Annotated in this window: 104 protein-coding genes and 9 tRNA genes (1 of these 113 running past the window's edge); 61 read left to right on the forward strand and 52 right to left on the reverse strand. The window is 62.4% G+C overall.

Features of this window, described 5'->3' with window-relative positions; translation table 11 throughout:
* Both AB5Y59_RS05930 and AB5Y59_RS05935 read right to left on the reverse strand, forming a co-directional pair.
* The coding region (locus tag AB5Y59_RS05930; protein ID WP_368211650.1) for an IS481-like element ISAs19 family transposase at window positions 1-733 on the reverse strand (733 nt) is incomplete at its 3' end.
* Window positions 734-852: 119 nt separating this feature from the next.
* The gene (locus AB5Y59_RS05935) at window positions 853-1,479 is read right to left on the reverse strand and encodes a beta-phosphoglucomutase family hydrolase (protein WP_336582302.1); all 627 of its coding nucleotides are present in this window, start codon (window positions 1,477-1,479) and stop codon (window positions 853-855) included.
* A gap of 164 nt (window positions 1,480-1,643) precedes the next feature.
* Between AB5Y59_RS05935 and AB5Y59_RS05940 the strand changes: the two genes are divergently transcribed.
* Window positions 1,644-3,008 (forward strand): MDR family MFS transporter, encoded by a 1,365-nt coding sequence (locus AB5Y59_RS05940; protein WP_368211652.1) that lies wholly within the window; start codon window positions 1,644-1,646, stop codon window positions 3,006-3,008.
* A 104-nt stretch (window positions 3,009-3,112) separates the two neighbouring features.
* On the opposite strand, the gene AB5Y59_RS05945 is transcribed toward AB5Y59_RS05940, so the two are convergent.
* From AB5Y59_RS05945 to yqfB, 3 genes are all read right to left on the reverse strand, one after another.
* Entirely contained in the window at window positions 3,113-3,499 is a 387-nt protein-coding gene (locus tag AB5Y59_RS05945; protein WP_010673839.1) for a DUF1622 domain-containing protein, read from the reverse strand.
* A gap of 61 nt (window positions 3,500-3,560) precedes the next feature.
* The gene (locus AB5Y59_RS05950) at window positions 3,561-4,481 is read right to left on the reverse strand and encodes an alpha/beta hydrolase (protein ID WP_043155774.1); all 921 of its coding nucleotides are present in this window, start codon (window positions 4,479-4,481) and stop codon (window positions 3,561-3,563) included.
* A gap of 87 nt (window positions 4,482-4,568) precedes the next feature.
* The gene (gene yqfB / locus AB5Y59_RS05955; RefSeq protein ID WP_041215617.1) at window positions 4,569-4,901 is read right to left on the reverse strand and encodes a N(4)-acetylcytidine aminohydrolase; all 333 of its coding nucleotides are present in this window, start codon (window positions 4,899-4,901) and stop codon (window positions 4,569-4,571) included.
* Window positions 4,902-5,171: 270 nt separating this feature from the next.
* Between yqfB and AB5Y59_RS05960 the strand changes: the two genes are divergently transcribed.
* Entirely contained in the window at window positions 5,172-7,004 is a 1,833-nt protein-coding gene (locus AB5Y59_RS05960; protein WP_043155776.1) for an SLC13 family permease, read from the forward strand.
* Window positions 7,005-7,248: 244 nt separating this feature from the next.
* Here AB5Y59_RS05960 and AB5Y59_RS05965 read toward each other — a convergent pair.
* The 14 genes from AB5Y59_RS05965 to lolB form a co-directional block, all read right to left on the reverse strand.
* Window positions 7,249-7,332 (reverse strand) — tRNA-Leu (locus tag AB5Y59_RS05965).
* Window positions 7,333-7,340: 8 nt separating this feature from the next.
* Window positions 7,341-7,417: transfer RNA gene (locus AB5Y59_RS05970), tRNA-Met, on the reverse strand.
* Window positions 7,418-7,453: 36 nt separating this feature from the next.
* Window positions 7,454-7,528, reverse strand: a tRNA-Gln gene (locus AB5Y59_RS05975).
* A gap of 46 nt (window positions 7,529-7,574) precedes the next feature.
* A tRNA-Met gene (locus tag AB5Y59_RS05980) sits at window positions 7,575-7,651 on the reverse strand.
* 39 nt (window positions 7,652-7,690) lie between these two features.
* Window positions 7,691-7,765, reverse strand: a tRNA-Gln gene (locus AB5Y59_RS05985).
* A 41-nt stretch (window positions 7,766-7,806) separates the two neighbouring features.
* Window positions 7,807-7,881, reverse strand: a tRNA-Gln gene (locus AB5Y59_RS05990).
* 41 nt (window positions 7,882-7,922) lie between these two features.
* Window positions 7,923-7,997 (reverse strand) — tRNA-Gln (locus AB5Y59_RS05995).
* Window positions 7,998-8,005: 8 nt separating this feature from the next.
* Window positions 8,006-8,082 (reverse strand) — tRNA-Met (locus tag AB5Y59_RS06000).
* A 235-nt stretch (window positions 8,083-8,317) separates the two neighbouring features.
* Entirely contained in the window at window positions 8,318-9,409 is a 1,092-nt protein-coding gene (ychF, locus tag AB5Y59_RS06005; RefSeq protein ID WP_010673843.1) for a redox-regulated ATPase YchF, read from the reverse strand.
* A gap of 131 nt (window positions 9,410-9,540) precedes the next feature.
* Entirely contained in the window at window positions 9,541-10,137 is a 597-nt protein-coding gene (gene pth, locus AB5Y59_RS06010) for an aminoacyl-tRNA hydrolase (protein ID WP_043155778.1), read from the reverse strand.
* Between the two features lie 249 nt (window positions 10,138-10,386).
* Entirely contained in the window at window positions 10,387-11,334 is a 948-nt protein-coding gene (locus tag AB5Y59_RS06015; protein WP_010673845.1) for a ribose-phosphate pyrophosphokinase, read from the reverse strand.
* 239 nt (window positions 11,335-11,573) lie between these two features.
* Window positions 11,574-11,648: transfer RNA gene (locus AB5Y59_RS06020), tRNA-Gln, on the reverse strand.
* Window positions 11,628-12,506, reverse strand: a complete 879-nt coding sequence (gene ispE, locus AB5Y59_RS06025; RefSeq protein WP_049636685.1) for a 4-(cytidine 5'-diphospho)-2-C-methyl-D-erythritol kinase — start codon at window positions 12,504-12,506, stop codon at window positions 11,628-11,630. The genes AB5Y59_RS06020 and ispE overlap by 21 nt, the downstream gene beginning before the upstream one ends.
* Window positions 12,506-13,084: a lipoprotein insertase outer membrane protein LolB gene (gene lolB, locus AB5Y59_RS06030; protein WP_039039599.1), complete on the reverse strand. Its 579-nt coding sequence runs from the start codon at window positions 13,082-13,084 to the stop codon at window positions 12,506-12,508. The genes ispE and lolB overlap by 1 nt, the downstream gene beginning before the upstream one ends.
* Before the next feature lie 125 nt (window positions 13,085-13,209).
* Here lolB and hemA point away from each other — a divergent pair, with 125 nt between their 5' ends.
* The 7 genes from hemA to AB5Y59_RS06065 all read left to right on the forward strand — a co-directional run bounded on the left by hemA (window position 13,210) and on the right by AB5Y59_RS06065 (window position 20,118).
* The gene (hemA, locus tag AB5Y59_RS06035; protein WP_134996625.1) at window positions 13,210-14,469 is read left to right on the forward strand and encodes a glutamyl-tRNA reductase; all 1,260 of its coding nucleotides are present in this window, start codon (window positions 13,210-13,212) and stop codon (window positions 14,467-14,469) included.
* A gap of 50 nt (window positions 14,470-14,519) precedes the next feature.
* A complete protein-coding gene (gene prfA, locus AB5Y59_RS06040; protein WP_041215613.1) occupies window positions 14,520-15,608 on the forward strand; it encodes a peptide chain release factor 1 in 1,089 nt (362 codons plus the stop codon).
* Window positions 15,608-16,441, forward strand: a complete 834-nt coding sequence (gene prmC / locus AB5Y59_RS06045; protein ID WP_323919103.1) for a peptide chain release factor N(5)-glutamine methyltransferase — start codon at window positions 15,608-15,610, stop codon at window positions 16,439-16,441. The genes prfA and prmC overlap by 1 nt, the downstream gene beginning before the upstream one ends.
* Window positions 16,442-16,483: 42 nt before the next feature.
* Window positions 16,484-16,867 (forward strand): SirB2 family protein, encoded by a 384-nt coding sequence (locus tag AB5Y59_RS06050; RefSeq protein WP_042880800.1) that lies wholly within the window; start codon window positions 16,484-16,486, stop codon window positions 16,865-16,867.
* 11 nt (window positions 16,868-16,878) lie between these two features.
* Complete coding sequence (locus tag AB5Y59_RS06055; protein WP_323919104.1) at window positions 16,879-17,679, forward strand: tetratricopeptide repeat protein; 801 nt, start codon at window positions 16,879-16,881, stop codon at window positions 17,677-17,679.
* An 11-nt stretch (window positions 17,680-17,690) separates the two neighbouring features.
* Window positions 17,691-18,545, forward strand: a complete 855-nt coding sequence (gene kdsA / locus AB5Y59_RS06060) for a 3-deoxy-8-phosphooctulonate synthase (protein WP_039039605.1) — start codon at window positions 17,691-17,693, stop codon at window positions 18,543-18,545.
* A 289-nt stretch (window positions 18,546-18,834) separates the two neighbouring features.
* Window positions 18,835-20,118 (forward strand): dicarboxylate/amino acid:cation symporter, encoded by a 1,284-nt coding sequence (locus AB5Y59_RS06065; RefSeq protein WP_041212586.1) that lies wholly within the window; start codon window positions 18,835-18,837, stop codon window positions 20,116-20,118.
* Between the two features lie 78 nt (window positions 20,119-20,196).
* On the opposite strand, the gene grcA is transcribed toward AB5Y59_RS06065, so the two are convergent.
* The gene (gene grcA, locus AB5Y59_RS06070) at window positions 20,197-20,577 is read right to left on the reverse strand and encodes an autonomous glycyl radical cofactor GrcA (RefSeq protein ID WP_010673855.1); all 381 of its coding nucleotides are present in this window, start codon (window positions 20,575-20,577) and stop codon (window positions 20,197-20,199) included.
* Window positions 20,578-21,172: 595 nt separating this feature from the next.
* Here grcA and ung point away from each other — a divergent pair.
* Complete coding sequence (ung, locus tag AB5Y59_RS06075) at window positions 21,173-21,853, forward strand: uracil-DNA glycosylase (protein WP_323919105.1); 681 nt, start codon at window positions 21,173-21,175, stop codon at window positions 21,851-21,853.
* Between the two features lie 169 nt (window positions 21,854-22,022).
* Entirely contained in the window at window positions 22,023-22,568 is a 546-nt protein-coding gene (locus AB5Y59_RS06080; protein WP_041212588.1) for a hemerythrin domain-containing protein, read from the forward strand.
* A gap of 96 nt (window positions 22,569-22,664) precedes the next feature.
* Here AB5Y59_RS06080 and AB5Y59_RS06085 read toward each other — a convergent pair whose 3' ends face one another.
* On the reverse strand, window positions 22,665-22,844 hold the full coding sequence (locus AB5Y59_RS06085; protein WP_010673858.1) for a DUF3545 family protein: 180 nt from the start codon (window positions 22,842-22,844) through the stop codon (window positions 22,665-22,667).
* Window positions 22,845-23,024: 180 nt separating this feature from the next.
* The gene (gene tal, locus AB5Y59_RS06090) at window positions 23,025-23,975 is read right to left on the reverse strand and encodes a transaldolase (RefSeq protein WP_279992915.1); all 951 of its coding nucleotides are present in this window, start codon (window positions 23,973-23,975) and stop codon (window positions 23,025-23,027) included.
* 725 nt (window positions 23,976-24,700) lie between these two features.
* Here tal and AB5Y59_RS06095 point away from each other — a divergent pair.
* The 4 genes from AB5Y59_RS06095 to yidZ all read left to right on the forward strand — a co-directional run bounded on the left by AB5Y59_RS06095 (window position 24,701) and on the right by yidZ (window position 29,972).
* Complete coding sequence (locus AB5Y59_RS06095; RefSeq protein WP_010673860.1) at window positions 24,701-26,131, forward strand: sodium:alanine symporter family protein; 1,431 nt, start codon at window positions 24,701-24,703, stop codon at window positions 26,129-26,131.
* A gap of 179 nt (window positions 26,132-26,310) precedes the next feature.
* The gene (gene blaMOX, locus AB5Y59_RS06100; protein ID WP_323919106.1) at window positions 26,311-27,462 is read left to right on the forward strand and encodes a CMY-1/MOX family class C beta-lactamase; all 1,152 of its coding nucleotides are present in this window, start codon (window positions 26,311-26,313) and stop codon (window positions 27,460-27,462) included.
* 292 nt (window positions 27,463-27,754) lie between these two features.
* A complete protein-coding gene (locus tag AB5Y59_RS06105) occupies window positions 27,755-28,921 on the forward strand; it encodes an MdtL family multidrug efflux MFS transporter (protein WP_323919107.1) in 1,167 nt (388 codons plus the stop codon).
* 10 nt (window positions 28,922-28,931) lie between these two features.
* Window positions 28,932-29,972 (forward strand): HTH-type transcriptional regulator YidZ, encoded by a 1,041-nt coding sequence (gene yidZ, locus AB5Y59_RS06110; RefSeq protein WP_104455511.1) that lies wholly within the window; start codon window positions 28,932-28,934, stop codon window positions 29,970-29,972.
* Here yidZ and ruvX read toward each other — a convergent pair.
* The 7 genes from ruvX to metK all read right to left on the reverse strand — a co-directional run bounded on the left by ruvX (window position 29,969) and on the right by metK (window position 35,669).
* Entirely contained in the window at window positions 29,969-30,391 is a 423-nt protein-coding gene (ruvX, locus tag AB5Y59_RS06115; RefSeq protein WP_323919108.1) for a Holliday junction resolvase RuvX, read from the reverse strand. The genes yidZ and ruvX overlap by 4 nt on opposite strands.
* 109 nt (window positions 30,392-30,500) lie before the next feature.
* Window positions 30,501-31,055: a YqgE/AlgH family protein gene (locus AB5Y59_RS06120; protein WP_010673864.1), complete on the reverse strand. Its 555-nt coding sequence runs from the start codon at window positions 31,053-31,055 to the stop codon at window positions 30,501-30,503.
* Between the two features lie 154 nt (window positions 31,056-31,209).
* The gene (gshB, locus tag AB5Y59_RS06125; protein ID WP_041215610.1) at window positions 31,210-32,160 is read right to left on the reverse strand and encodes a glutathione synthase; all 951 of its coding nucleotides are present in this window, start codon (window positions 32,158-32,160) and stop codon (window positions 31,210-31,212) included.
* Window positions 32,161-32,283: 123 nt separating this feature from the next.
* Entirely contained in the window at window positions 32,284-33,015 is a 732-nt protein-coding gene (gene rsmE, locus AB5Y59_RS06130; protein ID WP_052816450.1) for a 16S rRNA (uracil(1498)-N(3))-methyltransferase, read from the reverse strand.
* A gap of 129 nt (window positions 33,016-33,144) precedes the next feature.
* The gene (locus AB5Y59_RS06135; RefSeq protein ID WP_039040144.1) at window positions 33,145-33,837 is read right to left on the reverse strand and encodes an endonuclease; all 693 of its coding nucleotides are present in this window, start codon (window positions 33,835-33,837) and stop codon (window positions 33,145-33,147) included.
* Window positions 33,838-33,910: 73 nt separating this feature from the next.
* Window positions 33,911-34,450 (reverse strand): SprT family zinc-dependent metalloprotease, encoded by a 540-nt coding sequence (locus tag AB5Y59_RS06140; protein ID WP_160839022.1) that lies wholly within the window; start codon window positions 34,448-34,450, stop codon window positions 33,911-33,913.
* A gap of 67 nt (window positions 34,451-34,517) precedes the next feature.
* The gene (gene metK, locus AB5Y59_RS06145) at window positions 34,518-35,669 is read right to left on the reverse strand and encodes a methionine adenosyltransferase (protein WP_010673869.1); all 1,152 of its coding nucleotides are present in this window, start codon (window positions 35,667-35,669) and stop codon (window positions 34,518-34,520) included.
* A 340-nt stretch (window positions 35,670-36,009) separates the two neighbouring features.
* Between metK and tkt the strand changes: the two genes are divergently transcribed.
* The gene (tkt, locus tag AB5Y59_RS06150) at window positions 36,010-38,001 is read left to right on the forward strand and encodes a transketolase (protein WP_039040146.1); all 1,992 of its coding nucleotides are present in this window, start codon (window positions 36,010-36,012) and stop codon (window positions 37,999-38,001) included.
* A gap of 234 nt (window positions 38,002-38,235) precedes the next feature.
* On the forward strand, window positions 38,236-38,988 hold the full coding sequence (locus AB5Y59_RS06155) for a DUF2321 domain-containing protein (RefSeq protein ID WP_323904775.1): 753 nt from the start codon (window positions 38,236-38,238) through the stop codon (window positions 38,986-38,988).
* Window positions 38,989-39,133: 145 nt separating this feature from the next.
* Here AB5Y59_RS06155 and AB5Y59_RS06160 read toward each other — a convergent pair whose 3' ends face one another.
* Entirely contained in the window at window positions 39,134-40,399 is a 1,266-nt protein-coding gene (locus AB5Y59_RS06160) for a Rid family detoxifying hydrolase (RefSeq protein ID WP_368211657.1), read from the reverse strand.
* Window positions 40,400-41,468: 1,069 nt separating this feature from the next.
* Between AB5Y59_RS06160 and AB5Y59_RS06165 the strand changes: the two genes are divergently transcribed.
* On the forward strand, window positions 41,469-42,341 hold the full coding sequence (locus AB5Y59_RS06165) for a hypothetical protein (RefSeq protein ID WP_323932189.1): 873 nt from the start codon (window positions 41,469-41,471) through the stop codon (window positions 42,339-42,341).
* A gap of 375 nt (window positions 42,342-42,716) precedes the next feature.
* Window positions 42,717-43,118: a hypothetical protein gene (locus AB5Y59_RS06170; protein ID WP_223302527.1), complete on the forward strand. Its 402-nt coding sequence runs from the start codon at window positions 42,717-42,719 to the stop codon at window positions 43,116-43,118.
* A gap of 111 nt (window positions 43,119-43,229) precedes the next feature.
* Here AB5Y59_RS06170 and AB5Y59_RS06175 read toward each other — a convergent pair whose 3' ends face one another.
* A complete protein-coding gene (locus AB5Y59_RS06175; protein WP_368211659.1) occupies window positions 43,230-44,354 on the reverse strand; it encodes an anhydro-N-acetylmuramic acid kinase in 1,125 nt (374 codons plus the stop codon).
* Between the two features lie 154 nt (window positions 44,355-44,508).
* Entirely contained in the window at window positions 44,509-45,819 is a 1,311-nt protein-coding gene (locus AB5Y59_RS06180) for a peptidoglycan DD-metalloendopeptidase family protein (protein WP_124244872.1), read from the reverse strand.
* A gap of 114 nt (window positions 45,820-45,933) precedes the next feature.
* Between AB5Y59_RS06180 and tyrS the strand changes: the two genes are divergently transcribed.
* Window positions 45,934-47,133: a tyrosine--tRNA ligase gene (tyrS, locus tag AB5Y59_RS06185; RefSeq protein WP_368211661.1), complete on the forward strand. Its 1,200-nt coding sequence runs from the start codon at window positions 45,934-45,936 to the stop codon at window positions 47,131-47,133.
* Between the two features lie 75 nt (window positions 47,134-47,208).
* Here the strand turns inward: tyrS and ygjK are convergent, their stop codons facing one another.
* The 4 genes from ygjK to AB5Y59_RS06205 all read right to left on the reverse strand — a co-directional run bounded on the left by ygjK (window position 47,209) and on the right by AB5Y59_RS06205 (window position 52,666).
* On the reverse strand, window positions 47,209-49,689 hold the full coding sequence (ygjK, locus tag AB5Y59_RS06190; RefSeq protein ID WP_368211662.1) for an alpha-glucosidase: 2,481 nt from the start codon (window positions 49,687-49,689) through the stop codon (window positions 47,209-47,211).
* Between the two features lie 185 nt (window positions 49,690-49,874).
* Window positions 49,875-50,687, reverse strand: a complete 813-nt coding sequence (locus tag AB5Y59_RS06195) for an AraC family transcriptional regulator (RefSeq protein WP_113068824.1) — start codon at window positions 50,685-50,687, stop codon at window positions 49,875-49,877.
* An 11-nt stretch (window positions 50,688-50,698) separates the two neighbouring features.
* Window positions 50,699-51,232, reverse strand: coding sequence for a YbhB/YbcL family Raf kinase inhibitor-like protein (locus AB5Y59_RS06200; protein ID WP_049637270.1), 534 nt, complete (start codon window positions 51,230-51,232; stop codon window positions 50,699-50,701).
* Between the two features lie 177 nt (window positions 51,233-51,409).
* Window positions 51,410-52,666, reverse strand: a complete 1,257-nt coding sequence (locus tag AB5Y59_RS06205; protein ID WP_368211663.1) for an adenylosuccinate synthetase — start codon at window positions 52,664-52,666, stop codon at window positions 51,410-51,412.
* Window positions 52,667-52,856: 190 nt separating this feature from the next.
* On the opposite strand from AB5Y59_RS06205, the gene AB5Y59_RS06210 reads away from it, so the two are divergent.
* The gene (locus AB5Y59_RS06210) at window positions 52,857-53,759 is read left to right on the forward strand and encodes a LysR family transcriptional regulator (protein ID WP_202042988.1); all 903 of its coding nucleotides are present in this window, start codon (window positions 52,857-52,859) and stop codon (window positions 53,757-53,759) included.
* Between the two features lie 63 nt (window positions 53,760-53,822).
* On the opposite strand, the gene AB5Y59_RS06215 is transcribed toward AB5Y59_RS06210, so the two are convergent.
* Window positions 53,823-55,178, reverse strand: coding sequence for a TAXI family TRAP transporter solute-binding subunit (locus tag AB5Y59_RS06215; RefSeq protein WP_368211664.1), 1,356 nt, complete (start codon window positions 55,176-55,178; stop codon window positions 53,823-53,825).
* A 148-nt stretch (window positions 55,179-55,326) separates the two neighbouring features.
* Entirely contained in the window at window positions 55,327-56,466 is a 1,140-nt protein-coding gene (locus AB5Y59_RS06220) for a MalY/PatB family protein (RefSeq protein ID WP_368211666.1), read from the reverse strand.
* A gap of 164 nt (window positions 56,467-56,630) precedes the next feature.
* Here AB5Y59_RS06220 and AB5Y59_RS06225 point away from each other — a divergent pair, with 164 nt between their 5' ends.
* Window positions 56,631-57,803, forward strand: coding sequence for an MFS transporter (locus AB5Y59_RS06225; protein WP_069652864.1), 1,173 nt, complete (start codon window positions 56,631-56,633; stop codon window positions 57,801-57,803).
* Window positions 57,804-57,874: 71 nt separating this feature from the next.
* On the opposite strand, the gene AB5Y59_RS06230 is transcribed toward AB5Y59_RS06225, so the two are convergent.
* Together AB5Y59_RS06230 and AB5Y59_RS06235 are read right to left on the reverse strand one after the other, a co-directional pair.
* Window positions 57,875-58,759 carry a LysR family transcriptional regulator gene (locus tag AB5Y59_RS06230; protein ID WP_010673891.1) on the reverse strand — a complete coding sequence of 295 codons (885 nt, stop codon included), beginning with the start codon at window positions 58,757-58,759 and terminating at the stop codon, window positions 57,875-57,877.
* A gap of 89 nt (window positions 58,760-58,848) precedes the next feature.
* Complete coding sequence (locus AB5Y59_RS06235) at window positions 58,849-59,604, reverse strand: YciK family oxidoreductase (protein WP_323919116.1); 756 nt, start codon at window positions 59,602-59,604, stop codon at window positions 58,849-58,851.
* A 224-nt stretch (window positions 59,605-59,828) separates the two neighbouring features.
* Here AB5Y59_RS06235 and sohB point away from each other — a divergent pair, with 224 nt between their 5' ends.
* Window positions 59,829-60,836, forward strand: a complete 1,008-nt coding sequence (gene sohB / locus AB5Y59_RS06240) for a protease SohB (protein WP_323919117.1) — start codon at window positions 59,829-59,831, stop codon at window positions 60,834-60,836.
* Window positions 60,837-61,066: 230 nt separating this feature from the next.
* Here the strand turns inward: sohB and astB are convergent, their stop codons facing one another.
* Window positions 61,067-62,404, reverse strand: coding sequence for an N-succinylarginine dihydrolase (astB, locus tag AB5Y59_RS06245; RefSeq protein ID WP_041212608.1), 1,338 nt, complete (start codon window positions 62,402-62,404; stop codon window positions 61,067-61,069).
* Between the two features lie 360 nt (window positions 62,405-62,764).
* On the opposite strand from astB, the gene topA reads away from it, so the two are divergent.
* Both topA and AB5Y59_RS06255 read left to right on the forward strand, forming a co-directional pair.
* The gene (topA, locus tag AB5Y59_RS06250) at window positions 62,765-65,386 is read left to right on the forward strand and encodes a type I DNA topoisomerase (RefSeq protein WP_039040523.1); all 2,622 of its coding nucleotides are present in this window, start codon (window positions 62,765-62,767) and stop codon (window positions 65,384-65,386) included.
* Window positions 65,387-65,501: 115 nt separating this feature from the next.
* Window positions 65,502-65,672, forward strand: a complete 171-nt coding sequence (locus AB5Y59_RS06255; protein WP_164882089.1) for a hypothetical protein — start codon at window positions 65,502-65,504, stop codon at window positions 65,670-65,672.
* An 83-nt stretch (window positions 65,673-65,755) separates the two neighbouring features.
* Here the strand turns inward: AB5Y59_RS06255 and AB5Y59_RS06260 are convergent, their stop codons facing one another.
* From AB5Y59_RS06260 to rimO, 11 genes are all read right to left on the reverse strand, one after another.
* Window positions 65,756-66,106, reverse strand: coding sequence for an MGMT family protein (locus AB5Y59_RS06260; protein WP_368211667.1), 351 nt, complete (start codon window positions 66,104-66,106; stop codon window positions 65,756-65,758).
* 66 nt (window positions 66,107-66,172) lie between these two features.
* The gene (locus AB5Y59_RS06265; RefSeq protein ID WP_368211668.1) at window positions 66,173-67,726 is read right to left on the reverse strand and encodes a methyl-accepting chemotaxis protein; all 1,554 of its coding nucleotides are present in this window, start codon (window positions 67,724-67,726) and stop codon (window positions 66,173-66,175) included.
* A gap of 192 nt (window positions 67,727-67,918) precedes the next feature.
* Window positions 67,919-69,775, reverse strand: a complete 1,857-nt coding sequence (locus AB5Y59_RS06270; RefSeq protein WP_201968696.1) for a beta-N-acetylhexosaminidase — start codon at window positions 69,773-69,775, stop codon at window positions 67,919-67,921.
* A 67-nt stretch (window positions 69,776-69,842) separates the two neighbouring features.
* The gene (locus AB5Y59_RS06275; RefSeq protein ID WP_368211669.1) at window positions 69,843-70,715 is read right to left on the reverse strand and encodes a BadF/BadG/BcrA/BcrD ATPase family protein; all 873 of its coding nucleotides are present in this window, start codon (window positions 70,713-70,715) and stop codon (window positions 69,843-69,845) included.
* 104 nt (window positions 70,716-70,819) lie between these two features.
* Complete coding sequence (locus tag AB5Y59_RS06280) at window positions 70,820-72,547, reverse strand: glycoside hydrolase family 9 protein (RefSeq protein WP_368211671.1); 1,728 nt, start codon at window positions 72,545-72,547, stop codon at window positions 70,820-70,822.
* A 107-nt stretch (window positions 72,548-72,654) separates the two neighbouring features.
* Window positions 72,655-73,653: an ABC transporter ATP-binding protein gene (locus tag AB5Y59_RS06285; protein WP_180911478.1), complete on the reverse strand. Its 999-nt coding sequence runs from the start codon at window positions 73,651-73,653 to the stop codon at window positions 72,655-72,657.
* An 11-nt stretch (window positions 73,654-73,664) separates the two neighbouring features.
* The gene (locus tag AB5Y59_RS06290; RefSeq protein WP_368211672.1) at window positions 73,665-74,687 is read right to left on the reverse strand and encodes an ABC transporter ATP-binding protein; all 1,023 of its coding nucleotides are present in this window, start codon (window positions 74,685-74,687) and stop codon (window positions 73,665-73,667) included.
* Window positions 74,684-75,589: an ABC transporter permease gene (locus AB5Y59_RS06295; RefSeq protein ID WP_010673904.1), complete on the reverse strand. Its 906-nt coding sequence runs from the start codon at window positions 75,587-75,589 to the stop codon at window positions 74,684-74,686. The genes AB5Y59_RS06290 and AB5Y59_RS06295 overlap by 4 nt, the downstream gene beginning before the upstream one ends.
* A gap of 1 nt (window position 75,590) precedes the next feature.
* Window positions 75,591-76,574, reverse strand: coding sequence for an ABC transporter permease (locus AB5Y59_RS06300; RefSeq protein ID WP_010673905.1), 984 nt, complete (start codon window positions 76,572-76,574; stop codon window positions 75,591-75,593).
* A gap of 117 nt (window positions 76,575-76,691) precedes the next feature.
* The gene (locus AB5Y59_RS06305; protein ID WP_010673906.1) at window positions 76,692-78,374 is read right to left on the reverse strand and encodes an ABC transporter substrate-binding protein; all 1,683 of its coding nucleotides are present in this window, start codon (window positions 78,372-78,374) and stop codon (window positions 76,692-76,694) included.
* A gap of 545 nt (window positions 78,375-78,919) precedes the next feature.
* Complete coding sequence (rimO, locus tag AB5Y59_RS06310) at window positions 78,920-80,248, reverse strand: 30S ribosomal protein S12 methylthiotransferase RimO (protein WP_368211674.1); 1,329 nt, start codon at window positions 80,246-80,248, stop codon at window positions 78,920-78,922.
* 267 nt (window positions 80,249-80,515) lie between these two features.
* Here rimO and AB5Y59_RS06315 point away from each other — a divergent pair, with 267 nt between their 5' ends.
* The 36 genes from AB5Y59_RS06315 to ccmA all read left to right on the forward strand — a co-directional run.
* Entirely contained in the window at window positions 80,516-81,607 is a 1,092-nt protein-coding gene (locus AB5Y59_RS06315) for an HD domain-containing phosphohydrolase (protein WP_039039918.1), read from the forward strand.
* A gap of 391 nt (window positions 81,608-81,998) precedes the next feature.
* Entirely contained in the window at window positions 81,999-82,367 is a 369-nt protein-coding gene (locus tag AB5Y59_RS06320) for a helix-turn-helix transcriptional regulator (RefSeq protein ID WP_039039917.1), read from the forward strand.
* An 88-nt stretch (window positions 82,368-82,455) separates the two neighbouring features.
* Window positions 82,456-83,520 carry an ACR3 family arsenite efflux transporter gene (gene arsB / locus AB5Y59_RS06325; protein ID WP_368211675.1) on the forward strand — a complete coding sequence of 355 codons (1,065 nt, stop codon included), beginning with the start codon at window positions 82,456-82,458 and terminating at the stop codon, window positions 83,518-83,520.
* A gap of 51 nt (window positions 83,521-83,571) precedes the next feature.
* Complete coding sequence (arsC, locus tag AB5Y59_RS06330; protein WP_141227063.1) at window positions 83,572-83,997, forward strand: glutaredoxin-dependent arsenate reductase; 426 nt, start codon at window positions 83,572-83,574, stop codon at window positions 83,995-83,997.
* 103 nt (window positions 83,998-84,100) lie between these two features.
* Entirely contained in the window at window positions 84,101-84,877 is a 777-nt protein-coding gene (locus AB5Y59_RS06335) for a lipoprotein (RefSeq protein WP_041212621.1), read from the forward strand.
* A 139-nt stretch (window positions 84,878-85,016) separates the two neighbouring features.
* Complete coding sequence (locus AB5Y59_RS06340) at window positions 85,017-85,403, forward strand: hypothetical protein (RefSeq protein ID WP_103259757.1); 387 nt, start codon at window positions 85,017-85,019, stop codon at window positions 85,401-85,403.
* Between the two features lie 129 nt (window positions 85,404-85,532).
* Window positions 85,533-85,850: a flagellar hook-basal body complex protein FliE gene (gene fliE / locus AB5Y59_RS06345; protein WP_029314161.1), complete on the forward strand. Its 318-nt coding sequence runs from the start codon at window positions 85,533-85,535 to the stop codon at window positions 85,848-85,850.
* 55 nt (window positions 85,851-85,905) lie between these two features.
* On the forward strand, window positions 85,906-87,606 hold the full coding sequence (fliF, locus tag AB5Y59_RS06350; RefSeq protein WP_368211676.1) for a flagellar basal-body MS-ring/collar protein FliF: 1,701 nt from the start codon (window positions 85,906-85,908) through the stop codon (window positions 87,604-87,606).
* Complete coding sequence (fliG, locus tag AB5Y59_RS06355; RefSeq protein ID WP_010673917.1) at window positions 87,599-88,660, forward strand: flagellar motor switch protein FliG; 1,062 nt, start codon at window positions 87,599-87,601, stop codon at window positions 88,658-88,660. The genes fliF and fliG overlap by 8 nt, the downstream gene beginning before the upstream one ends.
* Window positions 88,661-88,730: 70 nt before the next feature.
* Window positions 88,731-89,534 (forward strand): flagellar assembly protein FliH, encoded by an 804-nt coding sequence (fliH, locus tag AB5Y59_RS06360; RefSeq protein ID WP_128343085.1) that lies wholly within the window; start codon window positions 88,731-88,733, stop codon window positions 89,532-89,534.
* Between the two features lie 74 nt (window positions 89,535-89,608).
* Window positions 89,609-90,940 carry a flagellar protein export ATPase FliI gene (gene fliI / locus AB5Y59_RS06365; RefSeq protein ID WP_029314163.1) on the forward strand — a complete coding sequence of 444 codons (1,332 nt, stop codon included), beginning with the start codon at window positions 89,609-89,611 and terminating at the stop codon, window positions 90,938-90,940.
* Window positions 90,941-90,956: 16 nt separating this feature from the next.
* Complete coding sequence (gene fliJ, locus AB5Y59_RS06370; protein WP_039039911.1) at window positions 90,957-91,397, forward strand: flagellar export protein FliJ; 441 nt, start codon at window positions 90,957-90,959, stop codon at window positions 91,395-91,397.
* 87 nt (window positions 91,398-91,484) lie between these two features.
* On the forward strand, window positions 91,485-93,404 hold the full coding sequence (locus tag AB5Y59_RS06375; RefSeq protein ID WP_368211678.1) for a flagellar hook-length control protein FliK: 1,920 nt from the start codon (window positions 91,485-91,487) through the stop codon (window positions 93,402-93,404).
* A 57-nt stretch (window positions 93,405-93,461) separates the two neighbouring features.
* Window positions 93,462-93,968: a flagellar basal body-associated protein FliL gene (gene fliL / locus AB5Y59_RS06380; RefSeq protein ID WP_010673922.1), complete on the forward strand. Its 507-nt coding sequence runs from the start codon at window positions 93,462-93,464 to the stop codon at window positions 93,966-93,968.
* 10 nt (window positions 93,969-93,978) lie between these two features.
* A complete protein-coding gene (fliM, locus tag AB5Y59_RS06385) occupies window positions 93,979-95,052 on the forward strand; it encodes a flagellar motor switch protein FliM (RefSeq protein WP_010673923.1) in 1,074 nt (357 codons plus the stop codon).
* A 42-nt stretch (window positions 95,053-95,094) separates the two neighbouring features.
* The gene (fliN, locus tag AB5Y59_RS06390; protein ID WP_010673924.1) at window positions 95,095-95,490 is read left to right on the forward strand and encodes a flagellar motor switch protein FliN; all 396 of its coding nucleotides are present in this window, start codon (window positions 95,095-95,097) and stop codon (window positions 95,488-95,490) included.
* A complete protein-coding gene (fliO, locus tag AB5Y59_RS06395; RefSeq protein ID WP_010673925.1) occupies window positions 95,487-95,870 on the forward strand; it encodes a flagellar biosynthetic protein FliO in 384 nt (127 codons plus the stop codon). The genes fliN and fliO overlap by 4 nt, the downstream gene beginning before the upstream one ends.
* The gene (gene fliP / locus AB5Y59_RS06400; protein ID WP_048207230.1) at window positions 95,857-96,615 is read left to right on the forward strand and encodes a flagellar type III secretion system pore protein FliP; all 759 of its coding nucleotides are present in this window, start codon (window positions 95,857-95,859) and stop codon (window positions 96,613-96,615) included. The genes fliO and fliP overlap by 14 nt, the downstream gene beginning before the upstream one ends.
* A gap of 122 nt (window positions 96,616-96,737) precedes the next feature.
* Window positions 96,738-97,007, forward strand: a complete 270-nt coding sequence (gene fliQ, locus AB5Y59_RS06405; RefSeq protein WP_010673927.1) for a flagellar biosynthesis protein FliQ — start codon at window positions 96,738-96,740, stop codon at window positions 97,005-97,007.
* Between the two features lie 91 nt (window positions 97,008-97,098).
* Complete coding sequence (fliR, locus tag AB5Y59_RS06410; RefSeq protein ID WP_010673928.1) at window positions 97,099-97,896, forward strand: flagellar biosynthetic protein FliR; 798 nt, start codon at window positions 97,099-97,101, stop codon at window positions 97,894-97,896.
* Window positions 97,897-97,970: 74 nt separating this feature from the next.
* The gene (gene flhB, locus AB5Y59_RS06415; protein WP_041212629.1) at window positions 97,971-99,101 is read left to right on the forward strand and encodes a flagellar biosynthesis protein FlhB; all 1,131 of its coding nucleotides are present in this window, start codon (window positions 97,971-97,973) and stop codon (window positions 99,099-99,101) included.
* Between the two features lie 328 nt (window positions 99,102-99,429).
* A complete protein-coding gene (gene flhA, locus AB5Y59_RS06420) occupies window positions 99,430-101,532 on the forward strand; it encodes a flagellar biosynthesis protein FlhA (protein WP_010673930.1) in 2,103 nt (700 codons plus the stop codon).
* 16 nt (window positions 101,533-101,548) lie between these two features.
* Window positions 101,549-103,048, forward strand: coding sequence for a flagellar biosynthesis protein FlhF (gene flhF, locus AB5Y59_RS06425; RefSeq protein WP_069652847.1), 1,500 nt, complete (start codon window positions 101,549-101,551; stop codon window positions 103,046-103,048).
* Window position 103,049: 1 nt separating this feature from the next.
* Window positions 103,050-103,925: a MinD/ParA family protein gene (locus tag AB5Y59_RS06430; protein WP_041212631.1), complete on the forward strand. Its 876-nt coding sequence runs from the start codon at window positions 103,050-103,052 to the stop codon at window positions 103,923-103,925.
* Window positions 103,918-104,637, forward strand: a complete 720-nt coding sequence (locus tag AB5Y59_RS06435) for an RNA polymerase sigma factor FliA (RefSeq protein ID WP_041212632.1) — start codon at window positions 103,918-103,920, stop codon at window positions 104,635-104,637. Before AB5Y59_RS06430 ends, AB5Y59_RS06435 begins: the two co-directional genes overlap by 8 nt.
* A gap of 110 nt (window positions 104,638-104,747) precedes the next feature.
* On the forward strand, window positions 104,748-105,131 hold the full coding sequence (gene cheY / locus AB5Y59_RS06440; protein WP_010673934.1) for a chemotaxis response regulator CheY: 384 nt from the start codon (window positions 104,748-104,750) through the stop codon (window positions 105,129-105,131).
* Between the two features lie 12 nt (window positions 105,132-105,143).
* Window positions 105,144-105,884: a protein phosphatase CheZ gene (locus AB5Y59_RS06445; protein WP_041212633.1), complete on the forward strand. Its 741-nt coding sequence runs from the start codon at window positions 105,144-105,146 to the stop codon at window positions 105,882-105,884.
* 11 nt (window positions 105,885-105,895) lie between these two features.
* Window positions 105,896-108,052: a chemotaxis protein CheA gene (locus AB5Y59_RS06450; protein ID WP_104452532.1), complete on the forward strand. Its 2,157-nt coding sequence runs from the start codon at window positions 105,896-105,898 to the stop codon at window positions 108,050-108,052.
* 31 nt (window positions 108,053-108,083) lie between these two features.
* Window positions 108,084-109,199, forward strand: a complete 1,116-nt coding sequence (locus AB5Y59_RS06455) for a chemotaxis response regulator protein-glutamate methylesterase (RefSeq protein WP_239053144.1) — start codon at window positions 108,084-108,086, stop codon at window positions 109,197-109,199.
* Between the two features lie 2 nt (window positions 109,200-109,201).
* Window positions 109,202-109,939, forward strand: coding sequence for a flagellar motor protein (locus AB5Y59_RS06460; protein WP_042016381.1), 738 nt, complete (start codon window positions 109,202-109,204; stop codon window positions 109,937-109,939).
* Between the two features lie 2 nt (window positions 109,940-109,941).
* Complete coding sequence (locus AB5Y59_RS06465; RefSeq protein ID WP_368211679.1) at window positions 109,942-110,850, forward strand: OmpA family protein; 909 nt, start codon at window positions 109,942-109,944, stop codon at window positions 110,848-110,850.
* Between the two features lie 4 nt (window positions 110,851-110,854).
* A complete protein-coding gene (locus AB5Y59_RS06470) occupies window positions 110,855-111,649 on the forward strand; it encodes a ParA family protein (protein ID WP_010673940.1) in 795 nt (264 codons plus the stop codon).
* Window positions 111,646-112,512 (forward strand): chemotaxis protein CheW, encoded by an 867-nt coding sequence (locus tag AB5Y59_RS06475; RefSeq protein ID WP_010673941.1) that lies wholly within the window; start codon window positions 111,646-111,648, stop codon window positions 112,510-112,512. Before AB5Y59_RS06470 ends, AB5Y59_RS06475 begins: the two co-directional genes overlap by 4 nt.
* A gap of 69 nt (window positions 112,513-112,581) precedes the next feature.
* A complete protein-coding gene (locus AB5Y59_RS06480) occupies window positions 112,582-113,070 on the forward strand; it encodes a chemotaxis protein CheW (protein WP_010673942.1) in 489 nt (162 codons plus the stop codon).
* Window positions 113,071-113,141: 71 nt separating this feature from the next.
* A complete protein-coding gene (locus AB5Y59_RS06485) occupies window positions 113,142-113,528 on the forward strand; it encodes a DUF2802 domain-containing protein (RefSeq protein WP_010673943.1) in 387 nt (128 codons plus the stop codon).
* Between the two features lie 218 nt (window positions 113,529-113,746).
* A protein-coding gene (gene ccmA, locus AB5Y59_RS06490; protein ID WP_039039903.1) for a cytochrome c biogenesis heme-transporting ATPase CcmA crosses the window boundary here: on the forward strand, window positions 113,747-114,173 show its 5' portion. It continues 209 nt past the right edge of the window; 427 of the gene's 636 nt are visible here — the first part of the coding sequence; its start codon is at window positions 113,747-113,749; its stop codon lies beyond the right edge, outside the window.

The following is a 114,173-nucleotide window of genomic DNA, read 5'->3' on the forward strand; positions in this document are numbered from 1 at the left end:
GATGGTCTGGGCGCCCACAGAACTCGCGCCCGTTATCTGACAGGATGGTATAGACCCGAGCCTCATGGGCTTCGAAGAACGGCAGTACCGTTTCACTGAGCACATGAACCGAGGTCACCGGCAGCTTGCTGGTGTAGAGCCGTCCCCAGGCGTGGCGGCTATAGCAGTCCAGCACGGTTTGCAGATACACCTTGCCCACCCCCTTGAGCGCGCCGACGAAGAAGGTGTCGACCGCCACCAGTTCTCCGGTGTAGTGAACCTCAATCTGGCGTTCGCGAAACTCGGGGCTGAAGCGTTCGAGCAGGCGAATCTGCTCGTCATTGAGCTCAATGGTCTGCTCCCGGTGAGTTTTCTCAAGGCGCAGCAAGCGGTCGTGTTTGGAGAGCAAGTCGTGCCGTTGCCACACGCCACGCACACCACCCGCACTGACATTGATGCCTTGCAGAGCCAGTTCTTGCGCGACCCGCAGCGGGCCATGGGTTGGTCTGGTGAGGGAGTAATCGAGGATGACCTGTTCAATCTCGGGAGCGACCCGATTGGGATGAGCCCCTTTACACCCGGGCAATTTGTCGAGCAATCCCTCGGCGCCATAGGTCTGGTAATTACGGCGAATTTCGTAGAACTGCTGACGGCTGTAGCCGATGAGCTTGCAGGCTTTGCTGACGTTATTGAGCTCTTTGGCGAGCTCTAGCAGACTGAGTTTACGACGTGCTACTTTCTCGTTGGTGGTCATACGGTGACTCCGGATAACACGGTAGGGGTACCGTTTTGTTATCCGGTTTGAAGCCGTATGACCACTCCCTTTTGTGGGCAACTGTCAGGTGAATACCATCTCCATACAGTTTACCCATACTAGCGCGGGTAAAGTGTGCCCTGATCGACCAGCAAGGTGGTCATGCCGGCGGCCTTGCCCGCCTGAATGCCTATCCGGGTGTCTTCAAACACCAGGCAGTTGGCCGGGTTGGCGCCGAGCTGTTCGGCCACTTTCAGGAAGGTGTCCGGGTGGGGCTTGTGATTGACCACATCATCGGCACTCACCAGCACGGAGATGAAGGCATCGAGCCCGGTCTGACGCAGGATGTGCGCCGCATGTTCCCGGGTTGAGCCGGTGCCTATGCCCATGGGCACCTTGCCGTGGTACTGCCTGACCAGCTCCCACATGGCGGGAAACACCCGGACGTCGTCGATCCGTGCCAGGTAGAGGGCCACCTTGCGCCGGGCAAAGGCTTCCACGTCGATGGTCATCCCGTGCTGCTCTGCCAGCATGGTCACTATCTTGCGGGTGGGGATGCCGCCGTACTCGTTGAGCTGTGCCCGATCAAACGGCAGGCCGAACTCGGCACTGGTGATTTCCCAGGCATCCAGGTGCAGAGGCATGGAGTCCACCAGGGTGCCATCCATGTCGAAGATCAGGGCGTCGTACTCGTCGAATCGGGGCTGTTCACTCTGGTGATGATCGCAGGGGGATGACTGGGGCATGGGGGGCGTCCTCTTCGGCAAAGACTCACCCTAGCAGATCCGGCTCGCAGATGTCGCGACCTTCATCATGGTTGGCAGTGGTTTTGACCATCGGCTAATGATTTATGAGACAATAATGTGCCTTGCACCCCCTGTGCCGATATCTCACATGAGCGAGCCTGCCTATGTCCCCCAAAACCGTCTTCTCGAGCGTGGCCCTGGTGATCGCCCTGGGCTCACTGGAAAAGAGCATCGTCACCACCCCCTTGCCCATCATAGGGGTTGAGCTGAACGCCGGTGCCGCCCTCACCTGGGTCGTGACCGCCTATCTGCTGGCGGCCACTGCGGCCCTGCCCATCTATGGCAAGTGGAGCGACATGTTCGGCCGGGTACGCATGCTCAACATCGGTATCGGCCTGTTTCTGGCGGGATCCGTGGCCTGCGCCCTGGCCCAGGATCTGCCAACCCTGCTGGCCGCCCGCGTGCTGCAAGGGTTGGGGGGCGGGGGGCTGATCGCACTCGCCTTTACCGTGATCGCCGACTGTATTCCGCCACGGGAGGTGGGCAAGTATCAGGGGTATATCTCGGCGGTCTATGCGGTCTCCAGCATCGCAGGCCCGCTGCTCGGTGGCTATTTTACCGAGCAGCTCAGCTGGCGCTGGATCTTCTGGATCAATCTGCCGCTCGGCGCTATCGCCCTCTGGCTGGTGAACCGCAATCTGGGTTACCTCAATGTGCGCCGCTACAGCCGCTTCGACTGGAAGGGAGCGGCACTGCTCATCACGGTCACCACCCTCACCCTGTTGCTGCTCTCGCCGGAGGCGGCCTTGCCCGCCGTCTGGCTCGCGGCTGCGCTGGGGGCGGCCTTGTTGCTGCTGATCCTGGTGGAGCGGCGGGCCCACGACCCCATACTGCCGGCCCACCTGGTGCGCCTGCCGGGTTATCTGGTGAGCGTGCTGCTGGCGCTGGCCTCGCAGCTGCTGATGTTTGCCGTGCTGGTCTACCTGCCGTTGCAGATGCAGTGGCAAAAGGGGATGAGTGCCAGTGACAGTGGCGGGATCATGGTGATCTTCATGGTCTGCATCACGGCAGGGGCCTTCGTCGGCGGCAAGCTCATCGGTCGCACCGGTCACTACAAGCGTTTCGTGGTGGCAGGTTTTGCCCTGGCAGCGCTGGCCCTGTGGCAGATCCACTTCGACCTCTGGGCCAGAGTGGGACTGGGGTTTGCCGGATTGGGGCTGGGTCTGGTGCTGCCGGCGCTGTCGGTGGTGGTGCAAAATGCCCTGCCGCGGGAAGATCGCGGCATCGGCATGTCCCTGTTCAACTTCGGCCGGGAGCTGGGCGGGGCGGTCGGTGTCGCCATCTGCGCCGTGTTGTTCCATGCCGCTCTGCCAGCAGGCAGCAGCCCCAATCTGGCCAGCCTGAGCCCGGCCGAACTGGCACCCGGTTTCAGCGCCACCTATATCGGCATGGCGCTGATCGCCACCGCCGCCCTGCTGGTCACCTTGCTGGCATTGAAGCGCCACGAGCTGGCCAGCAAGCACGCCTGATGGTTACTATCGGATACAAAGAGGGCTCCCCGTGGGGAGCCCTCTTCATGGGATCAGGCTGGTGCCTTTCCTTCCGTGTCGTGGCCTTGTGCCACTCAGCCCGCTCATCGGGCGTCGGGGCGGGAAGGTGACCTGACAGGCTCGGGTTGCTGGCGCTCGGCCTGGGCATCGAGCTCCTTGCCGAGGAAGTAGTTCAGGAAGGTGCGGATGACCGCGATGATGGCGAGGCGCACCAGCTCCTCCTTGCTCGGTGCCACTGTGGTGGCCAGGATGTCGGCAGCGAGCTGGAACTCCAGCGCCAGGATGAGCCAGCTGCCGAAGCAGAGGCGGATACGGGGAAAGCCGGGCTCGTGATCCCGCACTCTGGCCGCCAGCCAGAGGGTCTTGCCAAGGCCGATGACCACGCAGGCGATGGAGATGATCTCCAGCAGCAGCTGGAACAGCTCCACCCCGTGCATCATGCCCTCTTTCAGGCTCGCTATCTCGAACACTCGGGTTACCTCCCTGATTCAAAAGAGACACTTTTAACACGGCTTGGGGGCCGGTTCCAACTCAGAGTCTTCTGAGCATCATGGCTATATGGTCGATGAGCTGACGAGCGGCAGGGCTGATGGCCGCCAGTTGGAAGTAGCCATGAATGACGCCATGCTGCCGCTGGCAAGTGGCATCGACGCCAGCCTGCACCAGCTTGCCATACAGGGCTTCCCCTTCGTCGCGCAGCGGATCATATTCCGCCGTGACGATATGGGTCGGCGGTAATCCTGACAGGGCGGGATGGTGGAGCGGGCTGGCTTCGGGATGGCTGGGGGGCAGGCTGCCCAGGTAGGCGTGAAAACCGCTTGCGAGCATGTCCCGGGTGATGAGGTAGTCGTCACCGAGATCGCGGTAGCTTTGGCTCTCGCAGAGGGCATCCAGCATGGGATAGAGAAGCAGCAGGACCTTGGGCAAGGGGGCGTTGGCAGCCTTGAGCCGCAAGGTGGTGATCAGGGCGAGATGACCCCCTGCGCTGTCGCCGGCAATGGCGAGACGTGCCGGATCCCCATGCCATTTCTCCACCTCGGCCATGATGGCCCGTGTGGCGGCCAGCGCATCGTCGTGAGCCGCAGGATAGGTGTGTTCCGGGGCGAGGCGGGTGTGTACGGCGAAGATCAGGGCGCTGGCCCGGTTGCACAGCATCCGCATCTGGCGATCGTGGGTCTCGAAATCCCCGCTGACAAAACAGCCGCCGTGAAAATAGATCAGCACCGGATACGCGGGGTCCGGTTTGTCTGCGGGCCGATAGCAGCGGATGGCGTGGTGATCGGTCTGCCACTCTTCGATGGCGCCCACCTCTTCCTGCTCACCGCCCAACAGGGCAGAGGCTAGGTAGCCGTCACGGCGCGCCTGCCAGCTCAGCTGGCTCGCCTTGGGACGACCTGCGGCGATGAAGTCTGCCACCATGGCTGCGATGGCCGGTTCGAGTTGTTTTTCCATAAGACACCAATGACTGTATATAAAAACAGTCATTGTGCGCTTTTGGCCCGTGAGCGCAACCGGCGTTAGCTGAGGCAGCTCACAAAATCAGGCTTCAATCAGCACGAATTCAATCACATAGAGGGGCGGCAGTGCGGGGTAGATATCGCGGATCACATCTTTAAGCTCGGGGAGGGTCATGTTCTCCTGACGGGCGTGCTCGTCGCTCAGCGCCTCGAAGGCGACCGCCTTGACCGAGATGACCTCAATGGTGCCAAAAGGCTGGTGTTCCGGGTTGGTGAACAGGGCCAGGCGCTGGCCGGGCTGCCAGTTTGCCTCGCTCTCGTCGCGGATGGTGATGGTCTTTCGGCCAGCCTGGATGTCGGCGACAAAGCGGCTGAAGAAGGTGAATGCCGGGTAGGCCGGGGTGTGCTGGGTCATGTCGTCTCCGAAGGGCAAGGGGTGAGAGGGCGGCTCAGGCCGCGGCGGGCCCATTTTAGGAGGGGCAAGGGGAGCGTGCAGCACTTTTTACCCCGACATGTGAAGGGCGACCGACTGCGTTTACGGACCGGTAAAATGGCCGCAACTGAACCTGAATGTGAGATGATGCGGCCTCCTCTTTCTTGATATGTAACAAATCAGGGGGACGGGCTCTGTGGTCTGATGGCGTCCGAGGCCGGCCGTGGTTGACGTTGAACAAAAGGAGCAAGTGTGAATTCCGAGTTGATCTGGGTGCTCAGCATGCTGGTGGGTGCCATTCTCCTGTTTATTACCAACAAGGTCCGCATGGACGTGGTCGCCTTGTTGATCATCATCCTGTTCGTGTTGAGCGGCACCCTGACCCTGCCGCAGGCGCTGGCAGGATTCAGCGATCCCAACGTCATTCTGATTGCCGCCCTGTTCGTGGTGGGGGAGGGGCTGGTGCGTACCGGCATCGCCTATCAGGTGGGAGATGCCCTGGTGAAGGTGGCCGGCAGCAGCGAAACCCGCATGCTGGTGCTGCTGATGGTGGCGGTGGCGACCCTGGGGGCTGTGATGAGTTCGACCGGGGTGGTGGCCATCTTCATCCCCGTGGTGCTGAGCGTGGCGAACCGGATGGGGATCCCGGCGGGCAGACTGATGATGCCGCTCGGCTTTGCCGGCCTTATCAGCGGCATGATGACGCTGGTGGCAACCCCTCCCAACATGGTGGTGAACAGTGAGCTGATGCGGCACGACATCCAGGGGTTCGGTTTCTTCGGCTTCACTCCCATGGGCGTCATCATTCTGGGGATGGGGATCCTCTACATGCTGCTGATGCGCAACCGTCTGGTGCGTGAAGGGGAAGAGGGCAAGGGCAAGCAAATGGGACGCAGCACCATGCGGGATCTCATCCGTGATTACCGGCTGGCGGGGCGAGCACGCCGACTGGCGATCCGGCCCGACTCCCCCCTGATCGGCCAGACCCTGGACGAGCTGCAATTGCGTGCCCGCTTCGGGGCCAACGTCATCGGGATGGAGCGCTGGCGCAAGTTCAGGCGGGTGATGGTCAGTGTCACCGGGGTGACCGAGTTCCAGGCCAAGGATGTGCTGCTCATCGACATGTCGGATCCCGAGGTGGATGTGCGGGAGTTTTGCAGCGAGGCGCGGCTCGAGCCCATGATATTGCGCGGGGAGTATTTCTCCGACCAGGCGCGGGAGGTGGGCATGGCGGAGGTCTCCCCCATCCCCGGCTCCCGGCTGCTCGGCAAGAGCATCCGCGAGGTGACCTTCCGTTCCCGTTACGGCCTGAGCGTGGTGGGGATCCGCCGGGATGGAGAGGCGCTGACCGGCAAGCTGGTGGACGAGGCGCTGCAGATGGGGGATACCCTGCTGGTGGTGGGGAACTGGAGCCTCATTCGTCAGTTGCAGACCCATCATCGCGATTTTCTGCTGCTGGGCCTGCCTGCGGAAGTGGACGAGATGGCGCCGGCCCGCAGCCAGGCCATCCACGCCCTGATTGCCCTCGGGGTCATGATAGTACTGATGGTGACGGATCCCGTGCCCAACGTCATCGCGGCGCTCATCGCCTGCCTGCTGATGGGCAAGTTCCGCTGTATCGATCTGGAGAGTGCCTACAAGTCCATCCACTGGCCGACCCTGATCCTCATCGTGGGCATGTTGCCCTTTGCCCTTGCATTGCAGCAGACCGGCGGGGTGGATCTCATCGTCGGCGCGCTCATCTCGGCGGTGGGGGAGATGGGCCCCAGGGTGATGCTGGCCAGCCTCTTCGCGCTCTGTGCCGTCATCGGGCTCTTCATCTCCAACACGGCGACGGCGGTGCTGATGGCGCCCATCGCGCTGGGGACGGCCCATCAGATGGGGGTATCGCCTTATCCCTTTGCCATGACCATCGCCATCGCCGCCTCGGCAGCCTTCATGACGCCGGTCTCGTCGCCGGTCAACACCCTGGTGCTGGGCCCGGGCAACTACAAGTTCATGGACTTCGTGCGCATTGGCGTGCCCTTCACCTTGCTGGTGATGGTGGTGAGCGTCATCGCCATCCCCTGGTTCTTCCCGTTCTGACGACAGCAAACGATATGGCGGCCTGCGGGCCGCCTTTTTATTGCCCGCAGCGCTCTGCGAGATGAAAAGGGCGGCATCACGCCGGAGCAGGGCATAGCGCCGTCGCAGAGGAGAGCACAAGGCTCAGCCGTTGATACATGAGGTGGCGTTGCAGGCGTGCGATGGCGTGGAGAGGGGAAGAAGAGCGGCAAACGCCGGATACAAAAAAACCAGCCTGAGCTGGTCTGTTTGGTACTGCTTTCGATGGTGCGGAAGGAGAGACTCGAACTCTCACGCCTAGGGCGCCAGAACCTAAATCTGGTGCGTCTACCAATTTCGCCACTTCCGCAAGAATAATGGTGGCTATGACGGGATTCGAACCTGTGACCCCCGCATTATGAGTGCGATGCTCTAACCAACTGAGCTACATAGCCGTCTTGTGCACGACTTGCGTCGAATACAAGCAAAAATGGCTGGGGCACTAGGATTCGAACCTAGGTATGGCGAGATCAAAACCCGCTGCCTTACCGCTTGGCGATGCCCCAACAGTGTTCTTTGCAATCGGATGATTGAAGGAACGTTTTTCAAACATGGTGGCTATGACGGGATTCGAACCTGTGACCCCCGCATTATGAGTGCGATGCTCTAACCAACTGAGCTACATAGCCGTTTGTTGTCAACCACAAACGTGGAAGAGAACAGAAAAATGGCTGGGGTACTAGGATTCGAACCTAGGGATGGCGAGATCAAAACCCGCTGCCTTACCGCTTGGCGATACCCCAACAGCGATGCCTGGCAGAGACTGTCAAACATCACTCAAAAATGGCTGGGGTACTAGGATTCGAACCTAGGGATGGCGAGATCAAAACCCGCTGCCTTACCGCTTGGCGATACCCCAACAGCGATGCCTGACAGAGACTGTCAAACATCATTCAAAAATGGCTGGGGTACTAGGATTCGAACCTAGGGATGGCGAGATCAAAACCCGCTGCCTTACCGCTTGGCGATACCCCAACTAGAGATGGTGGCTATGACGGGATTCGAACCTGTGACCCCCGCATTATGAGTGCGATGCTCTAACCAACTGAGCTACATAGCCAACCGTGCTTCCAGTGAGTCGTTGCCTCGTCACTGTGCGGCCGGAATTATGCGTATCTGGCTCTGGGGCGTCAACCCTTTTTTTGTTTGAAAAAACGAATTTGGGTGCGTTTGGCGAGTTATTGGCCGCTGTCGTGCAAAAGCCCAACAATCTGGTTTTTTTTACGACATTCGCACCCAGATCGCGCCTCTGGCCAGATAAAAAAGAGGCCAGCAAATGCTGGCCTCTCATGGGGTTAGACGTTGAACAGGAAGTTCATGATATCGCCATCCTTGACGATGTAGTCTTTCCCTTCCGCGCGCATCTTGCCTGCTTCCTTGGCGCCTTGCTCACCCTTGTAGGTGATAAAGTCGTCGAAGGCGATGGTCTGGGCGCGAATAAAGCCTTTTTCGAAGTCGGTGTGGATCTTGCCAGCGGCCTGCGGGGCGGTGGCACCTACGGGAATGGTCCAGGCGCGCACTTCTTTCACACCGGCGGTGAAGTAGGTCTGCAACTTGAGCAGCTCGTATCCGGAGCGGATCACCCGGTTCAGGCCCGGCTCCTCGATGCCCAGATCCGCCATGAACTCGGCGCGGTCTTCGTCGTCCAGCTCGGCGATGTCCGCCTCGATGGCGCAGCAGACGACCACGACAACGGCGTTCTCGGCGGCGGCTATCTCACGGACCTGATCCAGGTAGGGGTTATTCTCGAAGCCATCTTCCGCCACGTTGGCGATGTACATGGTGGGTTTGAGGGTCAGGAAGTTGAGGTGGCTGACGGCGTCCAGCTCATCCTTGTCCAGCTTCATGCCGCGGATCATCTGGCCGTTTTCCAGGGCAACCTTGATCTTCTCCAGCACTTCCACTTCCAGCTTGGCATCCTTGTCGCCGCCCTTGGCACGCTTGGACTGGCGATTGATGGCGCGCTCGCAGGCATCCAGGTCGGAGAGGGCCAGCTCGGTGTTGATGACCTCGATGTCGTCGGCCGGGGAGACCTTGCCCGCTACGTGGACGATGTTCTCGTCCTCGAAGCAGCGCACCACGTGACCGATGGCTTCGGTTTCACGGATGTTGGCCAGGAACTGGTTGCCAAGGCCTTCGCCCTTGGAGGCACCGGCCACCAGGCCGGCGATGTCCACGAACTCCATGGTGGTCGGCACGACACGCTGCGGATTGATGATGGCCGCCAGCTGGTCGAGGCGGGGATCCGGCATGGGGACCACACCCGTGTTCGGCTCAATGGTGCAGAACGGGAAGTTGGCGGCTTCGATGCCGGCCTTGGTCAGCGCATTGAACAGGGTGGATTTGCCTACATTGGGCAGGCCCACGATACCGCATTTAAAACCCATGGATTGTTACCTTGTTGATGGATGCTTCAAGGGGCCGCGCGGGCGGCCCGTGTCGTGTTGCTTGACCCCGAGGCGAGGGATCTCGCCAGGGGCCGGTCATCTTGAACTGCCTGGCGATGCAGGCTGAAGGCCTAGACTTTCTCGGCCTTGAAACAGTGCAGGCGATTCATGGCCTTGGTCATGTCCTGCTTGAACAGGATGTCGGTGGCGCGCAGGGATTCGTCCAGCGCGGCCTCGATCAGACTCTGCTCACTGCTGGGCGCCTTGGTCAGCACGAAGCCGGCGACCAGCTCCTTGGCGCCCGGATGGCCGATGCCAAGGCGCAGCCGGAAGAAGTTATTGTTGTTGCCCATCCTGGCGATGATGTCCTTGAGGCCGTTATGGCCGCCGTGACCGCCCCCTTGCTTGAACTTGGCGATGCCGGGAGGCAGGTCCAGCTCGTCGTGGGCCACCAGGATCTCTTCCGGGGCGATCTGGTAGAAGCGCGCGAGCGCCGCCACGGCCTTGCCGGAGAGATTCATGTAGGTGTTCGGGATGAGCAGCCGCACATCCTGCCCGTCCACTAGGAAGCGGGCGGTGTGGCCGAAGAACTTGGGCTCTTCGCGCAGGCTGACATTGTGCCAGCGTGCCAGTTGCTCCACATACCAGGCGCCCGCATTGTGGCGGGTCTTGGCATATTCGGGGCCGGGATTACCCAGCCCGACAATCAGTTTGATTTGACTTGTCACGCTTGATGTCTTCACTCGCTACTTGCCATGGGCGGATGACCCGGGGCAATGGGACGCAATATTCTAGCCGCCGAGTGGCGATCACTCAACCAAAGTGCGGCAAGGTCGGGGAAAAGCCGGACAGAAGGGCTCGGGTGGGGTGGCTCGTCCGAGGTTTTCGTCTCTTGCCGAGTGGAGGCTGGCGGCTGGCGCCAGGCACCCAAAAAAACAAAAACCGCCATTCGGCGGTTTTTGTCACAACAGGGTCTATCAATGCTCGAACATGGCAGAGATGGACTCTTCGTTGCTGATGCGGCGAATCGCTTCGGCCAGCACGGAGGAGAGGGTCAGCTGCTTGACCTTGCCGACTGCCTTCATCTCCGGGGTGAGCGGGATGGAGTCGGTGATGATCAGCTCGTCGATGACCGAATTCTTGATGTTTTCAACGGCGGTGCCGGAGAAGACAGGGTGGGTCGCATAGGCGAACACGCGCTTGGCACCACGCTCTTTCAGCGCTTCGGCCGCTTTGCACAGGGTGCCGCCGGTGTCGATCATGTCGTCGACGATGACGCAGTCACGACCGGCCACGTCGCCGATCAGGTGCATGACCTGGGAGACGTTCGGACGGGGACGACGCTTGTCGATGATGGCGATGTCGGTGTCGTCCAGCAGCTTGGCGATGGCACGGGCACGGACCACGCCGCCGATGTCCGGTGACACGACCACGGGGGATTCGAGGTTCTTGGCCTTCATGTCTTCCAGCAGCACCGGGCTGCCGAACACGTTGTCGACGGGGACGTCGAAGAAGCCCTGGATCTGCTCGGCATGCAGGTCAACGGTCAGCACACGGTCCACACCCACGCTGGAGAGGAAGTCGGCGACGACCTTGGCGGTGATGGGCACACGGGCGGAGCGGACGCGGCGGTCCTGACGGGCATAACCAAAGTAGGGGATAACGGCAGTGATACGGCCAGCTGAAGCACGACGCAGTGCATCCACCATGACGATCAATTCCATCAAATTGTCGTTGGTCGGGGCACAGGTGGATTGAATGATGAAGATATCGCCACCGCGTACATTCTCGTTGATCTGTACGCTGATCTCGCCGTCGCTAAAGCGACCTACGGCAGCATTGCCGAGTTTGATAAACAGGCGATCTGCGATCTTCTGGGCTAGTTCCGGCGTTGCGTTACCAGCAAACAGCTTCATGTCAGGCACGGTTTGAAACCTCGGGGTTGCATCCAGTATGTGGGGAGTCTGATTTTAGACCCGTATCGTTTGGGGGCAAACGATTTAGCAAGATGACGGACAAGGTCTCTGGGCGATGTCGAGGATGGCGTCTCATCACCCGCAGGGTGGGTGGACGGGAATCCACCTTGAGCGCCATCGCGTCAGATTGGCCCAAGACACATCGACGAGGTCAACACCTCCCGATACGGCCTCAACAAGGAGAGAGTTGGCTGGGGTACTAGGATTCGAACCTAGGAATGGCGAGATCAAAACCCGCTGCCTTACCGCTTGGCGATACCCCAATCACTCACTTGTTGCAAAGTGACGAAGAGTGGTGATATGTTCTCGCCCTTGGCGACAAACCCATCCCAGCCTTCCGGCACTCTTGCCAACACCTTCCGAGCAGCCATTTCGTCTTCAAATCGAGCAAAGACGCAGGCGCCAGTGCCCGTCATTCTTGACGGCGCGTATTCTAGCAACCAGCCGAGCGCATTGGCAACCTCGGGGTGGCGCTTTTTCACCAGCAGCTCGCAATCGTTTTTCCACTCTCCTGCCAGCAGATTGTCCAGGGTCATCTTGGGGGTGTTGCGGGGCAGGTCGGGATCCTGGAACACGGCGGCGGTGGCCACATGGCAATCCGGCTTGAGTACCAGGTACCAGGCATCCGGCACCTCGACCGGTTGCAACCGCTCCCCCACGCCTTCGGCGAAGGCGGCCTTGCCCCGCACGAACACCGGCACGTCGGCGCCCAGCTGCACGCCGAGCTCGGCCAGCTCGTCTTCACTCAAGCCGGCTTGCCAGAGGTGGTTCAAGGCCACGAGGGTGGTGGCCGCGTCCGACGAGCCGCCCCCGATGCCACCGCCCATGGGCAGTACCTTCTCCAGCCGGACATGGGCTCCCTGCGGACTGGCCAACCGGCTCTGCAACAGTCGCGCAGCCCGGATGATGAGGTTCTGTTCATCGGGCACGCCGGGAATGGCCGGGCTCAAGGTGAGCTGGTCGCTGCTGGGGATCGGCTCGAATTCGAGCCAGTCGCCGTGGTTGAGAAAGATGAAGAGGGTCTGCAGTTCGTGGTAGCCATCGGGGCGGCGGCCGTTGACGTGCAGGAAGAGGTTGAGCTTGGCCGGGGCGGGCCAGCGGATCGGCGCCTGGTCGTGCATCATGGTGCCAGGGTCCACTCGTTGATCTGCAGCTTGAGACGGCTCTCCTGCCCGGTCATGGTGAGCAGGTGGGGTAGGCGATAGCCGTCCTGATCCCGATAGTCCCCGTAGACGATCTGCCACTGGCCGTCGCGCACGCTGGCGAGGCTGGCATCGGGGTTGAGCTCGAATTCGGCCTGCCCCGGTAATCCCTTGATCCACTCAGGCAGCCCGGCCACCGGAATGTGCCAGCCGGTGAGCTGATAGACCAGGAGCTCGGCATCCTGGCTCTGGTGCTGTTTTCCGTCGTTGTCGAGCAGAGTCACCTCGCCGCCGGTGCGGGAGAGTTCCAGAATATGGGTGCCGATGAGGCTGGTGAGGTTGAGGCGATAGTCGTCGCCGTTTTGCTGCCAGTTGAGGCGAGCGCTGCCCTTCTGGCGGGCGGTGATGATGGCCATCTTGCCCGACAACTGCCAGTGTGTGAGGCGTTCGAGGCGGGCGCGCTCCTGCTGCCAGTTGACCTGATCCCGCTGGGGTTGGGTGGTGGTACAGCCCGCCAGCACCAGCAGGCAGGCGAGGGAGAAGATACGCAACAACAAGGTGGAGCTCCGCAGATGAGGTTTGCGACAGTATAAGGGGCGGCCGTATTGCTTTTAAAGACTTACCCTTTCTCGTACAATTGTCGGCCTCTACACCCTGTGCATGAAACGATCATCACCCACCCATGAGTTTGCTTGCCCTCGGAATCAACCACAACACCGCCAGTGTCGCCTTGCGGGAGCGGGTCGCCTTTGGCCCGGACCGCATCGATCGCGCCCTGCGTGAGCTGGTGGAGCAGCCTGGCGTCAGCGAGGCGGTGATCGTCTCCACCTGCAACCGCACCGAGCTCTATTGCAGCCTGGAGCAGGGGCAGGGGGAGCAGGTGCTGAACTGGTTGCAGCGGTTCCACGGGCTGGAGGCGAGCGAGGTGCTCTCTGCCATCTACCGGCACCAGGACGAGGAAGCGGTGCGACACCTGATGCGGGTGGCCTGCGGCCTCGACTCCCTGGTGCTCGGGGAGCCGCAGATCCTGGGGCAAATCAAGCAATCCTACGCCCACGCCCAGCAGGCTGATGCAGTGAAAGGATCCCTGGAGCGCCTGTTCCAGAAATCCTTCTCGGTGGCCAAACGGGTGCGCACCGACACCGAGATCGGCGCCAGCGCGGTGTCGGTGGCCTTCGCCGCCGTGAGCCTGGCCCGCCGTATCTTCTCCGATCTCTCCCAGACCAAGGTGCTGCTGGTGGGCGCCGGCGAAACCATCGAACTGGTGGCCCGCCACCTGCGCGAGCAGAGCGTGACCCGGATGATGGTGGCGAACCGGACCCTGCAACGGGCCCAGTTGCTGGCAGAGGAGTTCGGTGCCCAGGTAATGACTCTGGAGGAGATCCCGGACTACCTGCACGAGGCGGACATCGTCATCAGCTCCACGGCAAGCCCCCTGCCCATCATCGGCAAGGGCATGGTGGAGCGGGCGCTCAAGGCGCGTCGTTTCAAGCCCATGTTCCTGGTGGACATCGCCGTGCCCCGCGACATCGAAGCCGAGGTGGACGAGCTCTCCGATGCCTATCTCTACACGGTGGACGATCTGCAGGGCATCATCGAGCAGAACCTGGAGACCCGCAAGCGGGCGGCCGCCGAGGCGGAACTCATCGTGCAGGAAGAGCGCGACGAGTTCATGGGCTGGTATCGCAGCCAGCACTCGGTGGATCTCATTCGCGATTATCGCCATCAGTCACAGCAGGTCGCCGACGAAGAGTTGCAGCGGGCCTTGCTGGCCCTGCAACAGGGTGAAAATGCCGAGCAGGCGCTCAAGGCCATGGCTCATCGCCTCACCAACAAGCTGATCCACGCACCGACCCAGGCCCTGCGCCAGGCCGCCGCTCAGGGGGACAGCCACAAGCTGGCCCAACTGCGTCAGGTGCTGGGATTGTCACAAGAATCATAGTGTTGGGACGGCCCTTTGCCGTCCCGTCCTCCATCGAGAATCCAAGAGTCATGAACCCCTCATTGATCAGAAAGCTGGAAGGCCTCATCGAGCGCCATGAAGAAGTACAGGCCCTGCTCGGGGAGCCCGGGGTCGCCTCGGATCAGGACAGATACCGCGCCCTGACCCGGGAATACGCCCAGCTGGAAGATATCGTTCACGCCTTCCAGCGTTTCCGCCAGGCCGAAGAAAACCTCGACACCACCCGGCTGATGCTGGAGGAAGAGGATGCCGAGCTGCGGGAGATGGCGCAAGAGGAACTGCCGCTCGCCAAGGCGACCTTCGAGGAGCAGGAGCAGGCGCTTCAGGTGATGCTGTTGCCGCGCGACCCCAAGGATGACAACAACTGCTATCTGGAGATCCGCGCCGGTGCCGGTGGCGACGAGGCGGCCATTTTCGCGGGGGATCTGTTCCGCATGTACTCCCGCTACGCCGAGCGTCAGGGGTGGCGTGTCTCCATCGTCAGCTGCAATGACGGCGAACACGGCGGCTACAAGGAGGTGATCGCCAAGGTGGATGGTGAGCACGTCTACGGCCGCCTCAAGTTCGAGTCCGGCGGCCACCGGGTGCAGCGAGTCCCCGAGACCGAATCCCAGGGCCGGGTGCACACGTCCGCCTGTACCGTGGCCGTGCTGCCGGAAGTGCCGGAAGCCGAACAGGTGGAGATCAACCCCTCCGAGCTGAAGATCGACACCTTCCGCGCCTCCGGTGCCGGCGGCCAGCACGTCAACAAGACCGACTCCGCCATCCGCATCACCCACCTGCCCACCGGGCTGGTGGTGGAGTGCCAGGACGAGCGCTCCCAGCACAAGAACCGCGCCAAGGCGATGTCGGTGCTCTCCGCTCGCCTGCAGGCGGCCGAGGACGAACGCCACCGCGCCGCCGAGCAGAGTACCCGCCGCAACCTGGTGGGCTCCGGGGATCGCTCCGAGCGCATCCGCACTTACAACTATCCCCAGGGGCGTCTCTCCGAGCACCGGATCAACCTCACCCTCTATCGTCTGGGCGAAATCCTGGAAGGGGATCTGGACTGCGTGATCACCCCCCTGGTGCAGGAGTATCAGGCGGATCAGCTCGCCTCCCTGGCCGAGAGCAACTGATGCAGATCCAGCAGGCCCGCGCCCATATCATGGCGACCCTGGCCTCCGGGGAATCCCCCCGTGCCGACGCCGATGCCCTGCTCTGTCATCTGCTGGATTGCCGGCGCAGCTATCTGATGACCTGGCCGGAGCACGAGCTCGATGCCGCCCAGCAGGCGACCCTGGCGGGCTGGCTTGCCCGTCGCCTCAATGGTGAGCCCATTGCCCACCTTATTGGCGAGCGGGAGTTCTGGTCGCTGCCGCTGAAAGTGAGCCCGGCCACCCTGATCCCGCGCCCCGATACCGAGGTGCTGGTGGAACAGGCGCTGGCCCGCCTGCCGGGCGGCCCCTGCGCCCTGCTGGATCTGGGCACGGGCACCGGTGCCATCGCCCTTGCGCTCAAGTCTGAGCGACCGGATGCCGATGTATGGGCGGTGGACAGGATGCCGGCCGCGGCCGCGTTGGCCCGTACCAACAGCGCCGCCCTGGGGTTGCCCATCGAGGTGCGCGACGGCAGCTGGTTTGCGCCGCTCTCGGATGCACCGCGCTTTGCGATGATCGTCTCCAACCCGCCTTACATCGACGGGACGGATCCCCATCTTCACGAGGGGGACGTGCGCTTCGAGCCGCGCTCCGCCCTGGTGGCGGAGGAGCAGGGGCTGGCGGATATCCGCCTCATCGTCACCCAGGCGCCCGCCCATCTGGTGCCAGGTGGTTGGCTGTTGCTGGAACACGGCTGGGATCAGGGGGATGCGGTGCGTCAACTCCTGCTGCAACAAGGCTACGTCCAGGTGGAAACCGTGCGCGATTACGGCGATAACGAGCGGGTGACCCTGGGGCGCCTGGCTCAGTGATATGACGGGCGGGCCCGGTCTGCCCCTGTTCAAGGAAATCTTATGTATGTTGTTCTCAAGCATCTGCACCTCACCCTGATTGCCGGGGCCGTGCTGATGTTTATCCTGCGCTTTTACTGGTTGCAGACCGGCTCCGCGCTGGCAGGGGGAGCCCGCACCCTCAAGATCAGCGGCTGGCTCAACGGCCTGGTGGTGCTCTCCGGTGCGCTGCTCTGCATGGTGCTGGGTCTCAACCCCCTCAACAACGCCATCCCCTGGCTGGCCGAGAAGCTGACGTCCATCCTGGTGGTGGCGTTTCTGGCCATGATGGCGCTGCGCCTGGCCCGCAGCAACGGCATCCGCTGGTTTGCCTTCCTGGGCGCACTGGGGTGGATCTTCTTTATCGCCAAGCTTGCGGTGCAAAAGCAGGCCAGCCTGTTCGGCTAGGAAGGATGACGATGATACGTGTGGATGAGTGGACCGACTTCGAGGCTCACGATCTGGCCGAGCTGGCGCTGTCGGTGAGCGACGAGATCCGGGGCCATGGCGGCACGGGAGAGGCCGAGCTTGCCCTCCTCGATGCCTGGCTGGACGAGACGATTGCCGAGGGAGACTGCGACGAGGTGCGCCGTCAGCTGTTGCAGGGTTTCTACCAGACCCTGGGCTTTCGTGGCGACTGGCAGGATTACTTCTCGTCCGCCAACTGCGATCTGGACCAGGTGCTGGCAAGGCGCAAGGGGATCCCGGTCAGTCTCGGCATCCTCCTCATCCAGCTGGGTCGCAAGATAGGGCTGGATGTGGAGGGGATCTGCTTCCCCGGCCATTTCCTCCTGAGTTTTGCCGGTCTGGACGGGGAGGTCTATGTGGACCCCTTCAACGGTGATGAACTGAGCCGGCACCGCATCGAACTGCTGCTGCGCGGTGCCCTCGGCAACCTGGAGAGTCTGAGCGATGATCATCTGCAGCCATCGGGGCAGTGGGAGATCATCGAGCGCTTGCTCAATGTCAGCAAGGGCGCCCTGCTGCGCGAGGAGCGCATGACGGAGGCGCTGCGCTGCAGCGAGCTGTTGCTGCGCATGAAGCCCGGTGATCCGCTGGAGACGCGGGATCGGGGCTTCATCTATGAGCAACTCGATTGCCCGCGCTTTGCCGCCGACGATTTCGAATACTTTATTGAACAATGCCCTGATGATCCCGTGGCCGACGTGCTGAAAACCCAGCTGGCCACCCTGGACCTCAGTCCCAAACCCCTCCATTAAGGATCCCTGAGATGGAACAGAAGAATATCAAGGTCAACCAGATCGACGTCGCCAACGACAAACCTTTCGTGCTGTTCGGCGGCATGAACGTGCTGGAATCCCGCGACATGGCGATGGCGGTGTGCGAGAAGTACGTGGAAGTGACCAGCAAGCTCGGCATCCCGTTCGTGTTCAAGGCGAGCTGGGACAAGGCCAACCGCTCCTCCATCCACTCCTATCGCGGCCCGGGTCTGGAAGAGGGGATGAAGATCTTCCAGGAGCTGAAAGCGACCTTCGGCATGCCGGTGATCTCCGATCTGCATGAGCCCCATCAGGCCAAACCGGTCGCCGAGGTGGTCGACGTCATCCAGCTGCCCGCCTTCCTGGCGCGCCAGACCGATCTGGTGGAGGCCATGGCCCGCACCGGCAACGTCATCAACATCAAGAAGCCGCAATTCCTGAGCCCAAGCCAGATGAAGAACATCACCGACAAGTTCGAGGAGTGTGGCAACGATCGCCTGATCCTCTGCGAGCGCGGTGCCAACTTCGGCTATGACAACCTGGTGGTGGACATGCTGGGCCTGGGCGTCATGAAGAAGAGCACCGGCGGCTATCCGGTCATCTTTGACGTCACCCACTCCCTGCAGTGCCGTGATCCCCTGGGAGCGGCCTCCGGTGGTCGCCGCGAGCAGGTGACCGAGCTGGCCCGTGCTGGCATGGCGGTGGGCCTGGCCGGTCTCTTTATCGAATCCCACCCGGATCCGAAAATTGCCCGCTGCGACGGCCCGAGCGCCCTGCCGCTGGAGAAGCTGGAAGGTTTCCTCAAGCAGATGAAGGCCATCGACGATCTCGTCAAGGGCTTCGAGCCCCTCGATACCTCCGCCTGATCGCGATTTTTACTATCAAAAATGCCCCGCCATGCGGGGCATTTTTATTTCCGTCATTTTCATTTGGTGCTCTTCGGCGTCCATTGCGACCATGTTTTCGTGGTGTTAATGATGTTAAATATATTGTGTGATTGATGTCTCTTATTTGCTTCTTATGACATGCAAAAGTAGCGACCGTCAGGATGGCAAAAAGGTATGAAGCGGGTGAGATAACCCTATTTCTCGCCGCAGACTGCTGCATGCGTTATTTGCTGTCAGTGGAGTCACACTTATTAACAGGACGTTGAGCATGCACAAGAAAATTGTCAGTAGCCTCTATTTTCAGGTGATATTGGCAATCACCATCGGAATATGTCTGGGACATGTCTATCCGAGTCTGGGCGCAGATATGAAACCCCTTGGTGATGGCTTCGTTAAATTAATCAAGATGATCATCGCCCCCGTCATTTTCTGTACCGTGGTCACCGGCATTGCCGGCATGGAAAGCATGAAGGCGGTGGGCAAAACCGGTGCCATTGCGCTGATCTATTTTGAAGTGGTGAGCACCCTGGCCCTGATCATCGGTCTGTGCGTGGTCAACGTGCTGCAGCCGGGGGCCGGTATGAATGTGGATCCCTCCTCACTCGACGCCAGCGCCATCTCCGTCTATGCGGATCAGGCCCAGTCCCAGGGGATAATTCCCTTCCTGCTGGATGTGATACCGGCCAGCGTCATCGGTGCCTTTGCCGGCGGAAATATACTCCAGGTGTTGCTGTTTGCCGTCCTGTTCGGATTTTCCCTGCATCATATCGGGGAGAAGGGAAAACCCATCTTCAATATCATCGATGGTTTCTCTCAGGTTATTTTCGGCATCATCAACATGATCATGAAACTGGCGCCGATCGGGGCATTTGGTGCCATGGCATTCACCATAGGGAAATACGGTATTGGTTCTTTGGTGCAGCTGGGGCAATTAATTGCTAGCTTCTATCTGACCTGCCTGCTGTTTATTTTTCTGGTGCTCGGAAGTATCGCCAAAGCCAATGGCTTCAGCATTGTGCGCTTTATTGCCTATATCCGGGAAGAGCTGTTGATCGTGCTGGGAACATCCTCGTCGGAATCCGTATTGCCGCGCATGCTGGTGAAAATGGAGGCGCTGGGCTGCAAGAAATCGGTGGTGGGTCTGGTGATCCCGACCGGTTACTCATTCAACCTGGACGGCACCTCCATCTATCTGACCATGGCAGCCGTCTTCATCGCCCAGGCGACCAACACCCCGCTGGACCTGTTCCATCAGCTCACCCTGCTGGTGGTGCTGCTTATCTCCTCCAAGGGGGCGGCCGGAGTCACGGGGAGTGGCTTCATCGTGCTGGCAGCCACCATCTCGGCGGTAGGGCATCTGCCGCTGGCCGGGCTGGCGCTGATCCTCGGGATTGATCGCTTCATGTCGGAGGCGCGCGCCCTGACCAACCTCATCGGCAACGGGGTGGCGACCCTGGTGGTGGCCCGTTACTGCGATCAGCTCGACGAGGCCACCATGCAGGACGCCCTGGCGAAACCCGTGGTGGCAAGGCCGGTGGACCTGCGAAGCTGACCCAGGTTCCGGCGGCGATCATCACCCATGAAAAAACGGCCCGAGGGGGCCGTTTTTTATCTCTTTACGCAGGGCGCCTTACAGGCTCTGGGTGAAGGTGCGGGTGACCACGTCACGCTGCTGCTCCGGGGTCAGGGCGTTGAAACGCACGGCGTAACCGGAGACGCGGATGGTGAGCTGCGGGTATTTTTCCGGGTTGGCGATGGCGTCTTCCAGGGTTTCGCGGCGCAGTACGTTGACGTTCAGGTGCTGACCCCCTTCGACCACAGGCTCTTGCTGAACCGGCAGTTCACGGTATTCGAATTGACCCAGGTCGGAGAGGCTGACTTCCTGATCGGCGGCAAAGCTGTCGCCCTTGGCGCAGATGCAGCGAGCCTGTTGTTTCTCTTCGTCCAGCAGCCAGAAAGAGTTCAGCAGAGCGGCGTTGGCGGACTGGGTGATTTGGATGCCCTTGATCATGGTATGACTCCTCATAGGAAAGCGGATTCAACGGTAAGCACATTACCCTGATGTTTTTAAACCACCTCTTGGAAGGAATGATTTAACGGGGCCTTGCCTTACACCTTTACTTCGTTGGGGCCATATATACCACGACGGTAATATTACGAAAATTGATCCAAATCAATAAAATCCCATTTTGCGTGCATTGAAAGGGATTAAATCATTGAGTTGAATCAAAAACAGATCATTTTTCTGTTTTTGTAAGATATATGAATTATGCATTTTTTATTATTCATATCTAGTAATTTAACTACACCTTTAGGGTTTATTTCTGGCGTCAGCGAAAACCGGCCTGTCCGAAGGACGTCCTGTTATTCCTGTGTCGACGCAGTACCGGTCATTGCCCGTGAACGCCGCCGCCACTTCCCAGGCTGGCAAGGCTGAGCCTGACCTCCATGCGGTTGCGTCTTGGGGGCGAGGACCCTATCCTGAGCCCCTTGCTCTATTGACCGAGGAGATAGCGGTGCCAAGCTGGACAGAAGGCGGGGAGTGGGGAGAGGCTGGCATGCCAGCCAGGATGGAAGGAGTGGATTCGCAACGAGAGGAGACGGGTGTGCTGACCTGGAAAGATGTGATTGGTTCGGAGAAAGAGCAGGCGTATTTCATGGACACCCTGGCCACCGTCAGGGCCGAGCGGGAGGCGGGCAAGGTGATCTATCCCCCGGCGACCGAGGTATTCAATGCCTTCAAACTGACCGAGCTGGATGACGTCAAGGTGGTGATTCTGGGGCAGGATCCCTATCACGGCCCGGACCAGGCGCACGGCCTCTGTTTCTCCGTCTTGCCCGGAGTGCGCACGCCGCCGTCCCTCGTCAACATCTACAAGGAGATGCAGCGGGATCTGCCGGGTTTTGTCACACCCCATCACGGCTTCCTGGAATCCTGGGCCAGACAGGGAGTGCTACTGCTCAATACGGTGCTGACGGTACAGGCGGGCATGGCGCACTCTCACGCCCACCTGGGGTGGGAGACCTTTACCGATCGAGTCATCGAGCGGATCAATGCCCATTGCCAGGGAGTCGTCTTCCTGCTGTGGGGCGCTCATGCCCAGAAGAAAGGGCGCTTCATCGACCGGTCGCGCCACCATGTGCTGAGCGCCCCCCATCCCAGCCCGCTCTCTGCCCATCGCGGTTTCATCGGTTGCGGCCACTTCTCCGAGGCCAATCGCCTGCTGGCCCAGCAGGGACGCAGTCCCATCGACTGGCTCTCGGTCTGCGCCGATCCGGCGGCCTGACGCCGTGCATGCACAGGGGAAATGGTGTCCCCTGTGCCCCCTGTGCCCCCTGTGGTGAGAGGCTGGTGCAGCCGCTGTCTGCATCCGACTTGATTGAGTGCAAAGTTCAGGCAATAAATGACCGTATACTCGAGACAGACGTTTTCTCATTTCAGTGCAAGGAGTGCCCATGTTATCCAGTCTGCATAAGGACCACCTCAACATCACCCGGTTGCTGACGCTGCTCAAGCAAAAGCTGGCGGCCATTCGCAATGAGCAGCCGGTGAGCTACTTCCTGCTGCGGGATGTGGTGGATTATCTGCGCGAGGTATCCGACAAGTACCACCACCCGAAGGAAGACATGATTTATGACTACTACCTGAAATACAGGGTGGTGGAGGGGGAGGTGGCCAACCGGCTGCACGAGGAGCACGCCCGTCTGCTGGATGCAGGGACCGAGCTCAAGGAGATGGTGGAGATGATCCTGATGGATGCGGTCATCCCGCTGGATCAGTTCGTGGCCCGTCTGGAGCAGTTCATCGAGCAGCAGGAGGCGCACATGAACTATGAGGAAGGGGTCATCTTCCCCCATCTGCGCGACTCCCTGACCGAGGATGACTGGCGTCATCTCGAACAGCTCTGGCAGAACCGGGCCATCAATGATCCCCTGTTCGGGGCGGAGGTGAGCCAGCACTTCCAGGCGCTGGCCAAACAGCTCTCGCTGCCTGCAGCCTGACAGGAAGTTCACCCATAAAAACAGCGCCCCGGTCAATCCGGGGCGCTGTTTTTATGGCTCCACTCGCTGGAGTGAAACATGGGCGATGTGGGCGTATCAGAGCTCCAGGTCGTCCGATCCTTCATAGGCGATGTCGATGGCCTGCAGCTCCTTTTGCAGGCGGTGCTTGTCTTTAAGCGCCTCAATCTCACGCCATTTGCGTTTTTTTCCCGTTGTCCCGCGGCTACGTGAACCCAGCTCAACGACCTCGTCAAAATCGAAGTTGAACATGTCCATGGCTCCCTCCTTGGTTTTATGGTTTTCACCATCCATATAACACGACGCCTTTGAAAATAAAACGTTTTTATGACGAAGTTGTGACAACCGGAAACAGGCACAAAAAAACCGGGCTGCCCTTTCGGGAGCCCGGTTTTTGCGGCGCCACTTCGCTCTGTGAGAGCCGAGTGGCGAGCGGCCTTACAGGTGGCTTGCCAGCATGGTTTCCAGCTTGCCCTGGTCGATGGCGAACAGGCGGATGCCTTCGGCCAGCTTCTCGACCGCCATGGCGTCCTGGTTCAGCTCCCAGCGGAATTCGGCTTCGGTCATCGGGGCCGGTTTGGCTGTGCGCTCGCCGGTGTAGTCCAGCTTGCGCACCACGGTGCCTTCAGCCTTGCTCAGCTCTTCCAGCAAAGCGGGGCCAATGGTCAGGCGGTCGCAGCCGGCCAGTTCCAGGATTTCGCCGGTGTTGCGGAAGCTCGCGCCCATGACCACGGTCGGGTAGTCGTGCTGCTTGTAGTAGTTGTAGATGGCGGTGACGGAGACCACGCCCGGATCTTCACTGGCGGTGTAGTCACGGCCGTTCTTGGCCTTGTACCAGTCGAGGATGCGGCCCACGAACGGGGAGATGAGGAAGGCACCGGCTTCGGCACAGGCGCGGGCTTGGGCGAAGGAGAACAGCAGGGTCAGGTTGCACTGGATACCCTCTTTCTCCAGCACCTCGGCGGCACGGATCCCTTCCCAGGTGGAGGCCAGCTTGATCAGGATGCGATCATTGCTGATACCGGCTTCGTTGTAGAGGCGGATCAGCTTGCGGGCCTTGGCGATGCTGGCGTCGGTGTCGAAGGAGAGGCGGGCGTCCACTTCGGTGGAGATGCGACCCGGGACGATTTTCAGCACTTCCAGGCCGATGTTGACCGCCAGCTTGTCGCCTGCGTCGATGATTTGCTGTGCCTTGTCCTGGCTCTGGGATTTGGCCCAGGCAATGGCGTCCTGGATCAGGGCTGCGTACTCGGGGATCTCGGAGGCCTTGAGTACCAGAGAGGGGTTGGTGGTGGCATCGATGGGCTGGTAGCGCTTGATGGCTTCGATGTCGCCGGTATCGGCAACCACTGTGGTCAGGGCTTTCAGCTGGGTCAATTTATCGGCCATGGCAAATATCATCTCTTTATGAGGGAGCAATCCCAGGGTGGCGGGCATGAGACGGCAGTTCTGAAATTAAATTACAAGATCCCGGCGGCTCAGGCTCAGAAAGGGGCGATGGGCAGGCCCCATCGTCATTGCCTGCCTAATTAATACGGATGTGGCGCATCCTGCAATAGGGGGGCTTGTATGCGAATCAGCCAGGTGGTGAAAGCGGTACCGGCTGTCTGGTGAAAGTGTTTGATAAAAAACGAGTTTTATTCATGGTGTGGCGGCTGGCTCCGACATGGAAAAGCGCAATTATTTTGGTGGATTCATGAATTTGTGCGGGAGGTCACATAAATAGTTCTGTCAGCTACTTGAAATTTAATTACGTGTAAAACGTTTTGCGTTACAACCCCTTGCCGATGAGGCATGAGAGGCAAACGCTTGTCTCCCTGGTTTTGTTTCACTCAGCGGTTTTTACCCCCATGGGATGAGTTGTAAAATGGTTCTCTATTGGATCTAATTTGTAAGGGCGCTGGGTAGCGCATCAATTTTTGTTGATTTATTGCGTGCTAAATGAAGCTTTTTTGCATCAAATTGCTCGTTTTTTGTCTCCCCAGTGAGCCCTGTCACTATTCTGAATTCCCTCCCTATGCTAGATTCCGCCCCTTCGGCGCAATGCTGGTTCGGAAATTGACAGAGAGCGGTCAGCGCAGACTGGCCATGGATGTGATAACAACGAGAGAATTATGGACACCTTGATTGCAATGATTAACGACCTGATGTGGGGAGCCGTGCTCATTTACCTGCTGATCGGGGTCGGTATCTTCTTTACCTTCCGTCTGGGCTTTATCCAGATCCGCCACTTCGGCCACATGTTCTCGGTCCTGCGCAACAGTCGCAAATCCGACAGCGCCGGCATCTCCTCCTTCCAGGCTCTGTGTACCAGCCTGGCGGCCCGTGTCGGGACGGGCAATCTGGCCGGTGTGGCCGTCGCCATCTATCTGGGTGGCCCTGGCGCCGTCTTCTGGATGTGGCTGATCGCCTTCATCGGCATGGCCACCGCCTTCGTGGAGAGCACCCTGGCCCAGCTCTACAAGGTCAAGGATGAGGATGGCAACTACCGGGGCGGTCCCGCCTACTACATGGAGCGCGGCCTCGGCATGCGCTGGATGGGGGTGGTCTTCTCCCTCTGCCTGCTGCTGGCCTTCGGTCTGGTGTTCAACGCGGTGCAGGCCAACTCCATCAGCCTGGCCATGAACGTCGCCTTCGGCATCCCTGACTGGGTGAGCGGTCTGGCCCTGGTGGTGCTCTCCGGTCTCATCATCTTCGGCGGCATTCGCGGCATCGCCCGTTTCGCCGAGCTGGTGGTGCCCTTCATGGCGCTCGCCTACATCCTGATGGCGCTGTTCGTGGTGGCCATGAACATCAGCGAGCTGCCCGGCGTGCTGGCCCTGATCATCAAGTCTGCGTTCGGCATCGAGCAGGCGGGTTCCGGCGCCATGGGCTATGCCATCTCCCAGGCGATGATCAACGGCATCAAGCGCGGCCTCTTCTCCAACGAGGCGGGCATGGGCTCTGCCCCCAATGCTGCCGCCACCGCCACCCCCTATCCGCCGCACCCGGCCTCCCAGGGTTATGTGCAGATGCTGGGTGTCTTCCTCGATACCATCGTCATCTGTACCTGTACTGCCGCCATCATCCTGATGTCCGGCCAGTTCGAGCCGGGTTCCGGTGTGACCGGTGTCGAGCTGACCCAGCGTGCGCTCTCCTCCCAGGTGGGCGGCGGTGGCAACATCTTCATCGCGGCGGCCATCTTCTTCTTCGCCTTCACCTCCATCGTGGCGAACTACTCCTATGCGGAGACCAACCTGGTGTTCCTCGAGCACAATCACAAGGGCGGCCTGATGCTGTTCCGGATGTTCGTGCTGGGCATGGTGATGTTCGGCTCCGTGGGCGAGCTGCCGACCGTGTGGGCTCTGGCGGATGTCTCCATGGGGCTGATGGCCATCGTCAACCTGGTGGCCATCCTGCTGCTCTCCGGCGTCGCCATCAAGCTGGCCAAGGACTACAACGACCAGCTCAAGCTGGGGCGCGTCCCCACCTTCGATGCCAACAAGTACCCCGAGCTGCGCAGTCAGCTGGAAGAGGGGATCTGGGACAACCCGGGCAAGAAATAAGCCCGTGTTGCAAGGTGATTGAAGGGGAGCCATGGCTCCCCTTTTTCATGGGTAAAAAGAGGGGGCGGCTTCACACAGACTTCACAGAGCCTCATCGGCAGCACACCTCGCGGGACTATGCTGGGCTCATCACTCGCCGCCATGGCGATACCTTGCTAACGACAGTCAGGAGACATGCAATGCAACAACGACAATCCATCCTGTGGGGCGCTCTGGCCACCCTGATGTGGGCCGGTCTGGCTCATGCCGGTGACAAGGCGGCGACCGATCCCCTGCGCCCCGTGGTGGATGCCAGCATCCGGCCGCTGCTCAAGGAGCACAGGATCCCGGGCATGGCGGTGGCCGTGCTCAAGGATGGCAAGGCCCACTATTTCAACTACGGTGTGGCCGATCGGGAGCGCGCGGTCGGTGTCAGCGAGCAGACCCTGTTCGAGATAGGCTCCGTGAGCAAGACCCTGACCGCGACGCTGGGGGCCTACGCTGTGGTGCAGGGGGGCTTCGAGCTCGATGACAAGGCGAGTCTGTTCGCCCCCTGGCTCAAGGGATCCGCCTTTGACAACATCACCATGGGGGAGCTGGCTACCTACAGCGCGGGCGGCTTGCCGCTGCAATTCCCCGAGGAGGTGGATTCGCTCGAGAAGATGCAGGCCTACTACCGCCAGTGGACCCCAGCCTACTCGCCGGGTTCCCATCGCCAGTACGCCAACCCCAGCATCGGGCTCTTTGGCTATCTGGCGGCGAGCAGCATGAAGCAGCCGTTCGATCGCCTGATGGAGCAGACGATCCTGCCGGGGCTTGGCCTGTACCATACCTACCTCACTGTGCCCGAGCAGGCCATGGGGCACTACGCCTACGGCTACTCGAAGGAGGACAAGCCGATCCGCGTCACTCCCGGCATGCTGGCGGACGAGGCCTACGGCATCAAGACCAGCTCGGCGGATCTGCTGCGCTTTGTGAAGGCGAACATCAGCGGGGTGGATAATGCGGCCATGCAGCAGGCCATCGACCTGACTCACCAGGGCCAGTATGCGGTGGGGGAGATGACCCAGGGACTGGGCTGGGAGCGTTACGCCTATCCCGTCAGCGAGCAGACGCTGCTGGCGGGCAACTCCCCGGCGATGATTTACAATGCCAACCCGGCGGCGCCCGCGCCCGCTGCGGCAGGGCACCCTGTGCTCTTCAACAAGACCGGCTCGACCAACGGCTTCGGGGCCTATGTGGCTTTCGTGCCGGCCAAAGGGATCGGCATCGTCATGCTGGCCAATCGCAACTACCCCAACGAGGCGCGCATCAAGGCGGCTCACGCCATCCTGACGCAACTGGCCAGGTAATGGTGCGCCGTCGCTGAGCCTTGAGGGCACGCCGCATCGCGGCGTGCCCGTTACCTCGGACCCGCCCCCTCAAGGGCGACCTGGCAGGGGGCGGGTCGATGAACATGCCAGTCCGGACCTCTCCTGCGGGAGATGTCCGGATTGGCATCCACCGAGTGCCATCTCGTCACTAGGCCCCGGCAGGCCGCCCGCTCTATAGTGCCCGGCATCTTCCTCTGCTTTTGCAGGATTGAGTTGTCAATCTCGCTGACAGCGCACCTGTGATGGTGAAACCTGCTGCTATGGAGCCTTCATGGGTATGTTTCTGCTGTGTACTTTTCTGATGATCATCCTCTATCCCCTCGGGATCGATCTCTATCTGGTGGCCGTGCCCCGCATTGCGCAAACCCTGCAGGGGAGCGAGGCGCAGATCCACACCGCTTTTTCCATCTATCTGCTGGGCATGGCGGCTACCGTGCTGCCGGGGGGCATGCTGGCGGATCGCCATGGCAGGCGCCCCGTGGTACTGGGGGGCACCCTCATCTTCGTGGTCGCCTCCCTGGTGGCGGGGGAGGCGACCGGCATCGCCCAGTTTTATCTGGGGCGTTTCTGGCAAGGGGTGGGCGCTGGAGCGCTCTACATCATGACCTTCACCGTGCTGCGGGATGTGCTGAGCCAGGCGCGCCTCGCGATGGCCCTCTCCCTCATCAACGGCGTGATCTGCATCATTCCGGTGCTGGCTCCCGTACTCGGTTATCTCATCCTGTCGCACTTCGAGTGGCGCGGCATCTTCGTGGGCATGGCGCTGGTGGCTGCCATCAGTGCCCTGGTCAACCTGCGACTGCTCAAGGAGACCCGCCCCGCCCGCCAGCCTGCGGGGGCATCGCCGCTGGCCCTGCTGGGCATGGCCCCCTTCATGCTGCGCGCCTTGCTGACCAGCGCCAGCGTGACCGCCATCCTGGTCTATGTGAGCGTCTCGCCCCTCGTCCTGATGACCACGTTCGGCCTGTCTCCCGAGCAGTACACCCGGCTGATGATGGCGATGGCCGGGGTGAGCATGTCCGCTTCCTTCCTGACCCCCTTGCTGCTGCGCTGGCTCGGCAAGGCAAGGGTGCTGGCGCTCTCCCACCTCGCCTACCTGCTGGCCTTGCTCGCCCTGCTGTGCAGCAGCGGGCCCGAAGGCGGCCTGTCCTGGCTGCTGGCGGGGTTTGCCCTGGTCTGCATCGGGTTTTCCTGCGGGTTCGGGGTGGCGATGGGGGAGGCGCTGGATGTGTGCGGGGATCAGGTGGCATCGGCCAGCGCCCTGCTCTGCATCATGCAGATAGGGTTGTCCGGGCTCTTCATCTGGGGGATGGGCCATCTGGGGATGCCTGCGTTCTGGATGCTGATCCTGGCACTCCTGCTGGCGCTGCTCGGTTACCTGGTGGTCAAGGTGCTGCTACCATGGCGTGCGGTACGGCGAGTACGGGCTCGGGGATAGGAGAGACGCGATGCGCAATCTGGGTGAACTCGATTTGAACCTGCTGGTGGTCTTCAGGCACCTGATGCAGGAGCGCAGCGTGGCGGGGGCGGCCAAGAAGCTGTGTGTCACCCCGTCGGCGGTGAGCAAGGCGCTTGGCAAGCTGCGGGACTGGTTCGGGGATCCCCTCTTCGTGCGCGTGCGCCAGGGCTTGCAGCCGACCAATCTCTCCCTGACCCTGGCGGAGGAGCTCAAGACCTGGTTCCAGCTCACCGAGAGCATCAGCACCCTCAACAGCGAGGCGATCCCCGAGGGGGCCCGCTTCAGTCTGGTGATGGAGTCCCCCTTTGGCATCAGCTTCTTGAGTGAGCTGCCCACGACCATCTACCAGAAGTACCCCCACTCCGTGGTCAGAATGTTGGGCTGGGATCACCACTCCCTCAACGACATCGTCAACGGGGAGGCGGATCTCGGCTTCTGCGCCCGGGAGACCCACGGCCGCTCCCATGCCAGGGTCAACCGGCTGCCCTATTACATCGATCACGAGGTGCTGTTCTGCGATCGTCCCGTGGTGTTCCTGCGCAAGGATCACCCCTTGCTCGGGCAGACGTGGTCGCTGACCCGCTTTCTGGCCTGCCCCCAGGTGAGCGTGGTGTGGGAGGCCAGCGACAGCTGGGCACTGGACGATCTGCTGGAGGACGAAGGCCACAGGCGGCAGGTGCCCATCATGGTGGCGAGCTTCGAGCAGGCGCTGCATATCGCCGCCCAAAAGAGCCACGAGCTGATCGCCGTGGTGCCTTCATATTGCGCGGACTATGCCGCCAGACATCACCCCGACCTCATCCCCATGCCGTTGCCGCTGGAAGAGTCTCTCTATGCCCAGCTGGAGATCGCCTTCATCCTGCTGTGGCACAAGCGCCACAATCAGGATGCCAAGGTGATGTGGTTGCGGGGGGAGATCCGGCGGCTCTATGGCCTGGCCGCGGCGGGGATGACGCGTTTTGCCTGGGGCGGGCCCATGGAGAGCGGGGCGGCGAAAGAGAAGCAAGGGGGAGGAGGCTCCCCGGTTTAGTCGTACTGCTCTTCCATCCAGGCTTCGACGATGAGCTGGGCGGAGACGCCGTCCACGCTCCCCTTGTCCAGCGCCTTGTAGCCGCCACGTTCAAACAGGCGGGCGCGGGCATCCGTGGTGGTGAGCCGCTCGTCCTTGAACTCCACCGGCTTGCCGAAGCGGCCGTGCAGGCGATTGCCGAACTTGCGAGCTCGCACCGTGATCTCTTGGTCCGTGCCATCCATGTTGAGGGGCAGACCGACGATCAGCAGATCCGGTTGCCACTCCTTGAACAGCTTCTCTATCTCGTCCCAGTTGGGGATGCCGTCGTTGGCCTTGAGGGAGCGAAGGGGGCGGGCGCTGCCCGTGAGCTCCTGGCCGATGGCGACACCGATGCTCTTGGTGCCGTAGTCAAAGCCCATGATGCTGCGTGATGACATGGGGTCTCCTCGAAATGGATGGATAAATGAAGGGGGAAGCCCCCTCCCTGTCTCCCCCTGCTCGTGGGGGGAGAGCGTGCCGTCTCCCCCGGAGGGGAGGTCCGGGGTGTCAGCTATGGCCCACCTGGCTGGAGAGGTGCAGGGGGTTGACCCCAATGCTCGCGGCGGCTTGCTGCCAGCGCAGGTGGATGGGGGTATCGAAGACCAGCTTGGGATTGGGGGGGATCACCAGCCAGGCGCCATCCACCAGCTCCTGCTCGAGCTGGCCTGCACTCCAGCCGGCGTAACCGAGCGCCACCAGCCAGTGGTCCGGCGCCTCGTCGGTGCCCAGGGTCTCCAGGATGTCCTTGGAGGTGGTGACCATCATCTCGTCGCTCACCTGCAGGGTGGAGTTGAAGCCCGGGCGGAAGCTGTGCAACACGAAGCCGCGATCCCCGTGCACCGGCCCCCCCTGCAACACCGGCTGTTTCATCTCGGCGGTGGCGGGGGGATTGAGGTTGAGCTTGGTCAGCATGGCGTCCAGGGACATGTCGACCGGAATGTTGACCACCAGTCCCATGGCGCCTTCGCTGCTGTGTTCGCACAGATAGACCAGGGAGCGCTGGAAATAGGCGTCCGTGAGGCTCGGCATGGCGAGCAGAAAGTGATTTTGCAGTGTTTGCATGGAGCGTATGTATCTCTTAGCGTGCAAAGGTATTTGGGGTGATTATGGCAGTTGATGGCGGCGGGCAAAACCGCTTTTTGCCGGCAGTCAAAGGGGCCTTCACGGCCCCTTGTGTGTGTGTCCTCGCGGCGGCAACGGGTCGCTGGGCAAGGGGTCAGCGGCCCAGCCGGCGCTCGATGGCGTCCATCAGCATGCCGGTAATGGAGACGTCGAAGGCCGCCTCAATCTCGCGGATGCAGGTCGGGCTGGTGACGTTAATCTCGGTCAGGCGATCGCCGATGATGTCGAGGCCGACGAAGATGAGCCCCTTCTCTTTCAGGGTCGGGCCTACCGCGCGGGCGATGGCCCAGTCCGCGTCACTCAAGGGGCGGGCCTCACCACGGCCGCCGGCCGCCAGGTTGCCACGGGTCTCACCTTGGGCCGGAATGCGGGCCAGGCAGTAAGGTACCGGCTCACCGTCCACCACCAGCACCCGTTTGTCGCCATCCTTGATGGCGGGCAGATAGGTCTGCGCCATGCAGTACTGGCTGCCGTGAGAGGTTAATGTCTCGATGATGACGCCGACGTTGGCGTCATCCTCCTTCATGCGGAAGATGGAGGCGCCGCCCATGCCGTCGAGCGGCTTGAGGATGACGTCCTTGTGCTGGGCGTGGAAGGCACGCAGCTTGTCTGCTCTGCGAGTGACGAGCGTGGTCGGGGTGTGCTCGGCAAACCAAGCGGTGTAGAGCTTCTCGTTGGCGTCGCGCAGGCTCTGGGGCTTGTTGACGATGAGGCAACCCTCATCCTCGGCCCGTTCCAGCATGTAGGTGGCGTAGATGAACTCGGTGTCGAAGGGGGGATCCTTGCGCATCAGGATCACATCCAGGCTGGAGAGCGGCTGATCCACCACCTCGCCCAGCGTGTACCAGTCGGCATAGTCATATTTGACGGTGAGCGGACGCATGGTACCGAAGGCGCGACCGGCCTCCATGTAGAGATCCTTCATCTCCAGATAGAACAGCTCGTAGCCGCGCTTTTGCGCCTCTTCGAGCATGGCGAAGCTGGAGTCCTTCTTGATGTTGATGGCCGAGATGGGGTCCATCACGATGCCGAGTTTAATGGTCATCCGAGTTTCCTTCCTAATGGCTCGATTGGATGTGATGACCCCCTCCCTGCCTCCCCCTTCACAAGGGGGAGGGGCCTGTTGCTCCCTCCCCTGCGAAGGGGAGGGCCGGGGTGGGGTCGGCTGTCAGGCCAGATCGCCAAAGCGGCACTGAAGCGCAGTAATTGCCGTCAGGGCGGCGGTTTCGGTGCGCAGCACCCGCGGCCCCAGCAGCATCTCCTTGAAATCTTCCTGCACGGTACGGGCGATCTCGTCGCTGGACAAGCCCCCTTCCGGGCCGATCAGCAGGCGCACGCCGTGCTCGGGGATGGGCAGGGTGTTGATGCTGTAAGGGGCGCGCGGGTGCAGGTTGAGCTTGAGCTCCTGGGTCTCTTCCGCCAGCCAGGCGTCGAGCTCCATCGGCATGCGCACCTCGGGCACGGTATTGCGACCGCACTGCTCGCAGGCGCTGATCACCACTTTTTGCCACTGTTCGCGTTTTTTCTCCAGCCGATCGGCGGGCAGCTTGACGCCGCAGCGCTCGGAGAAGAGGGGCGTGATACAGGTGACGCCGAGCTCCACGGATTTCTGGATGGTGAAGTCCATCTTGTCGCCGCGGCTGATCACCTGACCCAGGTGGATGGCCAGCGGTGACTCCACCGAGCGGGTCTCGCAACTGTCGATGGTCACCTCAACGGACTTCTTGCCCACACTGGTGATGGTGGCGGGGTACTGGTGGCCGTCGCCGTTGAACAGCTCGAGCTGCTGGCCCGGCTGCATGCGCAGCACGCGGCCGATGTGATTGGCACCGTCTTCCGACAGGGCGAGGGTCTGGCCCACCTGCAGGCTGGCCGGTTCATAGATACGTGGAATGCGCATGGCAGATAGTCAGTCTCTTGCTTGGAAACCCTTCAATACCCTACTGCACGGCGGCGAGCAAGGCTCGCGAGACAGAGAGTGAAGGGATTCAGGAGGAGGGGGACGCTCCCCCTCCCTGGTCAAATGGGGTTATTGGCACTGCTTTTCAATGAAGGGATTGGTATTGCCCTGCAGCTTGCCGATACGGCGGTTGCGCTCGCACTCCCAGCGATCAGCCGGATACTGCCTGTCCCAGGCTTCGTAAAGCTTGCGCTGCTGGGCCGCCAGACGCAGTCCGTACTGCTGGCTCATGTAGAGGTAGGCGCGGGCGATCTGGCCACGCACCGGCCCCTTGGGTGGCTGCACCTGGCGCTCCTTGAAGTCCACCAGCATCTGGCACTTGCCGTACTGGTTCGGTTTGCCGTTCCAGTCGCTGAAGCGGAAGTTCGCCCGATCGCCGTTCACCTCGCCGATGGCGGGGAAGAGGTTGTGCATGTCTCCCTCCATCCTGTTGAACTCGTCGCTCTTGCCGCAATTCTTGCGACCCCCGTCCTGCCAGCACTGGAGCTGGTGGCCGAACTCCCAGGCGGGCACCACGTGCTCCCATTCGATGCGGGAGGCCCGCTCGGCCTGTTTGCGCGGCAGGTAGCCGCAGCTCTCCCAGTCGGGGGCCATCTTCTTGCCGCTGAACTTGATGTTGCAGCCGCAGTAGAAGGTGACGGGGTGGCTCTGGTAGAGCTTGTTCAGATCCTGCTTGGCGGCGCGAAAGGTCTGGATGTTGTCGGCATGGGCCGGGGCGCTGACCAGCAGGGCCAGGCAGAGGGAGAGCAGAGGGCGAAACATGAATATCCTTGGCAATGAGACAGTTGAATGAAGTAAGCGCGCACCCTATCACAGGAGCGCGACACGGGGTGACTCAATCCGCCGTCGTGTCGCGCTGCCACACCAGGGGCTGGCGACAGCGGCGGCAGTGATAGCGGGCCTCGCCGCGCATCACCTTGTTGTGGCGGCGCACCGAGAGGGGATGCTGCTGGCAGGCGCAGGCATACACGAAGGTGCGCTGGGCCAGCACCCCCAGATCGAAGCTGTGGGTGGTGCTGGGTTCGAGGCCGAACAGCTCCCGCATCACCGACTGCCACTGGCGGCCATGGGGCAGTACTCGGCTCTTGCCGCGCCCCTCTCCCCAGAGCGCATAGACCAGCAGGTGCGCCACCTCGTGGGGCACCACTTCCCTGAGAAACGCCTGCTGATTGGCCTGATAGAGCGCCGGGTTGAAGCGCAGCTCCCAGGTTTGCAGCCGCGCAGACCCTGCCGCCCGGCCCCGCATGTTGCAATGGACTTGCGGGCGGGGAAAGGTGCGGCCAAGGCGCGTTTCGGCCTGCACAAAGCAGGCCTCGACGCGTGCGAGCAGCGTCTCGATGAGGGCGGGGTCAGGCCGGGTGGCAGTGGCAGGCATGGGATCCTCGGGACGGACACAAAAGCAAAAGGGGAGCCAGGCTCCCCTTTTATCACAACCTCGAGCCTTACAGGCCAGCGGCAGCGCGCAGCAGCTCGGCCTTGTCGGTCTTCTCCCAGGGGAACTCGTCGCGGCCGAAGTGGCCGTAAGCGGCGGTTGCCTGGTAGATCGGGCGCTTCAGATCCAGCATCTCGATGAGGCCATAGGGGCGCAGCTCGAAGAACTCGCGCACCAGCTTGACCAGCAGGGCTTCGGCCACCTTGCCGGTACCGAAGGTTTCGACGCTGATGGAGGTGGGCTCGGCCACGCCGATGGCGTAGGAGACCTGCACTTCACAGCGATCCGCGAGACCTGCGGCCACGATGTTCTTGGCCACGTAGCGGGCGGCGTAGGCGGCAGAGCGGTCCACCTTGGACGGATCCTTGCCGGAGAAGGCGCCACCACCGTGACGGGCCATGCCGCCGTAGGTGTCGACGATGATCTTGCGACCGGTCAGACCGCAGTCACCCATGGGGCCGCCGATGACGAAACGACCGGTCGGGTTGATGAAGTACTTGGTGTCCTTGTTGATCCACTCGGCGGGCAGCACCGGCTTGATGATCTCTTCGCGCACCGCTTCCACCAGATCGCTGTGGCTGATGGAGTCGCAATGCTGGGTAGAGAGCACCACGGCATCGACACCCAGGATCTTGCCTGCGTCGTCGTAGGCGAAGGTCAGCTGGCTCTTGGCGTCCGGACGCAGCCACGGCAGGGTGCCGTTCTTGCGCACTTCTGCCTGACGCTTCACCAGCAGGTGAGAGTAGGTGATGGGCGCGGGCATCAGCACGTCGGTTTCGTTGGTGGCGTAGCCGAACATCAGGCCCTGGTCACCGGCACCTTGCTCCAGCGGGTCGGTACGGTCGACGCCCTGGTTGATGTCCGGAGACTGTTTGCCGATGGCGTTCAGCACGGCGCAGGAGTCGGCGTCGAAGCCCATGTCGGAGTGGGTGTAACCAATCTCGCGCACGGTGTCGCGCACGATCTGTTCGATGTCGACCCAGGCAGAGGTGGTCACTTCGCCGGCTACCATCACCATGCCGGTCTTGACCAGGGTTTCGCAGGCGACGCGCGCCTTGGTGTCCTGCTGCAGGATGGCGTCCAGCACCGCATCGGAGATCTGGTCGGCGATTTTATCGGGATGGCCTTCGGAGACCGACTCGGAAGTAAACAGCTTTGCCATGTTTGGTTCTCGATTCGTAAGGGTTATCGCCTTGGCCATAACCGGATAATGACAGGATGACTGTAGAGGTATCTACATCTGGACGTCTATTTTAAATAGGTCATCCGGTGATTGCCAGCACTATTTGGGGGTGGAGCCGCCCGGGGCGGGATGGGGAAGGGATCCACCTCAATAGAGGTAAGGCAGGGGGCGGATTGAATCGTTTTCCCCGCCCAGAAAAGCGATTGTGCTCCCAAAGCCACTTTATTCGCCCAGATAATATTTGCACGCCGCGCCCCCTGCTGGGACAATAACGCGCCTTAATCTTGGCCATCAAATGAAGCAATCGCAGGAGATACAGATGCCTTCTCGTAAAGAGCTTGCCAATGCCATTCGTGCATTGAGTATGGATGCCGTTCAAAAAGCCAACTCCGGTCACCCGGGCGCCCCCATGGGAATGGCGGATATCGCTGAAGTGCTGTGGCGCAGCCACCTCAAACACAACCCGAACAACCCCAAGTGGGCCGACCGCGACCGTTTCATTCTCTCCAACGGCCACGGCTCCATGCTGCTGTACTCCCTGCTGCACCTCTCCGGTTATGACCTCTCCATCGACGATCTGAAAAACTTCCGCCAACTGCACTCTCGCACCCCGGGTCACCCGGAGTACGGTTATGCGCCGGGCGTTGAAACCACCACCGGCCCGCTGGGTCAGGGCATCACCAACGCCGTGGGCATGGCGATCGCCGAGAAGGCCATGGCCGAGCAGTTCAACCAGCCGGGTCACGACATCGTCGACCACTACACCTACGCCTTCATGGGCGATGGCTGCCTGATGGAAGGTATCTCCCACGAAGCCTGCTCCCTGGCCGGCACCCTGGGTCTGGGCAAGCTGATCGCGTTCTGGGATGACAACGGCATCTCCATCGATGGTCACGTAGAAGGCTGGTTCACCGACGACACTCCCAAGCGCTTCGAAGCCTACGGCTGGCACGTCATCCCGGCCGTTGACGGTCACAACCCGGAAGCCATCAACGCCGCCATCGAAGCCGCCAAGGCCGAGACCGGCAAGCCGACCCTGATCTGCTGCCGCACCATCATCGGCTACGGTTCCCCGAACAAGTCCGGCTCCCACGACTGCCACGGCGCACCGCTGGGCAACGACGAGATCGCCGCCGCCCGTGCCTTCCTGAAGTGGGACCACGCGCCGTTCGTCATCCCGTCCGACATCGCCGCCGAGTGGAACGGTCAGGAGAAGGGTGCCAAGCTCGAATCCGACTGGGCTGCCAAGTTCGCCGCCTATGAAGCCGCTCACCCGGCCCTGGCTGCCGAATTCAAGCGCCGCACCACTGGCGAGCTGCCGGCCAACTGGGCTGCTGAATCCGCCAAGATCATCGAAACCCTGCAGGCCAACCCGGCCAAGATCGCGACCCGTAAAGCGTCCCAGAACTCCCTGGAAGCCTTCGGCAAGCTGCTGCCGGAATTCATGGGCGGCTCCGCGGATCTCGCGCCGTCCAACCTGACCATGTGGTCCGGCTCCAAGTCCCTGACTCCCGAGAGCGCCGCAGGCAACTACATCCACTACGGCGTGCGCGAGTTCGGCATGTCCGCCATCATGAACGGCATCGCCCTGCACGGTGGTTTCATCCCCTACGGCGCCACCTTCCTGATGTTCATGGAGTACGCCCGCAACGCCCTGCGCATGGCCGCCCTGATGAAGCAGCGCGCCATCTTCGTCTACACCCACGACTCCATCGGTCTGGGTGAAGATGGTCCGACTCACCAGCCGGTGGAGCAGATCGCCTCCCTGCGTCTGACCCCGAACATGAGCACCTGGCGCCCGTGTGACCAGGTAGAGTCCGCCATCGCCTGGAAACACGCCATCGAGCGTACCGACGGCCCGACCTCCCTGATCTTCTCCCGTCAGAACCTGGCCCAGATGGACCGCACCGCCCAGCAACTGGCCGATGCCGCCAAGGGTGGTTACGTGCTGAAGGATTGCGCCGGTACCCCGGAACTGATCCTGATCGCCACCGGTTCCGAAGTGGAACTGGCCGTTGCCGCCTATGAGCAGCTGACTGCCAAGGGCCGTGCCGTGCGCGTGGTCTCCATCCCGTCTACCGACGTGTTCGATGCCCAGTCCGCCGAGTACAAGGAGTCCGTCCTGCCGGCCGCCGTCACCAAGCGTGTGGCCATCGAAGCGGGCATCGCCGACTACTGGTACAAGTACGTCGGTTTCGGCGGCAAGATCATCGGCATGCGCACCTTCGGTGAGTCCGCCCCGGCCGAGCTGCTGTTCAAGGAATTCGGCTTTACCGTGGAAAACGTGGTTGCGACCGCTGAATCCCTGTAATCGCTGACCATTGAGCCTCTTTGGCTCAATAGCCGAAAAAATAAAACGCCCTCCATCGCAAGATGGGGGGCGTTTTTATTTCTTATGGGTTTGGCTCAGATTGATAGATTTTTAGTTGATTTACTGGGGTTTGTATTTAGATATTTTCATTAGAAGTGCCATCCGATATTCTACTAGATGATTAGTCTATAGGTATGAAACATACGACTGTTAGTATTATAAATGAGGTGGTAAATGGGTTATTACGATGTGCAGCAAGTCTGTTTGAAAGGGCATCAAATAACAGATCGTTATAATTACTCAACACAAAATAGAAAGAGGTTTTGCTCTGAGTGTGGCTCGGAAACGATTCATCAATGCCCTGCATGCCAATCACCGATCCCTGGTGACTACCATTCAGATGGACTTATGGTTATAGGTTTTTCGACTCCAATTCCATCTCATTGTGACAATTGTGGTGAGGCGTTTCCATGGACTAAGGATAAGACGTTATTGAACGAGCCCTTTTCTAGAGACTCTGAAGTTGACTCTTTGAAATTAGTAGAGCAGATATGTTCTAGGTTTCATTTGGTCTCAAAGCAGTTAAAATCTAGATACAACGACCGTGAAACTCTAGCTATTGAAGATGAGTACGATACACAAGATCTTCTTCATGCTCTTTTGCATTTATATTTTGATGACATAAGGTCTGAAGAGTGGACACCTAGCTACGCAGGCGGGTGTTCGAGAGTAGATTTTCTTTTAAAGCAAGAAAAAATAGTCATCGAAGTCAAGAAAACCCGCAAGACATTGAAGGCGAAAGATGTTGGAGAACAGCTCATCATTGACTCCAAGCGCTATAGAGCACATCCAGACTGTAAAAAGCTATTATGTTTTGTCTATGACCCAGAAGGTTGGGTTTCTAATCCAAGAGGATTGGAGAATGACTTAAATGAAAAAACAGATGATTTTGAAATTAAGGTTTTGATTGTTCCTAAAGGACATTAAAAATATGTTAATAGTTTATGGAGTAGATTAGCGAAGCGTAATCGGACGTTCGCGTTCTTTAAGAAGATGCCATAAAAATAATCCCCCCTCCTGTTAGATAAAAAGAGACCGGCATATAGCCGGTCTTTTTTTATTTCAACAAACTTTACACCTGCGGCGGGGTACTTTCCGCATTGGACATCACCGCATCCATCTGCACCAGGGCGCCGGCGGGCAGCTCGCTCACGCCAATCACGGTGCGGGCAGGCAGATAGCCCGGGAAATATTTGGCGTAGATGGCATCCACCTCCGCCAGATCCGCGATGTTGGCAAGCTGGATATTGACCTTGACGATATCGTCCATCACATGGCCGATGCTCTCGACGATGGTCTTGATATGGCCGAGGCACTGGGCGGTCTGCTCCTTGACGCAACCGGTCAGCACTTTGCCGGTGGTCATGTCGAGCGGCAAGTGGCCAGCGATATGGTTGTAGTGGGAGAAGGCGACGCTCTGGGTATGCAGCGGGCTGCGTGGCGCTTTGTCGGTATTGCGGGCACGGATCACCAGGTTGTGCCTGTCTTCCACCTGCTGGGGCGGGGTGCCGTCACCGTGGGAGATGACCGCATCCATCTGCACCCGGGCACCCAGCGGCAGGGCAGAGGCCGCGATCACGCTGCGGGCCGGCAGATAGGCGACGGCACGGGCGATGGCGGAGTCCGGGAAGAAGGTGGTGTAGACCTCGTTGACGGCGTCGAGATCCGCCAGATTGGTCAGATAGACAGTCACCTTGACGATGTCGTCGAAGGGCACGTCGATGCTCTCCAGCACGGTTTTGATATTGCGCAGGCACTGGGCCGCCTGTTCGCGAATGCCACCGTCAACCAGAGCGCCGGAGGCGGGGTCGAGGGGCAGCTGGGCACCGATATTGTTGTAATGGGAGAAGGCGACGCTCTGGCTGGAGAGCGGATCCTGCGGGGCGTGGTCGCTGTTTCGGGAGATCTTGAGCAGCGGGCAGGGAGCCTGGGGGAAGGTGCCTTCCCCGTTGGAGAGCAGGGCATCCATCTGCACCCTGGCGCCGAGCGGCAGACCGGCGACGGCGAGCACTGTGCGGGTCGGCAGCGAGTGGGGGAAGAATGCCCGATAGACGGCGTTGACGGCATCGAGGTCGGCGATGTCTGCGAGGAACAGGGTCACCTTCACCATGTCCTCCATGCCGTGGCCAATGCTCTGGACGATGGCCTGGATATTGGTGAGACATTGTCTGGCCTGCGCCTGGATATCCCCTGCGACCAGCGCGCCCGTGTTCGGATCGACGGGGAGCTGGGCGGCAATATTGTTGTAGTGAGAGAAAGCCACGCTCTGGGTATAGGGCCCCAGATCCTGAGGCGCATTGGGGGTATTTCTGGCGGATTTGATGATGGTACCACTCATGGCGATACTCCTTTTTCGTTTTTGATGTAGGGTCCGGGCCATATTGCTCTTCCCTGGCCGAATGCGGCACGCTGATGACTCGTGATATTGCGGCAACAGTTGCCCGTTCCCGCCGCAGGGCGACGGAGAAAAGGAGAACGATCATCACAGTGTCGAGCCCTGTTTCGATGCAGACAGCGCGTGCAACAGACAAGGGAGAGAAGTTGGCCTGGTGATTCAGACGGGAGAATTCTAGGGGGCGGTTATCCCGGGATGCAAACCGGGATCCTGTTTCTATGAAGTGGCTCAACAGAGTGAAATATATTCATTTTGCGATTCAATTCATGACGGGTATGGCAAATAAAGGTGATGATGATCCCGCTTTACCATGAAAGTGGAACCAGATAGCGCCATATTGTCGCGCATCAGGGTTACAGCCTGTGAATCCTCCGTTAATACTTTTGGCGACATTGCAGCTTATTCTCCCGGTTTTGCATAGCTATCTATTTATCGCTCTCTCGACGCCCTGTTCAGCGCCGCCAAAATATGCTGCGGTGAGCACACTGAAATAACATTCACCCTCTTTGCATGGCCACAGGTCATGACATAAATACGGGAGAAAGAGAGGGCGCTTTTTAGCCCCTGCAGGGGAGGCTGACATGGGCGGGTCACCGCGCCGCCTATGCCATATCTTTTCAGCGGCGCGAACGCAGCCCGCCAACAAGGCTCATACGCAAGGGGAGGGGGCCTTCCCCTTGCCTGGCCCGACTTGCCGCCCCCCGATGCATATCACTCCTGTCATGACCTTTCCTGTGAGGGGGCCCCGGAGTCCGCCCTGCTTTGCCGCCCTGACGTATCCCGCACTCCTTGCGATGCAGCCGGCTCATCTTCCCCGCACACCCTTATTTGTGCTCTTTATCATCAACTGCCGTTATTGCGACCTGGGTCGGGGTTTGGGTGGATTATTAACTGTATGATTAATAATGAAATCAGGGACCCTGCCGACGAGCAGCACGGATCGGCACTCATCTGCCCGGGAGTGGCACATGCGATCGCATCGCGATCCCCGTCATCTGACTTCGGAGGTTTTATGCTTGGATTCATTCTGGGTGACATGTACAGCCGCACCAGCGGGTTTCGGCCACCCCCCCGCCTAGGCAAGCACTTCCCCCTCGCCCCCGACTATCAACTGCGTGGTCGCACCGGCGCCGCCATCCTGACCATGGAGACCCTGCTCGATACCCCCTATCCCCAGAAGAAGTTCAGAGCCCTGATCTATGGCGCCTTTATCGAGCGCCAGCGTCGCCTCTTTGCCGAGCAGGTGGTCATCGGCCGGATGGAGGAGGGCCAGGACCTGGCGATCGCCATTGACCTCGCCTTTATCAGCACGGCGGTGCCCATCGGTCTGCTCGCCATCTCGGAGGAGATCGCGCTGCTGACCACCCCCCGTCCCACCCAGACCCATCCCCATCAGGCGGCCTTGAGCCAGGCGCTCGACTGCACCGCCATGCTGATGTTCTATGCCAAGGTCATTCGCCAGCGCAATGCAGTGCTTGAGCACATCGGCCACCAGTTCGGCTACAGACCGCAGGCCGGGTTGGTGGCCAGGGTGGGCCACGGCGGGGAAGATGACTATGCCGCCTTCATGGTCAATGTGATGACCTGCATCGCCCATTCTGGCTCCCTCAAAGAGGCGCTGGAGAATGGCGTCAGGATGGGCATGCACGAGCCCGCCTTCTTCTGTATCGTCGGCGCCCTGGCCTCGACCCTGTGGGGAGTCCCCAAACCCTGGGCCCATGAGATCTCTCGATTCATCCAGCGCCAGCATCCCCACTATCTCCAGATCCTGCTGCGGGGCGAAGCCAGGGTGGGCCGCAGACAGATCAACCTGGAGCCTCCCAAACCGCCGCTCTGTGCACCGGTCAAGCGCCAGGTAAACCGCTTCCTGAAGTGGGCCTTCTAGGGCCATGGGAGTGCTCTCGAGGTGCGGGCCCATGGTGCCATCCCATCGGCCCGCCCCTCCTGAGGGTCATCACGGGACTGTTATCTCACTGACCCCTGATCCCCCGGCTACCTTGCCCAAGAGGGGATGGCCAGAAAAGCCAACGGCTGCACGGGGGACAAGGGGTGGGTAGAAGGTGATCCACCTCGCCTTTTGATGTGAACGCCTTTTGATGTTTGGCGCCATACGATACCATGCGCAGCGTGTGTTCCTGTTGGGGGAGGCGCCGCCCATCGCTCCGTGGCTGGCCGCTGGTCCGTCATGATCACGGGATGCACAATCCGGGGCCGCCACGGCAACCCCTTATCGCCATAGCCAACAGGATGGAGTATCAGGATGGCCATTGCCATTGAACAGTCGGACAACACACTGAGGGTCAACAAGGATCGCTACGATCTGGGCCGCATCGTCGGCGTGCAGGTAAAAGCACTCGGCTGGATGGATCGGCTCAAGAAGAGCTTGTTGCTGGGAGTGGTCACCTCCAGTGTGCTCTTTTACTTCACCCCTTCCTACGAGCAGGCGGGCAACTGGCTCATCGTGCTCTTCCTGCCCCTGGTGGGTTTTCTGTCTGGCGCCCTGATGGGGCTGCTCTCCAGCACGAAATATGAGTTTTGCATCGAATTTTCCCACGCCGACGAGACGGGCGTGCAGTGGATCACCGCCGCCAGGAGTCGGCATGTCGCCGATTATGAGACCTTCAAGGCGCAGGCGGCCAGGTTGAAAGAGCGGCTCGGGTAGGGAGCACAGAGTGACGGGTCTGCGCCATCTGGCGCCAGGCACAACAACAAGCCCGATCAGGTGCACCTGTTCGGGCTTGTTCCATTAGAGGGAGGGCGCTCGGGGAGCGGTTCAGGCGGGATAGAGGGCGCCCAGCACCGCCGGGCGGCTCGCCCCGGTCACCGCAGGCAGGTTGCCCGGCTTTCGCTGGATAAAGCGCTGTGCCAGCCAGGCAAAGGCGGCCCCTTCCACCCAGTCCGGTGCAAGGCCGAGCTGGGCGGTGCTGGTCAGATGCCAGTCGGGCAGCAGGGCTGCCAGCTCCGCCAGCAGCGGGGCGTTGTGGGCGCCGCCGCCGCAGACAAACAGCTCGGGCCGGGTTGGCGCGTCACTGTGGGCGGGCAACTGGCAGGCGATGCTGTGGCAGGTGAGGGATTGCAGGGTACGCTGCACATCAGCGGGGGCGTATGCGCAGCCGTCCAGCTCGCCGTCGAGCCAGTCGAGGGTGAACATCTCACGCCCCGTGCTCTTGGGGGCGGGGGCGGCGAAGTAGGGGTGAGCCAGCAACTGCTCCAGCAGCGCAGGGATAAGCTTGCCGCTGGCGGCCCACTGGCCACCGGCATCATAGCTGCTACCGTGGGGCTGGTGGCGGCGATACCAGCCGTCGAGCAGGGTGTTGGCGGGGCCGGTATCGAAGCCATATACCCCTGAACCAGCCCCCCCGTCGGTCTGGCCGGGCAGCACCGAGATATTGGCAATGCCGCCGAGGTTCAGCACCACCCGCAGGGCGCCGGGGCGGGCAAAGAGCGCCTGATGGAAGGCGGGCACCAGGGGCGCCCCCTGACCGCCGAGGGCCATGTCCATGGTGCGAAAATCGGCCACCACGTCGATGCCGGTCAGCGCCGCCAGCAAGGCCGCGTTGCCGATCTGCAGGGTAAAGCCGAGCTGGGGGCGGTGGCGTATGGTCTGGCCGTGACTGCCGATGGCGCGAATCTCCTTGGGAGTCAGCGCCGCCTTCGCGAGCAGGGCCTGGGTGGCGGCGGCAAATTCGCGGGCCACCAGGTTGTCGGCGACCCCCATGCGGTCGATTTCGTTCTCCCCCGGGGTGCAAAGCTCATGCAGGGTGCGAGCCGTATCGGCAGGCCAGGGATGGCAGAGGGCCGCCTCGACCCGCAGTGCATCCCCCTCGATCTGCACCAGCACGGCGTCGATACCGTCCATGCTGGTACCGGACATCAAGCCTATATAGCGTTCCGTCATGACAACCCCCTTTCAATGATGCAGGGGAACGGTTCGATGCCATGCCCCGCTCTGGTACCGGACATCCAGCCTATATAGCGTTCCGTCATGACAACCCTCTTTCAATGATGCAGAGGAACGGTCTGATACCGTGTTCCACCTTGGTCGACAGCGGTCAGCTGTCGTCGCCGTTGCCCTTGTTTCTGGCCAGTTGCAGCTCGGGGCTGTCCAGCTTGGCCAGCTGGGGCATGGCCTGGGCCTTGAAGCTGGCCAGCGCCCGCCCGCTGAGAGACTCCGCCTGGGGCAGGTTGAGGGTGCGCGGGTTCTTGTGCACGCCGCCCACCACGAATTCATAGTGCAGGTGCGGGCCTGTGACCCGGCCGGTGCCGCCGAGCAGGCCGATGGTCTGGCCCTGCTTCACTCGCTGCCCCTTGTTGACGGTGCGCTTGGAGAGGTGCAGGTACTTGGTCACGTAGTTGCCCGCGTGCTTGATGAAGACGTAGTTGCCGTTGAACTGGTTGTAGCCGGCGGCCACCACGCTGCCGCCGCCCGCCGCCATGATGGGGGTGCCCACCGGCGCTACGTAGTCGATGCCGTTGTGGGGGCGCACCTTGCCGGTGACCGGGTGAAGGCGGCGCGGATTGAAGTTGGAGCTGATGTATTTGAAGTTGACCGGCGCGCGCAGGAAGCTCTTGCGCATCGCCTTGCCGTCCGGGGTGTAGTAGTTGCCATCCGTGTTCAGCACGGCACGGTAGATGGCCCCCTGGTTGATGAACTCGGCGGCCAGGATGTCGCCGGAGGCAACCCGCTCGTCATCCTGGTATTTGTCCTGGTAGACCACCCGGAAGCTGTCCCCCGGTTGCAGGTCCTGGGCAAAGTCGATGTCCCAGCCGAAGATGGCGGCGAGATCCATGATCTGGTCTTCCGTCATGCCCGCTTCGACGGCGGCGCCCCAGAAGCTGGAGCGGATCTCCCCCTGGGCCACCTGTTCGCGGGTGTCGAGCTCGATCTTCACCGGCCTGGCCACGAAGCCGTCATCCCGGCGGTTCACTTTGAGCGCCTGCTCCAGGCTGTGGGGGTAATAGAGGCTGTGCAGCTCGCCGCCCTTGGTGAGCTTGAAGGTGAGCTCCTGACCGGGTTTGAGCAGGCGCAGGGTATCCGTGCCCTCGAGCTGGTCGATGAGGTGCAGATCCGTGGTGCTGAGGCCCAGGCGCTGGAAGATGACCCCCATGTTGTCGCCGCTGCGCACCTTCACCTGTCTGGTGACATAGCGCGGTTTGGGCGGGGTGACGGGCTCGGCCCGTGCCAGCTGGGCCTCCTCGTCGACCTGCTGTTCGACGGCCAGTTCGTTGTCGTTGTCATCGACCCGGGTGGCGACTGCCTGTTCGCTCGGCCAGGCCGCCAGCATCATCACCATGATGCTCAGGATAAGCACCATCTTGCGGTGCCAGTGAGGGAGAGAGTTGAAGGCGTGCCAAAGGACCATGAGAAGCAGACAAAGTTGAACCCGGAAGAAGGTCGGAGTTTACCGCCTTTCCAATTGGCCCGCCATTCCAGTAATATGTCTGGCCCTGTGGAATCGTGATTGGAGAGTCAAAAAATGTCCCAGCTCGAGGTGGCGCTAGCCGAGATCAAGCGCGGAGCGGAAGAAATTCTGGTTGAAGAAGAACTGATCGCCAAGTTGAAGGAAGGGCGCCCCCTGCGCATCAAGCTGGGGATGGACCCGACCGCGCCGGACATCCACCTGGGTCATACCGTGATCCTCAACAAGCTGAAGACCTTCCAGGATCTGGGCCATGAAGTGATCCTGCTGATCGGTGACTTCACCGCCATGGTGGGTGACCCCTCCGGCAAGAACGCCACCCGTCCGCCGCTCTCCGAAGAGGCCATCAAGCACAACGCCCTCACCTATGCCGAGCAGGCGTTCAAGATCCTCGACCCGGCCAAGACCCGCATCGAGTACAACTCCACCTGGCTGAGTGAGCTGGGCGCGACCGGCATGATCAAGCTGGCGGCCAAGCAGACCGTGGCCCGCATGATGGAGCGCGACGACTTCAAGAAGCGCTACAGCAACGGCCAGTCCATCGCCATTCACGAATTCCTCTATCCGCTGCTGCAAGGCTATGACTCGGTCGCGCTGAAGGCGGACGTCGAGCTGGGCGGTACCGATCAGAAGTTCAACCTGCTGATGGGCCGCGAGCTGCAAAAAGATGCCGGCATGGCGACCCAGTGCGTGTTGATGATGCCGCTCTTGGTGGGCCTGGACGGCGTCAAGAAGATGTCCAAGTCCGCTGCCAACTACATCGGCGTACACGATGCCCCGGGGGAGATGTTCGGCAAGATCATGTCCATCACCGACGATCTGATGTGGAACTACTACGAACTGCTCTCCTTCCGTCCGCTCGCCGAGATTGAAGAGTTCAAGGCTGGTATCGCTGCCGGTACCCTCAACCCGCGCGATGTGAAGATCTGGCTGGCCAAAGAGATCATCGCCCGTTATCACGACGAGGCGGCGGCCGAAGCGGCCCACGAAGACTTCACCCAGCGCTTCTCCAAGAACGCCATTCCGGACGACATGCCGGAAGTCGAGCTGGCACTGGAAGGGGAAGGGCTGGCCATTGCCAACCTGCTCAAAGACGCCGGTCTGGTGGAGACTACCTCGGAAGCGCTGCGGATGATCAAGCAGGGCGCAGTCAAGGTGGACGGCGACAAGCTGGACGATGGCAAGGCGCTGATCGCTGCCGGCACCGCCGTCTATCAGGTCGGCAAGCGCAAGTTTGCCCGGGTGACCGTTAAGTAAGCGCGATCCGCTGATAGAAAGAAGGCCTCCATCATGGAGGCCTTTTTGTTGCGTGATTCCCAGGAGGCGCGGGCATCAGCCCTGCGTTTTCAGGAAGTTGCGATAGAGCATATAGAGGTGGGCCGAGCTCCAGCTGAAGTTGCTGGCCCCCTGCATGGCGCCGGTCTCCGGGTTGTAGTTCTCGCGGATGGGGCCGCTGCCCGCCAGCCCCTCGGCGTTGGCAAACAGCTTGTTGACCAGCAGCTGGGCGTCGTCGCGATAGCCGTAGTTCTCCAGCCCCTTCACCCCGAAGTAGAACTGATCCAGCCAGACCCGGCCGCGCCAGTAGATGTCGGGGTCGTAGGCCGGGTTGGTCAGCGCCGCCGTGCCGAGCGGCACCTTGGTGTTGAACTCCTGGGCATTGAGCATCACCTCGCGCACCCGCGCCGCCTTATCTTTGTCTGCCACCTCGGCCCAGAGCGGGCTCCATCCTTCCGGGCCGCGGCCGCGGGCGGTCAACAGCTTGCCGACGCAGCCGTTGGCGTCGGGCAGATCCCCCTGGGCTATCTGGCGGTCGTAATAGAAGCCGGAGGCCTCATCGAACAGGCAGCTGTTGATGTAATCGGCCAGCTGGGTTGCCCCTTCGCGGTAGCGGCTCGCCTCGTCCGGTTTGCCGAGGAGCTCGGCCATGTCGGCCAGGATGCGTTTCTCCTTGGCGAGGAAGGCGTTGAGCTCCACCGACTCCTGATCGATGGAGAAGCCGATGAGGCTGCCATCGTCCTGATGGTTTTCAAAGAAGAAGACGTTCCAGTCCTGGCGCGCCCTGGCCATGTCGCCGCCATAGGTCTTGTCGGCATAGCGCTTGAGCTGATCCGGCTCGATAAAGCCGAAGCGGGCGGCGTTGTCCATGCCGGATTCCCAGCCGGCCCCGTGTTGGGCGCCGATATCCATGTCGGCGTAGCCGCCAACGCTCAATACCTGCTGATAGAGCGCCATGCCGGCGCAGCCATACCAGCCATCTCCCTCATCGGTACAGCTCGACAGATCCAGCCCGGCCGGAGCCCCCGTCGGGTACTGCACCTTGAAGGTGATGTTGCCGAACTCGTCGTTGTGCTCGACGTGGCGGGTGGCGCCATATTCGATGATGCCGTTGCGGTTGTTGTCCCGCGCCCGATACCACCAGTCGTGATAGGCCTGGATCTTCGGATACATCTCGGCGATGAAGGCCTTGTCCTTGGTGGCGCAGTAGATCTCCCAGATGGCCCAGGCGGAGAGGGGCGGCTTGGTGTCCCGCTCGTTCCAGTTGCCGCCATCACCACCGCGATCGGCGAGCTTGTTGTAGAAGACGGCGTCGATCACCATGCCGGCATCCTGCGGACGGACCGGGTCATCGGCCTGGATCTGGTAGTCATACATGGCGCGCACGTTGTTCTTGGCTACCTCGGGGTTGAAGTGGGCCATGGCATAGGCGTGCTTCCAGCTGTCCCAGGCCCAGACCCCGTCGAACCAGCGGGCGGTGTTGGAGGGGGTCACCCCGTCGTGCAGGATGGCGCCGGCCGGTGAGCGCCAGTTGCCGTTGAGGGTCTCCATCGCCTTGACCGCGATGCGCCGCTCCGATTCCGGGATCCCCTGATTGGAGAGGCCGCGCGCCAGGTAATCCTCCCAGCGGCGGATGGCGTCGTCGAAATGGCTGGCGGGGTTGGCCAGCAGCGCCAGGCGGCTCTGCTCGAAACGACTCGCGTCAGCACTGCTGTGAACATAGCTCTGCAGGGTGTAGATATCCTGCTGGCCCTTGGCGGCCAGGGTGAGGCTGGCCTCGCTCACGTAGCCGAGCCCCTGCTCGTCGAGGGTGGTGCGACTGGGCAGGGTGCGATCGATGCGGTAGCTGGCGCTGCCGCTTTGCATGATGTTCCAGGTGCTGCGCAGTTTGCCGAACTGGAATGCCACGCCGCGCTCGGTCTGGCTGATGGTGCGGGTCCAGGCGGGGTACTGCTCGGCGACCGTCTTGTTGGCATCCCACTGGTTGAGCAGCTCCCCCTGCCAGTTGAGCTTGAGGGTGAGGGGGGCGTCAGTGTGGTTGATGAGGCGGGTGCGAACCAGCGCAGTGCGGGCATCGCCGTAGCGCAGCTCCAGCTCCAGGGTGAAGGGCTCGAATTCGAAGCGCTGCACCAGCGCCCCCGGGATGGCGTACAGCGCCTGCTTGCTGGCGCTGGTGAGCGGGAAGGCGCGGCCACTCTCGTCGCTCAGAGTCAGCTTGTCCAATTCGCTTGCGAAGAACAGGCTGTACTCCTCGGCGATGACCATGGGGCCGGTAAAGCCGCCCCATTCGCTGTCGCTGGCGGGCAGCAGGAAGCCGTGCCAGGCACCGAGATCGAGCAGCGGGTTGTATTTGAGGTTGGAGTAGCTGTCAAAGTCACGGAACTGGAGCGGGGTGCCGCTGCGGTCGATCACGTTCTGATACTGGTTCGCCAGGGTGGCGCTGGGGGCGGCCGGGCTGCTGGAGTCATTGCTGTTGCAGGCCGTGAGGCCGAACAGGGCGACGCTCAGGGTGATGGAAAGTAAATTTTTACGAAACATCTCTCGCTCCAATGGCAATTTTTGTAGGTTAAGGAAGGTGTTTTTTTAGTGTTTATTTTAGTGAAAGCGTTTTCGGGAGCCATTATAGGGCGATTCTGACGGGATTATTGGCGCTGTGTCACAGTGCTGGAGGGGCTGGTGTGAGCCGGATCACCCGGTTACACGAGGTTACATAGTCTTGTGTTTTAGTAATTATTTACTTTCGTGGTGGCAGTCAGCGAGAGAGAGGAGGGGCAGGTACGCAGGTATTGGTGGGGGGTCAGGCCGAACTCCTCCTTGAAGCGCGCGGCAAAGCGGCCGGGGGAGTCGTAGCCACAGGCGAGGGCGGTCTGAAGCGGCGTGAGCCCCTGTTGCAGCAGGGTGAGGGCGTGCCCCAGGCGTACCTGGGTCAGCACCTGGCGAAAGCTGCGTCCCTCGGCGGCCAGCTTGCGGACCAGGGAGGCGCGGCTCATGGCGAAGTGGGTCGCTACCGTCTCCAGCCGGTGATCAAGACCAGGCTCCACGCTGAGGTAACGGGCCAGCCGCTCCCCCAGGGTCATGGTGGTGGCAGGAAAGAGCAGGCCAAGGCCCCCCGCTGCCCTGAGCTCGCCATAAAACCCTTGCAGCAGCTGGGTCTGGGCCGTCTCGCAGAGCTGCCGCTGCGCCATGGTGGTGACGAGATCGAAGCAGAAGGCGAGGGCCGACGTCACCCTGATGGCCGGTGGCTTGAGGAGATCGAGGGTGCTCTCTGCCAGCCACTCGGCCGGTGGCGGGGCCAGCAGGGTGAGCGCCTGGGAGCGAAACGTGCCCTGCTCCGGCTGGTTGACGAAGGTGAGCCGGTGACCCGCCGGGATCAGCAGCCAGCTCTCCTTGTCAAAGGAGAGGCGTTGCTCCCGCCACCACAGCTGCTTGCGGCCCTGCTGCACCCAGATGAGGGTCGGCGCGTAGATGAGCACCCGGCGCAGGGGCTGCTGGCGGATCCCGAAGTAGTGATTCAGTTGCAGCAGGGGCGTGCTCATCGGGCGGGCTCCTAGGGGGTGGTGAAGGTGGCGGTCAGGGTGGCCTTGCCAAGGGCCAGGCTGTTGAGCATGTAGCCTACCATGGCGGGCGGGGTGTTGGCCTTCACCTCCAGCGCCTTGGGCAGGGCCCAGACGGTGAACTGGTAGCGGTGCATGCCGTGACCGGCGGGTGGGCAGGGGCCGCCATAACCCTGGGTACCGTAGTCGGTGCCAAGCTCCAGCCCCTGTTTGATCTTGCCGGAGGCATTGCTCGGCAGCTCGCTCTGGCTGGCCGGCAGGTTCACCACCAGCCAGTGCCACCAGCCGCTGCCGGTGGGGGCGTCCGGGTCATAGGCGGTGATGGCGACGCTCTGGGTGCCGGCGGGCAGGCTCTGCCAGCTCAACTGGGGGGAGCGGTTCTCGCCGCTGCAACCAAAGCCGTTGAAGCTGAAGACCTTGTCCATGGGTTCACCCTCGCGGATGTCGGTACTCTTGAGGGTCATGGCGCCGGCGGGCAGGGCCGCGAGGCAGAACAGGGGCAGCAGCGGGATAATGGGGGATCTCATGATGGGCACTCCTTTGTGTGAATATGGCATTCACTCTAAGGGGGCTGGCTCAAAACAGAGTGCCCGTATGGCTCAAATTATGCCATGGAGGCGGCTTTTGTGAGCTGTTCGGGGCTTTTGAGGGGCATAAAAAAACCGGCATCCTGGGATGCCGGTTTTTGGGAGAGGCGAGGGGCCTTAGCGCAGGATCATCTCGTCACGGCCCGGGCCGACGGAGACCATGGGCACCGGCACGCCCAGCAGGGCTTCGATGCGCAGCACATAGTTCTGGGCAGCCTTGGGCAGCTCGGCGAAGGTGCGGCAGGCGCTGATGTCTTCGCTCCAGCTCTCCATCTTCTCGTAGACGGGGGTGAGGGCGGCGGTCTGCGGCCAGATCGGGTTCTCGGTGTGGGCACCTTCGTAGGCCACGCAGATCTTCAGATCCGGCAGACCGGTCAGGCAGTCCAGCTTGGTCAGGGCCACTTCGGTAGCAGCCTGCAGCTCGACGCCGTTCTTGGTGGCAACGGCATCGAAGTAACCTACGTCACGAGGACGGCCAGTGGTGGCGCCGAACTCGTTGGTGATCTTGCGGAACTCGTCCTGGTTCTCCATGGCGGTCAGCAGGGTGCCGGTACCGACGGAGGAGCTGAAGGCCTTGGCCACGGCGATGACGCGCTCCGGGCGCAGGCCCGGCAGACCGCCACCGATGCCGGCGTAGGCGCCGGAAACGTGGGAGGAGGTGACCCAGGGGTATTCGCCGTAGATGAGATCACGGCCGGCACCCAGCTGGGCTTCGAACAGCAGGGTCTTGCCTTCGGCTTGCAGTGCCTTGAGGGGCATGCTGACGTTGCAGACGGCGTCCAGCCAGGGAGCGGACACTTCCAGCAGCCAGTCGGCCATCTCCTGGGCGGTCTGGGTGAATTCGAAGTCCGGATAGAGAGCCTTCATTTGCGGCAGTTTCCAGTCCAGCATGAACTGGATGCGCTCGACCAGCACGTCCGGCTGTTTCAGCCAGCCCACCAGGATCGCCTTTTTCATGACCCGATCACCGTAAGCCGGGGCGATGCCCTGACGGGTGGAGCCGTAGGCGCCGTCACCCAGGCGTTGCTCTTCCAGGGTGTCTTCCAGCGCGTGCAGCGGCAGGCAGAGGGTGGCACGGTCAGAGATGGCGAGCTTGGGCATGACGCCGGAGGCCTTGACCTCTTCCAGCTCGACGGTGAGCTTCTCGGGGCTGATCACCATGCCGGGGCCCAGCACGACCAGGCAATCCGGGTTGAAGACGCCGCTCGGCACCTGGTGCAGCTTGAAGGTGCCCAGATCGTTGACCACGGTGTGGCCGGCGTTGTTGCCGCCCTGGAAACGAATACTGGCGCCAGCCTGGCCTGCCAGATAATCGACGATGCGGCCTTTGCCTTCATCACCCCAGTTAGCACCTACGACTACGATAGACGACATGACTCTTTCTCCTAAGACGTTAGGCGTCCATCCTAGGAGCCCCGTGAGGATTAGAAAAATTAATTATCTTTATAATTCCGATAAGAAAGCCATATAATTCCGGTGCCATTATCGACACCGCGCTCCCTTGCGTGGTGCCCGTGCCCTGGCGGCGCTGGCCCTGCCACCGACCCGGGAGAAGAGGAACCCCATGCTGGACATTCACTGGCTGCACACCTTCGTCACCCTGGCCCGGTTGCAGCACTTCGGCCAGACGGCCACCGAACTGCACATGACGCAACCCAATGTGAGCCTGCACCTCAAGAACCTGGAGCAGGCGACCCGGGTCAAGCTGGTGGAGCGCAGCCCGTTTCGCCTGACCCAGGCGGGGGAGCGGCTGCTGCAAAGCGCCGAGCGCGCCATCAACGAGTTGCAGCTCTGCCAGTCCGATCTCAATGCCCTGAGCCAGTTGAGCCAGGGGACGCTCGCCATCGCCGCCAGCGACATCATCTCGCGCCTGCTGCTCATCCAGCCGTTCCAGCGCTTCAAGCAGGCCTTCCCCGGCATCGACCTCACCCTGTTCAACACCACCTCGGATCAGGCGGCGGATCTGGTGCGGGCGGGCAAGGCGGATCTGGGCTTCGTGATGGCACAAAAGCGCAGCGAGCCGCTCTTCTACACCGAGTTGCAGCAGGTGACCTGGTGTGCCCTGGGGCACGGCCTGGCCCGCTGGCAGGCGCGGGCCAACTCGGGGGAGAGCGATCCTCTGGACGAGCCGACCCTGATCCTGCTGGGGCACGACACCCGGACCCGGGCATTGATCGACCCCTCCCTGCCCCTGCTCGGTCTGCCGAGCTGCCGCATCATGGAAGTGGGGAGCGTGGATGCCCAGCTCGACTGGGCCGAGGCGGGCTTTGGCGTCGCCATCGTGCCGGATTTCTCCCTTCACCCCAGGCTCAAGCTGACCGCCCCGGTGACCCGGCTCACCGATTTTCCCGGTACCAGCCTGGGGTACGTGGTGCGCCAGAACCAGGTGCTGTCGCGGGCCATCAAGCAGCTGCTGCACTGGGTGGAGGAGGAGATCCAGAATCCGGCGCTGCTGCTGGCGCCGTGACAGGCCAGGCGCCCGTTCCCGATAACCAAGAGGCCACCCCCGGGGTGGCCTCTTGGTTGGTGTTCATTGCCCGGCGGGGGCTGTGGTCTCCACCGCGTGGCTGGGCGGGCTGGCCGGCATGGCCTCCGGTGATGGCGCCTCCAGCGGCGTTGCCGACGAGGCGGGCGCCTCAGGCGGTGTCAGGGGATGGCCTGGTGCCAGGGTTGCGCTGCCCGGTGTGGGCGGCTCGGTCAGTGCCGGGGCCTGGTTGGTGGAGGCCGCCCCCGAACTGGTTGAGAGGGTCGCGGCGGCCGGCTGCTCCGGCAAGGTGTCGGACCCCTCCAGTGGCGCGGTGCCTTCCAGGGGGCCTGTCCCATCGGTCGGTGTGGCCGCGCTGCTCGCCGGGGACAAGGTCGGCAAGGCACCCGATGTCGCCCCGGCACCGGATGCCGTGAGGGTGTCCGCCGGGAGGGTGGGCACGGCATCCAGCATGCCGGGATGGAGCAGGGCGATGCTACCCGCCTGCATGCCTTCCCAGGTGAGGGTGGTCAGTGCCGGATGCAGCCGGGTGAACTGCTTGAGCCGCTCGTTCAGCACGTCCCGCAGGGTGCGCACCTCGCTCTCGGGCAGACTGGCCAGCGCCACCAGTTCGGCGGTGACGGCGAAGGTATTGACGCCGCTTGTCTGCCCCGGATAGAGGTTGGCGCCGATGCGGCTGCGATCATAGTAGGGGTGCTGCTTGAGCAGCTTGTCCACCTGTTCCCCCTCGATGGGAATGAGGCGGGCCTGACAGCGGCCGGTGAGATCGCCGATGGCCTGATTGGGGTGACCGGCGACCACGAAGGCGGCATCCAGGGTGCCGTCACAGAGCCCCTCCAGCCGGTTGCCCGGGGAGATCACGGGCGGGCGGCTGAAGTCGGCGATCCGCCACCCCATGGCATCGAGCAGGGCCCGGCTGGTGACCCTGTCCCCGGAGTTGGGGGCGCCGACATCGACCCGCTTGCCCTTGATGTCGGCCAGGGTGGTGATGTTGCTGGTGGCGCTGGCAATCAGGGTCAGGGACTCCTTGTGGAGCCGCAACAGGCTGCGCAGCTGATCGTCCGGGGCCTGGCCCGCGAAGGGGCCGGTGCCGTGCACCGCATGGTAGAGCACATCCGACTGCATCAGGGCGAGCTGTACCTCCCCCTTGGCGAGGGCCGCCAGATTGGCGATGGAGCCCGAGGTACTCTGCACCGTGCAGTGCAGGCCGTGGCGGGCACTCTCCTCGTTGAGCAGGCGGCAGATGGCCCCCCCTGTCGGGTAGTAGACACCGTTGAGGGCTCCCGTGCCGATGGTGACATAGGCGGGGGAGGCGAAGAGGGAGGGCGCCAGCATGGCCGCGAGCCAGGGCAGGGCGGTACGTGACAGACGCAACAGGGCAGAGAAGGCGAATGGGCGCATAGTGGACCGAAACCGTGGCTGAACATGAGGAGGAGGCGGGCTCATCCGGTGATGAGCCTCATCTTATCCGTATCAGACGGGAAGCTGAACGGATTTTACCGCTTTTGCGCGCACCGGGCGGCCTGGGGCCGCCGCCCGGGACGGTTCGCTAGCGGGTCTGGAGAATGGCTTTCTCCATCCGGGCCAGGGCCTCGGTGAGACGGGCCCGGGTGCAACCAAAGTTGAGTCGCACGAACTGGCCGTTGCCGAACTGGGCTCCGGGGGAGAGACCCACGCCCGCCTGTTCGAAGAAGGCGACGGGATCGTCCAGGCCCAGGGCGCTCATGTCGATCCAGGCGAGGTAGGTGGCCTGGTTGCGGGCCAGCTTGACGCCGGGCCAGCGGACCACGGCCTGCTCGATCAGGGCCAGGTTGCCGGTCAGGTAGTCGAGCTGTTCATTCAGCCACTGCTCGCCCCCCTCATAGGCCGCCTCGGCCGCCACGAACCCCAGCAGATTGACGTCGGCGCTGATGCCGCGCATTGCCTGTTGCAGCTTGAGCCGCAGGCGGGCATTGGGGATCACGGCGAAGGAGCAGCACAGCCCCGCGATGTTGAAGGTCTTGCTCGGCGCCATCATCACCGCGGAGCGCTCGGCCGCCTCCGGGCTCAGGGCACCATAGGGGATGTGGCGGGCGTCCTTGTCCAGCAGCAGGTCGCAGTGGATTTCGTCGGAGCAGATCACCAGGTTGTGGCGCTCGGCGATGGCGTCGATGGCCAGCAGCTCTTCCCGGGTGAAGACGGTGCCACCCGGGTTGTGGGGGTTGCACAGCAGCAGCAGATCCGCCGAGGGGGCCTGACGCTCAAGCTCTTCGAGATCCAGCACCCAGCGGCCTTCTTCCTCCACCACGGGGACGGTGAGCAGGGGGCGGTCATTGAAGCCCGGTGCCTGCAGGAAGGGGTAGTAGACCGGCTTGGGGGTGATGATGCCGCGCCCGTGCTGGCTCCAGGCCTTGCAGGCGAGATTGAGGCCCGGCACCACCCCGGGCAGGAAGACGAGCCACTCGGTCTGGATGGTCCAGCCATAGCGCTGCTGCATGCGGGTCTTGATGAGTTCGATCAGCCGGGGAGAGGGGCGCGAATAGCCGAAGATGCCGTGGGCGACCCGTTTGGTAAGGGCCTCCAGTACGGCGGGGGGAGAGACGAAGTCGGTGTCTGCGACCCACATGGGCAGGACATCCTGACCCTTGTATTTGTCCCATTTCAGGCTCATGGTACCGCTGCGATCTATTTCCCGGTCAAAATCAAACATGTTAAATCCTTGTACTGGCGCTGGATGGGCTTCCAATGTACGGACTTGGACGCCCCCCCGCAACCCTTGAGGTGGCTGTTGATAATGACATAAAATAGCCGCCGCCATACGCCAAGCCCGCCCGCATCTGGCTCCTTTTTTTCTTCCATATCAATGGTATCTCTATGAGTTTGCTGTCTGTTGCCCGCAAGAGGCCGGATCCCGTCTCTCTCTCGTTTCTCGCCGTGACCTTCATGACCGGGGTGGCGGTGGCGCTGCAGGTGCCGACCTTGAGCCTGTTTCTGGCCGAGGAGGTGCAGGTGCGCCCCTTCCTGGTGGGGCTCTTCTACACGGTGAACGCGGTGATCGGCATCCTCATCAGCCAGTGGCTCGGCCACCGCTCCGACAACAAGGGGGATCGCAAGCAGCTGATCCTGCGCTGCTGCTTCGCCGGTATAGTGCTCTCCCTGCTGTTTGCCTGGAACCGGCAGTACTGGTTGCTGGTGAGCCTGGGGGTGCTGCTGGCGAGCCTGACCGCCACCGCCAGCCCGCAGCTGTTCGCCCTGGCGCGGGAATACGCCGACAGCCGCAACAAACAGGCCGACATGTTCAGCTCGGTGCTGCGGGCCCAGTTCTCCCTGGCCTGGGTGATTGGGCCGCCCATCGCCTTCGCGCTCGCCATCGGCTACGGCTTCAAGGTGATGTATCTGGCCTCGGCGCTGGCCTATGTCATCTGCGCCTTCGTGGTGTGGCGCTGGCTTCCCTCCCTGCCGCTGCCGGTGATGGACAGCGAGGTGGAGCGGGTGAGCAGCTGGCGGGATCCGTCGGTGCGGGCGCTCTTCATCGCCTCCACCCTGATGTGGACCTGCAACAGCATGTACCTCATCAACATGCCCCTCTACATCACCCGCGAGCTGGGGCTGGAGGAGAAGCTGGCCGGTTTGCTGATGGGCACGGCGGCGGCCCTGGAGATCCCCTTCATGCTGCTGGCGGGCTACTACACCCGGCGCTTCGGCAAGCGGCCCATGATGCTGCTGGCGGTGCTGGCCGGGGTCGGTTTCTATGGCGGTCTCGTGACCCTGTCGAGCCAGCATGCCCTCATTGCGCTGCAACTGCTCAATGCCATCTTCATCGGCATCGTGGCCGGCATCGGCATGTCCTATTTCCAGGACTTGATGCCGGGGCGCGCCGGAGTGGCGACCACGCTCTTTTCCAACAGCATCCGCACCGGCTCCATCATGGCGGGGGCCATCGCGGGGACGGTGGCGGAGCTCTGGAGCTTCCACGGGGTCTTCATGGTGGCGGCGGCCCTGGCGCTGATGGCGCTGGCCGCCTGCTGGCGGGTCCCCAACGTATAGGGGATGCAAAAGGGAGCCGATGCCCGGATGAGCGGGCACCAGTGCCCCGGTCGTGCGGGGAAGAAGCGGCCTTACCTGGGGTTCTCTCCCTGGTATTCGATGCGCAGGCAGCGCAGCAGCAGCTCGGCCGCCGGCCCCAGCGCCTCCACCGAGGGGGTGAGCAGGTAGGTGTAGAGATAGCGCTCGTTGCCGCCGGTGAGATCGAGCTGCACCAGCGAGCCTTCGGTGAGCTCCTCCTGCACCAGATGGCGGGGCACCCAGGCGTAACCCATGCCAAGGCGCACCATGTTGAGCACCTCATGATAGTGGGTCGCCTTCCAGCCGGTGTCGTCCGCATCGTTCCAGTCCACCGAGCGGTGGATGGGGGGATGCAGGCTTATCTGGTTGTGGCTGGCCAGCACCTCGGCAGTGATGGGCTCTCCCTGCTCCGCAAGGGGGTGGCCCGCTGCGCACAGAGGAAGCAGACAGACTTCGTCCAGCGGCAGGCCGGTGCGATCCTGGGGCAGGTGCTCGGAGAGCATCAGATCTCCTGCCTGCAGCGCATTGAAGTGGCAGTGGATCCGCTCATGCAGGTTGATGCGGCAACCGCGGCTGCGGGGATAGAAGTGGGCCAGCGCCCGGTAGAGGCGCTCCCGCGGCTGCACCACGGACACATAGAGGTTGATCTGCGGCTCCCACTGCCGCTCCAGGTTGTTGGCCAGGTTCTCCAGCTCTTCCACCTGCTGGCTGAGCTGGCGCGCCCGCTTGAGGAAGATCTCCCCCGCCGGCGTCAGCACCGCCTTGCGCCCCCGCACCTCCAGCAGGGCCACCCCCAGACTCTGTTGCAGCTTGGCAACCGCATGATTGAGGGAGGATTGGCTCTTGTTCAGCGCCTCGGCAGCCTGGGCATAACCGCCGCAGTCCACCACCGCCTGAAAGATCCGCCATTGCTCAAACGTGCTCTTGGGACGAAACATAGTGCAACCTGTCTGGGGCCGATGGGATTCAACAGGGCGCGCCTTGGCACCCCCTCTTCACTGTAATCCCATCCGGTTGATTTGTTGATTTATTTGGGCTGGGCCACGAAGGTCTTGCCGCTCTGGCCCTGACTGTCACGCCCCATCAGGTAGAGATAGAGGGGCATCAGATCGGCCGGGGTCTTGAGGGTTTGCGGATCTTCCGCCGGGAAGGCGCTGGCCCGCATCCTGGTGCGGGTGCCGCCCGGGTTGAGGGTGTTGACCCGCACCCTGGTGTTCTCCAGCTCGTCCGCCAGCACCTCCATCATGCCTTCGACGGCGAACTTGGAAATGGCATAAGTGCCCCAGTAGGCGCGCCCCTTGCGGCCCACGCTGGAGGAGGTGTAGACGATGGACGCCTCGCCGTGCTCCTTGGCGGTCTGGCGAATAAGGGGCAGCAGCGCCTGGGTCAGCAGGAATTCGGATTTGACGTTGACCTGCATCACCTCGTCCCACTCCTGCTCCTGAATGTGTTCGAACGGCGACAGGGTGCCGAGCAGCCCGGCGTTGAACAGCACGCCGTCGAGGCGGCCGAACTGCTGGGCGAAGGTCTCCGCCATGCCGCGGTAGTGGGCGGCAGTAGCCCCTTTCAAGTCCACCGGCACGATGGCGGGCAGGGGGTGACCGGCCGCTTCAATCTGGTCGTAGACCGTCTCCAGCTTGGCACTGGTACGCCCGAGCAGGATCACGGTGGCGCCGTGGGCCGCATAGGTGAGGGCCGCTTCGCGGCCGATGCCGTCACCGGCACCCGTCACCAGAATGACCTTGTCCTTGAGCAGATCACGGGGGGCCTGATAGTCGAGCATGTGGACTCCTGTTAACAATGCCTGGCGGCTTGGCGCAACGAATCGAGTGGGCAAGTGTACTGACCCGGCCCGGCAGTTGACCAGTATGAGACGGCAAAAATGTGAATAAAACAGGGCGATAGCGTCGATCCCTCCGTCCTTGGCACGGGAGATGGCAGAGTTTTTGCGCGAGGGGGGCAAACTCCTTACTATGTGAAAAAACCGAACATAGCGCGGAGCATCAAGTGGCATTTTTGACCGAATACGGCCTGTTTCTGGCCAAGACCCTCACCTTCCTGCTGGCCATCGGCGCCGTCATCCTGATGGTGGCGAGCAGCCGCCAGCCCAAATCCCGCAAGGGGGAGCTGGTGGTGACCGATCTCTCCGGCGAGCTGGAGCAGGGGCGCCATCAACTGCAGGCAGCCCTGGCGGGCAAGGCCGAGCGCAAGCAGATGGAGAAGACCCGCAAGGCCGAGCACAAGGCCAAAGCCAAGAGAGAGGATGAGCGCAGCCGGCTGTTCGTCATCGACTTCAACGGCAGCATGGATGCCAAGGAAGTGGCCTCCCTGCGGGAAGAGGTGGGTGCCGTGATAGGCGTGGCCCGGCCCGGGGACGAGGTGCTGCTGCGCCTCGAATCCGGCGGCGGTGTGGTGCATGGCTACGGCCTGGCCGCCTCCCAGTTGCAGCGGCTGCGGGACAAGGACATCACGCTGACCGTGGCCATCGACAAGGTGGCGGCGAGCGGTGGCTACATGATGGCCTGCGTCGCGGACAAGATCCTGGCGGCGCCGTTCGCCATCGTCGGCTCCATCGGGGTGATTGCCCAGATGCCGAACTTCAACAAGCTGCTCAAGAAGCACGACATCGAATTCGAGATGCACACCGCAGGCCAGTACAAGCGCACCATCACCATGTTCGGCGAGAACGACGATCTGGGGCGGGAGAAGTTTCGCGAGGAGCTGGGGGCCATCCACGAACAGTTCAAGGCCTTCGTGGCCGAGCACAGACCCGGTCTCGACATCGACAAGGTGACCACCGGTGAGCATTGGCTGGCGAGCCAGGCCAAGCAGCTCGGACTGGTGGATGCGCTTTGCACCAGCGATGACTACCTGCTGGCCCAGGCCAGCCATCACAAGGTGGTCGGCATCCGCTACAGCAAACCAAGGAGCCTGACCCAGAAGCTTGGCAAGCAGGCGGCACTGGGGCTGGAGGGGGCCCTCGGCCGCCTGTGGCAGCAGAGCACCTGGCGCTGAGAACCTGTTTCGAGCTTACTGCGAGGTCGTGATCAAGGCTCATGTGCTGCTCGGAATCCTCATGTGTATCTACACACTCCGGTTCCTGCGCTGCTCTTCACCTTGCTGACGATCTCTCGCTACAGCTCGTGAACAGGTTTTATAGCTCAGTGCAAAGGACTAAAAAGAGAGCCGGGCATTGCCCGGCTCTCTTTTTTTATTGCGTCGGCTCTGCAGGCCGATGGCGCACCTCAGCGTTGGAAGGGGTAGACGGAACCCAGTTTCAGGATCTGGGTCAGCTCGTCCAGGGCGGTGCGGGTCTCCAGCACCAGGGAGGGGTCGCGCAGATCGTCCAGCGCCAGGCTGTCGCGATAGTGCTTCTCGACCCACTGATCCAGGCGGGCAAACTGGCTGTCGGTGATGAGGCAGGCCGGGTTGACCGCGGCGAGCTCGGTGTCGTTCATGGCGACCCGCAGGCGCAGACAGGCGGGGCCGCCGCCGTTTCTCATGCTCTGCTTCACGTCCATGTAGTGGACGTCCTTGATGGGGGTGCCCTGGGTCACCAGCCTGGCCAGATAGGCGGACACCGCCGGGTTGTCGCGGCATTCGGTGGGGGCGATGATCGCCATCTCGCCGGATGGCAGGGTGAGGATCTGGGTGTTGAACAGGTAGGATTTCACTGCATCCTGCACCGACACTTCGCTGGTCGGCACTTCGATGAAGTGCAGTTCCCCGTCGCCGAACTTGGTACGCACCTCGGCCAGCGCAGCCTCGGTATGGAGGAACGCCTGCTGGTGGAAGAAGAGCACGTTCTGGTTGCCCACCGCGATGACATCGTTGTGGAACACCCCCTGATCGATCACGTCCGGGTTCTGCTGAATGAAGACCGCACTCTCATCCCCCAGGCCATGCAGGCGGGCGATGGCCTGGCTCGCTTCCAGGGTCTGGCGGGCCGGATAGCGTTTGGGGGCGGGCTGGGAGACGTCGAAGGCGCTGCGGCCATAGACGAACAGCTCGACCCCCGCTTCGCCATAGGCGCGGCACAGCCGGGTGTGGTTGGCGGCGCCTTCGTCACCGAAGTGGTCGTTCTCCGGCAGATGCTGGTGGTGATAGAAGTGGCGATCGTTGTTGAACACGGCCCGCAGGATGCGCCCGGTCACCTCGGGCTCCAGGGAGCGGTGGAACTTGTTGGTCAGGTTGGCGGGGGTGAAGTGGATGCGGCCATCCTGGGTGTCGGCGCTCGGGGAGACGGTGGCGGCGTTGGCGGTCCACATGCTGGAGGCCGAATAGCAGGCGGCCAGCACGGCGGGGGCCTGTCTGGCGGCCTGGGCCAGGACGCTGGCATCATTGCCGGTGAAGCCCAGGCGGCGCAGGGTCGCGAGATCCGGCCTCTCCTGTGGCGCCAGCACGCCCTGCACCATGCCGAGGTCGGTCAGCGCCTTCATCTTGCGCAGCCCCTGCTTGGCCGCTTCCTTGGGGTTGGAGGCCTCTTTGGCGTTGCTCTGGGAGGCGACGTTGCCATAGGAGAGGCCGGCATAGTTGTGGGTGGGGCCGACCAGGCCGTCGAAGTTGACCTCGAAGTGCTTCATGATCACATCCTTTCGATTTTTATATGGGGAGCGGTTCCTTCCGCGCACAAAGCTGCGGTGTACGGCCATTATAAAGAGATTTCATCCTTTGTAACAAGCTGATAACCAGAATGGGTTTTTATGTCACAAGGGTGGCTGGATATGTCATTTCCAATCTAAAAAAGGGGGGGATATAGCATAAAAACAAAAAAGCGGTTGCTTCCCGCGCCCCGGCTTCGCATTAATAAATAAAGAAGCAGGGCGGTTCGGGCTGTCGGGCAAATTGACCCGCAAGATTGCTTTTTCCCGTCAAATCTCTTATACAGCCCCACAAAACCGCACGCCAACCCCGTCGGGTGCAATGAGGATAATAGTTACAGCATGGGCAAATCACTGGTCATCGTGGAGTCTCCGGCCAAGGCCAAGACCATCAACAAATATTTGGGCAAGGACTACGTGGTGAAATCCAGCGTAGGCCACGTGCGCGATCTGCCGACCAGCGGCAGCGCCAGCACCGAGCCCAAAAAACCTGTCATTCGCGGCATCAAGCTCAGCGAATCCGAGAAGGCGGCCAAGGATCGCAACGCCCTGTTCTCAAGGATGGGCATCAACCCGACCGCAGGCTGGCAGGCCAACTACCAGATTTTGCCCGGCAAGGAAAAAGTGGTCAGCGAGTTGCAAAGTCTGGCCGCCAAGGCCGACACCATCTATCTCGCAACCGACTTGGATAGAGAGGGGGAAGCGATCGCCTGGCACCTGCGCGAGATCATCGGTGGCGACGACAGCCGCTACAAGCGCGTGGTGTTCAACGAGATCACCAAGAGCGCCATCCAGGAGGCGTTCGCCCAGCCGTCCGAGCTGAACATTCATCGCGTCAACGCCCAGCAGGCCCGTCGTTTCCTCGACCGGGTGGTGGGCTACATGGTCTCCCCGCTCTTGTGGAAGAAGCTGGCCCGCGGCCTCTCCGCCGGTCGGGTGCAATCCGTCGCGGTGCGCCTCATCGTCGACAAGGAGCGCGAGATCAAGGCGTTCGTGCCGGTGGAGTTCTGGGATCTCAACGCCGACCTGCTCACCGCCGAGAAGAGTGAGCTGCGCATGGAGGTGGTCAGCCGCAATGGTGCCGACTTCAAGCCGGTGACCCAGGCCGAGACCTTCGCCGCCGTAGCGGCCCTGGAAGGGGTCGACTACAAGGTGGTCAACCGGGAAGACAAGCCGACCGGCTCCAAGCCGTCCGCTCCCTTCATCACGTCCACCCTGCAGCAGGCCGCTTCTACCCGTCTGAGCTTCGGGGTCAAGAAGACCATGATGATGGCCCAGCGTCTCTATGAAGCGGGTTACATCACCTATATGCGTACCGACTCCACCAACCTCAGCAAAGAGGCGGTGGACGCGGTGCGGGAATACATCGGCGAGCAGTATGGTGCCGCCTACCTGCCGAGCGATCCGAACCTCTACGGCGCCAAGGCCAATGCCCAGGAGGCCCACGAGGCGATCCGCCCCTCCAGCGTCCAGGTGACTGCCGAGATGCTGGAAGGGATGGAGCCCGATGCCATGCGGCTCTATGACCTCATCTGGCGCCAATTTGTCGCCTGCCAGATGACCCCGGCCCAGTACGACTCCTCCACCCTGACCGTCAAGGCTGGGGAGTTTGAGCTCAAGGCCCGTGGCCGCACCCTGCGCTTCGCCGGCTGGACCAAGGCCCTGCCGCCCATGGGCCGCAAGGGCGAAGACAGCCAGCTGCCGGCGGTGACCGTGGGTGAGGTGCTGAAACTGGTCAAGCTGGATCCGCGCCAGCACTTCACCAAGCCGCCCGCCCGCTTCACCGAAGCGGCCCTGGTGCGCGAGCTGGAAAAACGCGGCATCGGCCGTCCGTCAACCTACGCTTCCATCATCTCCACTATCGTCGACCGTGGGTATGTGCGGGTCGAGAGCCGCCGCTTCTTCGCCGAGAAGATGGGGGAAATCGTCACCGACCGCCTGGTGGAGAACTTCGTCGAGCTGATGAACTACGAGTTCACCGCCAAGATGGAAGACAAGCTCGACGGCATCGCCGAGGGGAGCCTGGAGTGGAAGAAGGTGCTCGACGCCTTCTACGCCGAGTTCACCCAGGAGCTGGAGCAGGCCGACAAGCCCCATGAAGAGGGAGGCATGCGTGCCAACCAGATGGTGCTGACCGACATCGACTGCCCGGATTGTGGCCGCAAGATGGGTATCCGTACCGCCACCACCGGCGTCTTCCTCGGCTGCTCCGGCTATGCCCTGCCGCCCAAGGAGCGCTGCAAGAAGACCATCAACCTGGTCAGTGCGGACGAGTTCGTCTCCGCCACTGACGGGGACGAGGCGGAAACCGATGCTCTGCGTGCCAAGCATCGCTGCGGGATCTGCGGCACCGCCATGGACGCCTACATCATCGACGACAGCCGCAAGCTGCACGTCTGCGGTCGCAACCCGGATTGCGATGGCTACGAGGTGGAGCAGGGGCAGTTCAAGCTCAAGGGCTACGAAGGGCCGAGCATCGAGTGCGATCGCTGCGGCTCCGAGATGCAGCTCAAGAACGGCCGTTTCGGTAAATACATGGGTTGCACCAACGAGAGCTGCAAGAACACCCGCAAGATCCTGAAAAATGGCGACATTGCGCCGCCGAAAGAGGATCCGGTACCCCTGCCCGAGCTGAAATGCACCCAGTCCGACGCCCACTTCGTGCTGCGGGACGGCGCTGCAGGTCTCTTCCTGGCCGCCAGCAACTTCCCCAAATCCCGCGAGACCCGTGCGCCCCTGGTGGAGGAGCTCAAGCGCTTCCGCGATCGCCTCTCTCCCAAGCACCAGTACCTGGCGGACGCCCCGGCGTCAGATCCTGACGGAAACGCCTCCGTGGTGCGCTTCAGCCGCAAGACCAAGGAGCAGTACGTGATGACCGAGGTCAACGGCAAGGCGACCGGCTGGACAGCCCATTACGACAACGGAAAATGGCAGGAGAGCCTGCCCAAGGCGAAGAAAGCCTGATGGCGACGCCGCTCACAGCATGATGAAAGAGGCCCCTTGCGAGGGGCCTCTTTGTTGGTGGATGGCGATATACTGGAATGGCTGCATGGATGGCAGCGCAAGACAGGGAGTTGTCATGGAGATACATGAAATACGGCCGGGCATGACCTGCCTGACCCGTGAAGGGACAGCCTATGTGCTGGAGGTGGACAGACAGAGTCTGCTGGTGCTTTTGCAACGGGAGGATGAGACCATCCCGGTACAGGTACGCAGCGATGACATTCTGGGGCCCATTGCCAGCGACTAGGGAAGAGAACGTGACGGAGGGCGATCACAGAGGCCCTCCCTTTGTTGCAAGAGCCCCCATCCCTTCGGGACGTGCCAGCCTCGTCAGAAGGGAACCAGAAAGAGCAGCTCGGCCAGGTCGGGCTGCCACTGCCACTCCCGCATCCTGACCCGCCCGCCAATCACGGGCACCCCCTCCACCTGCAGCAGCCCCGCTTGCCTGTCAAAGCCTGCGGATCCTTTTGGCAGCGAAATGGTGCCTGCCGCCCCCAGCACCCGGTGCCAGGGCAGCACCTTGTCGGTTTCCCGCAACACCTTGCCCACCAGTCGTGCTCGTCCGGGCAGGCCCGCGAGATCCGCCACCTGGCCGTAGCTCACCACGCGGCCGGGGGGGATCAGGGCGAGGATCGCCTCGATGCGGGCCGTCTTGTCCAGAGGGGGCGCGTTCGTTCTCATGATGATGGCTCGTCAAAAACAGCAGAAGCGCCATTGTGGCGCTTCTGTCATGGGGCTTGCAATCTGTCAGCCGAAGGTCTGGCTCAGTCCCCTGAGCTCGCGGGCCCGCCTGAGCAGCTCCTGGCTGGAGTCGTCCACCGCCTGGATCTTCTGGCTGTTGGCGCGGGAGTATTCGGAGATCTGGTGGATGTTGCGGCTGATCTCCTCCACCACCACCTGCTGCTGCTCCGCGGCGGCGGCGATCTGGGTGGAGAATTCGGTCACCTGATCGATTTCCCCCAGCACCAGGTGCAGGTTACCTGATCCCTGGCGGGTCATCTCGACACATTCCCGTGTCTGGGCCAGGTTGTCCTGCATCATGCCCTGCCAGCGTTCCAGGGTGTGCTGGATCTGGCTGATGCTGCCCTGGATCTGCTCGGTCGCCTTGTGGGTACGGGTCGACAGGGTGCGCACCTCGTCCGCCACCACCGCAAAGCCGCGCCCTTGCTCGCCGGCACGGGCGGCCTCGATGGCGGCGTTGAGGGCCAGCAGGTTGGTCTGCTCGGCGATGCCCTGGATTTCACCCATCACGCTGCCAATGCGCTCCGACTCGCTGGCGAGCTCCACCGCGGAGTGGAAGGCCTGCTCCGCCTGGCTGGCCAGCCTGGTCATCTGCTGCTGGGTCTGGTCCAGCTGTTCCACCGTGCTCTGGCAACTGCTGCGCGCCTCGGTCACCTGGCCGTTGGTGTCCTGGATGTTGCGGGCGATTTCGTGGGCGGTGCTGGCCATCTGGGTCATGGCGGCCGCCATCTGCTGGGTCTGGGCATCCTGCTCGTTGATGTCGAGGAAGGCGCGGTGTGAGGAGTCCTGCAGATCGGTTGCCAGGGCCTGAAGCGGATGAGTGGCATCGTCGACCCGCCCCAGCACGGTGCGGATCCGGGCCTGCAGCATCTTCAGGTGAAAATCGGCGATGGCACCCGGGGCATCCCCCGAATAGACCAGCCGGGTCAGGCTGTCATATTGCTGACCGAGCTGCCTGAGATAGCGGGGCAAGGCGATGAGCTCGCGCCAGTAGGCGCCCGCAATGGCGAGGGGGGGGAGCAGCATCAGCAGCGCGGTGAGGGGGCCCTGGGTGAGGGCGGCCCAGACCAGCAGCGCCAGCAGCGGCAGGCCGAGCACCAGCGGCCTGAAACGGCGCAGCGAGGGGCGGGCCGGGGTGCCCTTTTGCTCGGCCGAAAGCAGGGCCCGATAGGCCTGGGCGGCAGCCTGCTTGAGCTGGGGGTCGGGCTTGCAGCGCACCGACTGGTAGCCGCTTATCTTGCCGTGCTCGTAGATGGGGGTGACGTAGGCGTCGACCCAGTAATAGCGGCCATCCTTGCAGCGGTTTTTCACCACTCCCCGCCAGGGGTTGCCCTCCTTGAGGCGATCCCAGAGGTCGGCGAAGGCGGCCTTGGGCATGTCGGGGTGGCGAACCAGGTTGTGGTTGTGGCCGACCAGTTCATCGACCTGGTAACCGGCGATGCGGCAGAAGGCGGGGTTGGCGTAGGTAATGACGCCGCGCAGATCCGTGGTGGAAACGAGTTGCACGTCGGCGGGAAATTCCACTTCACTGTCCACGATCTGGGCGTGTTTGCGGGCCATAAGGGTAAGCTCCGATCTGTTTGCTGATTGTTATTGTGGCGGAACCGCAGGGAGGTGCAGCCCCTGTCTGGTTTCATCGGGGGCCTTATTTTGCCAACAAAGGCAGATGAAAAGTAGGGGCTAGGTTGGGTTTTTGTTGTTGATGGGTAAAAAAACGGCGACCAAAAGGTCGCCGAAAAGAAAAAGATAACACTACCTCTGTGGCACCCGGTAACGCACTTGCAACTGGTCGAGGATGTGCAGCTGGCCGGGCAGACGGGCGACGAAGTGCTCCCACACCTTGCGGGCGGGAGTGCTCCAGGCCACCTCTGCCGTGGCCAGCATGCGCGGGAACAACATGTAGTCGAGACGATCGCGAGAGGTGATCAGTTCCGACCACAAGGGGCTCAGCACCCCCAGGATGTTATCGTTGGCATGGAAATCGGCCGGGGCAGGATCGCATGCATGCACCTGCGCCAGGTTGAGGGTACCCGCCCAGTAGAGTCCCGGCTCGTGGATGTCCTGACTCCAGGCGAGATCCAGATAGAGGTGCTGGGCAGGCGCCATCACCACGGGGTAACCGGATGCGGCGGCATCCAGGCCGGCCTGGAAGCTGGTCCAGGCGAAGACGGTGGCCTCCCGGCTCACCTTGTCACCGTGCAGTATCTCCTCCCACCCCAGCATCTGCTTGCCCTTGCCAGCCAGGTAGTGCTGGCAGTGGCGCAGCAGGTGCCCCTGCAGCTCGCGGCAATCCTGATACCCCTGCTCGGCCATCAGCTGCTGGCAGGCGGGACTGTCGGTCCAGACGCCGGTGGGCACTTCGTCCCCCCCCATGTGAACCTGACTCCCGGGGAAGAGATCGCACACCTCGTCCATCACGGCGTCCAGGAACCGGTAGGTGCCGGGCAGTGCCGGGTTAAGCACGTTGTCGTCGAAATATTGCACCGAGAGGTAGCGGGAGCGGTCTGCCTCTTCCACCAGCATCTCGGGCAGCGCCTTGATGGCGGCGTGACAGTGCCCCGGGATGTCTATTTCCGGAATGATGGTGATGCCAAGCCCGGCGGCGTAGGCGACCAGCTCGCGCACCTCGCTCTGGGTGTAGTAACCGCCATAAGGGTCGGGGCCGCCGCTCAGCTGGGGCCCCACCGCCAGGCCATGGCCGCGCCAGGCTCCCACGGCGGTCAGCTGGGGGAAGGCCTTGATCTCCAGGCGCCACCCCTCGTCATCGGTGAGGTGCCAGTGGAAGCGGTTGAACTTGTAGAGGCTCATCTGCTTGAGCAGGCGCTTGAGGGTGGCGATGGAGTGGAAGTGGCGGGCACAGTCGAGGAAGATGCCGCGAAAACCGAAGCGCGGTGCATCCCGCACCGTCAGGCAGGGCAGGCTCTCTCCGTGTTGCAGCGCCCACTGGGCCAGGCTCACCAGCCCGTGGCGCCAGCCCGCCTCGCCGGCGGCCCGGATGACGATCTCCTCAGGGGTGATGGTGAGCTCATACCCCTCGGGGGGAAGTGTCGCCTCGACGAGGTGGATCTCCGCATCGTGATCCTGGGTCAGGGCCAGGCCTGTCAGCTCGTTGAAATGGGCGAGCAGGGAGGCGAGGGGAACGGGGCCGTCGACGTGGGCCCGCTCGGCCAGCCGGAAGTTGCCTTCTGTATAAATCAGGTGGGCGGGCTGGGGCACGAGGCCGTTGACGGCCTCCACCTGTGGCAGGTCGGGGCCCGGGGAGGGCGGGTTGGTCAGGCCAAGGTCTTCCCCCTCCAGCACCAGGGGTTGCAGCTGTCCCTTGCTCTCCAGGCTCAGGAAGAAACCCTTGGGCATATCGGAGTCATGCTTGAGCGGGGTGTTGCGACAGCAGAAGCGCAGCTCGCTCACCCCCTCATGGGGCACCATGACCTTGTAACTGCCGCTCTGGCGCTCCAGGGAGCCCCCTTCGATCGAGTGCGGATCGATCTGGCGGGCGAGGCAGAAGTGGAGTTTCCAGGGGGCTGCTGGCAGTTGGCTCAGGGTGAAGCGAAACCAGACATCGTCACCGTCACGGTGATCGACCCGGGTGTGGATCAGGGGTGCGGACATGGGAATTCCTCTGATGGGGTGAAGGAAACGGGAGCCTGTCCCGTAGGTGTTGTCGGCCCGGCAAGGCTCAGGGATGCAGACATGGCAGCGCCTCCGTCCTGGCAAACAGGATGGCCCCCTCCAGCGCGTCGCGCTTGGGGGCGACCAGATGGAAGTGGCCCAGACGGGGGGCGAGGCGCGTGCCGATGCCGCCCAGCAGGGCGATCCGGTCTGCCCCGAGCTGGGTCATGCCCTCCAGCAGCATGCCGAGCTGGGCACAGGTCTCATCCAGCAGGGCGGTGGCGAGATCGTCCCCGTCGCTCGCGGCATCGAACACCCAGGGGGCGAAGCGGCCATAGTCGGCCGGGATGGCGCGCGCAGCCCAGCGCACCACCTCGGCCTGATCCCGCTTGAAGTGATCCATCAGGCGCACCGCCAGGGTGCTGGGGGGCAGGATGCCGTCGTGGCAGAGCAGGGACTGCTGGATGGCGCGCAGCCCGAGCCAGGCGCCGCTGCCGAGATCCGAGACGGGGAATCCGCGACCCGAGCAGGTGCGAAGGCGTCCCTCCCGGTAGATGAGCCCCGCCGAGCCGGTGCCCGCGATCAGGATGGCCCCCTCCTGGCCGTCGAAGGCGCCGAGGCAGGCACCAAAGGCATCGGAGGTGAGCTTCACCCGCGCAAACGGGAAGGGCATGGTCAGCATGGCGTGGTAGCAGTCGGCGAGCTCGGCGGAGGCGAGTGCGAGCCCGACTCCCATCCGCTGTTCGCTCTCCCTGGGCAGACCCGCTTCGATGCGGGCCTGATCGATGGCAGCCAGCACATGACCGTGGGCGAGGGCGATGCCCAGCTCCAGATTGGAGCCGGCGGCGCGCCCCTCGCCGAGCAGCTTGCCTGCGTTGTTGCGAATGCGGGCCCGGGTGTGGGTGCCGCCGCCGTCCACCCCGACCCAGAACTCAATCATGGGGGCCTCCCTGCGCGCTTTGCCAGGTGATGGCCAGGGTAAACCTGGCTGGCGGTATGGAGGATCCAGGGCTCTCCCCGGTGCGAGTGATGTGTGAACCGCTCTCAATCATGGTGGCCTCCTTGTGCGCTCTGCCAGGTGATGGCCAGGGCGAACCAGGCGGCGTGCGGGATCCATTGCTCCCCCCAGCGCCAGTTCTGATCCAGCCGATCCTTGTACGCCTCTGGAATAAAGGCCACGTCATTTTCGTCATCGAAGCCGGCGGTGATGCCGTTGCAGATCCCCCCCTGCGCATTGGGGTAGCCGGCGGTGTATTCCGGGTTGTTGATGCCCTGACCCGCCAGCATGCAGGTGTTGAAGGGGTTTCTCCCCAGGATCCAGTCGAGCTGCTGCTGGCCGAAGGTGCGCAGCAGTGCGCTCTGCCCGGGCAGGTGCTGTGCGGCAGCAAACGCCATGGTGGCGAGCGATGCCAGCCGGGCGTTCTCCCCTTGCCACCAGTAACCGGATTCGTTGTGGTGGGGCATGAAAAAGCTCACCCGGGGCGCTTCATCGACCCCTTTCACATACTGGCGGGCGAGAGCGAAGGGATTGCCTGCCCGGGCCACGAGGGCCAGCTCGGCGGCCAGGGCCTGCTCGGCGACGGTCCGGGCCGCCCACTGGCGCGCCGGATCCGGCTCGATGGCGAGATACTCCAGCAGCGCCAGCACCGGCAGGCCGGCCTCGGCGGCGTGGTAGTAGGGGCGAGAGCCATCGTCGTTGGCGGCCCAATGGTGGCCGAGATCGGGGTGGGCGCGCTGGCGGGCGCACAGCCGGCCGGCCCGATCCCGTGCCTCGGCGAGCCACTCGGCGCCCAGCGTTCTGGTGAGCTCGACCGCCGCCAGCAGGGCGCAGTAGTCGTCGATGATGTTCTCGACCCCGTCGTCCAGGTAGGCGAGGTTGTGCTCGCGCAGGTGCAGGTAGCCGCGTCTGGCCGCGTCGGCGTACTGGCTTGTGTCAAGGTCGCCGCCAATCGGTTCCCGGGCGGCGCGGGCCAGGGCGGCGATGGTCATGCCGCCCCCCTGGCGAAAACCCGCCTGCCAGCGGGCGGACTTGATCCCCTGCTGGGTCGCATAGGCGCACAGCTCCCGCTGTTCGGGATCCTTGCTCCACTTGTCGAACAGGGTCATGTAGAAGAAGCCGCTCTCGTCCTGCATCCGGCAGAGAAAATCCGCCCCGTGCAACCCCTCGTCATTGAGCCGTTTGCACAGGTTCACCCCGTCGATGTCGTGACGTGTCGCCAGGAGTTCCCGGCACTTGAGCAGGGACCAGACCACCATGGGGGTCTGCTGGGGATTGAGGTAGTTGGCGTAGGAGAGGTGACTCAGGTACTTGCTCATGTCGCCGCTGGCGTCGAACCAGCCGCCATGTACGTCCCGGCGCTGATCGGTGCCAAACAGGCGTGCCCTGCGGTCCGCCCGATCGAAGGTGCCGCTGGCGCGTTGTCCCTTGAAGTAGTGGATGACATCGGAGAGGCAGCGGCGCGCCAGCAGCCCCCGGCCGATGGCAAAGGGGGGGGAGCGCACCAGATGCTCCTGCGCTCCTGTGGTCACGACGGCCTCCAGCCGGTAGTGGCCGGGCTCGGTGAAGGCGGAGAAATCGGCCCGCCAGTAGTGGCGCCCCTGCCAGCCGGGGACGCTCCCCGCCGCCACCAGCGGCGTCTCCAGCAGGAGGTGGTCGTCCTGCTGGCGCAGCAGCCTGACGTGGCCGCGGATATCGAGGTCGGCGCCGCACTGCAGCAGGGCACTCTTCTCCCCGTCACATTCGTAACCCACCTGGTTGATCAAAAGTTCCATCAAGGTCTTACTCCGAAGGCTCGCCCCTGGCGGGCGAGGCTCATTGCGGGGCCTTGCGGCCCCGACGCGAGGCATGGCCGGGCGACGGCGCCCGGCCGCGGGCCTGCTTACCCCTGTTCGTGGAGGTAGCAGCGCACGAAGTGGTTGTCGGCGAGCCGGGTCACCGGCGGCAGGCTCTCCTTGCAGCGCGCCATGGCCTGGTGGCAGCGACCGGCGAAGGGGCAGCCACGGGACTCCGGCGTCCAGAGCGGGATCTCCCCCTTGCGGCCTCCCTCCAGCTCGGCGTGGATGCTCTTCTCGGGATCCGGCACCGCCGAGATGAGCAACTGGGTGTAGGGGTGCTGGGGGTGGTGCAGGATCTCGTCCACCTCTCCCCACTCCACCATGTGACCCACGTACATCACCGCCAGATCTTCCGCCACGTAGCGGGCGGTGGCGATGTCGTGGGTGATGTAGAGCATGGAGACGCCGAGCTCGTTCTTCATCTGCTCCATCAGGTTGAGGATGCCGATGCGAATGGAGACGTCGAGCATGGAGGTGGGTTCGTCCGCCAGCACCACTTCCGCCTCCACCGCCAGGTTGCGGGCGATGTTGACCCGCTGGCGCTGGCCGCCGGAGAGCTGGTGCGGGTACTTGGCCGCGGTCGCCTTGGCGGGGGTCAGCCCCACCTTTTCAAGGAGGCCATAGACCATGTCGGGCAGATCCCGCTTGTCGCTCACCTTGCTGTGCAGCAGCAGGGGGCGGGCGATGTGGTGGTAGATGGTGTGGGTCGGATTCAATGAACCGAACGGATCCTGCCACACCATCTGCACGCTCTGGCGATAGTCCAGCAGGGCGGTGCCCTTGTTGAACTCCTCCAGGTCGCGGCCACGGTAGAGGATGCGGCCGTTGGAGAGCTTGTACATCTTGGCGATGATCTTGGCGATGGTGCTCTTGCCGGAGCCGGATTCCCCCACCACTGCCAGGGCGCGGCCCCGGTGCAGGTTGAAGGTGATGTCGGACAGCGCCCGCATCTTGCCGCTCTTGATGGCGTTGGAGTTGACGGCGAAGTCCTTGTAGAGGTGCTGGACCTCGATGATGGGCGCGTCGGTTTGGGCGATTTGCATGACAGACATCCTTAACAGCCAGCGGCCTTGTCCAGATGGATCGGAAGATCCGGTTGTTCCTCTGCTGCCTCATGAAGGTGACAGGCAGCCTGTTGGCCGGGCCGGATCTCGGCCAGCCGGGTGTATTCCTGGCGGCAGCGCGCGTGCACCTTGGCGCAGCGTGCCTGGAAGCGGCAGCCCACCGGCACCTCCAGCAGGTTGAGTGGGCTGCCAGGGATCCCCTCCAGCACGGTCTTGGGCCCGTGCAGGGGGGGGAAGGAGTTGCCAAGGCCCCGGGTGTAGGGGTGCAGGGGCGCGGTCAGGATCGCCTTGGCCGGCGCCACCTCCACCAGTTCCCCCGCGTACATGATGCCGATGCGATCGCAGAACTCGACCATGAGCGAGAGGTCATGGGTGATGAAGAGGATGGAGAAGTTGAACTTCGCCTTGAGCGCATAGACCTTCTGCAAAATCTCCCGCTGCACCACCACGTCCAGCGCCGTGGTGGGCTCGTCCATGATCAAGAGCTCGGGGTTGAGGGCCATGGCGATGGCGATCACCAGCCGCTGGCGCATGCCGCCGGAGAACTGGTGCGGGTAGTCCTTGAGCCGGCTCGGGTGGATGTCGACTATCTCCAGCAGCTCCTGGGCACGCTTGATCGCCTCATAGCGGGTCATGCCGGGGTTGTGGGCCAAGAGCACGTCGCAGAACTGCTCCTCCATGCGCAGCACGGGGTTGAGCGCATTCATGGCGGACTGGAACACCACGCTCGCCTGGCGCCAGCGGTAGCTGCGCAGTCGCTCGTCGTCGAAGGCGAGGATGTTCTCTCCCTTGAACAGGATCTCGCCGCCGCTGATGTAGGCGGGCGGTTTGTGCAGGCGCGCCACCGAGAAGGCGACCGTGGACTTGCCGCAGCCGGACTCGCCGGCGAGGCCGAACACCTCACCCGGCATGATGTCAAAACTGACCGAATTGACGGCGCGCACGTCGCCGCTCTCGGTGATGTAGTCGACGCAGAGCTGGCGCACCGACAGCAGGGGTTGTTGCAGGGTCATGCTGTCTTCTCCTGAGCAGTGATGGGAGTGGCAAGCTGCTTCCAGCGACGCAGGCCCTTGTGGGAACGAAGCTGCGGGTTGGCAATTTCGTCGATGGCGAAGTTGAGCATGGCGAGGCCCGCCCCCAGGGTGGCGATGGCAAAGCAGGGGGCCAGGATCTCCCACCAGGCGCCCACCAGGATGGCGCTCGAGGTCTGGGCGTTGTAGAGCATGATGCCCCAGCTGACCACGGTCGGGTCGCCGAGCCCCAGGAACTCCAGGGTCGCCTCGGTGACGATGGCGTAGATGATGGACCCGATGAAGCTCACCCCGATGATAGAGATGAGGTTCGGCAGTATCTCCACCAGGATGATGCGCCAGGCCGGTTCACCCAGCACCTCGGCGGCGATGACGAACTCCTTTTCCCGCAGGGCCAGGGTCTGGGCGCGGATGACCCGGGCACCATAGGCCCAGGAGGTCAACCCTATGATGAGGGCGATCACCATGGGGGAGGCCTCTCCGATGAAGCTCGCCAGCACCAGCAACAGGGGGAGGTTCGGGATCACCAGCACCACGTTCATCAGGAAGGTGAGGCACTCGTCCACCACGCCGCCGAAGTAGCCGGCGGTGATGCCCACCGTGATGGCCAGGGCGCACACCAGCAGGCCTGCCCCGAAGCCCACCATCAGGGAGATGCGGGCGCCGTTGGTGAACTGGGCCCAGAGATCGTGGCCCATGCGGTTGGAACCCATCACCAGCTCCACGCTGGGGGGCTGGTGGGGGCGGGCGACCCGCTTGGTGGGTTCGTTGCTGGCGAGCAGCGGGGCGAACAGGGCCATCAGCACGAAGGTGACCACGATGGCGAGGCCGAAGGCGGCCTTCTTGTTGCCCAGCAGGATTTTCAAGATAGTCGGCATACGCATCTTATTTGCCTCCTGTACGCAGACGGGGATCCAGGAAGACGTAGAGCACGTCCGCCAGGAAATTGAAGCTGAGCATGGTGATGGTCATGATGAGCAGTTGCCCCTGGATGAGGGGGTAGTCACGGGCCAGGATGCCCTGATAGAGGGTCAATCCCAGGCCGGGGTAGTTGAAGATCACCTCGGTGATGAGGGATCCGCCGATGACGAAACCGAGCGCCATGGAGAGGGCGGTGACGCTGGGCAGCACGGCGTTGCGCGCGCCGTAGTTGAAGATCACCCGGTTGCTGGAGAGCCCCTTGGCCTTGGCCATGGTGATGTAGTCCTCGCCCAGGAGATTGATCATGTTGTTGCGCATGGTGATGAGAAAGCCCCCTACCTGCACCGCGGCCAGGGTGCCCACCGGCATGATGGCGTGCAACAGGATGCTCTTGATGTGTTCCCAGCCAAAATCGGCGGGGATCTCGGGGCTGTAGGCGTAGCCGATGGGCAGCCAGCCGAGGCTCACACCGAACAGGAAGAGGGCGAGCAGGGAGACCACCACGGGGGGGATGGCCTGCATCACCAGGGTGAGCGGGGAGAGGATGCTGTCCATGCGTCCGCCCCGGTACCAGGCGGCGAAGATGCCGACGATGGAGCCGATGGAGAAGCTCAGAATGGTGGAGGTGCCCACCAGGAACAGGGTCCAGCCGATGGCGCGGCCGAGGACGTCGGCAACCGGTTGGGGGTAGTAGCGCACCGAGGTGCCGAGATCCCAGGTGAAGACGCTCTTCACATAGGTGAGAAACTGGGTGCCGATGGGGCCGTCCACGAAACCGAAAGTGGCTTTGAGGGCTTCCAGCGCGGCGGGTTCCATCATGGCGCCGGCCCGGGCAAACATGACGGAGACGGGGTCCCCCGGCATGGCTCTGGGTAGCAGGAAGTTGATGGTGGCGGCCACCAGGAAGGCGACCAGATAGAAGGAGAAGCGTCTAAGTATAAATCCCATGGTGATACCTTTTACTGCAAGCCTGCCCCGCGCCGGGCAAAGCTCCCCCAACCCCGGCAACGACGGGGGATGGAAGACATGGCGGGGAAGAGGGCCCCCCGCAGGGGGCCGGGGTGATTAGCTGTTTGGCTTGAGTGACAGCACGTGCAGCAGACGCTCCGGAGTGTCCGGGTGAACCTGCGGCTTGGCGACCGGGTTGTCGGCACTGAACCAGCCATTGAAGCGCTTGGTGCTGTATTCGTACCAGGTCGGGTTGTTGAACACCGGGATGATGGTCTGGTTGGCCCCGACACGCTCCTGGATGGCGAACATGATCTCCTTCTGCTTGGCCGCATCGGCGGTCTGGGTGAAGTCGTCGATCAGTTTGTCGAGCTCGGGATCCTTGTAGCGGGGCGCCGCGAAGCGGTTGCCGCGCTCACCCATGTTGCGGGAGTGGAAGGCGGTCTCGAAGTACTTGTGCGGGTTGGCACCGGCAAAGTAACCCTGCAGGGCGACGTCGAAGTCACCGGTGATCAGGGACTCGGTCCAGACGGTGGCTTCCGGGGTGGCGGTCTTGGCGTTCAGGCCCAGGGCTTGCAGGCCTTCGACCCCGATCTGGACGGTGTTGACCCAGTCGGTCCAGCCGTTCGGTACCAGCACCTTGAACTCGATCTTCTTGCAGCTCGGGGTGTCGAGGAACTTGTCGCCGTCACAGTCCTTGTAGCCCGCCTGTTTCAGCAGGGCCTTGGCCCCTTCCAGGTCAAACTTGTTGTACTTGCCGTACTTCTTCTCGACGTCCGGGTTGTCCCAGGAGGCGAATGCCTTGCCAAGCCCTGACGGGTACTCGTTGACGGTGGGGTAGCCGTAGCCCGCGATGTCCACCATGGACTGGCGGTCCATGGCCATGGAGAAGGCGCGGCGGAAGTTGATGTCGTTGAAGGCTTCGTGGTTGCCCGGGTTCTTGCTCTGGAAGTTGACGTTGAACGCCACTGTGCCGGAAGCGGGGAACCAGTACTTGTTGTTCTTGGGATCGTTGCCGACGTAGAGGCGCTCGATGTCCGGCACGAAGGAGCCGAACCAGTCCACGTCACCCTTCATCACGGCGGCCAGTACCTGGTCGTTGGTGGCCATCTGCGGCATGCGCAGGCAGTCGATGGAGAGGCTGGCGTTGTCCCAGTAGTGCGGGTTGCGGCACTGGGTGTAGAGCTGGGCGGAGAAGTTGTCCACTTCGGTGAAGGGACCGGTCCCGACCGGCTTGTCGTTGGTGAAGGCCACCGGGTCTTTCACCGACTTCCACTGATGCTCCGGCACGATGGGTACCAGCACCAGGTCGTTCACCACGTTGGTGTTGATCTCGGCCAGGTCGAATTTGACCTTGTGGTCACCCAGCTTCTCGACACCCTTGATCTGGGTCCAGATGGAGCGCTCGTCCAGCGCCTTGTTGGCCTTGACCAGGTTGAAGGAGAAGAGGATGTCGTCGGCGGTGAAGGCTTCACCATCGGACCACTTGACCCCTTCGCGCAGGTCGAAGGTGACGGATTTCAGATCATCGCTGAAGGCGTAGTGGGTGGCCAGACGATAGACGGGTTTGCCACCCTGCATATCGTTGAAGATCACCAGCGGCTCATAGATGAAGTGACGGGTGGTGTGGAGCAGACCCGCTTGCAGGAAGGGGTTGAAGTTCTTGACCCATGCGGTTTCCTGCTGGGCAACCAGGGTCAGCACCGTCTTGTTGTCGGCGGCCATGGCTGTACCGGTGGCACCGGCAAGCAGAGTTCCCAGCATGACTGAAGTTGCGATTTTGGATACTTTGGCAAGCATATTTTTTCCTTTCTTATTGGTCTTCCATGGTTTTGGAATGGAGCACCGATATCGCATGCTTGGATACCGGCCCTCGCTGTTGGTCAGGTTTTGCACCCTTGTAGTTGTGTCGTCCAACGCCCTTAGAAAAGCAGAATTAACAGGAAAACAACAACTCTTCATTTCGTCGATATCGTAAAAATTGCACGGCGCACGTCATTATCGTCAAAATGCATTTTAAATCCTTTTAAATTATAAAGTTGCATTAATTCTCACAAAGTAAAAAGTCACCTTGCCACTCCCTGTGGCAACGATAATGTGAGCTGGATCGTGCTCGTTTTTTCCCCGTTGACACGGCTTATTTTTGCGCAGGAAACAAGCGACTCATGTGGCAGGAGAGAAGTGTGTGCTGGTTCACGGGCGCGTGCGAAAAGAGTAAGGAGAGGGAGATCGGTGACGAGGGGCGGGACAGGGGATGACAGGGGGGCATGCAAGAGCCTGACGGGCGGCGGACATTAAAAAAGCCAGTCGGTGAGACCGACTGGCTTTGAGGGGGAGTGGCGTGATTATTCCACCAGGCTGGCCCAGAGGTCGTACTCGTCCGCTTCGTCGATGCGGACCTTGACCATGTCGCCGGGCTTGAGGCCGGTTTCACCGTTCAGGTAGACCAGTCCGTCGATCTCGGGGGCATCGGCGGCGGAGCGGCCGGTGGCACCCTCTTCGTCCACCTCGTCGATCAGCACCAGCATCTCTTTGCCCACTTTACGGGCCAGCTTGCGGATGGAGACCTGCTGTTGCAGTTCCATGAAGCGCTGGAAGCGCTCTTCCTGCACCTCGGCCGGCACCGGATCCGGCAGCTCGTTGGCCTTGGCACCCTCGACCGGGCTGTATTTGAAGCAGCCAACCCTGTCCAGTTCCGCCTTGTCGATGAAGTCCAGCAGCATCTGGAACTCTTCCTCGGTCTCGCCGGGGAAGCCGACGATGAAGGTGGAGCGCAGGGTGATCTCGGGGCAGGTCTCGCGCCACTTCTGGATGCGCTCCAGGGTGCGCTCGACGGAGCCGGGGCGCTTCATCAATTTGAGGATGCGCGGGCTGGCGTGCTGCAGCGGGATGTCGAGGTAGGGGAGGATCTTGCCGTCGCGCATCAGGGGGATGACGTCATCTACGTGCGGGTACGGGTAGACGTAGTGCAGGCGCACCCACATGCCGAGCTTGGCCAGCTCTTCGCACAGGGCCACCATGCTGGTCTTGACCGGCATGCCGTCGTAGAAACCGGTGCGGTGCTTGACGTCCACGCCGTAGGCGGAGGTGTCCTGGGAGATCACCAGGATCTCCTTCACGCCAGCCTCTTTCAGGCGCTTGGCCTCGGCCAGTACTTCGCCGATGGGGCGGCTCACCAGATCCCCGCGCATGGAGGGAATGATGCAGAAGGTGCAGCGGTGGTTGCAGCCTTCGGAAATCTTGAGATAGGCGTAGTGGCGCGGGGTCAGCTTGACGCCCTGGGCCGGCACCAGGCTGGTGAAGGGGTTGTGGGTGGGTTTTTCCACGTATTTGTGGACGTGGCCCAGCACCTCTTCATAGGCGTGGGGACCGGTTATTTCGAGCACCTTGGGGTGGATCTCGCGGATCTGGTTCTCTTTGGCACCCAGACAGCCGGTGACGATCACCTTGCCGTTCTCGGCCAGGGCCTCACCGATGGCTTCCAGGGACTCCTGCACCGCGCTGTCGATGAAGCCGCAGGTGTTGACCACCACCAGCTCCGCATCGTCATAGCTGGGCACCACGTCGTACCCTTCGGTACGCAGCTGGGTCAGGATGCGTTCGGAATCAACCAGGTTTTTGGGGCAACCCAAGGAGACGAATCCTACTTTGGGGGCCTGTTTTGTGTTGGACATCGCTCAATCACTCTTAGGTGGCTCTTATTCAAGGGCGCGGATTTTACCGGAATGGCTAACCAAAAACTATACAGCCGACACGTCGGAAGCGAACAATCTCTTTGCCCGGGGACGCGGGGTGGGGCGGGCGTGACATGACCACGGGCAGGGAGGGGGCCGTCGCCGGTGCGGGCGGGATCACGATCCCTGTGCGCCGTCACCATTTGGCAGGAGGGGCAAAACGGGTGTCACTATACTCCCAACAGGCCTATCAGAAGGATGTGCGGGATGGAGAGTTCATTTGGTGAGAAAGTGCAGAATGTGCACGCCACCCTCAGGCAGCGGTTTGACAAGTTGAGCCGGGTGGCGATCGCCATCTACGACCCGCAGACGGACCAGCTCAAGACCTTTGCCCACAGCACGGACGGGGGCTCGCCGCTGTTGCAGTACGAGGTCAGGCTGAGCGAGGTGCCTTCCCTGCGCTACCTGGCCGAGCACCAGCAGCCCAGGGTGCTCGATACCCTGGATTCCCTGCTGGGCTCCCCCTCCGAGCACAGCCGCAAAGTGCTGGCGGCCGGGTACGCGTCGAGCTATACCGAGCCGCTGCTGCTCAACAGTCGCTTGTTCGGCTTTCTGTTTTGCGATGCCAAAGAGCCCGGTTACTTCGATGGCGCTATTTGCGGTGAGCTGGCGGCCTATGCCCAGATCCTGGCGGCCATCATCGCGGTGGAGTTCTTCTCCATCCAGACTCTGAACGGGGCCCTGACCACGGTGCGGGAGTTCAGCCGCTACCGGGACGAGGAGACCGCCAATCACCTGCACCGCATGTCGGCCTATTCGCGGCTCATCGCCCGGGAGGTGGCGGCCCATTACCCCTTGAGTGACGAGGAGGTGGAGTTCATTCACCTCTTCTCCGAGCTGCACGATATCGGCAAGATTGCGGTGCCCGACGCCATCCTGCTCAAGCCGGGCAAGCTCACGGCCGAGGAGTACGGGGTGATGAAGACCCACCCCTTCAAGGGGCGGGAGATGATCGCCCTGATGATCCGCGAGTTCGGCCTGGACGGTATCCATCACACCGACATGCTGAAGAACATCATCGCCTACCACCATGAGCGTTTCGACGGTCAGGGCTACCCGGAAGGACTGGCGGGGGAGGCGATCCCCCTGGAGGCCCGCATCGTCGCGGTGGCGGATGTGTTTGACGCCCTTACCAGCGAGCGACCCTACAAGCAGGCCTGGCCCCTCGAAACGGCCTTTGAATACCTCAAGACCCATGCAGGCAGCCAGTTCGACCCTGTCTGCGTCGCGGCGGCGCTGCAAAGCCGGGAGGCGTTTTGTGCGATCCATCGGCAATATCGGGATCCCGTGATCACCTGATTGCGCCCCTCTCTCCTCCCCGGTTTCTCCCGGATTCCCCAGGCCCCGTCATCTGACGGCGGGGCCCTGGGGCCATTTCTCGTTTCATCACCTTTTGGTGCATCCGGCGCCGGGGGTTGTTCTGCGGCATTGCGGCTTTGCGGCGGGGCAGGGCGCCGCGGTGAGCGGGGCGGCCAACGGGAGGATTGTCCGGGGTAAGGTCATAAGAGTGCCTTATAAAGAGAGGCCAGATATTAGCCGTATGACTGACATGAGGCCGCTGGCGGGCACGACATGGCCGGGGCGGCGCCTCTGGTGGCCCGTCCCGTCGCGATGTCGGCTCGGTGGTGATACTTTGATCATTTCAATAATTCTTGTATAGTTGAAATGAAGCATCCAAGGGGGGAGACCCATGAACAAAGAGACGGCCACCAAGGTCTTTGAATCGCTGGCTTCCGGCATCCGGCTCGAGGTGTGGCGGCTGCTGGTCAAGGCCGGGCTGGAGGGGCGGGTCGCGGGGGAGCTGGCTGGCGAGCTCGACATCGCCCCCAATACCCTCTCGTTTCACCTCAAGGGGATGCTCAACGCCGGGTTGCTGTCGGTGGAGCAGGAGGGGCGCTTTCTGCGCTATCGCGCCAACATCCCCCTGATGCTGGGGGTGATCGCCTACCTCACCGAGGAGTGCTGCGCCGGTCATCCCGAGGCGTGCGGCCTGCTGCCCGCCGGGCCCGGCAGCGCTTCCCGCGCCGAGGGGTCGTCGCCCTGCTGCGGCGAGTCGTAACAGGCCAGGGCGGGCTGTCGATGCCCATGTGCCGTGCCATTTATCTATTCAACCTGGGGTGCGAGCGTGGATCGCACCGGGAGTCATCATGTCTGCAAACTGTGAGGCCAAGGCAGCCTCTGCCATCGGCTTTTTTGAACGTTATCTGACCGCCTGGGTCGCCCTCTGCATCCTGGTGGGCATTGGCCTCGGGCAGGGGTTGCCGAGTCTCTTCAAGGCCATCGGCGCCATGGAGGTGGCCAGGGTCAACCTGCCGGTGGGGCTGCTTATCTGGGTGATGATTATCCCCATGCTGCTCAAGATCGACTTTGGCGCCCTGCACCAGGTGAAGGGGCACCTCAAGGGAATCGGGGTCACCCTCTTCATCAACTGGCTGGTCAAGCCCTTCTCCATGGCCTTCCTCGGCTGGCTCTTCATCCGCGTGCTGTTTGCCGACTGGCTGCCGGCGGATCAGCTGGACAGTTACGTGGCTGGGCTGATCCTGCTGGCAGCGGCCCCCTGTACCGCCATGGTGTTTGTCTGGAGTCGCCTCACCAACGGCGATCCCTACTTCACCCTGTCGCAGGTGGCGGTGAACGACCTCATCATGGTGTTTGCCTTTGCCCCGCTGGTGGCGCTGCTGCTCGGGGTCTCCAGCATAGTCGTGCCCTGGGATACCCTGCTCACCTCGGTGGTGCTCTACATCGTCATCCCCGTCATCCTCGCCCAGCTGCTGCGCAAGGCCTTGCTGAGAAAGGGGCAGGCCCATTTTGACGGCGTCATGACGTGCATCCAGCCCTGGTCGGTGGCGGCCCTGCTGCTCACCCTGGTGCTGCTGTTCGCCTTCCAGGGCAACGCCATCATCGAGCAGCCGCTGGTCATCGCCCTCCTGGCGGTGCCCATCCTGATCCAGGTGCTGTTCAACTCAGGGCTCGCCTACTGGCTCAACCGCAAGGTGGGGGAGAAGCACTCGGTGGCCTGCCCTTCCGCCCTGATCGGGGCCTCCAACTTCTTCGAGCTGGCGGTGGCCGCCGCCATCAGTCTGTTCGGCTTTCATTCGGGTGCGGCGCTCGCCACCGTGGTCGGGGTGCTCATCGAGGTGCCGGTCATGCTGCTGGTGGTGCGCGTGGTCAACGCCAGCAAACCCTGGTACGAGGCGGGGCTAAGCCGCTAACGGATGGCCACTAACCCATTTCTATTCACTTGAGTCATGAGAGACAGGCAAATGAGTGCAATCACCCTCTATCACAACCCGGAGTGCGGCACCTCCCGCAACACCCTCGCGCTGATTCGCAACAGCGGTGTGGAGCCCACCATCATTCACTATCTGGAGACGCCCCCCTCCCGCGACGAGCTGGTGGCCCTGATCGCCGCCATGGGCATGCCGGTGCGCGATCTGCTGCGTAAGAACGTGTCCCCCTACGAGGCGCTGGGGCTGGCAGAAGATCGCTTCAGCGATGACGAACTGATCGATGCCATGCTGGCCCACCCCATCCTCATCAACCGGCCCATCGTGGTCACCCCCCTCGGCACCCGGCTGTGCCGCCCGTCGGAGGTGGTGCTCGATATCCTGCCCGACCCGCAGCAAGGGGCCTTTGCCAAGGAGGATGGCGAGCAGGTGGTGGACGGTCAGGGCAAACGGCTTCGTTGAGCCCCTGCGCGTCAGCGTCTGACCCGCACCGGGGGGATGGCCTTAACGGGCAGGCGCCAGATCTGCTACTGTGACCTTCGACTCATCACAGAGGGTGGAAACAATGAAGATTCGATTCCTGGTGATAGCCACGGCACTGGCGCTGGCCTCAACCCCCGGTCTGGCCGACTGGGCAAAGCTGAAGGAGGCCGCCTCCGAACTCGGTACCGCGGTGAGCGATACCAGCAAGGAGGCGTGGAAGGGGATCACCGATTTTTCCAAGGAGACCTGGGAGTCGGTGTCCAGCTGGGGGGCCGAGGCCTACAACAAGGCGGGGGCCTGGACGGCAGAGAGCGCGGCCACCGGCAAGGAGTGGCTGACCGCCGCCGACAAGAAGCTCGACACCATGCTCGAGCCCAAGACCCCGGAGGAGGCGAGAACCGCCCTCGATACCATGGCCGATACCGCCCTGGTGCGGCTGTTCAACGAGCAGCCCTCGGCCAAGTTGCTGTTTGACAAGGCTTATGGCTATGCGGTGTTCGACTCGCGCAAGTTCTCCCTGATGATCCACACCAATCAGGGGGCCGGGGTCGCCGTCAATCGCACCAGTGGCAAGCACACCTACATGAAGATGTTCGGTGCCGGTCTTGCGGCCGGGATCGGCGGCAAGTTCTACCAGCAGGTGATCCTGTTCGAGGACAAGGCGAGGTTCGATGCCTTCGTCAGCAAGGGGTGGGAAGCCACCTCCGAGGTGGGCGCCGTGGCGGGCAAGGAGAGCGCCGAGCTCACCGCCAAGTACAATGGCGGCATGGCCATCTACCAGATTGGCGAGAAGGGGCTGTTGCTTGACGCCAACATCTCGGGCTCCAAGTACTGGCTGGATGATGACCTGAACAAGTGATCCCTGCCGATCTGACTCGTTTTTTCTTGGAGGAGATCGAGGTGCACTCTGTTTAATTGTCGGGACTTGCAGTAAAAAGAGGGCCTTGGGCCCTCTTTTTCATGGGCGCCGCACAGAGTCCAGCGACAAGGAGAGCAAGATGACCCATGAGGCCGAACAGGAGCGGATGGCTGCCCACCGCCGGGAGTGGGACAAGCAGAGCATCTATCTGCGCCTGCAGGAGGGGATCCCGGCCGCGTTCTGGGTCTGGGGGGATCTGGTGGCACCGCTCGAACCCTGCCTGACACAGGGTGATCAGGGGGCATCCTTCGGTTGGGGGGAGGCCGACGAGGCCAGCCTGGCGCTTTCCCATGCCATCATCGCCAGGCTGGTGAGCGTGGGGCTGGTGGCCCCCGAGCAGGCGGGGGAGAAGGCCCGCTACCTGCGCGACGAGGTGCTGGCCAAGCTGCCTGCAGGCGAGCACTACGATCTGCACCTGAGTTACCTGCGGCTGCTGCTGGGCGATCCCCCCGGATCGGCAACCTGATCCCCGGATGGCCGGTGCCCGCCGGCCTGATCGCGCCCCGCTTTTATCCCTGATCTCGAGATCTCGCTCTGGTTGGCACCTTTATTGCTTCAAGCCAGTCAGTGTCAATGATTTGTCTGGGAAGGGAAGATGGAAATTAGCGCAAGCAGCCTGATGCAAGAGATGCAGGCCCTCAAGGTGGAAGCCGGTGCCACGCCGTTGACCCAGCCCGGTCGTCCGGTCAGCTCCGATTTCGGCCAGATGCTGCAACAGGCCCTGGACAACGTCAACGAGTTGCAGGGCACCGCCAACGATCTGCGTACCCGCTTCGATCTCGGCGACAAGTCGGTGGATCTCTCCCAGGTGATGATCGCCGGCCAGAAATCCTCCATCGCCTTCGAGGCGACGGTGCAGGTGCGCAACAAGATGGTCGATGCCTACAAGACCATCATGAACATGCCGGTGTAACTCGGGCCCATGGCGACCGAGCATCATGAACATGTCAGCAACAAGGACATAAACCGTGGCTAACGATCCAAACGGCGATCTGCTGATCAACAACGAGGGGGCGGCCGCCCTCGACGAGCACGAGCAGAAGAGCTCGGCGCTGGGCTTCCTGTCCAACACCGATGTGTTGCGCCAGATCACCCTGATCCTGGGGCTGACCATCTGTCTGGCCATCGCCGTCTTCATCCTCTTGTGGGGCAAGGAGCCGGAGATGCGTCCCCTCGGCACCTTCACCACCCAGGAGCTGGTCTCCACCCTGGATTACCTGGATCAGCAGAAGATCCCCTATCAGGTGGATGGCAAGAGCGTGCTGGTCAGTGCTGAAAACTATGCGGACATCCGGTTGCGCCTGACCCGCGCCGGTCTGGCCAACAACAGCGACGCCAGCAACGACGGCGAAGCCATCCTGCTCAAGGACTCCAGCTTCGGCGTCAGCCAGCGCATGGAGAGCGAGCGCCTGAAACTGAGCCGCGAGCGCCAGCTGGCGAGCGCCATCGAGCAGTTCCAGAACGTCGCCAAGGCCCAGGTGCTGCTGGCTATCCCGAAAGACAACGTGTTCGCCCGCAACGAACGCAAGCCCAGCGCCACCGTGGTTCTGAGCCTCAAGGGCAACGCCCTGGGCCAGGGTGAGGTGGACTCCATCGTCGACATGGTCGCCTCCGCCGTTCACGGTCTGGAGCCGACCCGCGTCACCGTGACCGACCAGAACGGTCGCCTGCTCAACTCCGGCTCCCAGGATCCCCTCTCTGCCCAGACCCGCAAGGAGTTTGCGATGCAGCAGAAGCAGGAGCTCGAATACAAACAAAAAATTGACGCCATCCTGATCCCGGTGCTGGGGGCCGACAACTATACGGCAGAGGTGGATCTCTCCCTCGACTTCTCCCAGCAGGAACAGACCCGCAAGACCTACAACCCGGACCTGCCGGCGGTGCGCTCCGAAATGACCATGGAAGAGAACAGCGCCAGCGGCAGCAACGGCGGGGTACCCGGCGCCCTCTCCAACCAGCCGCCCGCTGCGTCCAACATTCCCGAGCAGGCAGCCGGCGGGGAAGGAACCGCCTCTTCCGGCCGTTCCCGCAAGGAAGCGACCCGCAACTTCGAACTGGACACCACCGTCAGCCACATCCGGCGCCAGCAGGGCGGCATTCGCCGCATGACGGTGTCGGTGGCGGTGGATTACAAGGCCATCCCCGGCGCCGACGGTGCCGTGACCCGGGAAGCCCGCAGCCAGGCCGAACTCGATACCCTGCGCCGTCTGCTGAGCGGCGGTCTGGGCTTTGACGTGACCCGGGGGGATACCCTGGAGGTGGTCGCCATTCCGTTCAACCGCCCGGAACTCGAGACCGTGGCCGACATCCCCCTCTACGAGCAGCCCTGGTTCTGGCGCGCGGTGCGCATCGCCGCCTCCGTGCTGGTCATCATAGTGCTCATCGTCACCGTGGTGCGGCCCATGCTCAAGCGCCTGCTCTACCCGGACGCCAAGCCGGAAGGGGAGCTGGACTTCGACAACCACACCGTGCTGGGTGGCGACGACGAACTGAGCCTGCTGGCCGCCCAGGCCGAGGCCGAACCGGTATTCGGTCTGCGGGATGGTCAGCTCAAGCTGCCTGACCTGCACCGTGACGAGGATCTGCTCAAGGCCGTGCGCGCCCTGGTAGCGAACGAACCTGACCTGGCCGCCCAGGTCATCAAAGAATGGGTAACTAAAGATGCCTGAAGAGAATAAAAGCCAGGTCACCGGTAACGACATCACCGAAAGCCAGCGTCTGATCCTGGATCAGATGGGCGGCATGGAGATGGCGGCGGTGCTGATGCTGAGCCTCAACGAGGAGGATGCGGCCCAGATCTTCCGCCACCTCGAGCCCAAGCAGGTGCAGCGGCTCGGCATGTCCATGGCCTCCATGTCGGATTTCAGCCACGATCGGGTGGCGGCGGTGCATCGTCAATTTATCGACGACATCCAGAAGTACACCAACATCGGCATCGGCAGTGAAGACTTCGTGCGCAAAGCCCTGGTGGCGGCGCTCGGGGAGGACAAAGCCAGCAACCTGGTGGATCAGATCATCCTGGGGTCAGGCGCCCGCGGCCTCGACTCCCTCAAGTGGATGGATGCCCGCCAGGTGGCCAGCATCATCCAGAATGAGCACCCGCAGATCCAGACCATCGTCCTCTCCTATCTGGAGCCGGAGCAGTCCGCCGAGATCCTGAGCCAGTTCCCGGAGCAGGTGCGCCTAGATCTGGTGATGCGCATCGCCAACCTCGAAGAGGTGCAACCGGCGGCGCTGCAGGAGCTCAACGACATCATGGAGAAACAGTTCGCCGGTGCAGCAGGTGCCCAGGCGGCCAAGATGGGCGGCCTGAAGGCGGCGGCCAACATCATGAACTACCTGGACACCAACATCGAAGGGCAGCTGATGGACTCCATCCGCGAGTCGGACGAGGAGATGAGCCAGCAGATCCAGGATCTGATGTTCGTGTTCGAAAACCTGATCGACGTGGACGATCGGGGCATCCAGACCCTGTTGCGGGAAGTGCCCGGGGATCTGCTGCAACGGGCCCTCAAGGGGTCGGACGACCAGATGCGGGAAAAAGTATTCAAGAACATGTCCAAGCGGGCCGCCGAGATGCTGGCGGACGACCTCGAGGCCATGGGGCCGATCCGGGTCTCCGAGGTGGAAGCCGCCCAGAAGGAGATCCTCTCCACGGCGCGCCGCCTGGCGGATGCGGGCGAGATCATGCTGGGGGCGGGTGGTGGCGAAGAGTTCCTCTAAGCCATGGGCCATGGAATGTGCGATGATGTCGGCCCCTGTACCCGGCCCTCGATAGGAGTCTCTTCGGCACATGAATGACAAGAACAGCAAACTGCGCGGCTATCTGAGGCCCGAGTCCGACACGGCGCAGATTGAGACCTGGGGCTGGCCAGAGATGGAGACCGAAGCCGAGGTCGAGACCAATGCCCTGGGGCTGGCTCCTGACTGGTATCGTCAGGAGCAGGCCGATGCGGCCCTGCCGGAAGAACAACCCGAAGAACCCGCCCCCAGCATCACCGCCGAAGAGGTGGAGGCGATTCGTCAGGCCGCCTGGGAAGAGGGGATGCGCGATGGGCGCGAGGCCGGTTTTGCCAAGGGGCTGGAAGAGGGCAAGCTCGAAGGCTTGCAGCAGGGCCACCAGGCCGGGCTGGAGCAGGGCAGGGAAGAGGGCCTCGCCATGGGGCGGGAGCAGGTGGAGCTGGAGATAGCCCGCTGGCAAGCCCTGGTCTCACGCCTGGCCACTCCCCTTGGCGAGATGGACGAGGCGGTGGAGCAGCAGCTCATCGCCCTGGTGCAACAGCTCGCCCGCGCCCTCATCCGCCATGAGGCGCAAACCTCCCCCACGCTGCTGCTGGAGGCCCTCAAGCAGGGGTTGGCCCTGCTCCCTGCCGCCGAGCAGGGGGTTACCCTGATGCTGCACCCGGAGGACGTGACCCGGGTAGAGGCCGCCTTTGGCGCCGATGAGTGCGCCAGGCGCCACTGGCGGCTGCAAAGCGAACCCACCTTCTCCCCCGGCGATCTGCAACTGGCCACCGAGCTTTCCAGCATCGATCTCACCCTCTCCGGGCGCATCGATCAACTGCTGCGCAACTTCCTGCGTGACAACGCGAGCTGAGCCATGGCCCGGTTCGAACCCGTCGTGCAGCGTCCTGCTGACGGCATCATCAGGCACTCATCGTCGGAGGCGACATGACGGCACCCCTTCTTGATCGGCTTAAAGGCTACCGGGTTCGCGAGCAGGCCCCCATACCGCCGGTGGCGGGCAAGCTCACCCGGGTGGTGGGGTTGACCCTGGAAGCCATTGGCTGCCGCGCCGCCATCGGCTCCCTGTGCCGCATCGATACCCAGGATGGGGCCCTGGAGGCCGAGGTGGTGGGTTTTGCCGGGGATCGCCTGTTCTTGATGCCGAGCGAGCAGCTCAAGGGGGTTATTCCCGGCGCCCGGGTGGTGCCCGTCACCGAAGATCACGGCATTCCGGTGGGCATGAGTCTGCTTGGCCGGGTCATCGATGGCATCGGCCAGCCCCTGGACGGGCTCGGCCCCATCCTCTCGTCCCAGACGGTGCAGTTCGCCCAGCACCGCATCAATCCCCTGGCCCGTCGCCCCATCCATCAACCCATGGACGTGGGGGTACGGGCCATCAATGCCGTGCTCACCGTGGGCCGGGGTCAGCGAATGGGGCTGTTCGCCGGCTCCGGTGTCGGCAAATCCGTGCTGCTTGGCATGATGACCCGGGGCTCGGTGGCGGATGTCGTCGTGGTGGGCCTCATCGGGGAGCGGGGCCGGGAGGTGAAGGAGTTCATCGAGGAGATCCTCGGCGCCGAGGGGCGCGAGCGCGCCGTGGTGGTGGCCGCCCCTGCCGATGCCTCGCCGCTGATGCGCCTCAAGGGGTGCGAGACGGCGCTCGCTATCGCCGAGTATTTCCGCGAGCAGGGGCTCAATGTGCTGCTGCTGATGGACTCCCTCACCCGCTACGCCCAGGCACAGCGGGAAATTGCACTGGCGGTGGGGGAGCCGCCGGCCACCAAGGGCTATCCCCCCTCGGTGTTTGCCAAATTGCCGGCGCTGGTGGAGCGGGCCGGCAACGGCAGCGACGGCCAGGGCTCCATCACCGCCTTTTTCACCGTGCTGACGGAGGGGGACGATCTGCAGGATCCCATCGCCGACGCGGCCCGGGCCATCCTCGATGGCCACATCGTGCTGGCGCGGGAGCTGGCGGATGCGGGCCACTATCCGGCCATCGACATCGAAAAATCCATCAGCCGGGTCATGCCCATGGTGACCTCACCGGAGCACATGGAGCTGGCGCGCACCTTCAAGCAGTTCTACTCCCTCTACCAGCAGAACCGGGATCTCATCACCATCGGCGCCTACAGCCAGGGATCGGATCCGCGCATCGACCGGGCCATCATCCAGAAACCCTATCTGGATCAGTTCTTGCAGCAGAAAATGCGCGAGGTCATTCACTACGATGAAGGCCTGCAATCCCTGCAACTGGTGGCCATGCCCCTGATGCGTTGACCGGTGGAGAGCCCTTATGAGTAAAGGATTGACGTTGCTGGCGAGTCGGCTGGAGGAGGCCGAACAGCAGGCCGCCATGGCGCTGGCCAAGGCCCAGCAGGATCTCAAGCTGTTCATGGATCAGCAAAACGCCCTCAACCAGTACCGCCAGATCTACCACCAGCAGTGGACGGAGCGCGGTCTGCAGGGGATCAGCCCCCAGCAGAACAGCCAGTATCACGCCTTCATCAACAAGCTCGAAAACGCGGCGACCCAGCAGTACCAAGGGGTGTTGCAAGTGCGCGAGGCGCTGGCCGAGTGCCGCACCCAGTGGCTCGAAGCCCAGCAGCGGCGCAAGGCGGTCGAGCTGCTGCTGGAGAAGAAGGCGGACAAGGTGCGCCAGAAGGCCCAGCGCCAGGAGCAGAAGATGCTGGATGACTACGCCATCCTGCGTCGTTATCACCAATCTGGCCTGTAATTTGCTTTCTTCCAGTCATGCGAGGCCGATGGGCCAAGCCATGACCGCACGTGCGGCCGTCACCGAATCGTCGTCAGGGATCCCAGCATGATACAGACCCCCTTGATTAGCACTCTCCCCCAGGCGCCTTCTGCCGATGGCAGCGCCACCCTGCTGGCTCCCACCGTCGGGGGCGAAGGGGGCGTGCAGCCGTCAGGCGAGGGCAAGGCCGCCTTCTCGCAAGCCATGGCCATGGCCCAGCTGATGGGCAAGGCGCCAGCCAGCCAGGGCAATCCAGCGCTCCAGGGGCCCGCCGAGGGCGCCCGGGAGGGGCTTGCCCCGGCTGCCAAATCTTTGGCGTCTGACGAGCCCGCCACCGAGTCCGTGTCTTCCTCGAAGGGGGCGGACGACGAGGGCGAGCTGCCTCCCGACGACTTCCTGCAACAGTTGCAAGCCTCCCTGCGCCAGGATGTGAGCCTGGTGGTGCCCCCGACATCGCCCGCCCTGGCCGGTGAGGCGGCGGTGCCTGTGGACGGCAACCCCTTGCCGCCTGGCGCCGCTGCGCCTGGGATGGCAGAGGGGGTGGGAATGGCAGAGGACGTGGGGTTGGCAGAGAGCGTGGAGGCGGCAGAGGGGAGCGCCTCCCTGCCGCAGATGGCGCTAGAGCGTCAGCATGAAGGGAACAAAACGAAAGCCATCCCCGGTGCGGCCCAAGGCGCCAGCGCCGTGCCAAGCGGTCAGGGGGCTCTGCCGCTGGGGGCCGAAGAGCCCCCCTTGGCCGATGACACTGCCGTGGCAGACCAGGGCGGGGTGACCCGCCAGCCCATGGCAGGCAAGGGAGCGGAGCCGGATGCCAAGGGGGTCGAGCCCCCTCTCTCGGGTCAGGAGCGTGCCGCCCTGCTCGCCAAAGTGGTGGCTGGAGAAAACGCCCAGGCTCCCACTGTCACCCGGGCTGACTCATCGCAAGAGGCACGGGTGACCAATCCCCTGGCGTCGGCCGGACAGGGGGCAACCGCTTCCCGTGCTGCCAGCGCCTATGGCGATGGCGTGATCCGGACGGTGGCGCAGGGGCCGGCCCCTGCAGCCACACCGGAGTCCGCTCCGCCCGCGACGGCGGCAGGGGCAGAGAAGGAGGCCCCTGTCGCCGGTGAGGCCAGACAGGCTGAGGCCGCGAGCGGGCAGGGAGCCCGTGCAGGGGCCGAGCCTGTAGCGAATGCAGGGAGCAGCCAGCCCGTGACGACGGACGACCCGGCCCCAGTCCAGGCGGCGCCGCAGATCCTGGCTCGTCATGAATCCCAGGGGGCACAGGCTCCCCTGACGGCCCTCTCGGCGGGCCTGGACCAGATGGAGAGCGCCCCCGTGGTGGCCGCCGGCGTTGCCGTGTCGGTGAAGCCCGCGGTGGACAAGTCCCGGCTCGATGAGCTGGGCAAACAGTCGGGGATGGAGGTCAAGGGCAGTGAACCCGCCGAGGGGAGCCAGCCTTTGCATCAGGCCCAGAGCCAGGTCGGCGAGAACAGACCGCTGGCCGAGGCGACCGTCAGACGAGAGCCCCAGAGCCTGCCCCACCTCAAGCTGGCGACCCCTGAGGCTCCCGAGCAGCTGCACCACAAGGTGAACCTGATGCTGGCGGACAAGCTGCAACAGGCGGAGATCCAGCTAGACCCCCTGGGGCTTGGCAAGATGAAGATCCAAATCCAGATGGATGCCTCCAGCCAGGCCAGCGTGCACTTCGTGGTGCAGCATGGCCAGACCCGTGAGATGCTGGAGCAGGCCATGCCGCGCCTGCGCGACATGCTGGCAGGGCAGGGGATCCAGCTCGGCCAGACCGTGGTGCAACAACAGGCGCAGCAGCAAGCCTTCCAGCAGCAGGGGCAGTCATCCTCCCAGGGTCAGTCCGGTTTCGGTGACCAGGGGCGACAGGGGGGAAATGGCGGCGGCAGCGATGGCAGAGAGGCCGAGGGGAGCGCTCGCAACCTCACGCTGCTGGTGGAATCGGCAAACGATGCCGGAATCGATTTCTATGCTTGATGCATTCTTAAGTAAGTTTATGATACCGAACAAGTTTGAGACTAGGGTGGACAAGGGATGGCAGACGATAACGAACTGACGCTGAAGGATCCGGCGGCAGGCAAGAAAAAGAAGCTGATCATGATAGTCGCCCTGGCCGTCGTGCTCCTTGGTGGGGGCGGCGCCGGCGCCTGGTTCATGCTCGCCGGTGGGGATGAGCCCGCTGCCGAAAAGAGCGAGGCCAAGCCGGAGGCGAACACGCCCCAGCCCTCGCTCTATGTGGGCATGCCCCGTCCCTTCGTGTTCAACGTGGCGGGAGGCCAGCGGGATCGGCTGGTGCAGATCAAGATCCAGCTGATGGTGCGCGGCACCGCCGACGAAACCCTGGCCAAACAGAACATTCCCCTGATCGAAGGCACCTTGCTGCGGGTCTTCAGCTCGGCGACCGCCGAACAGCTGATGACCTTCGAGGGCAAGGAGAAGCTGCGTCAGGATTCGCTGGAAGAATGCCGCCGGGTGCTGAACGACCTGGTCTCTTCTCCCGTAATCGAACAAGTGCTGTTTACCGGCTTTGTCATGCAATGAAAGGTGAAGCGTGAGCGATCTGTTAAGTCAGGACGAGATTGATGCCCTGCTGCACGGCGTCGACGATGTCGAGGAGGAGGAGCTGGGAGCAGCCGGGGATCCCGGTATCGCCCAGTTCGACTTCTCCTCCCAGGACCGCATCGTCCGCGGCCGCATGCCGACCCTGGAGCTGGTGAACGAACGGTTTGCCCGCCACATGCGCATCAGCCTGTTCAACATGATGCGGCGCACCGCCGAGGTCTCCATCAACGGCGTGCAGATGCTCAAGTTCGGCGAATATGTCCACACCCTGTTCGTGCCCACCAGCCTGAACATGGTGCGTTTCCGCCCCCTCAAGGGGACGGCGCTCATCACCATGGAGGCGCGGCTCGTCTTCATCCTGGTGGAGAACTTCTTTGGCGGTGATGGCCGCTACCACGCCAAGATCGAGGGGCGCGAGTTCACCCCCACCGAGCGGCGCATCATCCAGATGCTGCTCAAGCTGGTGTTCGAAGACTACAAGGATGCCTGGGCGCCGGTGATGGACGTGGGCTTTGAATACCTCGACTCCGAAGTGAACCCGGCCATGGCGAACATCGTCAGCCCCACCGAGGTGATCGTGGTGAGCTCCTTCCACATCGAGCTGGACGGCGGCGGCGGCGACTTCCACGTGGCCATGCCCTACTCCATGCTGGAACCCATCCGCGAACTGCTGGATGCGGGGGTGCAGAGCGACAAGGGGGATACCGACGTGCGCTGGAGCAAGGCCCTGCGCGACGAGATCATGGACGTCAAGGTGGAGCTCAAGGCCAAGCTGCTGGAGACCGAGCTCTCCTTGCGTGAGCTGATGGAGCTCAGACCCGGGGACATCATCCCGGTGGAGATGCCGGAGAACCTGCTGGTCTTTGTGGAGGATCTGCCTACCTTCCACGCCAAGATGGGGCGCACCAAGGAGAACGTGGCGCTCAAGATCACCGACAAAATCAAGCGCCCTGACGGGGTCAAGACAGAGATGCATCTGGTGACCCGCGGGGGCGTGCGCATTGATGGCGAAGCCGAGCTGGAAGAGCTCGAGCGAAGCATCTCTGACAAACACCCTGATTGATCCTCCCCTCGGGGGAGGTGTTGCAACACTGAGGAATTGAAGATGAGCGGAACCGATGACGAGCAGGATTTGATGGCTGACGCCTGGGCGGCCGCACTGGAGGAGCAGGTTACGGCCGAAGCCAAGCCTGCCCCCCTGGAGGAGTTGAAGGACGAAGCCCCCATCAGCGCCGAAGAGCGGCGCAAGCTGGACACCATTCTGGACATCCCGGTGACCATCGCCATGGAAGTGGGCCGCAGCCAGATCAGCATTCGCAACCTGCTGCAACTGAACCAGGGCTCGGTGGTGGAGCTGGATCGGGTGGCGGGTGAACCCCTGGACGTGCTGGTCAACGGCACCCTGATCGCCCACGGCGAGGTGGTGGTGGTGAACGACAAGTTCGGTATCCGCCTTACCGACGTCATCAGCCAGATTGAAAGGATCAAGAAGCTCAAATGATCCGTGTGCTCCCGTTGTGGCTGTTTTCCCTGCCTGCCCTGGCCAACCCGGGGGTAGGGGCCAATCCCCCCAGCCTCACCTCCTGGCTGCTCTCCAGCCTGATGGTGATCGGCCTCATCCTGGTGCTCGGCTTCCTGCTCAAGAAGAGCAAGCTCTCCCAGGTGATGGGAGGGGGCCAGATGAAGGTCATCGCCACCCTGCCCCTTGGCTACAAGGAGAAGCTGATGGTGGTCAAGGTGGGCGGCCAGCAACTGCTGGTCGGGGTGACGCCGCAGCAGGTCAACTTCCTCTATCGCCTGGAGGAGCCGCTGGACGAGAGCCAGCCTCAGGCGTTCTCCGAGCAACTGGGCAAACTGATGGGCAAGCATGAAAAACGTTAACTGGACAGGGTGGCTGGCACTGCTCTCCCTGGTGCTCTCGCCCCTGGCGATGGCCCAGGACGGCATGTCGGCACTCACCGTCAAGACCATGGCGGATGGCAGTCAGGAGTACAGCCTGACCCTGCAGGTGCTGGCGCTGATGACCGCGCTCTCCTTCCTGCCGGCCATGGTGATCATGATGACCTCCTTCACCCGGATCATCGTGGTGCTCGGCATCCTGCGCCAGGCCATCGGTCTGCAGCAGAGCCCCTCCAACCAGGTGCTGATCGGCATCGCCCTCTTCATGTCGTTTTTCATCATGTCGCCGGTGCTGGATCGCATCAACAACGAGGCGCTGCAGCCCTATCTGGCCGAGACCATCGGGGCCAAGGAGGCCCTGGAGAAGGCGGAGCTGCCCATTCACCAGTTCATGCTGGCCCAGACCCGGGTCAAGGATCTCAATACTTTCATGGAGATAGCGAACGTGCAGGTGGCAGAGCCTGCGGACGTGCCGCTACGGGTGCTGATCCCGGCCTTTGTCACCAGCGAGCTCAAGACCGCTTTCCAGATAGGCTTCATGTTGTTTCTGCCTTTCCTGGTCATCGATCTGGTGGTCGCCAGTATCCTGATGGCCATGGGGATGATGATGCTCTCCCCCATGCTGGTCTCCCTGCCGTTCAAGCTGATGCTGTTCGTCATGGTGGATGGCTGGAACCTCATTCTGGGCTCCCTGGCCACCAGCTTCGGGCTGGGCTCGGGTGGTTAGGGGCAGACCCTCCCCCCGGCTCTCCCCTTCACTCGGGGAGGAAGCGAAGAGGCCTCTCTTTCTTTCGAAGGAGGAGGCCAGGAGGATGCGGCCCTGGGCAAACCCATCAAAAGGAGCGAGCAATGAGTCCTGAAACCTTCGTCGACGTCTTTCGCGAGGCGCTTTGGCTGGTGACCATCATGGTGTGCGCCGTGATCCTGCCGAGCCTGATGGTGGGGTTGGTGGTCGCCATCTTCCAGGCCGCCACCTCCATCAACGAACAGACCTTGAGCTTCCTGCCCCGTCTGGTGGTCACCCTGCTGGCCCTGGGAGCGGGTGCTCACTGGGGATTGCAGAGTCTGATGGACTTCTTCCAGCTGATGGTGAGCCAGATCCCCGAGGTGGTGGGCTGATGCCAGCCAAGGGCCACCCTTTCGCTCTGGCCGAGGCAGACCGGGGCCTGCGTCCTCCCGTTGGCTTGCCCCTGCCGGGAGTGCCGCTGTCATGACCTACACCACGGCGCTCATCATGGAGTGGCTCTCCTCCATCCTTTGGCCCCTGGCCCGGGTGAGCAGTCTCCTGATGGTGATGGCGGTCTTCGGCAGCCGGCTCGCCCCCGCCCATATCCGTATCGGCCTGGCGCTGGCGATCACCCTCATCATCGCCCCCCTGCTGCCCCCGATGCCGAAGATCGAGCTCTTCTCCCTCGGCAGCTTCCTGGTGCTGGGGCAGCAACTGCTCATCGGCATCGCGCTCGGCCTCATGACCCAGTTCCTGCTGGAGACCTTCGTGATGGCGGGTCAGGTCATCGCCATGCAGACCAGCCTGGGCTTTGCCACCCTGGTGGATCCCATGAACGGCCAGTCGGCTCCCGTGGTGGGCCAGTTCTACCTGATGCTGGCGACCCTGGTGTTTCTCGCGGTGGACGGCCACCTGCTGATGCTGCGCATGGTGGTGCTGAGTTTCGAAACCCTGCCGGTATCTGACAGCGGGCTCACCCTGCCTGCCATCCGCAGCCTGGTGAGCTTTCTCGGGGTCATGTATCAGGCTTCTCTGGTGATGGCGCTCTCGGCCATCATCGCCCTGCTGCTGATCAACTTCGCGTTCGGGGTGATGACCCGTGCGGCCCCCCAGCTCAACATCTTCAGCATCGGCTTTGCGGTCAGCATGATGTCGGGGCTCTTCATCCTCTGGCTCACCATAGGTGGCTTCATGGGGCACTTCGACGCGCTCTGGGAGCGGGTGCAGGAGACCAGCTGCGAGCTCATCAACGTCCAGTGCTTCGGGGGCCAGCATGACTGAGGCCCTCCCGGTTGCGGCCCTTTTGCCGCCACTCTGGCAGGCCGCCAGTCGGCTGATGCCGGCAGGAGGCCAGCATGGCTGATACCGATCAGGAACGCACAGAACAACCCACGGGCAAACGACTGCAACAGGCCCGGGAAAAAGGGCAGATTGCACGCTCCAAGGAGCTGGGTACCGCCAGCGTCCTGCTGGCGACCGTGTTCGGCCTCCTGATGATCAAGGAGAGTCTGGCAGGGGCCATGATCAAGGTGCTCACCATGGGCTTTACCCTGGACCGGGATCAGGCGTTCGACCCCAATGCCATGGGGGCCATGGTGCCCGCCCTGCTGGGGGAGCTGATCCAGCCTCTGGGGCTGCTGTTCATGCTGGTGATCATCGCCGCCTTCGTCGGCAACACCCTGCTCGGCGGGATGAACTTCTCCTCCGAGGCCATGCTGCCCAAGTGGAGCAAGCTGAGCCCCCTGAGCGGCATCAAAAGGATGTTTGGGGTGCAATCTCTGGTGGAACTTGTCAAATCCATCGCAAAAGTGGTGTTTATCAGTCTGTTCGCCTGGTGGATGCTGTCGAGCCAGTTCAACCATCTGCTGAATCTCTCTCTTGAGGGCTTTCCCGGCGGCATCGTCGATGCCCTGGACCTGCTGCTCTGGATGCTGATCATCCTCTGCTGCGCCCTGATCCCCATTGTCGCCATCGATGTGCCGTTCCAGAGCTGGAACCACAATCGCCAGCTCAAGATGACCAAGCAGGAGATCAAGGACGAGTTCAAGGACAGCGAAGGCAAGCCCGAGGTCAAGGGGCGGATACGCCAGTTGCAGATGCAGATGGCCATGCGCCGCATGATGGGGGATGTCCCCAAGGCCGATGTGATCATCACCAACCCGACCCACTACTCGGTGGCGCTCAAATACGATGCGGGCAAGCCGGGGGCTGCGCCCAAGGTACTGGCCAAGGGGGTCGACGAGGTGGCGATGAAGATCCGGGAGATCGGGCGCGAATACGACATCCCCGTCATGTCCTCCCCGCCGCTCACCCGGGCCCTTTACCACGCCACCGAGATTGGCCAGGAGATCCCGGAGGGGCTCTTCGCCGCCGTCGCCCAGGTGCTGGCCTATGTCTATCAGCTCAAGAAGTTCCGCCGTGGCCGCGGCCGGCGCCCGACCCCCATCGCCAAGGATCTGCCCATTCCACCTGAGTTTCGCAAATAACGCAGTGGTGGCAGCCTGATCCCGGGTGCTCTCCCTTTTGCCCCGCGTTTCGCAAATAAAGCGGTGGGATGGCCCCACCATCCGATCTCTCTCTTGTGTCGCAAACAAGGCCGCAATCTCCCTGTCGAGGCGCGTCGCCTCGCCCCATGGCCTGGGCTGGCCTTTGGCCTGCTTGGTGAAGGCAGCTTCCCCTCTGTCACCATTCCCCGTGACGCCAACGACGGACTTCTGACAGCGTTAAAATAAAAGCCTTACAAATCAACACATTGAATCCTTGGCTTGATATTTGCTTTAATCTGCTATTGGCAGTTTATCATTGAGATGCACGATGGGATTCAAAGCGGGACTGGGCCGTTTCAAAGAGTACAAGTGGCTGCTCAGCAGAGGGGTAGGGACGCCGCTGCTGGTATTGGCCTCTCTGGGGATGGTGGTACTCCCCATTCCGCCCCTGATGCTGGATATCCTCTTTTCCTTCAATATCGCCCTCTCCATCGTGGTGCTGCTGGTGGCGGTCTATACCCGCCGCCCCCTGGAATTTGCCGCCTTCCCCACCGTCTTGCTGATTGCCACCCTGCTGCGGCTCGCCCTCAACGTCGCCTCCACCCGGGTGGTGTTGCTGGAAGGCCACAACGGCAGCGCGGCGGCAGGCCATGTGATCGAGGCGTTCGGCAACGTGGTGATCGGCGGCAACTATGCCGTGGGCATTATCGTCTTCATGATCCTGGTGATCATCAACTTCGTGGTGGTCACCAAGGGTGCGGGCCGGATCTCCGAGGTGAGCGCCCGCTTCACCCTTGACGCCATGCCCGGCAAGCAGATGGCCATCGATGCGGACCTGAACGCCGGTCTCATCAACCAGGAAGAGGCCAAGAAGCGCCGTCAGGACGTGACTCAGGAAGCGGACTTCTACGGCTCCATGGACGGTGCCTCCAAATTCGTGAAGGGGGATGCCATCGCGGGCATCATGATCCTCTTCATCAATATCATCGGCGGCTTCATCATCGGCATGATGCAGCACCAGCTCACCTTCGGCGAAGCGGCCCAGGTCTATACCCTGCTCGCCATCGGTGACGGTCTGGTCGCCCAGATCCCCTCGCTCCTGCTCTCCATTGCCGCGGCCATCATCGTTACCCGTCAGAATACCGACCAGGACATGGGGACAGCGGTACTCGGCCAACTGTTCGAAAATCCCAAGGCGCTGGTGATCTCCGCCGGCATCCTGCTGATGATGGGCAGCGTACCCGGCATGCCGCACCTGGCTTTCCTGAGCCTGGGGGCGGTGGCGGCGGCGGGCGCCTGGTGGTTGCTGCGCCGCGAGAAGCAGAACAAGGCGAAGGCGGCGAGCGGCGAACTCATGCCGGCCCAGGGGGATGCCCCGGTGGAGCAGAAGGATCTCAGCTGGGACGACGTCATGCCGGTGGACATCATCGGCCTGGAGGTGGGTTATCAGCTGATCCCGCTGGTGGACAAGAATCAGGGGGGCGAGCTGCTCAACCGGATCAAGGGGGTGCGCAAGAAGCTCTCCCAGGAGCTGGGCTTTCTGGTGCCTGCCGTCCACATTCGCGACAACCTGGATCTTGCCCCCAACCAGTACCGCATCACCCTGATGGGTGTGAGCACGGGGGAAGCCACCGTCTATCACGACAAGGAGATGGCCATCAACCCGGGGCAGGTGTTCGGCCAGATCCACGGTATCGCTACCCAGGATCCGGCGTTCGGGCTGGAGGCGGTCTGGGTCGCCAAGGAGCAGGTCTCCCAGGCCCAGACCCTTGGCTACACCGTGGTCGATGCGGCCACCGTGGTGGCTACCCACCTGAGCCAGATCCTCTCCAACCATGCGGCGCTGCTGCTGGGTCATGACGAGGTGCAACAACTGCTCGACATGATAGGGAAGCATCAGAGCAAGCTGGTGGAAGGACTGGTTCCCGAGGTGATCAGCATGGGCAACCTGGTGAAGGTATTGCAGAATTTGCTCAATGAAGGCGTGCCAATTCGCGATATGCGCACTATCCTGCAGACCCTCGTGGAATATGCGCCCCGCAGCCCGGACCCGGAAGTGCTGACCGCAGCCTGCCGGATCGCCCTGCGCAGATTGATTGTGCAGGAGATTGCCGGCCCCGAACCCGAGCTGCCGGTGATCACCTTGTCACCAGAACTGGAACGTATATTGCATCAATCCCTGCAAGCAGGTGGGGGAGATGGCGCCGGTATCGAACCGGGACTGGCGGAGCGGATGCAACGCTCCCTGGTGGAGGCCACTCAACGACAAGAACTGGAAGGCCAGCCGGCCGTGCTTCTGACATCGGGGATATTGCGCAATACCCTGGCGAAATTTGTCAAGAATGCCATTCCTGGATTACGCGTGCTGTCCTATCAGGAAGTGCCTGACGACAAGCAGATCCGCATCGTCAGTGCGGTGGGACAGGGCTAGTTAGCGGAGATGACGGGTGAAGATTAAGCGGTTTTTTGCCAAAGACATGCGCACGGCGCTGGCCGAGGTCAAGGAGACTCTCGGACCCGATGCCGTCATCATGTCCAACAAAAAGGTCACCGGTGGGGTGGAGATAGTCGCGGCCGTCGATTATCAATCCCAGGTACCGGGGCCCAAAGACGCGCCGGTTCGCCGTCAGTTGAATGAAGAGAGCGTCAATATCTCGTCTGCGGGCAAGCAGATGACGAGGTCGGCGCCACCCAAGGAACAGAACGAATACTACGCCGATACCCTGGCGGCCCTGCTGGCACGCCAGCAGAAGCTCAATCCGGCCAACCCGGCGGGTGGCAATGGCGCCCCGGGATCATGGTCTGGCAGCGGAGCGGGCAACGGTCAGTCAGCCTCGGCCTCCTGGCCCGCCAATGGCGCTGCCGGCACCCAGTCCGCCGGACTGGCGGGCGCGGCCAGTGCTCCCAGAACCCTGGCCGAACAGGGCCAGTGGGGCGCCGCTCCCGAGCCCGCCAAGCCCAAGGCCCGTCCTGCCGCCGCCCCGCGCCAGGTCCAGTCCGCCCAGCGGGATCAGGAGATGGAGGGGATGCGCAAGGAGATGGCCAGCATCCGCAAGCTGCTGGAGCACCAGATCTCCGGCCTGATGTGGCAGGAGGTGGAGCGCCGTGAACCCATGCGCGCCCTGCTCATCAAGGAACTCAAGAAGATGGGGTTCGACGATGCCTTTGCCGATCAGCTGGCGGGCCTCATCCCCGAAGACATGCCGATCCATCAGGCCATGGCCCAGCTGGCCGAGGTGCTGACGGCCCAGCTCAAGATCAGCGAGGACGAGATCCTGCGTCAGGGGGGGGCGGTGGCCCTGCTCGGGCCGACCGGGGTGGGCAAGACTACCACCATCGCCAAGCTGGCGGCCCGCTTTGCCATGAAGTATGGCGCCGAGCAGGTGGCGCTCATTACCACGGACAACTACCGGATCGGTGCCCACGAACAGTTGCAGACCTATGGTCGCATCATGGGTTGCCCGGTGCGCCAGGTGCGGGACGCCGAAGAGTTGGCCAGTGCCCTCTATCAGTTCCGCCATCGCCGGCTGGTGCTCATCGACACCGCCGGGGTGGGTCAGCGGGATATCCGCCTGACCGAACAGCTCGACACCCTGGTGAAGAATGCCAAGGTGCGCATCCGCAGTTATCTGGTCATGTCGGCCACCTCCCAGCGACGGGTGATGCAGGAGGCGGTGGATCACTTCCGGCGCATTCCGCTCTCCGGCTGCATTCTGACCAAGCTAGACGAGAGCCTGAATCTGGGTGAAGTGATCAACGTGTGCATTCAAAACGCCCTGCCCATCAGTTACATCACCGACGGGCAACGGGTGCCGGAAGATATTCAAGTTGCCAACGCGGCGCTGCTGGTCGGTGCCGCCATGGGGTCGCTGGAACGGGAAGCAGAAGATCCCTATTTCTGGGGATCGGGTTTTGGCGAATCCGAAGATTCGGAGTTTTATGAGTAACATGTATATGGATCAGGCGAGTGGTCTGCGCAAAATGCGTCAAAACAATCGAGTGAAAGTGATCGCCGTGTCCGGAGGCAAGGGGGGCGTCGGCAAGACCAACGTGACCCTGAACGTGGCGGGAGCCATGGCCGCCCAGGGCAAGCGGGTGTTGGTGCTGGACGCCGACCTTGGTCTGGCCAACGTCGACGTCATGCTGGGGCTGAGGGTGCATCGCAACCTCTCCCATGTGCTGGCCGGGGAGTGCACCATAGACGACATCATCGTCGAGGGGCCCTACGGCATGATGATAGTGCCGGCCACCTCGGGCACTCAGTCCATGGTCGAGCTCTCCCCCGTGCAGCACGCCGAGCTCATCCGCGCCTTCAGCGAGATGAAGACCCAGGTGGACGTGTTGCTGGTGGACACGGCGGCGGGGATTTCCGACATGGTGCTGAGTTTCACCCGTGCCGCCCAGGACATCATGGTGGTAGTGTGCGATGAACCCACCTCCATCACGGATGCCTACGCGCTCATCAAGATCCTCTCCAAGGATCACGGTGTGTTCCGCTTCAAGGTGGTGGCCAACATGGTCCGCTCCCTGCGCGAGGGGCAGGAGCTGTTCGCCAAGCTGACCCGGGTCACCGACCGCTTCCTGGATACCTCCCTGGAACTGGTGGCCTGCGTGCCTTACGACACCAACCTGCGGGCCGCGGTGCGCAAGCAGAAACTGATAGTTGAAGCGTTTCCAAAATCCCCTGCCGCCCTGGCATTTCGTGCCCTGGCGAACAAGGCGGCGAGCTGGCCCATCCCGAATCAGCCGGGCGGCCACCTCGAATTTTTCCTGGAAAACTTGTTGCAAAAGCCGGTCATAACACAGGAAGACTCCCGTGAATAAAGCCCAAGCATACTTGCGTCATCAGGATTCCTACGTGCTGGTTGAGCGACACGCTCCGCTGGTCAAGCGGATTGCCCAGCATTTATTGGCTCGCCTGCCAAGCAGTGTCTTGCTGGATGACCTGATCCAGGCAGGTATGATTGGGCTGCTCGAAGCTTCCCGCAACTTTGACGGCAGCAAGGGCGCCAGCTTTGAAACCTATGCCGGCATCCGCATCCGTGGTGCCATGCTCGACGAGATCCGCCGTGGGGACTGGGTGCCCCGTTCGGTGCACCGCAACAGCCGTGCCATCGCAGAAGCGATCGAGAACGTGGAGCAGGCCCATGGCCGGGATGCCAGAGACACCGAGGTGGCCGCCAATATGGGGGTGTCCCTCGGGGAGTACCATGCCATGCTGCAGGATGTTTCCTGCGGCAAGATCATCGGCATCGAGGATCTGGGCGTCAGCGAAGATGTCATCGGTCATCCCGATGACGGCAACGGTCAGGGAGGATTCGACGATCTGGCGGCCGAGCGCTTCCAGGGGGCCCTGGCGGAGCACATCGCCCGCCTGCCGGAGCGGGAGGCGCTGGTGCTGTCCCTTTATTACGATGAAGAGCTGAATCTGCGCGAGATCGGTGAAGTATTGAGTGTGAGTGAGTCTCGGGTGAGCCAGATTCATAGTCAGGCCATGCACAGGCTGCGCGCCCGTTTGCGAGATTGGAATTTATAAGTGGTTGTACTGGCTACACTGGAGCACAACTCTAAGGCATAATCCGCACCATAAAACCTGCGATCTGCATCATGTAAGTGAGCCGTCTTGGCGGCTATTTAGGAGGAACTTTGGACAAGAACATGAAAATCCTCATCGTCGATGACTTTTCAACGATGCGCCGGATTATCAAGAACTTGCTGCGTGACCTGGGATACAACAATACCCATGAAGCAGACGATGGCAACACGGCGTTGCCGATGCTGAAAAATGGCGACTTCCAGTTCGTGGTCACCGACTGGAACATGCCTGGCATGCAGGGCATCGACCTGCTCAAGGCGATTCGCCTCGACGACAAGCTCAAGCACCTGCCGGTTCTGATGGTGACTGCCGAAGCCAAACGCGAGCAGATCATCGAAGCCGCCCAGGCCGGGGTCAATGGCTATATCGTCAAGCCGTTCACCGCTGCCACCCTCAAAGAGAAGCTCGACAAAATCTTTGAACGTATCGGCTAAGGAGCGGCAGGGATGAAGGCCAAAACGAGTGCCATGATCTCGCTTGACCAGGCAAGGATGCTGGTTGCCCACCTGGAGCGGGAAGAGTTTGAACAGGCCGATACCATCCTCGCCGATGTGTGTGCCCCCAATGCGGCGGCCCTGTTTGACAAGGTGGGGCAGCTGACCCGCCAATTGCACAACTCATTGCAGGATTTTCGCCTGGATCCCAGGATCCCCGACTTGGCCACCCATGAGATCCCGGATGCCCGAGAGCGTCTGAGCTATGTCATCGACATGACGGACAAGGCGGCCAATCGCACCATGGATGCGGTCGAGGCAAGCCTTCCCATCGCCGATCGACTCAACGACAACATTCAGCTGGTCATGCCCAACTGGAATGCCCTGATGAGCCGGGATCTCGAGCTGGGTCAATTCAAGGCGCTGTGCCATCAACTGAATGATTTTATTAAGGCTTCTGAGACGGATGCCGATAAGTTACGACAACTGCTGACGGAAATTCTGATGGCTCAGGATTTCCAGGACCTGACCGGTCAGATGATCCGCAAGGTGATCAAACTGGTGCAGGAAGTTGAAACGAAGTTGATAGAGATGCTGACCATGTTCGGTGAGGGCGTTAGCGACAATTCGGCACGTAGCCTGCCAGTGAGCGGCATCGAGGCGGAAGGCCCCATCATGAACCCGCAGACCCGCTCAGATGTGGTCAATGGTCAAGATGATGTGGACGATCTGCTGTCTAGCCTGGGATTCTAATGGAGTGACGCATGGCCTTCGAAGTTGATGAAGACATACTGCAAGACTTTTTGGTCGAAGCATCAGAAATATTGGAACAGTTGTCTGAACAACTGGTCGACTTGGAAAAGCGGCCCGATGACAAGAACCTGTTGAACGCCATCTTCCGCGGCTTCCACACCGTCAAGGGGGGAGCGGGCTTCCTCTCCCTCACCGAACTGGTGGATGTCTGTCACGGTGCCGAGAACCTGTTCGACATGCTGCGCAACGGCAAGCGGACCCTCAGTGCCGAGCTGATGGATGTCATCTTGCAGGCGCTGGATGCCATCAACGTCATGTTTGCCCAGGTCCAGAACCGCGAAGAGATAAGCCCCGCTTCTCCCGATCTGCTGCACGATCTGCACGAGCTGTGCAAGCCGGAAGGGCAGGAGCAGCTGCGTACCGCCAGCGTGGCGGCCCAGCCAGCACCCGAGCCTGAGCCCGAACCCGTACCAGAACCCGAGGTCATCGCCGAGGTGGCGCCTGTCGCCGTCAATGGCGGTGGCTCCATCGACGAGATCTCCGCCGACGAATTTGAACGCCTGCTCGATGAGCTGCACGGTGTCGGCAAAGCGCCGACGGTCTCTGCCGCCCCCGTGCTGAGCGGGTCAGGTGACATCACAGACGACGAATTCGAAGCCCTGCTCGACCAGCTCCATGGTCAGGGCCAGCACGGTGGTGCCCCCGATCTGGCACCTTTGCAGTCGGTCCAGAAAGAGGTGGACGAGCTCATCGACGACGATGAGTTCGAGCGCCTGCTGGATGAACTGCACGGCCGTGGCCAGGCGCCCCAGCACAGTCTGGCACCTGCTCCTGCGCCCGCTCCCGAACCCAAGGCCCCGGCACCCGCTGCCCCCGCAGCCCCGGTGACGCCGCCCAAGGCGCCAGTGGCCGCCAAACCCGCGCCGGTAGAGCCCCCAGCGCCAGCCAGGGCCGCTCCTGCCAAGCAGGCCGCTCCCGCCGAGAGCAGCGCGGTACAGAGCGATACCACGGTGCGGGTGGATACCAAGACCCTGGACGTCATCATGAACATGGTGGGCGAACTGGTGCTGGTGAGAAACCGCCTGGTGAGCCTCGGCATCGCCAGCAATGACGAAGAGATGTCCAAGGCTGTCGCGAACCTCGACGTCGTGACCGCCGATCTGCAGGGCGCGGTCATGAAGACCCGCATGCAGCCTATCAAGAAAGTATTCGGCCGCTTCCCGCGCGTGGTGCGCGATCTGGCTCGTACCCTCAAGAAGGAGATCGAGCTGGTGATGGTGGGTGAGGACACGGATCTGGACAAGAACCTTGTGGAGGCCTTGGCCGACCCCCTGGTTCACCTGGTGCGCAACTCCTGCGACCATGGCGTCGAGATGCCGGACGTGCGCGAGAAGGCGGGCAAACCCCGTCAGGGCACCATCACCCTGAGCGCCTCCCAGCAAGGGGACCACATTCTGCTCTGCATCGAGGATGACGGCGCAGGGATGGACCCGGAGAAGCTCAAGTCCATCGCCATCAGCCGTGGCGTGCTCGATGCTGACAGCGCGGCGCGCATGAGCGACAACGATGCCTACAACCTGATCTTTGCCCCCGGCTTCTCCACCAAGTCGGAGATCTCCGACATCTCCGGCCGTGGAGTGGGCATGGACGTGGTGAAGACCAGCATCGTCAGCCTCAATGGCTCGGTGCACATCGATTCCACCTGGGGCAAGGGCACCCGTCTCGAGATCAAGGTTCCCCTGACCCTGGCCATTCTGCCGACCCTGATGGTGGAGGTGGGTCAGCAGACCTTCGCCCTGCCCCTCGGTTGCGTGAATGAAATTTTCCACCTGGATCTGAAAAAGGCCAACGTGGTGGATGGCCAGCTCACCATCATCGTCCGTGACAAGGCGATTCCGCTGTTCTACCTGCACAAGTGGCTGGTACGCGGTGCCGGCAAGACGGCCCGCCAGGACCAGGGTCACGTGGTCATCGTCCAGATAGGGACCCAGCAGGTGGGCTTCGTGGTAGACAACCTCATCGGTCAGGAAGAGGTGGTGATAAAGCCCCTGGACAACCTGCTGCAAGGTACCCCCGGCATGGCCGGCGCCACGATTACCAGCGACGGCGGCATCGCCCTCATTCTGGATGTGCCCAGCCTGCTCAAGGCCTATGCCCGTCGCCACTGAGCGCCAGGCTCAAGGAGTTAAAAGAATAACAATGGCAGTCAAGGTATTAGTGGTCGACGATTCGAGTTTCTTCCGCCGTCGGGTCAGCGAAATCATCAATCAGGATCCCCTGATGACGGTGATCGACACGGCCCAGAACGGGCGGGAGGCGGTAGACAAGGCGCAGCAGTTGCGGCCCGACGTCATTACCATGGACATTGAAATGCCGGTGCTCGACGGCATCAGCGCCGTGCGCGAGATCATGGCCAAGTGTCCGACCCCCATCCTGATGTTCTCCTCCCTGACCCACGAGGGAGCCAAGGCAACACTGGATGCGCTGGATGCGGGCGCCCTCGATTTTCTGCCCAAGAAGTTTGAAGACATCGCCCGGGACAAGGACGAAGCCGTCAACCTGCTGCAGCAGCGGGTCAAGGAGATCGCTCGCAAACGCTTCCTGATGGCGACCCGGCCCCGTGCCCCCGAGCCTGCCGCCCGGCCCGCCGTCACGGGGGGCCTGAATCGCCCCTTGGCCGAACGCCAGCCCGAGCCTGTGCGGGCAGCGGCGGCTCCCGCCGCGTTCAAGCGCAGTGGCAAGAGTTACCAGCTGGTTGCCATCGGTACCTCCACCGGCGGGCCGGTGGCACTGCAGAACGTGCTGACCAAGCTGCCGGGGGATTTCCCTCATCCCATTCTGCTGATCCAGCACATGCCAGCCACCTTCACCGCTGCCTTTGCCGCCCGCCTCAACGGGCTGTGCCAGATAGGGGTCAAGGAGGCGCAGGACGGCGACGTGCTCAAGCCGGGTCAGGCCTATCTTGCCCCCGGTGGCAAGCAGATGCTGCTGGAAGGGCGCGGGCCCGGTGCCCGTCTTCGCATCATCGATGGCAATGACAAGGTCAACTACAAACCCTGCGTGGACATTACCTTCGCCTCCGCTGCCAAGACCTATGGCGACAAGGTGCTGGCCATCGTCCTGACCGGCATGGGTGCGGATGGCCGCGACGGTGCCCGTCTGCTCAAGGAGCAGGGGGCGACCATCTGGGCGCAGGATGAAGCCTCCTGCGTGGTCTATGGCATGCCCCAGGCCGTTGCCAAGGCGGGCATAGCAAGCGAATCCCTGCCGCTGGATCGGGTGGCCCAGCGCATTCTGGTCGAGTTGGGTCGCTGACCATGGGCATGCTCGGCCTGGTGCTGGCGCTGGGGGCCGTCGCCATCGCCCAGTGGTGGCATGGCGGCAGCCTGCTGACCCTGCTGGATGGCCCGGCCTTTGTCATCGTCGTCGGGGGAACCTGGGGGGCGGTGATCTTGCAGACTCCCCGCAGGTACCTGCTCAGTGCCCTGAGGCAGGCGACCTGGATGCTGTTTCCGCCGCAGCTGGATCTTGCGGAGCAGGCCGAGCGCCTGAAGGCGTGGGCCCAGTTCGCCCGCCAGCAAGGCTTGCTGGCGCTGGAAAACCAGGCCGAGGCCGAGCCCGATCCCTTCACCCGCCAGGGGCTTTCCATGATTGTGGATGGCGTCTCCATCGAGGATATCCGCAGCCTGCTGGAGGCGGATATCGACATCGAGCAGGAGCGCAACGAGCACTCGGCCAGGGTGTTCGAGTCCATGGGGGGATACAGTCCCACCATCGGCATCATCGGGGCCGTGATTGGCCTCATCCAGGCCATGTTTCATCTGGAGGAGCCAGGCACCCTGGGGGCGGGCATTGCCGTGGCCTTCGTCGCCACCATCTACGGGGTGGGTTTTGCCAACTTGCTCTATCTGCCGATTGCGAATCGGCTGCGCGCCTTCCACTACCATTACGGCCTCTATCAGGAGATGACCCTGGAGGGGCTTCTGGCCATCGCCCACGGGGAGAACGGCCCGCAGGTTGAAAGGCGGTTACGGGCTTATCTGAAAGGGGAGTAGCCATGCGCAAGCGCTATCGTTTGCACCTGCAAGGGCGAGAGCATCTCGATCGCTGGCTGGTCTCCTATGCCGATTACATGACGCTCATCTTCGCCCTTTTCGTGGTGCTCTACTCCGTTGCCATCGTCAACAAGGAGGAGTACCGCGCCGTCATCGAGGGCATGACCCAGGCCTTCAACCAGGCGCCGCGCAGCGATGGCCTGCTGGAAGGGCGGGGCAATTCCTTGCTGGACAACCCGGTCTCGACCGCCCGCAGCCTGCTGGAGAGCCAGGCCTCTGCGTCCCCTTCGCGGGCCCCCATCACGGGCACGCCCGTCTCGCAAGATGGCACGGCTCTTGCGCAGATCGACATGCAGATCCAGGAGTCCATGGGCGCCCTGGTCGATGCGGGGGTGGTGAAGCTTGCGCAGGATGACAACTGGCTGACGGTGGAGCTGAGTTCAGGTCTCCTGTTCAACAGTGGTAGCGCTTTTCTGGGGAGCAATGCCGCCCCTGTGCTCGATACGCTTTCAGGTATTCTCAAACCGGTCGATAACTATGTCAGGGTGCGGGGCTACACGGATAACCAACCGATAAACAACGAAATTTTCCGCTCCAACTGGACATTGTCAGCGGCCCGCGCCGAAGCAGTGCTCAATGCCCTGGTGGGCAAGGGGGTGGCTCCCGGTCGGCTCGCCTACGAGGCGTACGGAGAGTTTTCCCCCTTCGTCGACAATGGCACCGAGCAGGGACGATTACAGAATCGCAAGGTGGTGGTCGCCATATCCAGGTTCGCCTGGGTGCCGCCAGCCCCCGTCAAACCGCTGACGGTGGCACCGGTGCAGGACGCACCGCAGAGTGTCGACAGTGAAAAGATCAGGGTGATCGCGCTGCCCGGTGGGGGCATACGCATAACAACAAGGCAGGATTGATACAGTGATTGTTTGGACGGTTGCCAATCAGAAAGGTGGAGTCGGTAAAACCACCACGGTCGTCTCCCTGGCGGGCATTCTGGCCCAGCGTGGCCAGCGGGTACTGCTGATCGACACCGACCCCCACGCCTCCCTGACCTCCTATCTCGATTTCGACTCGGACAGGCTGGAAGGCACCCTGTACGAGTTGTTCCAGGCGGCCAAACCCAGCGCCGAGCTGGTCAACCGGATGACCCTCAAGACCCGATTCGAGAACATCAGCCTGCTGCCCGCCTCGATTACCCTGGCCACGCTGGATCGGGTGATGGGCAACCGGGAAGGGATGGGGCTGGTGCTCAAGCGCGCTCTGCTGCGGGTGCAGGATCAGTTCGACTACGTGCTCATCGACTGTCCGCCGGTGCTGGGGGTCATGATGGTGAACGCGCTGGCGGCCTGCGATCGCATCCTGGTGCCGGTACAGACCGAATTCCTGGCCCTCAAGGGGCTGGAGCGGATGATGAAGACCTTCGAGATCATGCAGCGCTCCAAGCGGGAGAAGTTCCGCTACACCATCATTCCGACCATGTTTGACAAGCGTACCCGCGCCTCCCTGATGACATTGCAGTCCATCAAGGAGCAGTATGGGGAGGCGGTGTGGAATGCGGTCATTCCCATCGACACCAAATTCAGGGATGCCAGTCTGGTGCACATTCCTCCCTCCATCTATGCACCGGGCAGCCGGGGCACCTATGCCTATGAGACCCTGCTCAACCATCTCGACGCGCTGGAGCGTCAACGGACCCAGGAGGTGATGCCGTGAGAGAGACCACCCAGGTTCGGGCCATGGACGACTATTTCCACTCCCTGCTGCTGGACGATGCCCTGCTGCGGGAAGATCCCGAAGACGAAGCACCGGCCCCTGCGTTGCAACGTCAGACCGTCGCCGTGCCGGAGGTGGCTGCCACCCCCTATCTTGAAGCCGATACCCGATTGGCCCAGCTGAGCGAGCTGCTTGCCCAGGTGGGACAGGTCCAGTTCGAGATGGATGCCCTGAGCCACGAAGAGGTGCATGTCGAACCATTCCAGCTCGAGGCAGAGGTGGTTGACAGTGAGCCTCTGGTCGCCCTGGCAGAGCCGGTGGTGGAAGCCGTGGTGGAGGAGGTCGAGCCCGTCGCCCTCGCGGTGGCGGAACCCGCGCCCGCCCTCGAAGCGGCGCCCGCACCGTCGACCTGGGAGAACCTGGATACCGGCAACGAGTTTCAGGCGCTCTTCTTCGACGTGGCCGGGGTGACGTTTGCGGTGCCTCTGACTGAGTTGGGGGGCATCCATCAACTGGGGGAGGTGACGTCTCTCTTCGGCCAGCCGGGCTGGTACAAGGGGATCATGACCTCCCGCGAGCAGAAGATGAATGTGGTGGACACGGCCCAGTGGGTCATGCCGGGCCAGCATCTGGAGATGGACGATTACAAATATCTGATTATGCTGGGAGAATCACCCTGGGGATTGGCCTGTCACCAGTTGAAGGGCACAGAACTGCTGCACCGGGACCAGGTGAAGTGGCGCCATCAGGAGGGCAAGCGCCCCTGGTTGGCCGGCATGGTCAAGGAGAAGATGTGTGCCCTGCTGCACGTCAGGGAGCTCTTGCTGCTGCTTGGCCGGGGCGTGAACATCGAAGGCCGCTGACAACATCGGCATCGCCATGGTTTTATTGCTAATTTTACCCGTTGACGGGTTCATACAAGGATCAAGAAGATGACAGAGAAGCGCAATATTGCACAGAATCTGGCCGAAGACGAAGTGCTGCAGTGGGTGACCTTCCAGTTGGAAAACGAGACCTATGGCATCAACGTGATGCAGGTTCAGGAAGTGTTGCGCTACACCGAGATCGCTCCGGTCCCGGGTGCACCTGACTACGTGCTGGGTATCATCAACCTGCGTGGCAACGTGGTGACCGTCATCGATACCCGCTCCCGTTTCGGCCTGCCGGCCGGGGACGTGAGCGAGAACTCCCGCATCGTCATCATCGAGGCGGAGAAGCAGGTGATCGGCATCATGGTGGACAGCGTGGCCGAGGTGGTCTATCTGCGCTCCTCCGAGATCGATGCCGCCCCGGCGGTGGGCACCGAGGAGAGTGCCAAGTTCATCCAGGGCGTCAGCAACCGTGACGGCCAACTGCTGATCCTGGTGGATCTCAACAAGCTGCTCTCCGACGAAGAGTGGGAAGACATTGGTTCCCTGTAACAGGGACGGGAACGTGCGGACGGGGGCGATGGCACCTGTCCGCCTCCCTGTGACGGTAAGGTGATGGTTTGATGATTGAATTTGCAGCCTTGGGGTTGTCCTTGCTCGCACTGGTGCTGGCCCTTTACGGGATCCTGGGGCACCGTCGTCGCCAGCGAGAGTCCGAGGCCAGGGTGGAAGCGCTGCAGGGGCAGCTCGAGAGTCTGCGCAAGCAGATGATGGAGTTGCACACGGGCGCCATCGGCATGGGCCAGCGTCTGCAAGCCGCAGAAGGGGCCATGCAGAAGATCCACGACAGCCAGCAGGAGCTGACGTTGCAGGATCCGGAGCGCCGCCTCTACAGCCGCGCCGCCAAGATGGTGGAGCTTGGTGCCGATCTGGACGAGGTGATGAGCGAGTGCGAGTTGCCCCAGGCGGAAGCGGAGCTGCTTATTTCCTTGCGAAAGGGACGCAGCTGACGGATGTGTCGCGGGGAGGCCGGTGCCTCCCCGCTTTCTGTTCGGCCTGTGGCCACCTCTTTTTCGATGCCGGGACGGTGATAATCCTTTGGCATCAATCTCTTTGGTGGAGGCGCGATCTTCCCCACAAATCCTGTTGATTATTGGCATCTTTGAAAAGACGCCTCCGGATCCTGTGTTAAGATGCAGGCCGCCTCATTTTCAACGATTACATCCCCATGCTGCTTCAAGCGAACAATCTGAGCTGCGTGCGTGAAGATCGCACCCTGTTTGAACATCTCTCCTTCGCGGTGCGTGCCGGGGATTTGATGCAGATTGAGGGTCCCAACGGGGTGGGCAAGACCAGCCTGTTGCGCCTGCTCACCGGCCTCTCCCAGCCCTTTGCTGGCGAGGTGTGCTGGAATGGGGAGAATATCCGCCATTGCCGGGATGAATACCACGCCAGCCTGCTTTACCTGGGCCATCAGCCCGGCGTCAAGGCGACCCTGACCCCCCTTGAGAATCTCTCCTTCTACCAGAAGCTTCATGGCCCTGCCGGAGACGGCGTGGATCTCTGGCGGGTGCTGGCCCAGGTCGGCCTAGCCGGTTTCGAAGACTATCCCGCGGGGCAGCTCTCCGCCGGGCAGCAGCGACGGGTGGCGCTGG

Origin of the sequence: Aeromonas sp. s10 (genome assembly GCF_040907975.1) — a bacterium.
In the GTDB taxonomy this organism is placed as follows: Bacteria; Pseudomonadota; Gammaproteobacteria; order Enterobacterales; family Aeromonadaceae; genus Aeromonas; species Aeromonas caviae.

Bases quoted from the DNA above. Each gene is read 5' to 3' on its own strand.
- AB5Y59_RS05935 (WP_336582302.1), bottom strand. From the start codon at position 1,479: ATGCCCCAGTCATCCCCCTGCGATCATCACCAGAGTGAACAGCCCCGA.
- AB5Y59_RS05940 (WP_368211652.1), top strand. From the start codon at position 1,644: ATGTCCCCCAAAACCGTCTTCTCGAGCGTGGCCCTGGTGATCGCCCTG.
- AB5Y59_RS05950 (WP_043155774.1), bottom strand. From the start codon at position 4,481: ATGGAAAAACAACTCGAACCGGCCATCGCAGCCATGGTGGCAGACTTC.
- yqfB (WP_041215617.1), bottom strand. From the start codon at position 4,901: ATGACCCAGCACACCCCGGCCTACCCGGCATTCACCTTCTTCAGCCGC.
- ychF (WP_010673843.1), bottom strand. From the start codon at position 9,409: ATGGGTTTTAAATGCGGTATCGTGGGCCTGCCCAATGTAGGCAAATCC.
- ispE (WP_049636685.1), bottom strand. From the start codon at position 12,506: ATGCACGACCAGGCGCCGATCCGCTGGCCCGCCCCGGCCAAGCTCAAC.
- hemA (WP_134996625.1), top strand. From the start codon at position 13,210: ATGAGTTTGCTTGCCCTCGGAATCAACCACAACACCGCCAGTGTCGCC.
- prfA (WP_041215613.1), top strand. From the start codon at position 14,520: ATGAACCCCTCATTGATCAGAAAGCTGGAAGGCCTCATCGAGCGCCAT.
- prmC (WP_323919103.1), top strand. From the start codon at position 15,608: ATGCAGATCCAGCAGGCCCGCGCCCATATCATGGCGACCCTGGCCTCC.
- AB5Y59_RS06050 (WP_042880800.1), top strand. From the start codon at position 16,484: ATGTATGTTGTTCTCAAGCATCTGCACCTCACCCTGATTGCCGGGGCC.
- AB5Y59_RS06055 (WP_323919104.1), top strand. From the start codon at position 16,879: ATGATACGTGTGGATGAGTGGACCGACTTCGAGGCTCACGATCTGGCC.
- kdsA (WP_039039605.1), top strand. From the start codon at position 17,691: ATGGAACAGAAGAATATCAAGGTCAACCAGATCGACGTCGCCAACGAC.
- AB5Y59_RS06065 (WP_041212586.1), top strand. From the start codon at position 18,835: ATGCACAAGAAAATTGTCAGTAGCCTCTATTTTCAGGTGATATTGGCA.
- grcA (WP_010673855.1), bottom strand. From the start codon at position 20,577: ATGATCAAGGGCATCCAAATCACCCAGTCCGCCAACGCCGCTCTGCTG.
- AB5Y59_RS06080 (WP_041212588.1), top strand. From the start codon at position 22,023: ATGTTATCCAGTCTGCATAAGGACCACCTCAACATCACCCGGTTGCTG.
- AB5Y59_RS06085 (WP_010673858.1), bottom strand. From the start codon at position 22,844: ATGGACATGTTCAACTTCGATTTTGACGAGGTCGTTGAGCTGGGTTCA.
- tal (WP_279992915.1), bottom strand. From the start codon at position 23,975: ATGGCCGATAAATTGACCCAGCTGAAAGCCCTGACCACAGTGGTTGCC.
- AB5Y59_RS06095 (WP_010673860.1), top strand. From the start codon at position 24,701: ATGGACACCTTGATTGCAATGATTAACGACCTGATGTGGGGAGCCGTG.
- blaMOX (WP_323919106.1), top strand. From the start codon at position 26,311: ATGCAACAACGACAATCCATCCTGTGGGGCGCTCTGGCCACCCTGATG.
- AB5Y59_RS06105 (WP_323919107.1), top strand. From the start codon at position 27,755: ATGGGTATGTTTCTGCTGTGTACTTTTCTGATGATCATCCTCTATCCC.
- yidZ (WP_104455511.1), top strand. From the start codon at position 28,932: ATGCGCAATCTGGGTGAACTCGATTTGAACCTGCTGGTGGTCTTCAGG.
- ruvX (WP_323919108.1), bottom strand. From the start codon at position 30,391: ATGTCATCACGCAGCATCATGGGCTTTGACTACGGCACCAAGAGCATC.
- AB5Y59_RS06120 (WP_010673864.1), bottom strand. From the start codon at position 31,055: ATGCAAACACTGCAAAATCACTTTCTGCTCGCCATGCCGAGCCTCACG.
- gshB (WP_041215610.1), bottom strand. From the start codon at position 32,160: ATGACCATTAAACTCGGCATCGTGATGGACCCCATCTCGGCCATCAAC.
- rsmE (WP_052816450.1), bottom strand. From the start codon at position 33,015: ATGCGCATTCCACGTATCTATGAACCGGCCAGCCTGCAGGTGGGCCAG.
- AB5Y59_RS06135 (WP_039040144.1), bottom strand. From the start codon at position 33,837: ATGTTTCGCCCTCTGCTCTCCCTCTGCCTGGCCCTGCTGGTCAGCGCC.
- AB5Y59_RS06140 (WP_160839022.1), bottom strand. From the start codon at position 34,450: ATGCCTGCCACTGCCACCCGGCCTGACCCCGCCCTCATCGAGACGCTG.
- metK (WP_010673869.1), bottom strand. From the start codon at position 35,669: ATGGCAAAGCTGTTTACTTCCGAGTCGGTCTCCGAAGGCCATCCCGAT.
- tkt (WP_039040146.1), top strand. From the start codon at position 36,010: ATGCCTTCTCGTAAAGAGCTTGCCAATGCCATTCGTGCATTGAGTATG.
- AB5Y59_RS06155 (WP_323904775.1), top strand. From the start codon at position 38,236: ATGGGTTATTACGATGTGCAGCAAGTCTGTTTGAAAGGGCATCAAATA.
- AB5Y59_RS06160 (WP_368211657.1), bottom strand. From the start codon at position 40,399: ATGAGTGGTACCATCATCAAATCCGCCAGAAATACCCCCAATGCGCCT.
- AB5Y59_RS06165 (WP_323932189.1), top strand. From the start codon at position 41,469: ATGCTTGGATTCATTCTGGGTGACATGTACAGCCGCACCAGCGGGTTT.
- AB5Y59_RS06170 (WP_223302527.1), top strand. From the start codon at position 42,717: ATGGCCATTGCCATTGAACAGTCGGACAACACACTGAGGGTCAACAAG.
- AB5Y59_RS06175 (WP_368211659.1), bottom strand. From the start codon at position 44,354: ATGACGGAACGCTATATAGGCTTGATGTCCGGTACCAGCATGGACGGT.
- AB5Y59_RS06180 (WP_124244872.1), bottom strand. From the start codon at position 45,819: ATGGTCCTTTGGCACGCCTTCAACTCTCTCCCTCACTGGCACCGCAAG.
- tyrS (WP_368211661.1), top strand. From the start codon at position 45,934: ATGTCCCAGCTCGAGGTGGCGCTAGCCGAGATCAAGCGCGGAGCGGAA.
- ygjK (WP_368211662.1), bottom strand. From the start codon at position 49,689: ATGTTTCGTAAAAATTTACTTTCCATCACCCTGAGCGTCGCCCTGTTC.
- AB5Y59_RS06195 (WP_113068824.1), bottom strand. From the start codon at position 50,687: ATGAGCACGCCCCTGCTGCAACTGAATCACTACTTCGGGATCCGCCAG.
- AB5Y59_RS06200 (WP_049637270.1), bottom strand. From the start codon at position 51,232: ATGAGATCCCCCATTATCCCGCTGCTGCCCCTGTTCTGCCTCGCGGCC.
- AB5Y59_RS06205 (WP_368211663.1), bottom strand. From the start codon at position 52,666: ATGTCGTCTATCGTAGTCGTAGGTGCTAACTGGGGTGATGAAGGCAAA.
- AB5Y59_RS06210 (WP_202042988.1), top strand. From the start codon at position 52,857: ATGCTGGACATTCACTGGCTGCACACCTTCGTCACCCTGGCCCGGTTG.
- AB5Y59_RS06215 (WP_368211664.1), bottom strand. From the start codon at position 55,178: ATGCGCCCATTCGCCTTCTCTGCCCTGTTGCGTCTGTCACGTACCGCC.
- AB5Y59_RS06220 (WP_368211666.1), bottom strand. From the start codon at position 56,466: ATGTTTGATTTTGACCGGGAAATAGATCGCAGCGGTACCATGAGCCTG.
- AB5Y59_RS06225 (WP_069652864.1), top strand. From the start codon at position 56,631: ATGAGTTTGCTGTCTGTTGCCCGCAAGAGGCCGGATCCCGTCTCTCTC.
- AB5Y59_RS06230 (WP_010673891.1), bottom strand. From the start codon at position 58,759: ATGTTTCGTCCCAAGAGCACGTTTGAGCAATGGCGGATCTTTCAGGCG.
- AB5Y59_RS06235 (WP_323919116.1), bottom strand. From the start codon at position 59,604: ATGCTCGACTATCAGGCCCCCCGTGATCTGCTCAAGGACAAGGTCATT.
- astB (WP_041212608.1), bottom strand. From the start codon at position 62,404: ATGAAGCACTTCGAGGTCAACTTCGACGGCCTGGTCGGCCCCACCCAC.
- topA (WP_039040523.1), top strand. From the start codon at position 62,765: ATGGGCAAATCACTGGTCATCGTGGAGTCTCCGGCCAAGGCCAAGACC.
- AB5Y59_RS06255 (WP_164882089.1), top strand. From the start codon at position 65,502: ATGGAGATACATGAAATACGGCCGGGCATGACCTGCCTGACCCGTGAA.
- AB5Y59_RS06260 (WP_368211667.1), bottom strand. From the start codon at position 66,106: ATGAGAACGAACGCGCCCCCTCTGGACAAGACGGCCCGCATCGAGGCG.
- AB5Y59_RS06265 (WP_368211668.1), bottom strand. From the start codon at position 67,726: ATGGCCCGCAAACACGCCCAGATCGTGGACAGTGAAGTGGAATTTCCC.
- AB5Y59_RS06270 (WP_201968696.1), bottom strand. From the start codon at position 69,775: ATGTCCGCACCCCTGATCCACACCCGGGTCGATCACCGTGACGGTGAC.
- AB5Y59_RS06275 (WP_368211669.1), bottom strand. From the start codon at position 70,715: ATGATTGAGTTCTGGGTCGGGGTGGACGGCGGCGGCACCCACACCCGG.
- AB5Y59_RS06280 (WP_368211671.1), bottom strand. From the start codon at position 72,547: ATGGAACTTTTGATCAACCAGGTGGGTTACGAATGTGACGGGGAGAAG.
- AB5Y59_RS06285 (WP_180911478.1), bottom strand. From the start codon at position 73,653: ATGCAAATCGCCCAAACCGACGCGCCCATCATCGAGGTCCAGCACCTC.
- AB5Y59_RS06290 (WP_368211672.1), bottom strand. From the start codon at position 74,687: ATGACCCTGCAACAACCCCTGCTGTCGGTGCGCCAGCTCTGCGTCGAC.
- AB5Y59_RS06295 (WP_010673904.1), bottom strand. From the start codon at position 75,589: ATGCGTATGCCGACTATCTTGAAAATCCTGCTGGGCAACAAGAAGGCC.
- AB5Y59_RS06300 (WP_010673905.1), bottom strand. From the start codon at position 76,574: ATGGGATTTATACTTAGACGCTTCTCCTTCTATCTGGTCGCCTTCCTG.
- AB5Y59_RS06305 (WP_010673906.1), bottom strand. From the start codon at position 78,374: ATGCTTGCCAAAGTATCCAAAATCGCAACTTCAGTCATGCTGGGAACT.
- rimO (WP_368211674.1), bottom strand. From the start codon at position 80,248: ATGTCCAACACAAAACAGGCCCCCAAAGTAGGATTCGTCTCCTTGGGT.
- AB5Y59_RS06315 (WP_039039918.1), top strand. From the start codon at position 80,516: ATGGAGAGTTCATTTGGTGAGAAAGTGCAGAATGTGCACGCCACCCTC.
- AB5Y59_RS06320 (WP_039039917.1), top strand. From the start codon at position 81,999: ATGAACAAAGAGACGGCCACCAAGGTCTTTGAATCGCTGGCTTCCGGC.
- arsB (WP_368211675.1), top strand. From the start codon at position 82,456: ATGTCTGCAAACTGTGAGGCCAAGGCAGCCTCTGCCATCGGCTTTTTT.
- arsC (WP_141227063.1), top strand. From the start codon at position 83,572: ATGAGTGCAATCACCCTCTATCACAACCCGGAGTGCGGCACCTCCCGC.
- AB5Y59_RS06335 (WP_041212621.1), top strand. From the start codon at position 84,101: ATGAAGATTCGATTCCTGGTGATAGCCACGGCACTGGCGCTGGCCTCA.
- AB5Y59_RS06340 (WP_103259757.1), top strand. From the start codon at position 85,017: ATGACCCATGAGGCCGAACAGGAGCGGATGGCTGCCCACCGCCGGGAG.
- fliE (WP_029314161.1), top strand. From the start codon at position 85,533: ATGGAAATTAGCGCAAGCAGCCTGATGCAAGAGATGCAGGCCCTCAAG.
- fliG (WP_010673917.1), top strand. From the start codon at position 87,599: ATGCCTGAAGAGAATAAAAGCCAGGTCACCGGTAACGACATCACCGAA.
- fliH (WP_128343085.1), top strand. From the start codon at position 88,731: ATGAATGACAAGAACAGCAAACTGCGCGGCTATCTGAGGCCCGAGTCC.
- fliI (WP_029314163.1), top strand. From the start codon at position 89,609: ATGACGGCACCCCTTCTTGATCGGCTTAAAGGCTACCGGGTTCGCGAG.
- fliJ (WP_039039911.1), top strand. From the start codon at position 90,957: ATGAGTAAAGGATTGACGTTGCTGGCGAGTCGGCTGGAGGAGGCCGAA.
- AB5Y59_RS06375 (WP_368211678.1), top strand. From the start codon at position 91,485: ATGATACAGACCCCCTTGATTAGCACTCTCCCCCAGGCGCCTTCTGCC.
- fliL (WP_010673922.1), top strand. From the start codon at position 93,462: ATGGCAGACGATAACGAACTGACGCTGAAGGATCCGGCGGCAGGCAAG.
- fliN (WP_010673924.1), top strand. From the start codon at position 95,095: ATGAGCGGAACCGATGACGAGCAGGATTTGATGGCTGACGCCTGGGCG.
- fliO (WP_010673925.1), top strand. From the start codon at position 95,487: ATGATCCGTGTGCTCCCGTTGTGGCTGTTTTCCCTGCCTGCCCTGGCC.
- fliP (WP_048207230.1), top strand. From the start codon at position 95,857: ATGAAAAACGTTAACTGGACAGGGTGGCTGGCACTGCTCTCCCTGGTG.
- fliQ (WP_010673927.1), top strand. From the start codon at position 96,738: ATGAGTCCTGAAACCTTCGTCGACGTCTTTCGCGAGGCGCTTTGGCTG.
- fliR (WP_010673928.1), top strand. From the start codon at position 97,099: ATGACCTACACCACGGCGCTCATCATGGAGTGGCTCTCCTCCATCCTT.
- flhB (WP_041212629.1), top strand. From the start codon at position 97,971: ATGGCTGATACCGATCAGGAACGCACAGAACAACCCACGGGCAAACGA.
- flhA (WP_010673930.1), top strand. From the start codon at position 99,430: ATGGGATTCAAAGCGGGACTGGGCCGTTTCAAAGAGTACAAGTGGCTG.
- AB5Y59_RS06430 (WP_041212631.1), top strand. From the start codon at position 103,050: ATGTATATGGATCAGGCGAGTGGTCTGCGCAAAATGCGTCAAAACAAT.
- AB5Y59_RS06445 (WP_041212633.1), top strand. From the start codon at position 105,144: ATGAAGGCCAAAACGAGTGCCATGATCTCGCTTGACCAGGCAAGGATG.
- AB5Y59_RS06450 (WP_104452532.1), top strand. From the start codon at position 105,896: ATGGCCTTCGAAGTTGATGAAGACATACTGCAAGACTTTTTGGTCGAA.
- AB5Y59_RS06455 (WP_239053144.1), top strand. From the start codon at position 108,084: ATGGCAGTCAAGGTATTAGTGGTCGACGATTCGAGTTTCTTCCGCCGT.
- AB5Y59_RS06460 (WP_042016381.1), top strand. From the start codon at position 109,202: ATGGGCATGCTCGGCCTGGTGCTGGCGCTGGGGGCCGTCGCCATCGCC.
- AB5Y59_RS06465 (WP_368211679.1), top strand. From the start codon at position 109,942: ATGCGCAAGCGCTATCGTTTGCACCTGCAAGGGCGAGAGCATCTCGAT.
- AB5Y59_RS06480 (WP_010673942.1), top strand. From the start codon at position 112,582: ATGACAGAGAAGCGCAATATTGCACAGAATCTGGCCGAAGACGAAGTG.
- AB5Y59_RS06485 (WP_010673943.1), top strand. From the start codon at position 113,142: ATGATTGAATTTGCAGCCTTGGGGTTGTCCTTGCTCGCACTGGTGCTG.